The organism is Ancylobacter tetraedralis (genome assembly GCF_014195655.1).
In the GTDB taxonomy this organism is placed as follows: Bacteria; Pseudomonadota; Alphaproteobacteria; order Rhizobiales; family Xanthobacteraceae; genus Ancylobacter; species Ancylobacter tetraedralis.
Map to the genome: position 1 here is coordinate 56,333 of NZ_JACICD010000008.1, position 112,068 is coordinate 168,400.

102 protein-coding genes, 1 other RNA gene and 1 riboswitch (1 of these 104 running past the window's edge) are annotated in these 112,068 nt (G+C 68.9%); of the genes, 45 read left to right on the forward strand and 58 right to left on the reverse strand.

Features of this window, described 5'->3' with window-relative positions:
- The 3 genes from FHS55_RS18475 to FHS55_RS18485 form a co-directional block, all read right to left on the reverse strand.
- On the reverse strand, window positions 1-937 hold the 5' portion of the coding sequence (locus FHS55_RS18475; RefSeq protein WP_183191268.1) for a potassium transporter TrkG. 515 nt of this gene lie to the left of the window's left edge; 937 of the gene's 1,452 nt are visible here — the first part of the coding sequence; the start codon lies at window positions 935-937; its stop codon lies off the left edge, out of view.
- Between the two features lie 136 nt (window positions 938-1,073).
- Window positions 1,074-1,466, reverse strand: a complete 393-nt coding sequence (apaG, locus tag FHS55_RS18480) for a Co2+/Mg2+ efflux protein ApaG (RefSeq protein WP_183191269.1) — start codon at window positions 1,464-1,466, stop codon at window positions 1,074-1,076.
- A 235-nt stretch (window positions 1,467-1,701) separates the two neighbouring features.
- Window positions 1,702-2,910 carry an O-succinylhomoserine sulfhydrylase gene (locus FHS55_RS18485; RefSeq protein WP_183191270.1) on the reverse strand — a complete coding sequence of 403 codons (1,209 nt, stop codon included), beginning with the start codon at window positions 2,908-2,910 and terminating at the stop codon, window positions 1,702-1,704.
- A 46-nt stretch (window positions 2,911-2,956) separates the two neighbouring features.
- Window positions 2,957-3,037: riboswitch (SAM riboswitch) on the reverse strand.
- A gap of 140 nt (window positions 3,038-3,177) precedes the next feature.
- Between FHS55_RS18485 and FHS55_RS18490 the strand changes: the two genes are divergently transcribed.
- Window positions 3,178-4,326: a 2'-deoxycytidine 5'-triphosphate deaminase gene (locus FHS55_RS18490; RefSeq protein WP_183191271.1), complete on the forward strand. Its 1,149-nt coding sequence runs from the start codon at window positions 3,178-3,180 to the stop codon at window positions 4,324-4,326.
- Between the two features lie 6 nt (window positions 4,327-4,332).
- Here the strand turns inward: FHS55_RS18490 and nudC are convergent, their stop codons facing one another.
- Together nudC and FHS55_RS18500 are read right to left on the reverse strand one after the other, a co-directional pair.
- On the reverse strand, window positions 4,333-5,319 hold the full coding sequence (gene nudC / locus FHS55_RS18495; protein ID WP_183191272.1) for an NAD(+) diphosphatase: 987 nt from the start codon (window positions 5,317-5,319) through the stop codon (window positions 4,333-4,335).
- Between the two features lie 12 nt (window positions 5,320-5,331).
- Window positions 5,332-5,763 (reverse strand): HIT domain-containing protein, encoded by a 432-nt coding sequence (locus tag FHS55_RS18500; RefSeq protein WP_183191273.1) that lies wholly within the window; start codon window positions 5,761-5,763, stop codon window positions 5,332-5,334.
- A 207-nt stretch (window positions 5,764-5,970) separates the two neighbouring features.
- On the opposite strand from FHS55_RS18500, the gene FHS55_RS18505 reads away from it, so the two are divergent.
- The 3 genes from FHS55_RS18505 (at window position 5,971) to FHS55_RS18515 (ending at window position 9,458) form a co-directional block, all read left to right on the forward strand.
- Complete coding sequence (locus FHS55_RS18505) at window positions 5,971-7,179, forward strand: MFS transporter (protein WP_183191274.1); 1,209 nt, start codon at window positions 5,971-5,973, stop codon at window positions 7,177-7,179.
- Between the two features lie 77 nt (window positions 7,180-7,256).
- On the forward strand, window positions 7,257-8,210 hold the full coding sequence (pip, locus tag FHS55_RS18510; protein ID WP_183191275.1) for a prolyl aminopeptidase: 954 nt from the start codon (window positions 7,257-7,259) through the stop codon (window positions 8,208-8,210).
- 162 nt (window positions 8,211-8,372) lie between these two features.
- A complete protein-coding gene (locus FHS55_RS18515) occupies window positions 8,373-9,458 on the forward strand; it encodes a transporter substrate-binding domain-containing protein (RefSeq protein WP_183191276.1) in 1,086 nt (361 codons plus the stop codon).
- 94 nt (window positions 9,459-9,552) lie between these two features.
- Here the strand turns inward: FHS55_RS18515 and FHS55_RS18520 are convergent, their stop codons facing one another.
- Window positions 9,553-9,825 carry a hypothetical protein gene (locus tag FHS55_RS18520; RefSeq protein WP_425485834.1) on the reverse strand — a complete coding sequence of 91 codons (273 nt, stop codon included), beginning with the start codon at window positions 9,823-9,825 and terminating at the stop codon, window positions 9,553-9,555.
- 382 nt (window positions 9,826-10,207) lie between these two features.
- Between FHS55_RS18520 and ffs the strand changes: the two genes are divergently transcribed.
- The 3 genes from ffs (at window position 10,208) to FHS55_RS18535 (ending at window position 12,780) form a co-directional block, all read left to right on the forward strand.
- Window positions 10,208-10,303, forward strand: an RNA gene (ffs, locus tag FHS55_RS18525) — signal recognition particle sRNA small type.
- A gap of 182 nt (window positions 10,304-10,485) precedes the next feature.
- Entirely contained in the window at window positions 10,486-12,447 is a 1,962-nt protein-coding gene (locus FHS55_RS18530) for a DNA polymerase III subunit gamma/tau (RefSeq protein WP_183191278.1), read from the forward strand.
- Between the two features lie 12 nt (window positions 12,448-12,459).
- Window positions 12,460-12,780: a YbaB/EbfC family nucleoid-associated protein gene (locus tag FHS55_RS18535; protein WP_183191279.1), complete on the forward strand. Its 321-nt coding sequence runs from the start codon at window positions 12,460-12,462 to the stop codon at window positions 12,778-12,780.
- 244 nt (window positions 12,781-13,024) lie between these two features.
- Here the strand turns inward: FHS55_RS18535 and FHS55_RS18540 are convergent, their stop codons facing one another.
- The 11 genes from FHS55_RS18540 to ccoN all read right to left on the reverse strand — a co-directional run bounded on the left by FHS55_RS18540 (window position 13,025) and on the right by ccoN (window position 26,691).
- Entirely contained in the window at window positions 13,025-13,657 is a 633-nt protein-coding gene (locus tag FHS55_RS18540) for a TetR/AcrR family transcriptional regulator (protein WP_183191280.1), read from the reverse strand.
- Window positions 13,654-17,082 (reverse strand): acyl-[ACP]--phospholipid O-acyltransferase, encoded by a 3,429-nt coding sequence (locus FHS55_RS18545; RefSeq protein WP_183191281.1) that lies wholly within the window; start codon window positions 17,080-17,082, stop codon window positions 13,654-13,656. Before FHS55_RS18545 ends, FHS55_RS18540 begins: the two co-directional genes overlap by 4 nt.
- A 206-nt stretch (window positions 17,083-17,288) precedes the next feature.
- Entirely contained in the window at window positions 17,289-18,461 is a 1,173-nt protein-coding gene (locus tag FHS55_RS18550; protein ID WP_183191282.1) for a hypothetical protein, read from the reverse strand.
- Window positions 18,458-18,631 (reverse strand): cbb3-type cytochrome oxidase assembly protein CcoS, encoded by a 174-nt coding sequence (ccoS, locus tag FHS55_RS18555; RefSeq protein ID WP_183191283.1) that lies wholly within the window; start codon window positions 18,629-18,631, stop codon window positions 18,458-18,460. The genes FHS55_RS18550 and ccoS overlap by 4 nt, the downstream gene beginning before the upstream one ends.
- The gene (locus FHS55_RS18560; protein ID WP_183191284.1) at window positions 18,628-20,892 is read right to left on the reverse strand and encodes a heavy metal translocating P-type ATPase; all 2,265 of its coding nucleotides are present in this window, start codon (window positions 20,890-20,892) and stop codon (window positions 18,628-18,630) included. The genes ccoS and FHS55_RS18560 overlap by 4 nt, the downstream gene beginning before the upstream one ends.
- Window positions 20,893-20,901: 9 nt before the next feature.
- Window positions 20,902-21,420, reverse strand: coding sequence for a FixH family protein (locus tag FHS55_RS18565; RefSeq protein ID WP_183191285.1), 519 nt, complete (start codon window positions 21,418-21,420; stop codon window positions 20,902-20,904).
- 17 nt (window positions 21,421-21,437) lie between these two features.
- Window positions 21,438-22,901 (reverse strand): cytochrome c oxidase accessory protein CcoG, encoded by a 1,464-nt coding sequence (gene ccoG, locus FHS55_RS18570; RefSeq protein ID WP_183191286.1) that lies wholly within the window; start codon window positions 22,899-22,901, stop codon window positions 21,438-21,440.
- A gap of 288 nt (window positions 22,902-23,189) precedes the next feature.
- On the reverse strand, window positions 23,190-24,089 hold the full coding sequence (gene ccoP, locus FHS55_RS18575; RefSeq protein ID WP_183191287.1) for a cytochrome-c oxidase, cbb3-type subunit III: 900 nt from the start codon (window positions 24,087-24,089) through the stop codon (window positions 23,190-23,192).
- A gap of 5 nt (window positions 24,090-24,094) precedes the next feature.
- Window positions 24,095-24,250 (reverse strand): cbb3-type cytochrome c oxidase subunit 3, encoded by a 156-nt coding sequence (locus FHS55_RS18580; RefSeq protein ID WP_183191288.1) that lies wholly within the window; start codon window positions 24,248-24,250, stop codon window positions 24,095-24,097.
- 10 nt (window positions 24,251-24,260) lie between these two features.
- Entirely contained in the window at window positions 24,261-25,046 is a 786-nt protein-coding gene (gene ccoO / locus FHS55_RS18585; RefSeq protein ID WP_183191289.1) for a cytochrome-c oxidase, cbb3-type subunit II, read from the reverse strand.
- 10 nt (window positions 25,047-25,056) lie between these two features.
- Window positions 25,057-26,691 carry a cytochrome-c oxidase, cbb3-type subunit I gene (gene ccoN / locus FHS55_RS18590; RefSeq protein WP_183191381.1) on the reverse strand — a complete coding sequence of 545 codons (1,635 nt, stop codon included), beginning with the start codon at window positions 26,689-26,691 and terminating at the stop codon, window positions 25,057-25,059.
- Between the two features lie 399 nt (window positions 26,692-27,090).
- Between ccoN and FHS55_RS18595 the strand changes: the two genes are divergently transcribed.
- The 5 genes from FHS55_RS18595 (at window position 27,091) to cysG (ending at window position 31,432) form a co-directional block, all read left to right on the forward strand.
- Window positions 27,091-27,393 (forward strand): hypothetical protein, encoded by a 303-nt coding sequence (locus FHS55_RS18595; protein WP_183191290.1) that lies wholly within the window; start codon window positions 27,091-27,093, stop codon window positions 27,391-27,393.
- Between the two features lie 166 nt (window positions 27,394-27,559).
- Window positions 27,560-28,213: a peptide-methionine (S)-S-oxide reductase MsrA gene (gene msrA / locus FHS55_RS18600; RefSeq protein ID WP_183191291.1), complete on the forward strand. Its 654-nt coding sequence runs from the start codon at window positions 27,560-27,562 to the stop codon at window positions 28,211-28,213.
- A gap of 163 nt (window positions 28,214-28,376) precedes the next feature.
- Entirely contained in the window at window positions 28,377-29,105 is a 729-nt protein-coding gene (locus tag FHS55_RS18605; RefSeq protein ID WP_183191292.1) for a hypothetical protein, read from the forward strand.
- Between the two features lie 154 nt (window positions 29,106-29,259).
- On the forward strand, window positions 29,260-29,757 hold the full coding sequence (locus tag FHS55_RS18610; RefSeq protein WP_183191293.1) for a TIGR00645 family protein: 498 nt from the start codon (window positions 29,260-29,262) through the stop codon (window positions 29,755-29,757).
- 139 nt (window positions 29,758-29,896) lie between these two features.
- On the forward strand, window positions 29,897-31,432 hold the full coding sequence (gene cysG, locus FHS55_RS18615; RefSeq protein ID WP_183191294.1) for a siroheme synthase CysG: 1,536 nt from the start codon (window positions 29,897-29,899) through the stop codon (window positions 31,430-31,432).
- 350 nt (window positions 31,433-31,782) lie between these two features.
- On the opposite strand, the gene hisG is transcribed toward cysG, so the two are convergent.
- On the reverse strand, window positions 31,783-32,757 hold the full coding sequence (hisG, locus tag FHS55_RS18620; protein WP_183191295.1) for an ATP phosphoribosyltransferase: 975 nt from the start codon (window positions 32,755-32,757) through the stop codon (window positions 31,783-31,785).
- Complete coding sequence (locus FHS55_RS18625) at window positions 32,754-33,884, reverse strand: ATP phosphoribosyltransferase regulatory subunit (protein ID WP_183191296.1); 1,131 nt, start codon at window positions 33,882-33,884, stop codon at window positions 32,754-32,756. The genes hisG and FHS55_RS18625 overlap by 4 nt, the downstream gene beginning before the upstream one ends.
- Before the next feature lie 244 nt (window positions 33,885-34,128).
- Between FHS55_RS18625 and FHS55_RS18630 the strand changes: the two genes are divergently transcribed.
- Entirely contained in the window at window positions 34,129-35,049 is a 921-nt protein-coding gene (locus FHS55_RS18630; protein ID WP_183191297.1) for an AEC family transporter, read from the forward strand.
- A 50-nt stretch (window positions 35,050-35,099) separates the two neighbouring features.
- Here FHS55_RS18630 and hisS read toward each other — a convergent pair whose 3' ends face one another.
- A complete protein-coding gene (gene hisS / locus FHS55_RS18635) occupies window positions 35,100-36,755 on the reverse strand; it encodes a histidine--tRNA ligase (protein WP_183191298.1) in 1,656 nt (551 codons plus the stop codon).
- Window positions 36,756-36,884: 129 nt separating this feature from the next.
- Here hisS and FHS55_RS18640 point away from each other — a divergent pair, with 129 nt between their 5' ends.
- Complete coding sequence (locus FHS55_RS18640; RefSeq protein ID WP_183191299.1) at window positions 36,885-37,217, forward strand: hypothetical protein; 333 nt, start codon at window positions 36,885-36,887, stop codon at window positions 37,215-37,217.
- Window positions 37,218-37,253: 36 nt separating this feature from the next.
- Here FHS55_RS18640 and FHS55_RS18645 read toward each other — a convergent pair whose 3' ends face one another.
- The 4 genes from FHS55_RS18645 to FHS55_RS18660 all read right to left on the reverse strand — a co-directional run bounded on the left by FHS55_RS18645 (window position 37,254) and on the right by FHS55_RS18660 (window position 43,155).
- On the reverse strand, window positions 37,254-38,894 hold the full coding sequence (locus FHS55_RS18645) for a hypothetical protein (RefSeq protein ID WP_183191300.1): 1,641 nt from the start codon (window positions 38,892-38,894) through the stop codon (window positions 37,254-37,256).
- 249 nt (window positions 38,895-39,143) lie between these two features.
- Complete coding sequence (gene phnX, locus FHS55_RS18650; protein ID WP_425485833.1) at window positions 39,144-39,962, reverse strand: phosphonoacetaldehyde hydrolase; 819 nt, start codon at window positions 39,960-39,962, stop codon at window positions 39,144-39,146.
- 14 nt (window positions 39,963-39,976) lie between these two features.
- The gene (locus tag FHS55_RS18655) at window positions 39,977-41,092 is read right to left on the reverse strand and encodes a TIGR03364 family FAD-dependent oxidoreductase (RefSeq protein WP_183191302.1); all 1,116 of its coding nucleotides are present in this window, start codon (window positions 41,090-41,092) and stop codon (window positions 39,977-39,979) included.
- A gap of 158 nt (window positions 41,093-41,250) precedes the next feature.
- Window positions 41,251-43,155, reverse strand: coding sequence for a tetratricopeptide repeat protein (locus FHS55_RS18660; RefSeq protein WP_343056273.1), 1,905 nt, complete (start codon window positions 43,153-43,155; stop codon window positions 41,251-41,253).
- Window positions 43,156-43,436: 281 nt separating this feature from the next.
- On the opposite strand from FHS55_RS18660, the gene aptA reads away from it, so the two are divergent.
- From aptA to FHS55_RS18680, 4 genes are all read left to right on the forward strand, one after another.
- Complete coding sequence (gene aptA, locus FHS55_RS18665) at window positions 43,437-44,786, forward strand: omega-aminotransferase AptA (RefSeq protein ID WP_183191303.1); 1,350 nt, start codon at window positions 43,437-43,439, stop codon at window positions 44,784-44,786.
- A gap of 211 nt (window positions 44,787-44,997) precedes the next feature.
- A complete protein-coding gene (locus FHS55_RS18670) occupies window positions 44,998-46,371 on the forward strand; it encodes a TIGR02594 family protein (protein ID WP_183191304.1) in 1,374 nt (457 codons plus the stop codon).
- A 27-nt stretch (window positions 46,372-46,398) separates the two neighbouring features.
- Entirely contained in the window at window positions 46,399-48,918 is a 2,520-nt protein-coding gene (gene hrpB, locus FHS55_RS18675) for an ATP-dependent helicase HrpB (RefSeq protein ID WP_246340273.1), read from the forward strand.
- Between the two features lie 217 nt (window positions 48,919-49,135).
- Window positions 49,136-49,363, forward strand: coding sequence for a hypothetical protein (locus tag FHS55_RS18680; RefSeq protein ID WP_183191305.1), 228 nt, complete (start codon window positions 49,136-49,138; stop codon window positions 49,361-49,363).
- Window positions 49,364-49,501: 138 nt separating this feature from the next.
- Here the strand turns inward: FHS55_RS18680 and FHS55_RS18685 are convergent, their stop codons facing one another.
- Window positions 49,502-50,821 carry a hemolysin family protein gene (locus FHS55_RS18685; protein ID WP_183191306.1) on the reverse strand — a complete coding sequence of 440 codons (1,320 nt, stop codon included), beginning with the start codon at window positions 50,819-50,821 and terminating at the stop codon, window positions 49,502-49,504.
- Window positions 50,822-51,021: 200 nt separating this feature from the next.
- Between FHS55_RS18685 and aroC the strand changes: the two genes are divergently transcribed.
- The 4 genes from aroC to FHS55_RS18705 all read left to right on the forward strand — a co-directional run bounded on the left by aroC (window position 51,022) and on the right by FHS55_RS18705 (window position 55,097).
- Entirely contained in the window at window positions 51,022-52,134 is a 1,113-nt protein-coding gene (gene aroC / locus FHS55_RS18690; protein ID WP_183191307.1) for a chorismate synthase, read from the forward strand.
- A 133-nt stretch (window positions 52,135-52,267) separates the two neighbouring features.
- Window positions 52,268-52,666 carry a translational machinery protein gene (locus FHS55_RS18695; protein WP_183191308.1) on the forward strand — a complete coding sequence of 133 codons (399 nt, stop codon included), beginning with the start codon at window positions 52,268-52,270 and terminating at the stop codon, window positions 52,664-52,666.
- A 128-nt stretch (window positions 52,667-52,794) separates the two neighbouring features.
- Window positions 52,795-54,099, forward strand: a complete 1,305-nt coding sequence (ribB, locus tag FHS55_RS18700; protein WP_183191309.1) for a 3,4-dihydroxy-2-butanone-4-phosphate synthase — start codon at window positions 52,795-52,797, stop codon at window positions 54,097-54,099.
- A 158-nt stretch (window positions 54,100-54,257) separates the two neighbouring features.
- Window positions 54,258-55,097, forward strand: a complete 840-nt coding sequence (locus FHS55_RS18705; protein ID WP_183191384.1) for a DUF1194 domain-containing protein — start codon at window positions 54,258-54,260, stop codon at window positions 55,095-55,097.
- 6 nt (window positions 55,098-55,103) lie between these two features.
- Here FHS55_RS18705 and FHS55_RS18710 read toward each other — a convergent pair whose 3' ends face one another.
- Window positions 55,104-56,354, reverse strand: a complete 1,251-nt coding sequence (locus FHS55_RS18710; RefSeq protein ID WP_246340275.1) for a class I SAM-dependent RNA methyltransferase — start codon at window positions 56,352-56,354, stop codon at window positions 55,104-55,106.
- 212 nt (window positions 56,355-56,566) lie between these two features.
- On the opposite strand from FHS55_RS18710, the gene FHS55_RS18715 reads away from it, so the two are divergent.
- Window positions 56,567-57,106 (forward strand): DUF1097 domain-containing protein, encoded by a 540-nt coding sequence (locus FHS55_RS18715; RefSeq protein WP_183191311.1) that lies wholly within the window; start codon window positions 56,567-56,569, stop codon window positions 57,104-57,106.
- A 33-nt stretch (window positions 57,107-57,139) separates the two neighbouring features.
- On the opposite strand, the gene FHS55_RS18720 is transcribed toward FHS55_RS18715, so the two are convergent.
- The gene (locus FHS55_RS18720; RefSeq protein WP_183191312.1) at window positions 57,140-57,904 is read right to left on the reverse strand and encodes a TlyA family RNA methyltransferase; all 765 of its coding nucleotides are present in this window, start codon (window positions 57,902-57,904) and stop codon (window positions 57,140-57,142) included.
- A gap of 69 nt (window positions 57,905-57,973) precedes the next feature.
- Entirely contained in the window at window positions 57,974-59,914 is a 1,941-nt protein-coding gene (gene dxs / locus FHS55_RS18725) for a 1-deoxy-D-xylulose-5-phosphate synthase (protein ID WP_183191313.1), read from the reverse strand.
- A gap of 254 nt (window positions 59,915-60,168) precedes the next feature.
- On the opposite strand from dxs, the gene FHS55_RS18730 reads away from it, so the two are divergent.
- The 3 genes from FHS55_RS18730 to FHS55_RS18740 all read left to right on the forward strand — a co-directional run bounded on the left by FHS55_RS18730 (window position 60,169) and on the right by FHS55_RS18740 (window position 62,428).
- Entirely contained in the window at window positions 60,169-61,404 is a 1,236-nt protein-coding gene (locus tag FHS55_RS18730; protein WP_343056275.1) for a hypothetical protein, read from the forward strand.
- 171 nt (window positions 61,405-61,575) lie between these two features.
- Window positions 61,576-62,163: a protein-S-isoprenylcysteine O-methyltransferase gene (locus tag FHS55_RS18735; protein ID WP_183191315.1), complete on the forward strand. Its 588-nt coding sequence runs from the start codon at window positions 61,576-61,578 to the stop codon at window positions 62,161-62,163.
- A 16-nt stretch (window positions 62,164-62,179) separates the two neighbouring features.
- Complete coding sequence (locus FHS55_RS18740) at window positions 62,180-62,428, forward strand: DUF1272 domain-containing protein (RefSeq protein ID WP_183191316.1); 249 nt, start codon at window positions 62,180-62,182, stop codon at window positions 62,426-62,428.
- Between the two features lie 6 nt (window positions 62,429-62,434).
- On the opposite strand, the gene FHS55_RS18745 is transcribed toward FHS55_RS18740, so the two are convergent.
- The 3 genes from FHS55_RS18745 to FHS55_RS18755 form a co-directional block, all read right to left on the reverse strand.
- Window positions 62,435-62,857 (reverse strand): DUF1284 domain-containing protein, encoded by a 423-nt coding sequence (locus FHS55_RS18745; protein WP_183191317.1) that lies wholly within the window; start codon window positions 62,855-62,857, stop codon window positions 62,435-62,437.
- 13 nt (window positions 62,858-62,870) lie between these two features.
- Entirely contained in the window at window positions 62,871-63,116 is a 246-nt protein-coding gene (locus tag FHS55_RS18750) for an exodeoxyribonuclease VII small subunit (protein ID WP_183191318.1), read from the reverse strand.
- 67 nt (window positions 63,117-63,183) lie between these two features.
- Window positions 63,184-64,113 carry a histone deacetylase family protein gene (locus FHS55_RS18755; RefSeq protein WP_183191319.1) on the reverse strand — a complete coding sequence of 310 codons (930 nt, stop codon included), beginning with the start codon at window positions 64,111-64,113 and terminating at the stop codon, window positions 63,184-63,186.
- Between the two features lie 221 nt (window positions 64,114-64,334).
- On the opposite strand from FHS55_RS18755, the gene FHS55_RS18760 reads away from it, so the two are divergent.
- Together FHS55_RS18760 and FHS55_RS18765 are read left to right on the forward strand one after the other, a co-directional pair.
- Complete coding sequence (locus FHS55_RS18760) at window positions 64,335-65,348, forward strand: L-threonylcarbamoyladenylate synthase (RefSeq protein ID WP_183191385.1); 1,014 nt, start codon at window positions 64,335-64,337, stop codon at window positions 65,346-65,348.
- Between the two features lie 181 nt (window positions 65,349-65,529).
- Window positions 65,530-66,852, forward strand: a complete 1,323-nt coding sequence (locus tag FHS55_RS18765) for a cell wall hydrolase (RefSeq protein ID WP_246340276.1) — start codon at window positions 65,530-65,532, stop codon at window positions 66,850-66,852.
- Between the two features lie 722 nt (window positions 66,853-67,574).
- Here FHS55_RS18765 and FHS55_RS18770 read toward each other — a convergent pair.
- From FHS55_RS18770 to FHS55_RS18795, 6 genes are all read right to left on the reverse strand, one after another.
- Complete coding sequence (locus FHS55_RS18770) at window positions 67,575-68,057, reverse strand: F0F1 ATP synthase subunit B family protein (RefSeq protein WP_183191321.1); 483 nt, start codon at window positions 68,055-68,057, stop codon at window positions 67,575-67,577.
- 9 nt (window positions 68,058-68,066) lie between these two features.
- Entirely contained in the window at window positions 68,067-68,681 is a 615-nt protein-coding gene (locus FHS55_RS18775) for a F0F1 ATP synthase subunit B (protein ID WP_183191322.1), read from the reverse strand.
- Window positions 68,682-68,760: 79 nt separating this feature from the next.
- On the reverse strand, window positions 68,761-68,988 hold the full coding sequence (locus FHS55_RS18780) for a F0F1 ATP synthase subunit C (protein ID WP_183191323.1): 228 nt from the start codon (window positions 68,986-68,988) through the stop codon (window positions 68,761-68,763).
- Between the two features lie 64 nt (window positions 68,989-69,052).
- On the reverse strand, window positions 69,053-69,802 hold the full coding sequence (locus FHS55_RS18785) for a F0F1 ATP synthase subunit A (protein WP_183191386.1): 750 nt from the start codon (window positions 69,800-69,802) through the stop codon (window positions 69,053-69,055).
- 153 nt (window positions 69,803-69,955) lie between these two features.
- Window positions 69,956-70,339 (reverse strand): AtpZ/AtpI family protein, encoded by a 384-nt coding sequence (locus tag FHS55_RS18790; RefSeq protein WP_183191324.1) that lies wholly within the window; start codon window positions 70,337-70,339, stop codon window positions 69,956-69,958.
- A 290-nt stretch (window positions 70,340-70,629) separates the two neighbouring features.
- The gene (locus FHS55_RS18795; protein WP_183191325.1) at window positions 70,630-74,082 is read right to left on the reverse strand and encodes a chromosome segregation SMC family protein; all 3,453 of its coding nucleotides are present in this window, start codon (window positions 74,080-74,082) and stop codon (window positions 70,630-70,632) included.
- Window positions 74,083-74,300: 218 nt separating this feature from the next.
- Between FHS55_RS18795 and FHS55_RS18800 the strand changes: the two genes are divergently transcribed.
- The 4 genes from FHS55_RS18800 (at window position 74,301) to FHS55_RS18815 (ending at window position 78,145) form a co-directional block, all read left to right on the forward strand.
- The gene (locus tag FHS55_RS18800; RefSeq protein ID WP_183191326.1) at window positions 74,301-74,852 is read left to right on the forward strand and encodes an Lrp/AsnC family transcriptional regulator; all 552 of its coding nucleotides are present in this window, start codon (window positions 74,301-74,303) and stop codon (window positions 74,850-74,852) included.
- A 127-nt stretch (window positions 74,853-74,979) separates the two neighbouring features.
- Complete coding sequence (locus tag FHS55_RS18805; RefSeq protein WP_183191327.1) at window positions 74,980-75,969, forward strand: DMT family transporter; 990 nt, start codon at window positions 74,980-74,982, stop codon at window positions 75,967-75,969.
- Window positions 75,970-76,344: 375 nt separating this feature from the next.
- Complete coding sequence (locus tag FHS55_RS18810; RefSeq protein WP_183191328.1) at window positions 76,345-77,532, forward strand: site-specific DNA-methyltransferase; 1,188 nt, start codon at window positions 76,345-76,347, stop codon at window positions 77,530-77,532.
- Between the two features lie 7 nt (window positions 77,533-77,539).
- Entirely contained in the window at window positions 77,540-78,145 is a 606-nt protein-coding gene (locus FHS55_RS18815; RefSeq protein WP_183191329.1) for a glutathione S-transferase N-terminal domain-containing protein, read from the forward strand.
- A 52-nt stretch (window positions 78,146-78,197) separates the two neighbouring features.
- On the opposite strand, the gene FHS55_RS18820 is transcribed toward FHS55_RS18815, so the two are convergent.
- Window positions 78,198-78,386, reverse strand: a complete 189-nt coding sequence (locus FHS55_RS18820; protein ID WP_183191330.1) for a CsbD family protein — start codon at window positions 78,384-78,386, stop codon at window positions 78,198-78,200.
- An 88-nt stretch (window positions 78,387-78,474) separates the two neighbouring features.
- Window positions 78,475-79,578 carry an A/G-specific adenine glycosylase gene (mutY, locus tag FHS55_RS18825; RefSeq protein WP_183191331.1) on the reverse strand — a complete coding sequence of 368 codons (1,104 nt, stop codon included), beginning with the start codon at window positions 79,576-79,578 and terminating at the stop codon, window positions 78,475-78,477.
- 158 nt (window positions 79,579-79,736) lie between these two features.
- Here mutY and FHS55_RS18830 point away from each other — a divergent pair, with 158 nt between their 5' ends.
- Window positions 79,737-80,357, forward strand: coding sequence for a DUF721 domain-containing protein (locus tag FHS55_RS18830; protein WP_183191332.1), 621 nt, complete (start codon window positions 79,737-79,739; stop codon window positions 80,355-80,357).
- Window positions 80,358-80,460: 103 nt separating this feature from the next.
- A complete protein-coding gene (locus FHS55_RS18835; RefSeq protein WP_183191333.1) occupies window positions 80,461-81,147 on the forward strand; it encodes a DsbA family protein in 687 nt (228 codons plus the stop codon).
- Window positions 81,148-81,383: 236 nt separating this feature from the next.
- On the opposite strand, the gene FHS55_RS18840 is transcribed toward FHS55_RS18835, so the two are convergent.
- Together FHS55_RS18840 and FHS55_RS18845 are read right to left on the reverse strand one after the other, a co-directional pair.
- Window positions 81,384-81,908, reverse strand: a complete 525-nt coding sequence (locus FHS55_RS18840) for a VOC family protein (protein ID WP_246340277.1) — start codon at window positions 81,906-81,908, stop codon at window positions 81,384-81,386.
- Window positions 81,905-83,017, reverse strand: a complete 1,113-nt coding sequence (locus FHS55_RS18845) for a PA0069 family radical SAM protein (RefSeq protein ID WP_246340290.1) — start codon at window positions 83,015-83,017, stop codon at window positions 81,905-81,907. Before FHS55_RS18845 ends, FHS55_RS18840 begins: the two co-directional genes overlap by 4 nt.
- Before the next feature lie 319 nt (window positions 83,018-83,336).
- On the opposite strand from FHS55_RS18845, the gene FHS55_RS18850 reads away from it, so the two are divergent.
- Window positions 83,337-83,918 (forward strand): glycosyltransferase family protein, encoded by a 582-nt coding sequence (locus tag FHS55_RS18850; protein ID WP_183191335.1) that lies wholly within the window; start codon window positions 83,337-83,339, stop codon window positions 83,916-83,918.
- A gap of 7 nt (window positions 83,919-83,925) precedes the next feature.
- Here FHS55_RS18850 and moaB read toward each other — a convergent pair whose 3' ends face one another.
- From moaB to FHS55_RS18870, 4 genes are all read right to left on the reverse strand, one after another.
- Window positions 83,926-84,486, reverse strand: coding sequence for a molybdenum cofactor biosynthesis protein B (gene moaB / locus FHS55_RS18855; protein ID WP_183191336.1), 561 nt, complete (start codon window positions 84,484-84,486; stop codon window positions 83,926-83,928).
- A 67-nt stretch (window positions 84,487-84,553) separates the two neighbouring features.
- Entirely contained in the window at window positions 84,554-85,465 is a 912-nt protein-coding gene (gene ypfJ / locus FHS55_RS18860) for a KPN_02809 family neutral zinc metallopeptidase (RefSeq protein WP_183191337.1), read from the reverse strand.
- Window positions 85,466-85,614: 149 nt separating this feature from the next.
- On the reverse strand, window positions 85,615-86,277 hold the full coding sequence (locus FHS55_RS18865) for an alpha/beta hydrolase (RefSeq protein ID WP_183191388.1): 663 nt from the start codon (window positions 86,275-86,277) through the stop codon (window positions 85,615-85,617).
- A 96-nt stretch (window positions 86,278-86,373) separates the two neighbouring features.
- Window positions 86,374-87,306 carry a ring-cleaving dioxygenase gene (locus FHS55_RS18870; protein WP_183191338.1) on the reverse strand — a complete coding sequence of 311 codons (933 nt, stop codon included), beginning with the start codon at window positions 87,304-87,306 and terminating at the stop codon, window positions 86,374-86,376.
- Between the two features lie 218 nt (window positions 87,307-87,524).
- Between FHS55_RS18870 and FHS55_RS18875 the strand changes: the two genes are divergently transcribed.
- Window positions 87,525-88,487 carry a LysR substrate-binding domain-containing protein gene (locus FHS55_RS18875; RefSeq protein ID WP_183191339.1) on the forward strand — a complete coding sequence of 321 codons (963 nt, stop codon included), beginning with the start codon at window positions 87,525-87,527 and terminating at the stop codon, window positions 88,485-88,487.
- On the opposite strand, the gene FHS55_RS18880 is transcribed toward FHS55_RS18875, so the two are convergent.
- Window positions 88,477-88,923: a MarR family winged helix-turn-helix transcriptional regulator gene (locus FHS55_RS18880; RefSeq protein WP_246340278.1), complete on the reverse strand. Its 447-nt coding sequence runs from the start codon at window positions 88,921-88,923 to the stop codon at window positions 88,477-88,479. The two genes, FHS55_RS18875 and FHS55_RS18880, sit on opposite strands and share 11 nt — an antisense overlap.
- Window positions 88,924-89,087: 164 nt before the next feature.
- Here FHS55_RS18880 and FHS55_RS18885 point away from each other — a divergent pair, with 164 nt between their 5' ends.
- Entirely contained in the window at window positions 89,088-90,110 is a 1,023-nt protein-coding gene (locus tag FHS55_RS18885; RefSeq protein WP_183191341.1) for a sugar-binding transcriptional regulator, read from the forward strand.
- A gap of 181 nt (window positions 90,111-90,291) precedes the next feature.
- Entirely contained in the window at window positions 90,292-91,626 is a 1,335-nt protein-coding gene (locus FHS55_RS18890; protein WP_183191342.1) for an NAD(P)H-dependent oxidoreductase, read from the forward strand.
- 97 nt (window positions 91,627-91,723) lie between these two features.
- On the opposite strand, the gene FHS55_RS18895 is transcribed toward FHS55_RS18890, so the two are convergent.
- From FHS55_RS18895 to FHS55_RS18925, 7 genes are all read right to left on the reverse strand, one after another.
- Complete coding sequence (locus FHS55_RS18895) at window positions 91,724-91,999, reverse strand: hypothetical protein (protein ID WP_183191343.1); 276 nt, start codon at window positions 91,997-91,999, stop codon at window positions 91,724-91,726.
- A gap of 182 nt (window positions 92,000-92,181) precedes the next feature.
- Window positions 92,182-95,724 carry an error-prone DNA polymerase gene (locus FHS55_RS18900; protein WP_183191344.1) on the reverse strand — a complete coding sequence of 1,181 codons (3,543 nt, stop codon included), beginning with the start codon at window positions 95,722-95,724 and terminating at the stop codon, window positions 92,182-92,184.
- 166 nt (window positions 95,725-95,890) lie between these two features.
- On the reverse strand, window positions 95,891-97,414 hold the full coding sequence (locus tag FHS55_RS18905; RefSeq protein WP_246340279.1) for a Y-family DNA polymerase: 1,524 nt from the start codon (window positions 97,412-97,414) through the stop codon (window positions 95,891-95,893).
- Entirely contained in the window at window positions 97,383-98,246 is an 864-nt protein-coding gene (locus tag FHS55_RS18910) for an ImuA family protein (protein WP_183191345.1), read from the reverse strand. The genes FHS55_RS18905 and FHS55_RS18910 overlap by 32 nt, the downstream gene beginning before the upstream one ends.
- Before the next feature lie 96 nt (window positions 98,247-98,342).
- On the reverse strand, window positions 98,343-98,831 hold the full coding sequence (locus FHS55_RS18915; protein WP_183191346.1) for a GtrA family protein: 489 nt from the start codon (window positions 98,829-98,831) through the stop codon (window positions 98,343-98,345).
- 31 nt (window positions 98,832-98,862) lie between these two features.
- Window positions 98,863-100,662, reverse strand: coding sequence for a hypothetical protein (locus FHS55_RS18920; RefSeq protein ID WP_246340280.1), 1,800 nt, complete (start codon window positions 100,660-100,662; stop codon window positions 98,863-98,865).
- Window positions 100,659-101,729 carry a glycosyltransferase family 2 protein gene (locus FHS55_RS18925; RefSeq protein WP_183191347.1) on the reverse strand — a complete coding sequence of 357 codons (1,071 nt, stop codon included), beginning with the start codon at window positions 101,727-101,729 and terminating at the stop codon, window positions 100,659-100,661. The genes FHS55_RS18920 and FHS55_RS18925 overlap by 4 nt, the downstream gene beginning before the upstream one ends.
- Window positions 101,730-101,865: 136 nt before the next feature.
- Between FHS55_RS18925 and FHS55_RS18930 the strand changes: the two genes are divergently transcribed.
- Window positions 101,866-102,753, forward strand: a complete 888-nt coding sequence (locus FHS55_RS18930; protein ID WP_183191348.1) for a ChbG/HpnK family deacetylase — start codon at window positions 101,866-101,868, stop codon at window positions 102,751-102,753.
- Here FHS55_RS18930 and FHS55_RS18935 read toward each other — a convergent pair.
- On the reverse strand, window positions 102,736-103,152 hold the full coding sequence (locus FHS55_RS18935; RefSeq protein ID WP_183191349.1) for a DUF983 domain-containing protein: 417 nt from the start codon (window positions 103,150-103,152) through the stop codon (window positions 102,736-102,738). The two genes, FHS55_RS18930 and FHS55_RS18935, sit on opposite strands and share 18 nt — an antisense overlap.
- A gap of 284 nt (window positions 103,153-103,436) precedes the next feature.
- On the opposite strand from FHS55_RS18935, the gene FHS55_RS18940 reads away from it, so the two are divergent.
- Window positions 103,437-103,655 carry a hypothetical protein gene (locus FHS55_RS18940; protein WP_183191350.1) on the forward strand — a complete coding sequence of 73 codons (219 nt, stop codon included), beginning with the start codon at window positions 103,437-103,439 and terminating at the stop codon, window positions 103,653-103,655.
- 131 nt (window positions 103,656-103,786) lie between these two features.
- Here FHS55_RS18940 and FHS55_RS18945 read toward each other — a convergent pair whose 3' ends face one another.
- Window positions 103,787-104,449 carry an exopolysaccharide biosynthesis protein gene (locus FHS55_RS18945; RefSeq protein WP_343056278.1) on the reverse strand — a complete coding sequence of 221 codons (663 nt, stop codon included), beginning with the start codon at window positions 104,447-104,449 and terminating at the stop codon, window positions 103,787-103,789.
- Window positions 104,450-104,793: 344 nt separating this feature from the next.
- Here FHS55_RS18945 and FHS55_RS18950 point away from each other — a divergent pair, with 344 nt between their 5' ends.
- Together FHS55_RS18950 and FHS55_RS18955 are read left to right on the forward strand one after the other, a co-directional pair.
- Window positions 104,794-106,077 carry an Hsp70 family protein gene (locus FHS55_RS18950; RefSeq protein WP_183191352.1) on the forward strand — a complete coding sequence of 428 codons (1,284 nt, stop codon included), beginning with the start codon at window positions 104,794-104,796 and terminating at the stop codon, window positions 106,075-106,077.
- 189 nt (window positions 106,078-106,266) lie between these two features.
- Window positions 106,267-107,745, forward strand: a complete 1,479-nt coding sequence (locus FHS55_RS18955; protein ID WP_183191353.1) for a sensor domain-containing diguanylate cyclase — start codon at window positions 106,267-106,269, stop codon at window positions 107,743-107,745.
- Window positions 107,746-107,788: 43 nt separating this feature from the next.
- On the opposite strand, the gene FHS55_RS18960 is transcribed toward FHS55_RS18955, so the two are convergent.
- Window positions 107,789-108,214, reverse strand: a complete 426-nt coding sequence (locus FHS55_RS18960; RefSeq protein ID WP_183191354.1) for a VOC family protein — start codon at window positions 108,212-108,214, stop codon at window positions 107,789-107,791.
- Window positions 108,215-108,407: 193 nt separating this feature from the next.
- On the opposite strand from FHS55_RS18960, the gene FHS55_RS18965 reads away from it, so the two are divergent.
- On the forward strand, window positions 108,408-109,181 hold the full coding sequence (locus FHS55_RS18965) for a ferredoxin--NADP reductase (protein WP_183191355.1): 774 nt from the start codon (window positions 108,408-108,410) through the stop codon (window positions 109,179-109,181).
- A 3-nt stretch (window positions 109,182-109,184) separates the two neighbouring features.
- Here the strand turns inward: FHS55_RS18965 and FHS55_RS18970 are convergent, their stop codons facing one another.
- Window positions 109,185-109,496, reverse strand: coding sequence for a hypothetical protein (locus tag FHS55_RS18970; RefSeq protein WP_183191356.1), 312 nt, complete (start codon window positions 109,494-109,496; stop codon window positions 109,185-109,187).
- Window positions 109,497-109,680: 184 nt separating this feature from the next.
- Here FHS55_RS18970 and FHS55_RS18975 point away from each other — a divergent pair, with 184 nt between their 5' ends.
- The gene (locus FHS55_RS18975) at window positions 109,681-110,169 is read left to right on the forward strand and encodes a GNAT family N-acetyltransferase (RefSeq protein WP_183191391.1); all 489 of its coding nucleotides are present in this window, start codon (window positions 109,681-109,683) and stop codon (window positions 110,167-110,169) included.
- Between the two features lie 81 nt (window positions 110,170-110,250).
- Window positions 110,251-110,406, forward strand: coding sequence for a hypothetical protein (locus tag FHS55_RS18980; protein WP_183191357.1), 156 nt, complete (start codon window positions 110,251-110,253; stop codon window positions 110,404-110,406).
- A 155-nt stretch (window positions 110,407-110,561) separates the two neighbouring features.
- On the opposite strand, the gene ahcY is transcribed toward FHS55_RS18980, so the two are convergent.
- Window positions 110,562-111,983, reverse strand: coding sequence for an adenosylhomocysteinase (ahcY, locus tag FHS55_RS18985; protein ID WP_183191358.1), 1,422 nt, complete (start codon window positions 111,981-111,983; stop codon window positions 110,562-110,564).
- Window positions 111,984-112,068: the final 85 nt, after the last annotated feature.

Sequence of the window (112,068 nt, forward strand, 5' to 3'; positions counted from 1 at the left end):
TGATCGAGACGACGTTGAACAGCCCCTGGCGCAGCGCCGTCTCGCCCACCGCGATGCCGCCGCTGACCTGCTCGAACGTGGTGATCACGGTGAAGAAAGCCACCAGCCCCAGGAACAGCCGCACCTCGGTATTCGCCACCATCCGGCTGAAATCGCCGGCCAGCACGCGCACATAGAGCACGAAGGGCAGCGCCCCCGCGAGCATGAAGAAGATCGCCGCATACTCGATGGCAGGGCTGTGGAAATAGCCGATCGAGGCATCATGCGTGGAGAAGCCGCCGGTGGAGATGGTCGCCATCGCATGCGCCACCGCGTCGAACACGCTCATGCCGCAGACGATGTAGGTCACGGCACAGGCCAGCGAGAGCAGCACATAGGTGCCGACGATGCTCTTGGCCATCTGCGCCGCGCGCGGCAGCACCTTTTCCGACTTGTCCGAGGATTCCGCGCGGAACAGCTGCATGCCGCCGATCTGCAGCATGGGCAGAAGCGCCATCGCCATGACGATGATGCCGATGCCGCCATACCAGTGCAGGAAGGCGCGCCAGATGAGGATGCCGGGCGGGCGGGTATCGAGATGGGAAATCACCGTCGCCCCGGTCGTCGTCAGGCCGGACATCGCCTCGAAATAGGCATCGACGAAGGGCAGGTCGGTTTCCGACCACATGAACGGGATGGCGGCAAAGGCGGAGAGCAGCACCCAGCTTGCCGCCGTCAGCACGAAAGCCTGGCGCAGGTCCAGCCGCTCCACCGCGCTGTTGCGCCCGGCAAGCCAGAGCGAGAAGCCGACAAAAGCGGTGATCACCGCCGCCGCGACATAAACAAGAAAATCGCCCTTGCCCGCGACGATGTCGACCATCGCGGGGATCATCATCGTGGTGCCGAGGACGGCAAGCAGCACGCCCAGAATGGCGGCGATCGGGCGGAGATCGATCACAGGATTGAGGGACCGTTTATGGCGGTGGAGCGCCCGAGAACGTGAAAGCTGGCGCCACCATAGCCGCTTCGTCCGATGGCCGGAAGCGGCGCGTTGGAGGCGCCGCGCCGCTGTCTCCGGCTCGCATCCGCATGCATCAGTTCAGCGTGTAGCTCTCGCCGGGGACGTCGAGGGAGAAGGCCGGCACGGCGGCGTCGAACTCTTCGCCGCCCGGCGTCACCAGATTGTAGCTGCCGCCCATGATGCCGGTGGAGGTGGTGAGCGGCACGCCGCTGGTATATTCGAACTGCCCGCCCGGCGGCAGCACCGGCTGCTCGCCGACCACGCCCGCCCCGCGCACCTCCTGCACCCGGCCGAGCGCATCGGTGATGATCCAGTGGCGCGAGGTGAGCTGCACCGTCTCGGTGCCCAGATTCACGATCTCCACCGTGTAGGCCCAGAAATACTGGCTGCGCTCGGGATTGGACCGTTCGGGGGAGAAGCGCGGCGTCACCGTCACCTGAACGCCTCTGGTCGTCGCCCGATACATCTAAACGGCCCTCTGCTTGCCCGCCCGCGAGCGGGCACCGGTGACGTTTCCCTCACGCGATGCCCGCGCACGGACTGATTCCACGCATGTTCCGACCGCGAACCGGCAGCCGCTTCGCGCATCAGTGAACGGCTTTTGACCGATGAGGGCAAGCGCCCGAGGACAAGCGCCGGAAGACAAGCGCCGCGCCCGCACCTTCCCTCCCATCGAAATTCCCGCGTGAAGCCGGCCGCCCTCACACCGCCTGAAGGGCGCGCGCGATATCGTCGGTGAGGTCGTCGACATGCTCCAGCCCGACCGAGAGGCGCACCATGCCGTCGGAAATCCCCATCTCGGCTCGCGCCTCGGGGCTGAAACGCTGGTGGGTCGTGGTCGCGGGATGGGTGACGAGGCTCTTGGCGTCGCCGAGATTGTTGGAGATGCGCACCACTTTCAGTTCGTTGAGGAAGCGGAAGGCGCCGGCTTTGCCGCCCTCGACCTCGAAGGTCACGAGCGTGCCTCCGCCGCGCATCTGGCGCTTGGCCAGTTCATGCTGGGGATGGTCGGCGCGGTAGGGGTAGATCACCTTGGCGATCTTGTCCTGGCCGGCAAGACGATCGGCCAGCGTGCCCGCGCTGGCCTGCGAGCGCTCGACGCGCAGCGGCAGCGTCTCCAGCCCCTTGAGCATCACCCACGCGTTGAACGGCGACACCGACGGGCCGGTCTGCCGCAGGAAGGTCTGCAGATGGTCGGTGAGGAACGTCTCCGAGCACAGCACGACGCCGGCCAGGCAGCGGCCCTGCCCGTCTATGTGCTTGGTGGCGGAATAGACGACGATATCGGCGCCGAGCGCGAGCGGGCTCTGCAGCATCGGCGTCGCGAACACGTTGTCGACCACGAGGTTCGCGCCCGCCGCCTTCGAGACCTCCGCCACCGCGGCGATATCGACCAGTTCCAGCGTCGGATTGGTCGGGCTTTCGAGGAAGAACACCCGGGTTTCGGGCCGTACGGCCGCCTTCCACTGGTCGATATCCGTGCCGTCGACCAGCGTCGAGGTGATGCCGAAGCGCGGCAGCAATTCCTCGATCACATAGCGGCAGGAGCCGAACAGCGCCCGCGCCGCCACCACATGGTCGCCGGTCTTGAGCTGGCACAGCAGCGCCGCGGTCACCGCCGCCATGCCGGAAGCGGTGGCCCGCGCCACTTCCGCGCCTTCCAGCAAGGCGAGCCGGGTCTCGAACATCGCCGCGGTCGGGTTGGAATAGCGGGTATAGATGAAGCCCGGATCCTCGCCCTTGAAGCGCGCCTCGGCCTGCTCGGCCGTGTCATAGACATAGCCCTGTGTGAGATAGAGCGCTTCCGCCGTCTCGCCGAAGGGCGAGCGCAGGATGCCGCCCTGCACGAGGCGGGTGTCGGGCCGCAGCTTGGCGATCTCGGCGGGGGTCAGCTTGGGGGTGTCGGTCATTGGCGGCTCCGGTGTCTCGCAAATAACCGGGGTCGCTCACGCGCCGTGTCGCGTAGCCCCGGCCTGTTTAGCAACCTTGTTTAGCGTGGCGGCAAGCCGGCCGGCTCAAATGACCACGTTACCCCTCCCGCTTACTCCTGCGCCGGACTTGGCGTCAAGGGGCGCGTCCGGTAAAGCGAACGCCGGGATGTCCGCTTTCACGGGATATCGTTCACAGGCCGCCCGCAAGGGCGTGTGCGTCCGGCAGGGGCGCAGGGAGAGTTGAGCGTGTCGGAACTGGGTTTGCCCGCAACGGGGGACGGCATCCTGCCCGGCCACGCGATCGACGCCCTGGCCGCGGGCGGCGGCATCCGCATTGCCCGTCCGTTCGACGACGATCAGGTGCAGCCGGCCAGCCTCGACCTGCGGCTCGGACCCACCGCCTGGCGCATCCGCGCCAGCTTCCTGCCCGGCCCGCAGGAGACGGTGGCCGACCGGCTCGGCCGGCTCGCGCTGCACCAGCTGGACCTCACCGGCGGAGAAGTGCTGGAAACCGGCTGCGTCTATCTGGTCGAGCTGGAGGAAGCGCTCGCGCTGCCCGCCGACATCGCCGCCTCGACCAACCCGAAAAGCTCGACCGGCCGGCTCGACGTGTTCACCCGCGTCATCGCCGACCGCGCCCGCGCCTTCGACATCATCCCAGCGGGATATGCGGGCAAGCTCTATCTGGAAATCAGCCCGCGCACCTTCCCCATCCTCGTGCGGCAGGGCTCGCGCCTGTCGCAGATCCGCTTCCGGCGTGGCCACGCGCTGCTCGACGAGACCGAACTCACCGCGCTGAACGTCCGCGAGCGGCTGGTCGACACCGCCGCTCCCGACATTGCCGGCGCCGGCATCGCGGTCAGCGTCGATCTGTCGGGCGAGGGCTTCGGCGGGCTGCTCGGCTTCCGCGCGAAGCGCCATACCGGCCTGATCGATGTCGACAAGCGCGCCGCCTGCGAGGTGGAGGACTACTGGGAGCCGCTGCTGACGCGAGGCCGGCGCGAACTGGTGCTCGATCCCGACGCCTTCTACATCCTCGCCTCGAAGGAGGCCGTGCGCGTGCCCGCCAGCCATGCGGCGGAAATGGTGCCGTTCGACCCGCTGGTCGGCGAATTCCGCGTGCATTATGCCGGCTTCTTCGATCCCGGCTTCGGCGACCCCGCCGCCGGCGGGCGCGCCGGCCCGCACCATGGCGCCCGCGCCGTGCTGGAAGTGCGCTCGCGCGAGGTGCCGTTCATCCTGGAGGACGGCCAGATCGTCGGCCGCCTTGTCTATGAGAAGATGCTGGAGCACCCGCGCCGGCTCTATGGCGAGGGCATCGGCTCCAACTATCAGGCGCAGGGGCTGAAGCTGTCCAAGCACTTCAAGCCCTTCAAGCCCTGGATCCGCGACTGAGCCCCCTCACCCCGCCGGCGGATCGCGCCCCTCGACGAAAGCGCGGAGAAGATGGTGGGCGATCGCCATCTTCGGCGGGGCGATCAGCCCGTCGGGATGGGTGCGCGTCAGCAGCAGCTGCGCCTCCTCGCGGGAGAACCAGCGCGCGGCCTCCAGCTCGTTGGCATCGATGGTGATCTCGCGCGAGAGCGCCTGCGCATGCATGCCGATCATCACCGACATGGGGAACGGCCAGGGCTGGGAGGCGACATAGCGCACCGCGCCGGTGCGGATGCCCGCCTCCTCCAGGGTCTCGCGCCGCACCGCTTCCTCGAAGGTCTCCCCCGGCTCGACGAATCCGGCCAGGCACGACCACATGCCGGGCGCGAAGCGCGGCGAGCGGCCCAGCAGGCAATTGTCGCCGTCATGGGTCAGCATGATCACCACCGGGTCGGTGCGGGGAAAATGCTGCGCGCCGCATTCCGGGCATTCGCGCCGCCATCCGCCCTCGGCAACGTTGAGCCGGTGACCGCAGTTCGAACAGAAGCTGCGCCGCGCATGCCAGGCGATCATCGCCTTGGCGGTGGCGAGCTCGCCGAGTTCCTCGGGCGTGACCATCTCGCCGACGGCGATGCTGCGCAGGTCCGTGACCAGCAGGTCCGGTGCCTCGGCCAGCGCGGCGAGCGCGGCCGCGTGCAGCGGCAGCACGAAATGGGGCACCCCATCGGCCAAGCCGAGCAGGCACGCCTCGCTGATACGCCCGCCGAGCGCGACCGCGCGCCCGAGATCGATCAACGCCTCATAGGCGCCGGCCGGATCGTCGCCACTCGCCCCGGGCCGGCGTCGCAGAACGACGCTCTCCCCGGCGATGAGGCAGGCCCTCGCCCGCGTGTCGCGCAGCATGTCCGGGGTTTCCGCCCGCCGCTCGCTGGCCCGATCGAGCCTTGAGCCGACATAGCCCAGATGCGGCCAGAAGCCGAGTTCACCCGTCGCGATCAGTTCACTCGTCGCCATTGCGGCTCTCCCTCATGCCCCACCCAGCGCCGCGCGCAGCCTCGATACCAGCAGCATGGCCTGCGGCGCCGCGTAGGTCCGGCGCTCGCCCACGCCCCAGACCGGGCGCGGCCACGCCGCATCGGTGGCGAAGCGGGCGATGACGTGCACATGCAGCTGGCGGACCTGATTGCCGAGCGCGCCGACATTGAGCTTGTCGCACTGCGTCAGTTCGCGCAGCGCCCGGCTCACCGTGTCGATCTCCCCGGTCAGCGCGGCGCGCGCCTCGCCCTCAAGGTCGATCAGCTCGGCCAGGCCGGGGCGACGCGGCACCAGGATGACCCAGGGAAAGCGGGCATCGTTCATCAGGCGCAGCGTCGACAGGGCGAGATCGGCGACCGGGAACGTATCGGCCTCGATCCGCGGGTCGAGCTGGAAAGTCGTGCCGTTGGAAAGCTCGTTCATCGTGGCGTGTCGTCTGCCCAAGGCCCGGCCTCGATGCGGGCGGTGACAGCTATAGCCGCGCGGTGGCGCGCGCGCCACCGCGACGGTGGACCCGGGACCAGGATGCATCTGCCGTTTGCCGTTGGCCCGCAATTGCACTAGTTGATCCGCGAAAGTTGATCCGCGAAAGTGCGTGCCGCACGCGCGCGAAAAGGTCCCGAGACGGCCATGTCCCTGAATGTTTCGGCCGGCACCGCGCGCAGCGCGGTCATGCCGGTGCTGGTCGCCCTGAGCGTCGCCCACTTTCTCAACGACATGATCCAGTCGCTGATCCCGGCGGCCTACCCGATCATCAAGGAAGCCTACGCGCTCGATTTCAGCCAGATCGGCATCATCACGCTGACCTTCCAGATTTCCGCCTCGCTGCTGCAGCCGGTGATCGGCTTCTATACCGACCGCCGCCCGCTACCCTATTCCATGGTGGCGGGCATGGGCTTCACGCTGGTGGGGCTGATCGGGCTCGCCTATGCCGGCAGCTACCCGCTGCTGCTGGTGGCCAGCGCCTGCGTCGGCATCGGCTCTTCCATCTTCCACCCCGAGGCGACGCGCATGGCGCGCAACGCCTCCGGCGGGCGGCACGGCTTCGCGCAGGGCCTGTTCCAGGTCGGCGGACAGAGCGGCGCGGCGATCGGCCCGCTGCTCGCCGCCTTCATCATCGTGCCGAACGGCCAGACAAGCCTCGCCTGGTTTTCCACCGCGGCGCTCCTCGCCATGCCGCTGCTGGCGTGGACGGCCTTCCACCATGCGCGAGCCATGGGGCGCATGGTGGCGCGCGGCGGCCCGCACCTCGCGGCCGACACGCCCGGCCCCTCGATGCGGCAGGCGGCGCCGGCGCTGCTCATCCTGATTCTGCTGCTGACCTCGAAGACCGCCTATATCGCGAGCTTCACCTCGTTCTACACGTTCTACCTGATCGAGCGCTTCGACGTGTCGGTGCAGGCCTCGCAGCTGATGCTGTTCCTGTATCTCGTCGCCTCGGCGACGGGCGTGCTGTTCGGCGGCATGCTCGGCGACCGGATCGGGCGCAACAAGATCATCTGGTTCTCCATTCTCGGCGCTCTGCCCTTCACGGTGATCCTGCCGCATGTCGACCTGTTCTGGACCGGCGTGCTGACCGTGGTGATCAATCTCATCATGTCCAGCGCCTTCGCCGCCATCCTCGTCTACGCCATGGAATTGCTGCCGAACCGCATCGGGCTGATCGGCGGGTTCTTCTATGGGCTGGTCTTCGGCCTCGGCGGCCTGGCGGCGGCGGCGCTCGGCGTGTTCGCCGACCATTACGGCATCGACGCGGTCTATGAGGTCTGCGCCTTCCTGCCGGCCTTCGGCCTGCTCGCCTGGTTCCTCCCGAGCCTGCGCGAGGCGCGGGTGTCCTGATCGTCGCCGGATGCGGGCCGACCGGGCCCCTCACTCCCTGTCGGCGCCCTCCGCCGGCTCTTCCCGAAGGTTCATCCATGACCGAACTGCGCAGCCTGTACCCCGCCATCGAACCCTTCGAGACCGGCATGCTGGACACCGGCGACGGACACTCGATCTATTACGAGCGCGTGGGGACGAAGGGCGGCAAGCCGGTCGTGTACCTGCATGGCGGGCCCGGCGCCGGCATCACGCCGAACAATCGCCGGCTGTTCGATCCCGCCCGCTACGAGGTGATCCTGTTCGACCAGCGCGGCTGCGGGCGCTCCACCCCCTATGCCGACCTCACCAACAACACGACCTGGCATCTCGTGGCCGATATCGAACGGCTGCGCGAGAAGTTCGGCTTCGCAAAGTGGCAGGTGTTCGGCGGCTCCTGGGGCTCGACGCTGGCGCTGGCCTATGCGCAGACGCATCGCGAGCGGGTGAGCGAACTCATCCTGCGCGGCATCTACACCGTGACCCGCGCGGAGCTGGACTGGTATTACCGGTTCGGCGTCTCGCAGATGTTCCCCGAGAAGTTCGAGCGTTTCCTGGCGCCGCTGGCGACGCCCGAGGAGCGGGCCGACCCGGTGCGTGCCTACCGCGCGCTTCTCACGGGCGATGACGAGGCGCGCAAGATCGAGGCGGCCAAGGCCTGGACGATCTGGGAAGGCGAGACCATCACGCTGCTGCCCGACCCCACCGTCATCGCCGCCTATTACGAGGGCGACTACGCGCTGGCCTTCGCGCGGATCGAGAACCATTATTTCTTCCATGACAGCTGGCTGAAGGAACGCCAGTTGCTGGACAACGCCCACCTTCTGACCGGTATTCCCGGCGTCATCGTGCACGGGCGTTACGACATGCCCTGCCCGGCGCGCTATGCGTGGGAGCTGCACAAGGCCTGGCCCGAGGCGGAACTCCACATCATCGAGGGCGCCGGCCACGCCTATTGGGAGCCGGGCATCCTCGACCGGCTGATCCGCGCCACCGACCAGTTCGGCGGATAGGGGGGCGGCGACGCAGCGGCGGCGCGCGGCGTCACCTCAACGACGCAGCGCGGTAATTTCCGGCCGCCCGGGCGGGGAACCGCTTCCCCTCGCCCGGGGCGCGATGGCATAAACCTGTCGTCGGCCGCTTCCCTCGTGCGCCCTCGAAACTTGCGTTGCATCATGCATCTGCGCTGGGTTCTCGCTCTCCTTCTGCTGCTTGCCCTCGGCGTTGGGGCAAGCGCGCAACAGGCTGCGCCCACCGATAGCGGCAAGACGCTCAAGGTCGGCGTCTATGTCGAGCCGCCTTTCGTCGAGCCGGGACCGAATGGCTATCGCGGACTGGCGGTCGAGCTGTGGGAATGGACGGCCGACAGGAACGAACTGGACTTCGCCTATCAGGCCCTTCCCACCATCCACGACCTGCTGCAGGCGGCGGAGAAGGGGGAGATCGACGTCGCGGTGGCGCCGCTCACCATTACCGAGGACCGGCTGAAGCGGGTCGACTTCACCCAGCCATGGTTCAATGGCGGGCTGCGCGTAATGATCGAGGAAAGCCGCTCATACGGCATTCGCGAGATCCTGCGCGGCCTCGTCGACGCCGGGCATGTCCGGATCTACCTCTGGATCGCCGCCATCGTGTTCGGCGCCACGGTACTGCTTACGGCCGTGGATCGGCATTTCGACCAGGACTTTCCCCGTCGCTGGCACGAGGGGATGGCGGAGAGCTTCTACCATGTCATGTCGGTGGCGACCTCCGGCAAGGCCGCCCACAAGCAGATGTTCGGCGTGTTCGGGCGGATACTCGCCGCGCTGTGGATGGTCTGCGGCGTGACGCTCGTGGCCTACGTCACCTCATCGATCACCACCGTCATGACCACCAACGCCCTCACCAACCAGATCGCCGGTTTTTCCGACCTCAACGGCAAGACCGTGGGCGTGCTCAAGGGCAGCGTGGCCGAGGCCTATTCCCGTGACCGGGGTATCGGGACGGTGTCCTATGGCGACCTCCCGCAGGCCGTGCAGGGGCTGCTGGGCCGCGAGGTGAGCGCGCTGGTGGGCGACGCGGCGGCGCTCGAATTCTACGACCGCAGCCATCCCCAGCTGCCGATCACCGAGGTCGGCGGCATCGTGCACCGGGAGATGCTGGGCTTCGCCCTGCCGCAGGGCAGCCCGCTGGTACACGAACTCTCCCTCGCCATCATCGCCGCGACCGAGGAGGGCCTGCTGGACCGGCTGCGGCTGAAATATCTCGGCTCCAGCAATTAGCGCGGATTCGCTGTCGGTACGCCCGCCATGCGCGAGCCCCCGCGCGGGAGGGGTCTCGCGCGGGGGCTCGCCTGTCAGCGGATGCGGCGCGCTGTCAGCCGATGGTCGGGCAGCCCGGCTCGTTGGCGAAGCGCATCTGTTCGGCGCCGCGACGGGTCATGCCCTGCACCGTGACCGAACGCGGCGTCACGCGCACCACCTCGGCATTGCGCAGGCCTTCCTCGCGCGCGGCGCTGCGGGCCTGCCGCTCCGAGCAGCCCATGCGCGGCCCGCGCTGGTCATAGCGCGGCGCATCGGGCGGAACCGCGCGCACACCGCCCGGACCGACTTCGATATTGAAGCCCTGCGCCTGCGCGCTCGACAACATTCCGCTCGACGCACCAAGCACAGGCGCGAGCACCAGCGCCGCAACAACGGACGTGATCCGTATCATCTTAGCCATTCCTGCCTCCTGACAGCGAACCAACAAATCGTTCATTGCCTCTACAAGCGACAGAGAACGATATGGTTCCTTTTCCCGGACGCGTTACATATTCACGTAGTGTTTTTTCGTATTCCCTGGGAGCCTATGCTTCATTCGCACTTGAGCCAGGTCCGGCGGCTTGTCGATGCACCGAGGCCCGGCCGACGCGATGCCCCAGCTGGATCCCCGGCCGGGTAGCTGGCCGGATACCCGGCGGGATACCCGGCGGGATACCCGGCGATGTACCCCCTTGCATCCCTCGCCCATCTGCCCGATATAGGCGCCGGGAGGTTGGCGGTGGACGAGCCACTCGCCAACCGGGTCAGGTCCGGAAGGAAGCAGCCCCAACGAGCCCGTCTCGGGTCGCATGTCAGCCTCCCACCCTTTGCCGCGCCGTCCATGTCGCGCTGCCCGCATGGCGGGTGCGTTTGGTGGCTGGCGCGCCACCGCGTGGGCGCGCTGGCATGAAGCCGCGGCCCGATCTCCCGCCTTCCCCGGATTTTTCGCCGCACCGCTCCCTGCGACGTTGCCCTTGGCACACAAGGCGATGCTATGAAGGGACCCATGAGCGCGGACCTCACCGATCCCACGACCGCAGCGTCGGCCACCCCTGACCTTGCCCTCGGCGGCACCCCGGCGGCGACCCCGGCCGTGCCGGCCGCGCCCTATCGCGTACTCGCCCGCAAGTACCGCCCGCAGACCTTCGCCGACCTGATCGGTCAGGAGGCGATGGTGCGCACGCTGAAGAACGCCTTCTCCTCCGGGCGCATTGCGCAGGCCTATATCCTCACCGGCGTGCGCGGCGTGGGCAAGACCACCACCGCCCGCATCCTCGCCCGCGCGCTGAACTACGAGCCGATGGACGGCCCTCCCGGCGGCGGCGCCCCCACGCTCGACATGCCGGTGCTCGGCCGCCACTGCCGCGACATCATCGAGAGCCGCCATGTCGACGTGCAGGAGATGGACGCCGCGTCCAACACCGGCATCAGCGATATCCGCGAGATCATCGAGGCGGCGCGCTACAAGCCGGTTCTGGCGCGCTACAAGGTGTTCATCATCGACGAAGTGCACATGCTCTCCACGGCGGCCTTCAACGGGCTGCTGAAGACGCTGGAAGAGCCGCCAGAGCATGTGAAATTCATTTTCGCCACCACGGAAATTCGCAAGGTTCCCGTCACCGTGCTCTCGCGCACGCAGCGCTTCGACCTGCGCCGGGTGGATGCCGGCACGCTGGCGCGGCACCTGCGCGGTATCTGCGAAGCGGAAGGCGTCGGCATCGACGCGGAGGCGCTGAGCCTGGTCGCCCGCGCGGCGGAAGGCTCGGTGCGCGATGCTCTCTCGCTGCTCGACCAGGCGATCGCCCATTCCGGCGCGCAATCGGCCGGCGGGCAGGCGGCCGGCCACAGCGTGCATGGCGAGCAGGTGCGCTCGCTGCTGGGCCTCGCCGATCGCGGCCGCGTCATCGACCTGTTCGAGGCCCTGATGAAGGGCGATATCGGTCAGGCGCTCACCGAACTGCGCGAGCAGTATGATTCCGGTGCCGACCCGGCCGTGCTCATCACCGATCTGGCCGAGTTCACCCATCTCGTCACCAAGCTGAAGATCCTGCCCGAGACAGCGGACGATCCGGCCCTCGTCGAGGCCGAGCGCACGCGCGGGCGCGGCTTCGCGCAGACCCTGTCGATACGCGTGCTGGCGCGCGCCTGGCAGATGCTGACAAAAGGCCTCGGCGAAGTGCAGCAGGCCGCCAAGCCGATGCAGGCGGCCGAGATGGTGCTGGTGCGCCTCGCCTATGCCAGCGACCTCCCGACCCCGGACGAGGCGCTCCGGCGCCTGCGCGACGGGGCGGGCGATGAGCCCGCCGGGCGCCCGGCCCCGGCACCGTCCGGCGGCGGGTCGAGCGGCGGGTCGGGAGGCGGCGGGTCGGCGATGGCCGCCATGGCGCCGCGCAGCTTCAGCGCGCCCGCGCCAGGCGCAGCGCCCGCATCCGCCCCGAGCCACCTGTCTCTCGCCGCGCGCGGCACGCCGCGCCCCGCAAGCGCTCCGCAGCCGGCGACGCAGGAGAAGCCGACGGTGAGCGTCGGCAATCTCACCGAGCTGGTGGCGCTCGCGGTCACCAAACGCGATCTCAAGCTGAAATTCGCGCTGGAAAACCATGTCCGGCCGGTCGCCTTCGAGGATGGCAAGCTGGAGCTCGCGCTGGCGCCCGGCGGCTCGTCCAGCCTGCTGCAGGAACTGCAGACCAAGCTGTCCGACTGGACCGGCAAGCGCTGGCTGGTCGCGCTCTCCCGCGAGGAGGGCGAGGCGACCCTTGCCGAGCAGACCCGCTCGGCCCGCGAGAGCCTTTTGACCGACGTGCGCGCCGACCCGCTGGTCGCCGCCGTGCTGGAGCGCTTTCCCGGCGCCTCCATTGTCGACGTGCGCACGCAAGTGGTGGACGAGGGTCCCCCGCCCGGCGCGCTCGACGAGTATGAGATGATGGCCGCGCGGGACGAGCCCGGCCTGGACGATGACCTCGAATTCTAAAAGGAGCCGTGCATGAAAGACCTTCTCGGGATGATGTCCAAGGTGAAGGAGATGCAGGGGCGCATGGAGCAGCTGCAGGCCGAGCTGGAGAGCACCGAGGTCGACGGCGCCTCCGGCGGCGGGCTCGTCACCGTGCGGCTCTCCGCCAAGGGCACGCTGAAGGCGCTCCGCATCGATCCGAGTCTCTTGGTTCCGGAAGAGGCGGAAATCCTCGAGGACCTCATCGTCGCCGCCCATGCCGAGGCCCGCGCCAAGGGCGAACGGCTGATCCAGGAAAAGACGCAGGCGCTCACCGCCGGCCTGCCCATCCCGCCCGGCCTGAAGCTGTTCTGATCTTCGGAACGTCCGGCACATTTTATTTGCCGGCATATTATTCCATGCCGCGGCCCCGCCCGTTCAGGCGGGGCCGAGCGAGGCATTCGCTGCCGTGGCGGTCGACATCGGCCGGGTTGCCCGGCCCATGTCGCGGCTGTCGGGACGAGCCCGCTGCGTACCTCGCGCGCCCTTGCCGGCCGTGCCCGGCCTCGTGATGCCGGGTGGCGAGCTCCGCTCGAGCGAACTGAATCTCAAAGCGCGGTCACGCCCCCCGCGCTCCCTCGACAATCCCCGTCACCGCCCGCGCGATTTCGTCCGCCCGCGCGGCAAGCGGGCCATCGAGCCGTCCATAGAGCGCGAACACCGCCGGCTGCACCACGCAGCCGAGCGCCATGGCGCTGGCCAGCGCCGCGCGCTCGGGGGTAAGGCCGGCGTCGCGCAGCAGCAACGCCACCGCCTCCACCACATTGGCATCGGGCGTCGCCGGCACATGGCGCAGATGGTCGTGCTGGTGGATGAGCAGATAGGCGAACAGCGCCGGCTCTTCGTCGAACAGCCGGCAGGCGAGCGCCACCACGTCCCGCAGCTTCTCGGCAAGGCCGACATCGCGCGCGTCGACCGCGCAGATCGCCCGCGCCAGCGCCGCGTAATGCGAGAGGAACAGCTCGCGCGCCAGTTCCTCCTTGGAGGGAAAATGCCGATAGAGCGCGCCCTCGCTCAGCCCCGCGCGCAGGGCGATGTCGCGCACGCTGGTGCCGTCTATGCCCTTCTGCGCGAACAGCGCCAGCGCTTCCGCCTCGATACGCGCGCGGGTCGCGGTGCCGTCGCGGCCACGGCGCGGCACGGCGGCGCGCGGCGCGCGGCGTGCCGGCGCGGCCTGGCTGCGCGCGCTCATGTCCCGCCCGCCGCTGCCGCCGGCCCGCGCGCGGCGATCGCCTCCAGCGCGATGACCCGGGCGCGGGTGAAGTCCACCTTGCCGGAGCCGAGCAGCGGCAATTCGTCCATGGGCAGAATCTCGGCCGGGATCATCAGATCGGTCACGCCCAGCTCGCGGCCCCGCGCCTGCAGCGCCGCGCGGGTGAGATCGGAGGCGGTGGTCAGCAGCAGGATGCGCTCGCCGCGCTTGGCATCGGGAACCGTCACCGCGACATGCTCGGCATCCGGCCGCAGCCCGGCCACCATGGCGTCGATCGCCGCCAGCGAAATCATTTCGCCGGCGATCTTGGCGAAGCGCTTGGCGCGGCCGCGAATGGCGACGAAGCCCTCCTCGTCCAACGCGACGATGTCGCCGGTGTCGTACCAGCCATTTTCCGGCGGCTCGAGCACGCCGGGCGCCTCGGCGCGCAGATAGCCCAGCATGATATTCGGCCCCTTCACGTTGAGCCGCCCGCCCTCGTCGATGCCCGGCACCGGATCGAGCCGGTGCTCGATGCCCGGCAGCAGGCGGCCGACCGTGCCGGCGCGGTTGAACATCGGCGTGTTCACCGCCAGCACCGGCGCGCATTCGGTGACGCCGTAGCCCTCCAGGATGCGGTGGCCGAACTTCTCCATCCACACGCGCCGCGTCTCGGTCTTCACCGGCTCGGCTCCCGCCACCACGAAGCGCAGCGAGCGGAAATCATAGGGGTTGGCGGTGCGGGCATAACCCATGAGGAACGTGTCGGTGCCGACGATGGCGGTGGCGTTGGTGGCGTAGACCAGCTCCGGAATGATCCGGTAATGCAGCGGCGAGGGATAGAGGAAGCATTTCAGCCCCGAGACCAGCGGCAGCATCAGCCCGCCGGTGAGCCCGAAGGAATGGAACACCGGCAGCACGTTGAACATGATGTCGGCGGGCGAGAAATCGATCCGCGCCGCCACCTGCGCCACATTGGTGAGGATGTTGCGGTGGGAGAGCACCACGCCCTTCGGGCTTCCCTCCGAGCCGGAGGTGAACAGGATGAAGGCGGGTTCGTCCGGTTTGGCGAGCTTCGGCGCGCCGCCCGCCACCAGCCATTCCGGCAGCACGGCCTTCACCTTGTCGCCGGTGGTGACGCCGGCGCGAATGTCCTCGCTCATCAGCACGCGGACATGCTTGGAGAGCTCGGCCACTTCCGATTCCAGCTTGGCCTTCTCGACGAAGGCGCGCGAGCAGACGACGATCTTCACCTGCGCCGCCACGCAGGCCGCCACCAGGTTCACCGCGCCGGCGGTATAGTTGAGCATGACCGGCACCCGGCCAAAGCGCGACAGGCCCATGAGCACGACCGCGACACCGGCGGCATTGGGCAGCAGCACGCCCACATTCTCGCCCGGCTGGGTGAGCGCGGCGAGCTTGCCGCCGAGGATCCTCGCCCCCATCAGCAGCTTGCGATAGGTGAGCGAGGTGCCGAGCGGGTCCTCCACCACGGTCCGCCCCATGCCGAGCCGCACCGCCGCCTCCTCCACCGCCTGGTAGACGGTGATGTTGGTGTGGGAGGTCTCGAACATCAGGTCGGACATGATGTTGTAGAGCGCCGTGCCCGCCGCGCGCCGGCGCTTGCGGCCGAACAGCTCGGGATCGATGGCGATGCGCTCCGGCGGCAGGATGGTCACGCGCACCTTGGGAAACAGCCGCTTGCGCGTCTGGTCCGGGGTGAGGCGGGAGAAGGGGGTCTGCTCCAGCCCCTCGATGCGCACCGGCACCACCGCGGCCTGCGCGCGGTCGGCGACCAGCGCCGAGCCGTCATAGATCTTCATGATCGAGCCGGTGACGGTGATGCGCCCCTCGGGGAAGATCACCAGTTGCTCGCCTTGGCTGACCAGCTTGATCAGGTCGCGCGTCGCCAGCGGCCGGGTCGGATCGAGCGGGAACGCCCGCACCAGCTTGAGGAAGGGCTTGATCCACCAGCGCTCGGCGATGCTGGCATCCACCGCGAAGACGGGGTCATTGTCGAGCAGCGCCATGATCAGAGGCGCGTCGAGGAAGCTCACGTGATTGATGGCGATCACCGAGCCGGGACCCGCCGCCTTGAGATGCTCGGCGCCCTTCACCTCGACGCGGAAGGCGACCCGGAACACGATGCGGATGAGATCGCGCAGCACATGGCCGCGAAAGGCGCGCGCCACTAGGAGCGCGACCAGCAGGCTCGTCCCGCCGATGACGAAGAGCAGCGTGGGGGCGCCGGCACCGGCGAGCTGCAGGCCGGCCACCACCACCGCGCCCACCACCATGAAGGCGGCATTGAGCACGTTGTTGCCGGCGATCACCCGCGCCCGCCGGTCCTCGCCCGCCTCGGCCTGGATATAGGCGAAGGTCGGCACCACGAAGGCTCCGCCCGCGGCGGCCATGCCCATCAGGCCCACCGCCGCGTGGAAGCCGCCGACAGAAAACAGGAAGTCGCGCCAGCCGATACCCGCCGCGACCGGTGTCGCGCTCTCCAGATACAGGCCGAAATAGATGGCGAAACCGCTCATCAGCACCCCGGCAAGGGGCACCAGCGCCAGCAGGATGCGCCCTTCCGACGCCTTCGCCGCCAGCGTCGAGCCCAGCGCGACGCCGACGGTGAACATCACCAGGAACAGCGTGACCACGCTTTCCTCGCCGCCGATATTCTCCTTCACCAGCGTCGGCAGCAGCGACAGCACGACCGCCCCCACCAGCCAGAACCACGAGACGATGAGCGCGCCCTTCCAGATGTTGGGCGTGGCGCGCAGCTCGGCGATCAGCTCGTTCGTGCCGCGCCAGATGTTGCGGTCGATCGTGAGATCGGGCGCGCCCTCATGGGTGTGGGGAATGGCGCGGGCGGACAGCCAGGAAATGACCGCCAGTACGAAGGTGAAGCCCGCCACCGACCATTGGCCGGTATGGGTGACAGCGATGCCGCCCGCCACCGTGCCGCCGAGGATGGCGGCGAAAGTCGCGGTCTCCACCAGCGCATTGCCGGAAACGAGTTCATCCTTGGCGAGATGATCGGGCAGGATGCCGTATTTCACCGGCCCGAACAGTGCGCTGAGCGTGCCCATGAAGAACAGGCCGACGAACAGCATGGGCAGCGATTGCAGCACGAAGCCGGAACAGGCCAGCAACACGATCCAGATCTCGGCGAATTTCAGCCGCCGGGCGATCAGCGCCTTGTCGTAACGGTCGGCAAGCTGGCCGCCGAGGCTGGAGAACAGGAAGAAGGGCAGGATGAACACGCCGCCCGCCAGCGTGACCAGCGCGCCGCCATGGGTCTCGCCGAGCCCGTAGAGGATCAGCAGCGCCATCGCGTTCTTGACGAAATTGTCGTTGAACGCCGAAAAGAACTGGCACCAGAACAGCGGAGCGAAGCGCCGAGCCGACATCAACCGCGTGAACACCGGGCGACCCCCATATTATGTTAGTGAACGATCACTTACATAAACACGCGGCACCGGTCAAGCGCCCCGCGCGTGCCCGAAGGTGGCGAATTCAGGTACCAAGGTGGGAAGGGCGGTAGAGGTCGCCGGAGCGATGGGGGAGACTCACATCGCCGCGAACGGTGTCGGGCGACCGGGCAAGGCCTGTCACGATAGCGCCGCGCGGCTCACGCGAACACGCCGGCCAACGCGGCGAGCAGCAGCACCCCGTCATGGACCGCCAGCTGCAGCCGCGAGGGCACGCCCTGCTCGTGCAGGCGCAGCGTCGCGGCCAGCGTGGCGAGCGACCAACCGGCGCCGACCGCGAGAAAAGCCGCGCCGATGGCCGCCGCATCCGGCAGCAGGCGCACGGCCAGCGCCGCACTGAGGCAGACGGCGAGCGCGAGACCGGCGAGCGGCAGGCTGCCGAGGCGGCGGGCCAGCATCCCCCCCGCCAGCGCCGGCGCATACATCGCCACCACATGCCAGGCGACCACGCCGGAAATCAGCGGCACGCCGAGCCCGCAGCCGGCCAGCGCCAGTGGCGCCCCGGCCATGGCGGAAGTCATCGCCCCCCAGGCCAGCGCGCCAACCAGCACCGGCCCGGCCATGGCGCGCCACGCGAGGGGGCGCGGAAGCTCCGCATGTGCCGCGGCCTGCGCCATCGCCTCCACCGTCCATTCGGCATGGGAGAGGCGCGCTTCCGGCAGGCTCACCGCGAAGGCGAGCGTGCCCAGCTGGGCCAGCGCGGCGAGAAGGAGCATGCCGGCAAACGTGTAGGGCACGGCAAGCGCCTCCGCCTCCCCCGCCAGCACGGGACCGACGAGACCGGCGAGTGCCCCGGCGCCGAGCACGCGCGCGACCGCCCCGGCCCGGCCCTGCGTGCCAGCCCCGAAGGCGGCGGCGTGCCGATAGAACATGCCGAAGCCCTGCGCTGCCCCCAGCCAGCCCGCGCCGAGCACCAGCAGGGGAAAGGCGGCGATCATCATCGCGTAGGCGGCGATCAGCCCGCCCGCGACGCCGAGACTGGCGCCAAGCGCGAAGCCGGCCCGCCGACCGAACGCATCGAGCAGGAAGCTCGCCGGCAGACTGGCCACCGCCGCGCCGGCCAGCAGGGCGGCGAGCGGCAGCACGCCGAGTTCGGGGCGCGGCGCCAGCATCGCCCCGGCCAGCGGCAATACGCCCAGCGTCAGCGCCTGCGCCAGCACGACCAGCGCGAAGCCGGCCGCGAGCCGCCCCTCGCCCACCGGCCGGCGCAGCGCGCGCGGGGCGTCCTCCGGGCAGGCGCAGCCCAGCCGGCCGAGCCGCGACGCCTCGGTTTCGGCCTCCAGCAGCGCGCGGGGGAAATCGGTCGCGCTCATTTGCGCCCTGCCGCGCCCGGCGCGTCCACGAGGTCATCGTCGCTGAGCACCCGCACGGCGGCGCCGTCGAGATCGTCATACTGGCCCGAGCGCAGCGACCACATGAAGGCGGCGAGGCCGACAAGGCCGAGGCTGAGCGCCGCCGGCACGAGATAGAGCAGCACGTTCATGACGCCTCCTTCGCTCGGGCGGGCCCGCCGGAGCGGGCGCGCAGCGCATTGAGCGTGACGATGACCGACGAACCCGACATCGCCACCGCCGCCACCAGCGGCGTGACCTGACCGGCGATGGCCAGCGGCACGGCGATGAGATTGTACACAACCGCGATCATCAGGTTCTCACGCATCAGCCGCCGCGCATTCGCCGCGACATCGAGCGCGATGCGCACCGGCGCCAGCCGCTCGCCGAGAAAGACCGCATCGGCATGGGCGCGGGTGACATCGGCCGCAGTGATGGGCGAGAGCGAGACATGCGCGCTGGCGAGCGAGGGCGCGTCATTGAGCCCGTCGCCGACCATCAGCACGCGGTGCCCCTGCCCGCTGAGGCTCTCCAGCACGCCGATCTTGTCGGCCGGACGGGCCTGCGCCCACCAGTCCTCGATCTCCAGCGCGGCCGCCACCGGCGCCACCGCCGCCGCCCGGTCGCCGGAGAGAATGACGATGCGGCGGCCCGCGGCCCGCAGCGCGTCGATCACCGCCCGCGCGTCCGGCCGCAGCACCTGGCGCAGTTCGATCAGCGCCCGCACCGGCCCATGGCGCACCGCGACCAGCGAGGCCTCCGGGCTGGCGGCGGCAACGAGGTCCTCGCAACCGCAGAAGGCGGCGCTGCCGAGCCGGGCCACCTCGCCGTCGATCAAGGCCTCCACGCCCGCGCCGGGGGTCTCGCGCGCGCTCGCCACCGGCACCAGGCCGGGCCGCGCCGCCGCCACCGCCCGCGCCAGCGGATGCGTGCTGGCCAGGGCGAGGCGCGCCGCGATCTCCAGCAGCGCCGCCGGCACCTTCTCGGCATTGGCAACGGCGGGTTCCGGCAGGGTCAGCGTGCCGGTCTTGTCGAAGGCGACGGTGTCGACCTCGGCCAGCCGCTCGAACGTGTCGCCGGCATTCAGCAGGATGCCGTGGCGCATCAGCGTGCCGGCCGCCACCACCTGCACCGCCGGCACGGCGAGCGCCAGCGCGCAGGGGCAGGTGATGATGAGCACCGCCACAGCGATCAGCACCGCCTGGTGCAGCGACGCCCCGGCAATGAGCCAGCCGGCCAGCGAGAGCAGCGCGGTGAGGTGCACCATGGGCGCGTAGAGCCTCGCCACCCGGTCGGCGAGGCGGACATAGCGCCCGCGCGCGGTGGAGGCCTTGTCGAGCAGCCGCTCGATCTCGGTGAGGAAGGTGTCCTCGCCCACCGCCGTGGTGCGCAGGCGCAGCGTGCCGTCATGGACCAGCGCGCCGGCATGCACCGCTTCGCCCGCGATCAGCCGGCGCGGCAGGGTCTCGCCGGTGATCAGGCTCTCGTCCACCGCCGCCGTGCCGGCCAGCACCAGCCCGTCCACCGGCGCCCGCTCGCCCGCGCGCACCAGCACCTCGTCGCCCGGCACGATGGCCGCGGCGGGAACGGTGACGAGCGTGCCGTCCGGCTCGACCCGATTGGCGCTCAACGCCTTCAGCGCGGCGAGGTTGCCGGCCTCCGTGCGGGTGCGCCGGCGCATGGCATGGTCGAGATAGCGGCCGGTGAGCAGGAAGAACAGCAGCATGACCGCCGAATCGAAATAGGCATGCTCGGCATGGTGCAGCGTCTCGTAGAGCGACACGGCGAGCGCCAGCCCGACGCCCAGCGTGATCGGCACGTCCATGTTGAGCGCGCGCGCCCGCACGGCCCGGTAGGCGCTCTGGAAGAAGGGCTGGCCGGCATAGGCGGCGGCCGGCAGGGCGATGAGCGCGGATAGCCAGTGGAACAGGTCGCGCGTCTCCGGCGTGATGTCGGACACGTTGCCCGACCACACCGAGACCGACAGCAGCATGATGTTCATCGCCGCGAAACCCGCCACGGCGAGGCAGCGCAGCAGATGGCGGGCGGTCGCGTTGTCGATCTCCTCCAGCCGGTCGGCCTCGAACGGATAGGCACGGTAGCCGATGCGCGCGAGCGCGTTGATGAGTTCGCCCGGCCGTGCCTCGGCGCCCGCCGCCCAGCCGACGGTGAGCCGGTGCGTGGTGTAGTTCAGCCGCGCCCGCACGATGCCGGGCAGCGCCTCGGACAGATCCTCGATCTCGTCGATGCAGGCGGCGCAGTCGACGCCCTCGACCGCGAAGGCCATCTCCTTCGCGCCACCGGCATCCTCGCGCAGGAACAGCGAATAATCCTGCGCGCCCTCGCCACCGGCGGCGGAGGCGACCGGCGCGCGCCGCGGCGACGCGGGGAGGACGAGTACCTCGGCGCCCATGGCCGGCGCCTAGCGGACGACGACGCGGTTGGTCGAGCGGAACAGGCGCTCGCCGTCGCGGCTGATCTCAAGCACCAGTTCCCACTGGCCGGCCACGACCTGATCGGTCGCCCGCCACTGGCCCGCCGCCAGCGAAACGGGATCGAGCGTCACGTCGAAGCGCCGGTCGGTCGGGTGATGCAGCGCCGCGCTCAGCGTCACGCCGGTCAGCGGGCGCCCGTCGGCATCGCGCGCGGCGATGTCGAGCCGGCCCGGTTCGATATGCGCATCGACCTTCCAGCGGAGCGAATCCTGCGCCGCCGCCGCCGCGTTCTCCTTCGTGTAGGTGAGGCCGGCCTGATAGGAACTGTCGGTCTCCACCCCGCCAAAGGTCGACATCGCCATGCGGGCCATGAAGAAATTCACGCCGAAGACGACGCCGAAAAAGGCGACGATGTAGAGCAGCACCGCGCGACCGGTCAGCGGGCGGCCGGGACGCTCCTTCACGCGCGGGATGGAAAGCGGGGCGGCGGAAAGCGGGGCGGCCATGGGGGGTGTCCCTCCGGTCAGGGGCCTTTGAAGTGGTCGGGCGCCGCACTGGTCTCGCCGCCGGCCACGTCGGTGATGTGGAAGGTCACGGGCAGCGAGGCGCTCGCGGGCAGCTTCGCGTGGGTGGAAACCAGCACGCGCAGCTCATAGGTCTGGTCCGGGCCGACCTCGACCACGGGACGGCCGTCCTCCACCGTGCTCACGGCACCCGCCACCTCGACCTGCGCCTCCGGCACGCCCTCGACGGCGATAGCGAAGCGGCGTGGCAGCGGCTGCTTGTTGACGAGGCGCACAGTATAGGCATTGCGGATCGAGCCGTCCGAGAGCTGGACGAAGAGCGGGTTGCGGTCATGGATGACGGCGACGCCTTCCGAGCCCCGCGTCGCCAGCGTCGCGACCATGATGCCGCCGATGACGAGGATGAGCGCGACATAGAGCACGGTCCGCGGGCGGACGAATTTGTGCACCGGCGGCAGGCCCTTGAGGCGGCGATCGATATTCGTCTCGGTGTCGTAGGCGATCAGCCCGGTCGGCCGGCCGACCTTGTTCATCACGCTGTCACAGGCATCGATGCACAGGCCGCACTGCACGCAGGAGAGCTGGCTGCCGAGACGGATGTCGACCCCGGTCGGGCAGGCCGCCACGCATTGGCGGCAATCCACGCAATCGCCGGCCGGCAGCCCCTGGAGCTTGAGCGCCTCGGTCTTCTTCAGCGAGCCGCGCGGCTCGCCGCGATCATAGCGATAGGTGACGTTGTAGGCGTACTCATCGGTGAGCGCTGCCTGGATGCGCGGCCAGGGGCACATATAGGTGCACACCTGCTCGCGCATGTGGCCGGCGAGTACATAGGTGGTGAAGGTGAGGATGCCGATCCAGAGATAGGCGACGAGCGGCGCCTGACCCTTGAGCAGATCCATGGCGAGGGTCGGCGCGTCGGCGAAATAGAGCACCCAGGCGCCGCCGGTCCACCACGCGATCATCAGCCAGAGCGTGTGCTTGGCGGCGGCCTCGAAAGCGCGTTGCGCCCGGGAGGCGTGCTTCAGCTTCTCGCGGCGCTCGCGCGGATCGCCCTCGACCATGCGCTCGATGGCCTGGAACAGGTCGGTCCACACCGTCTGCGGGCAGAGATAGCCGCACCACAGCCGCCCGGCGACCGCGTTCATGAGGAACAGCGTCAGCGCGGCAAGAATGAGCAGACCGGTGAGGTAATAGATCTCCTGCGGCCAGATCTCGATGAAGAAGAAGTAGAACCGGCCATTGGCGAGATCGACCAGCACCGCTTGCGAGGGCGCGTTCGGGCCCCGGTCCCAGCGCACGAAGGGCAGCAAGTAGTAGATGCCGAGGGTGATGACCAGCAGCGTCCATTTGATGCGGCGGAACGTGCCATGCACCGCGATCGGATAGATCTTCCGGCGCGCCTCGTAGAGCGGGCGGTCATCGTCTCCGCCCGCGGCGGGCTGCACCTTGGTCGCTATGTTCATGTCGGTCCCCGTCACCCGGTCCCGGGAGTGCGCTCGTTGTAGAGAATCGAAACTACGGCTTCGATCCGGGCCTTGCCGGGCGGAAAAATGCTTATGCGGCGGCACGTCGCTGGGACGTGCTGCCGCATTGGACGCGCGACCGCAGGGGCTTCAGCCGCTCCCCGTGTTCCGGCTCCCTCTCCCAGATGAGGAGAGGATTGGGGTGAGGGGCCCCTTGGATCGGCGGTCTCCCCTCACCGACCCGCGTCGCGGGCCACCTCTCCCCGATGGGGAGAGGATTTCAGGGACCTACTTCCCCCCGCCCAGCGAGTGGACATAGACGGTCAGCGCCTTGACGGTGCCGGCGTCGAGCCGCCCGGCCCAGGCCGGCATGATGCCGCCACGGCCATTGGTGATGGTGGCGATCACGCTGGCGCGGTCCGAGCCGTAGAGCCAGATGCCGTCGGTCAGGTTCGGCGCGCCCAGTTCCTGGTTGCCCTTGGCGTCCGCTCCGTGGCAGGCGGCGCAATTGGCCTCGAACACCTCCTGGCCCTTGGCGAGGTCGGCCTTGGCCTCGGGCGGCGCCGGCAGGTTGGACAGCGAGCGCACATAGTCGGCCACGGCGACGATGTCGGGCCGCTGCAGAATGCCGTCGCGGCCAAAGGCGAGCATGTCGCCGACATGCGCGTCGGGATCGGTCGAGCGGATGCCATGCAGGATGGTCTGCTGGATCTGCTCCAGCGAGCCGCCCCACATCCAGTCGTCATCGTTCAGGTTCGGATAGCCCTTCGATCCGGCGGCACCGGCGCCGTGACAGGGCGCGCAATTGTCGCCGAAGGCGGCCCGGCCCTGCGCCCGGGCGAAGGAGAGCAGTTCGGGCGTGCTCTCGATCTGTTCGAGCGAGGCGGCCGCCAGCTTGTCGGCGAACACGGCGCGCTGGGCGCGCAGGTCCGCCAGTTGCACCTGCACCGCATCGCGCGATTTCCAGCCGAGCGCGCCCGCCGTGTATCCGGAGACCAGCGGCCAGGCGGGATAGACGACCCAGTAGATCACCGCCCAGACGATGCAGGCATAGAAGGTCCACAGCCACCAGCGCGGCAGCGGATTGTTCAGCTCGCGAATGCCGTCCCACTCGTGGCCGGTCGTCGCGACGCCGGTGACGGCGTCGACCTCGTGCTTGTGCGCATCGGGCGCGGGAATGTCGGCCATGATGTTCAGTCCTCGCTCAGAGGCATACGGGCGGCATCTTCGAACTGGCGCTTGCGGCTGGGGGACAGCGCATAGATCAGCACGCAGACGAAGAGCCCGACGAAGTAGATGAGCCCCCAGGTCTGGGCGAACTCGGCGACGGCGCGATAGGTCTCGTTCATCTCATGTCCCTCAGCGTATGTTCGCCTTGTCGTCGTAGAGCTTGAAGTCGACCATGGTGCCGAGCGTCTGGAGATAGGCGATCAGCGCATCCGCTTCCGAAATGACCTTGGGATTGCCGTCGAAGTCGCGCACCTGCGCGCCGGGATAGCGCTTCTGCAACTCGCCGGCATCGCCGTCGGGCGTTGCCTGCAGGCGCAGGTCCGCGATGGCACCGGCCACCATGTCCGGCGAATAGGGCACGCCCAGCAGCGCGTTGGTCGCGAGGTCCTCGCCGATATTCTCGTAGCGCAGCGGCGTGTGGGCGAGGAACGGATAGCCCGGCATGATCGAGCCCGGCACCACCGAGCGCGGATCGGCGAGGTGCTGGCGCTGCCACTCGTCGGAATACTTGTTGCCGACGCGCGACAGGTCCGGCCCGGTGCGCTTGGAGCCCCACTGGAACGGCCGGTCATACATGCTCTCGGCCGCCAGCGAGTAGTGGCCGTAGCGCTCGACCTCGTCGCGCAGCGGGCGGATCATCTGCGAGTGGCAGTTATAGCAGCCCTCGCGGACATAGATGTTGCGGCCGGCCAGTTCCAGCGGCGTCCAGGGACGCACGCCGGAGACCTGCTCGATGGTGCTCTTCAGATAGAAGAGCGGCACGATCTCCACGAGCCCGCCGATGGCGACCACGATCAGGATGCCGATCAGCAGCCAGATCGAGTTCTTCTCGAAGAAGGCGTGCCGGGCCCAGAGCGAGGGCTTGTGGGGCAAGGGCTTGTGGGGCGCGGGGTTGGTCGCGGTTGAGTCCGCCATTGTCGTGTCCTCACTCAGCCGGCACGAGGGACGGGGTGCGTGCGCCGGTATCGGCCGCGACCGTGCCCGGCTGGCGGATGGTCATGTAGACGTTGAAGGCCATGATCAGCCCGCCGATCAGGAACAGCACGCCGCCCAGCGCGCGGATGATGTAGAAGGGGTGCATCGCCTCGACGGTCTCGATGAACGAGTATTCGAGGAAGCCGAGCGAGGTGTAGGCGCGCCACATCAGGCCCTGCAGGATGCCCGCCACCCACATCGACGAGATGTAGAAGACGATGCCGATGGTCGAGATCCAGAAGTGCCAGTTGACGAGGCGCAGCGAATACAGCTCGCGCTTCTGCCAGAGCCAGGGCACCAGGCAGTAGATGGCGCCGAAGGAGATGTAGGCGACCCAGCCCAGCGCGCCGGAATGCACGTGGCCGATGGTCCAGTCGGTGTAGTGCGAGAGCGAGTTCACCGACTTCACCGACATCATCGGCCCCTCGAAGGTCGACATGCCGTAGAAGGCGACCGAAACCACCATCATGCGCAGCACCGGGTCGGTCCGCAGCTTGTCCCACGCGCCCGACAGCGTCATCAGGCCGTTGATCATGCCGCCCCAGGAGGGCATCCACAGCATGATCGAGAAGGTCATGCCCAGCGTCTGCGCCCAATCCGGCAGCGCGGTGTAGTGCAGGTGGTGCGGACCGGCCCAGATATAGAGGAAGATCAGAGCCCAGAAGTGGATGATCGACAGCCGGTAGGAATAGACCGGCCGGTCGGCCCGCTTGGGGATGAAGTAATACATGATGGCGAGGAAGCCGGCGGTCAGGAAGAAGCCGACCGCGTTATGGCCGTACCACCACTGCACCATCGCATCCTGCACGCCCGACCAGACGATGTAGGACTTCGGCGAGAACACCGAGATCGGCACGCTGGCATTGTTGCCCAGATGCAGCATGGCGATGGTGACGATGAAGGCGAGGTAGAACCAGTTCGCGACATAGATGTGCGGTTCCTTGCGGCGCCACAGCGTGCCGAGGAACACCAGCAGATACGTCACCCAAACCACGGTCAGCCACAGGTCGGCATACCATTCGGGCTCGGCATATTCCTTGCCCTGGGTAATGCCGAGCAGATAGCCCGTGCCGGCGATGACGATGAAGAAATTGTAGCCGAGCACCACGAACCACGGCGCGAGATAGCCGACCAGTCGCGCCCGCGAGGTGCGCTGCACCACATAGAACGAGGTGCCCAGCAGCACGTTGCCGCCAAAGGCGAAGATCACCGCCGAGGTGTGCAGGGGCCGCAGCCGGCCGAAGGCGGTCCAGGGCAGGTCGAAGTTCAGCACCGGGAAGGCGAGCTGGAAGGCGATAATGACGCCGATCAGGAAGCCGGCAATGCCCCAGAACACCGCCGCGAGGGTCGCGAACTTCACCGGGCCGAAATTGTAGTTCGGCTTGCCGTCGATCTCGAGCGCGGGCAATTGCGCCGGCCGGTCGATATAGCGGTTGAGAATGACGAACACCGTCGCCAGGCTCGCGAAAGCCGAGAGATAGGCGTGGAAGGCATAGGCGCTGTCCTGCGCCTTGGCGGCCACCGTGATGCAGGCAAGCGCCAAGACGCCAAAGACGAAGGCGAGACCGCCCTCGCCAAACGTCATCTTTTTCCGGCCGGACTGATCGACACCCGGCTCGGTGGCGCCCGAACCGCTGATCCCCTGCCCGGCGGAGCTGTTTAGCTCAGTCATGCGACCCTCCACGTCCCGATCATTCGCGATCCAGCCGATCGCCTTGGATCTGGAACGACTCCATTTCTCCGGATCGACCATTCGCCTTGCGGAAGCGGTGAGGCGTTGATGCACATCAAGGCTAAGGGTCTTCACGGACCCGCGAGGTGGGCGACCGAATGCCGCGCCGCACAAATCGGCGCGGCAGTGCCCCGTCCGTTCGACACGGATGCCCCCGGCAACCCTTGCGGGGGTTCGGCGATGGCGTCTAAGAGGGGAGCGGCGCCGCCCCCTTCGGCGCCGGGGCACCTCACCGAGGGACAAGGCCGGCGCATGATCCGTTTCCTGTTGCGTTTCACCGGCATGTGGGTGCTGGCAGGCGGCTTCGTGGCGCTGGTGCTGGACGGCGTGCGCTCCATCGCGGCATCGCAGGTCGTCATGACCCCGCTCGGCGTCGCCTGGCTCGTCACCAGCGAGGCGAGCCTCAATCACGTGCAGGCCTTCATTTCCGAGACGCTGTCGCCGCGCATGTGGGACCTTCTCGCCCCACCGCTGCTGCAGGCCCCGCTTTTCCTCGTGCTGGGCGTGATCGGCGCGGCGCTGCTGGCGCTCGGCTGGCGCCGACCGGCGCACTGAACGCAAAGGCTGGAACGCGAGGTCTGGAACGCAAGGTCTGCAACGCAAGGGCGTGATCGCGCGTACGCCTCCCGCCAGTGCCCTCGCGGCGCGGCCCGGCAATGATTACATTGGGGCCATCCGAACGAGCCGATCGCCGGCAAGGCGATCCGAAAGAGGGCTTGCCATGTTCTTTCTGAAAAAGGGTCTCGACCTGCCCACCGCCGCCACGGCGCTGCCCGGCCGCGCCCAGCCGCTGCCCACCGCCCTGCGCCATTTCGTCAACGGCCACGCCCTGAAGGGCCCCTATCCCGACGGCTTCCGGACCGCGATCTTCGCGCTGGGCTGCTTCTGGGGCGCCGAGCGCAAGTTCTGGCAGACGCCGGGCGTGTGGTCGACCGCGGTTGGCTACATCAACGGCATCACGCCGAACCCGACCTATGAGGAAACCTGCACCGGGCTGACCGGCCATGCCGAAGCGGTGCTGGTGGTCTACGACCCCGCCAAGGTCTCCTACGAGGAACTGCTGAAGCTGTTCTGGGAAAGCCACGACCCGACGCAGGGCATGCGCCAGGGCAATGATGTCGGCACCACCTATCGTTCCGGCATCTACCTCACCGCCCCGGAGCAGCGCGCGCCGGCGGAGCGCACCAAGGCGGCCTTCGAGGCGGCGCTGAAGGCCAAGGGCTTCCCGCCGATCACCACCGAGATCGTCGACGCCCCGGTCTTCTACTTCGCCGAGGACTACCACCAGCAATATCTCGCCAAGAACCCGAGCGGTTATTGCGGGCTGGGCGGCACCGGCGTCTCCTGCCCGATCGGCACCGGCGTCGCCGCCTGATGACGGCGGGCGCGGATGGAGGCCCCGCCACCACCGCGCCCGCGCTCCTCAGGAGGGCTGGACAGCCACGCGACGAATTTTGACCGCATCCGCTTTGCGCCTTCCGCCGTGGATGAACTCGGTCGTAGTGTGCCGCCGCATCCACCTGCGCTGAGGGTCTTCCGTGAACATCTCCCGCCTCGCGATCCGCGCCGTCACGCTTCTGGGCGGCGCCAGCCTGTTTCTCGCCGCGCCGGCCGGTGCGCAGGAGACACCCCCGGCGCCGGCGGCGAAAGTGCCGTCCGTCATCCGCAACGCGCGCTATTGCGAGATCCTGCCGATCAGCCTCACCACGGAGGGGCTCAAGGCCGTAGTCTACAACACGCTCGGCTTCGACGACTGTCCAGCCGACAAGTGGAAGGCGATCACGGAGGGCGATCTGCGCCGGCAGTTCGACGTGTTCAAGATCGTCATGAACGGCCCACGCTTCTTCCTCATGGACAAGATCGCCGCCTTCGATGCCACCAAGGCCGGCGAGGTGATCAGCATCGGCGGCATCGCCATGGCCAAGCGGGCGGAGGTCTCGCTCTCCATCCGTCAGGCCACCGAACCCGCCTTCACCGAGCAGACCATCGACCGCGACACCAGCTACCAGTTCGATGCCGGCAAGCCGGTATTCCAGCTGACGGCACCCGACGGCGCGGTCTATGTGATGCAGTCCTATGCGCAAATCGTCGATCCCGCGCTGACCTATGACGATCTGGCCACGCTCGGCCCGCGCCTGAAGCTGCCCGCCGGCTGGAGCTACACCACGCGCACGCCGGACACCGACCTGATGATGGTCGCCCATGGCAAGGCGATCGTGATTCAGGACAATTTCAAGAACACCTACCAGAAGGTCGTGCCAAACTAGCGGATCGCCACCGGCCTCGCGCCAGCCTCCGGCTTCACCCGGGCCGTCCTGTCCTGCGGCCGCGCGGTCCTGTCTTGCCTATTGAAGCGGCCGCGCGGGCGTGGCACCCATCTCGCACTCGCGAAATGCGAAGGGAAGGACGGGGTCACGGCGCATGGAAAGGCTCATCGAACGCTTCATCTTCATCAGCCGCTGGATTATGGCGCCGTTCTATATCGGGCTGGTCATCGCCCTGCTGGTGCTGCTGTTCAAATTCGGCGCCGAATTGTTCCACTTCGTCACCCACTCCCCGCAATTCGACGAGAGCGATACGATCCTCGGCATCCTGTCGCTGATCGACCTCGCCTTCACCGGCAGCCTCGTCATCATCGTCATCTTTTCCGGCTACGAGAATTTCGTCTCGAAGATCGACGCCACCGGCCATTCCGACTGGCCGGAATGGATGACCAAGGTCGACTTTGCCGGCCTCAAGCAGAAGCTGCTGGCCTCCATCGTCGCCATTTCCGCCATCGCCCTGCTGAAGGCCTTCATGAATCTCGATCGCGGCGTCGACGAGAAGCAGCTCATGTGGCTGGTCATCATCCATGTCGTGTTCGTGCTGTCCGGCGTCGTGCTGGCCTGGACCGACCGCCTGTCGGAAAAGTCGCACTGAAGCGGACGGCGACGCGCTCCGAACAGCGCGCGGAGCCTAATTCCGCACGATCGCCGTTTATTGACTTCAATGGACGCGGATTTCGTGTGATAAGGCACGCCGGTTCATCCAGCCCACGCACCCGGATCCGCCCCGCCCCATGAGCGACGACGCCGCCTCCTCCCTCTCCCCTTCGCCGCGCAAGGCGAGCCCGGCCGGCTCGCGCATGGCGCCGCTGGCCCGCCTGCCGGTGTTCTTCGCGCTCGACGGTCGCCGGGTGGTGCTGGCCGGCGGCTCGGAAGCGGCGAGCTGGAAGGCGGAGCTGCTCTCTGCGGCAGGAGCCATGGTCGAGGTCTATTCCCCGGCCCCCTGCGAGGACCTCATAGCCCTCAAGGAGCATCCGCCGGGCGGCGTGGTGCGGCTGATCGGCCGCGACTGGCAGGAGGGTGACCTTGCCGGCGCAGCGCTGGCCATCGGCGCCATCGAGGACGATGCGGAAGGCGAACGCTTCGCCGCCGCCGCCCGGACGGCCGGCGTGCCGGTCAACGTGGTGGACAAGCCAGCCTTCTGCGACTTCGCCTTCGGCGCCATCGTCAATCGCTCGCCTCTCGTGGTCGGCATTTCGACCGACGGCGCCGCCCCGGTTTTCGGCCAGGCGGTGCGCGCCAAGATCGAGGCGGTGCTGCCGCAGGGATTCAAGCGCTGGGCCGAGGCCGCGCGCAGCTGGCGCCCGGCCGTTTCCGCGCTGGCGCTGTCCTATCCGGGCCGCCGCCGCTTCTGGGAGCGCTTCACCGCCTGCGCGCTGGAGACGCCCGAGGCCGAGCCCTCCCCTGCCCTGCGCGAGGAATTGCTGGCGCGGGCGCAGAGCGAGCGCGCGGATGCCCCGCGCGGCTCGGTGGCGCTGGTCGGCGCCGGGCCGGGCGATCCGGAACTGCTCACGCTGAAGGCGGTGCGCGTGCTGCAATCGGCCGATGTCGTGCTCTATGACGACCTCGTCGCCCCCGCCGTGCTGGATGTGGCCCGCCGCGAGGCGCGCAAGATGCTGGTCGGCAAGACCGGCTATCGCCCCTCCTGCAAGCAGGACGACATCAATGCGCTGATGGTCGCGCTGGCCCGGCAGGGCAAGCGCGTGGTGCGCCTCAAGGGCGGCGATCCCATGATGTTCGGTCGCGCGGGCGAGGAGATCTCCGCCGCGCGGGAGGCCGGCATTCCGGTGGAGGTGGTGCCGGGCATCAGCGCCGCGCAGGGTGCCTCAAGCCGGCTCGCCGTCTCGCTGACCCACCGCGATCACGCCCGCCGGCTGCAATTCATCACTGCCCATGCCCGCGACGGCAAGCTGCCGCGCGATCTCGACTGGACCGCGCTGGCGGATCCCGCCGCCACGACCGTGGTCTATATGCCCCAGCGCACATGGACCGAGCTGGCGGCCAAGGCGATGGCGGCCGGGCTCGACCCCGCGACGCCCGCCATCGCGGTGTTCTCCGCCACCCGTCCGGACGAGCGGCAGGTGCCGGCCACCGTGGCGACGCTGGCGGCAGCGCTGGAGCAAGCGGTGGCGGCCGGCGCCTCGGGCCCGTGCCTCATCCTGTTCGGCCATGCCATGGGCGAAGCCGCCGCCTTCGCCGAGGCTCTGCCAGCCGCCGCCGACGCCGCTGACGCGCAGATCGGCGCCGAGACGCAGTCCGCGCGGGGCTGACGCCGTTTCCCGGACAAGCCGTGCGCAGCACGGCGCCGATCCGGGACCCAGCGCAGAACTGCGCGAAGCGGCTGAATAACGTCAGCAGATTCGAAAGTGCCTTCGGCCGAATCGTGCGCTGGATCCCGGCTCGGCGCTTCGGCTTCGCCTCCGCTGGGCCGGGAAACCGCCAGCCGTCATCCCGGCCCAGCGAAGCGCAGAGCCGGGATCGTCATCAAGGTTGGCAAACGATCCCGGATCGGCCTGGGGCCGTCCGGGATGAAGACTGAATTGCAAGGCGAAGCTCTACACACGGGCTTGGTCGAGCCGGTCGCCGTTCCGGGATGACGACAGGATTGCAGGGCGAAGCCCTACCCGATCTTCTCTTCCAGCTTCGCGTAGAGCGGGTTCGACGCCGCGAACACATAGTCGAGCGGGCCGACCGAGACGGTGGCCGCCCCCTTCTCGCGCAGGAACACGGCCAGCGCGTGCAGCGTGTCCGGCGGGCAATGCAGCGTGACCATGCCCGAGGAGGTCGGCGCCCCGAACGGCGCGGAGGCCCGGAAGCGGCGCACCGCCTCCTCCACCACGGCGCCGTCGCAGGCGACAAACCGCGTCTTCACCTCGCGCATGGTGGCGGCGAGCTTGGCCGAGGTCACGCGATCGAGCAGCGCCCGCGCCGCCGCCCGCGCGCCCGGGTTCCAGTCGGCGTTGAGCGAGGCGACGAGATTGGCTTCCGAGCGCAGGATCACCCCGTCCTCCACCACTTTCAGCGCATTGGCCGCCAGCGTGGAGCCGGTAGTGGTGATGTCGACGATCAGCTCCGCCGTGCCGGCCGCCGGCGTGCCCTCGGTGGCCCCCAAGCTTTCGACGATGCGGTAGTCGACGATGCCGTGGCGGGCGAAGAAGCCCCGCGTCAGGTTGAGATATTTGGTCGCCACCCGCACGCGCCGGCCGCGCGTGGCGTGGAAATGCGTCGCCACGTCGTCGAGGTCGCGCATGGTGCGCACGTCGATCCAGGCCTGCGGCACCGCCACCACCACATTGGCGTGGCCAAAGCCCAGCCCTTCCACCAGCAGCACCTTGGCATCGGCGTCCGGGATGCTCTCGCGCACCAGGTCCTCGCCGGTGACGCCCAGATGCACGGCGCCGGCGGCGAGCTGGCTGGCAATCTCGGAGGCCGAGAGATAGGCGATCTCCACCCCTTCGACGCCGGTCAGCGTGCCGCGATAGTCGCGCGCGCCGCGCGACTGGGTAAGGTTCATGCCGGCGCGGCCGAAGAAGGCACCGGCATTTTCCTGCAGCCGCCCCTTGGAGGGCACGGCGACGATGAGCGGCGTGTTCATAGGCGGGCCTCCACCGCGTCGAGCCGGTCGAGCCAGACCGCGAACCCCACGGCGGGGATCGGCTCGGCCGCGCCGAGCCGGGCCAGCAGCCCGTCATAGCGCCCGCCGGCGACCAGCGGCGCACAATCACGGGCATCGCCCCGGCCGTTCTCGTGCAGCTCGAATACCATGCCGCTGTAATAGTCGAGCGGACGGCCGAAGGCGGTGGCGAAGCTCAGACGCTCCGCCTCGATGCCCTGCGCGACGATGAAATTGGTGCGGCTGTCAAAGGCATCGAGCGCCGCCGACAGATCGATCCCCGCATCCTGCGCCAGCGCGCGCAGCGCGGTCGCGGCGGCGTCCGGGTGGCCCTGTACCGCGAGATAACGCTCCAGCACGGCGATTTTTTCCGGCGCCAGCCCTTCGGCATCGCCGGGGGCCGCCTGTTCGAGAAAACGCTCGGCAATCTCGGACACGGTGCGCCCGCCCACCGTCGAGATGCCGGCGATGGAGAGCAGGTCGGTCACCAGCGCGCGCGCCGCCGCCGGGTCGGAACCCGCCAGCGCCGATAGCACGCCGGCATGCGAGGCGACGCCGCCGCCATCGGGCCGCTTCAGCGCGGCCAGATCGGCCCCGAGATCGCCGGAGCGGGCGAAATCCTTGATCAGGCGCCGCCGCCAGCCGGGCGGCAGATCCAGCGCATCGAGCAGCGCGGCGAACAGCCCGGCATCGCCGAGCCGGATGGTCGGGTCGATCACGCCCCACAGCGTCGCCGTCTCCAGGCCGAGCGCGAGCAGCTCGGCATCGGCCGCCTCGCGATCCGTGCGGCCGAGCGATTCCACGCCGGCCTGCAGCAATTCGCCCGCCGGCACGTCGGAGCGGAACACCGGGCCGAGATAGGCGAAGTCGCGCGGCTGGGCGGCGCCCTCGCTCAGATATTGCCGGCACACCGGCAGCGTCAGGTCCGGCCGCAGGCACAGTTCATGGCCTTGCGGGCTGGTGGTGATGAACATGGTGCGCCGCATTTCCTCGCCCGAGAGGTCGAGAAACGCGTCGGCGGGCTGCAGTACCGGCGGCTCGACGCGCGAGAAGCCGGCGCGCGCATAGAGCGCCAGCAATTCCTCGGCGTGGCTGATGTCGGCGATCATGGGTCTCGGGTCCGGTCTGCGGAACGGGGGCGCCGTACAGGCAGGGCGCTTCTAGCAAAGGGGGCGGGCCGGGTCCATGCGGGGGCGGCGACATGGTTTCCCGGCATCGGGGCGCCGGGGCCCTCGCCGCCGGGCAAGCCGGCAAGAGGCCGCCCAATGGCGCTTGACCGCGTGAGACTTTTTATTTTGTATCCCAGAAATGAAGCGCCTAGATGGGCGCGCGACCTAGCGTTCGGATATCGTCATGCACGCCATCATACAGGACATCGTTTCAATCTTCTTCGTCTTGGCGCTGGGTTATCTCGCGGGAAAGCAGACGAAATTCACCCAGGACCAGGCCGGCGGCTTTAACCAGCTCGTGCTGAATTACTGCCTGCCCGCGCTGCTGTTTTCCTCCATCGCGAATTCCTCGCGCGACACGCTGTTTTCCGACACGCGCACGCTCACGGCCGCGGTGTGCGTGCTGCTCGGCTGGTATATCCTGGCCTTCGTGGTGGCGAAGGTCGTGTTCGGCCACGATCGGCGGGAGGCCGGCATTGCCGGGCTGAGCGCGGGCGCGCCGACCGTTGGCTTCCTCGGCATGGCGGTGCTGATGCCGCTGTTCGGCGGCACGGCGGCGCTCAGCGTGGCCATCATGGCGCTGGTGGTGAATGTGGTGCTGGTGCCGCTCGGCATGTTCTTCGTCGCCCCCGCCGGCACGAGACCGGCCGCCGCCATCCTGCACGCGGTGAAGGAGCCGGTGGTGCTCGCCCCGCTGGCGGCGGTGCTGCTGGTCATCTGCGGCTTCCGCGCGCCGGAGATCGTGCAGGCGCCGCTGGCGCTGATCGGTCACGCCACGTCCGGCGTCGCCGTTTTCGCGGCGGGGCTGGTGCTGTCGGCGCACAGGTTCGAGCTGGACCTGGAAGTGGTGTGGAACGCGGTGGTGAAGATCATCCTGATGCCCGCGACCATGCTGGCGGTCGCGCTGTGGCTCGGCATCGCGCCCGAGAAGGTGGAAGAGGTGGTTCTGCTCGCCGCCCTGCCGCCGGCCTTCTCCGGCATCGTCATCGCCGGCCGTTTCCAGACCTATGTGTCGCCCGCCTCGTCCACGCTCATCGTCTCGGTGCTCGGCTTCGCCGTGGCGGCGCCGATCTGGATCGCCCTCGTCAAGCACATCGTGGGATAGCGCACGGGGGCACGGAAGACGGCCGGCGGAGACACGCCGGCCGGGCCCGTTCAGGCCAGCGCCGCGCCATGCGGCACGCCGTGATGGTCGAGCACCTCGCGCACCTTGGCGACAAGCTCGGCTTCCGCGCAGGCGAACTGAGCCGGGCGGCTCTCGCGCCACTCGGCATTGTCCGCGATGGCCGCGGCGGCCTTGGCGCCCTCGATCAGGTCCTTGATCTGCACGGTGCCGGCGGCGCGCTCGTCCGAGCCCTGGATGACCACGCACGGCGAGTTGCGGCGGTCGGCATATTTGAACTGGTTGCCGAGATTCTTCGGGTTGCCGAGATACATCTCGGCGCGGATGCCTTCTTTGCGAAGCTTCGCGACCAGCCCCATGTAATGGGCGGTCTCGTCGCGATCCATCACCACCACGACGACTGGACCATAAGCCGGCTTTGCATCGGCGGTATTCAGATAGGACAGCGCCGAGGCGAGGCGCGAGACGCCGATGGAGAAACCGGTGGCCGGCACCGGCTCCGAGCGGAAACGCCCGACCAAGCCATCATAGCGCCCGCCGCCACCCACCGAGCCGAAGCGGACGGGACGGCCTTTTTCGTCCTTCACCTCGAAGGTGAGCTCGGCCTCGAAGACCGGGCCGGTGTAATATTCAAGGCCGCGGACGACGGAGGGGTCGATGAGGATGCGGTCGGCATAATTCGCGGCATCCACCAAGGCCGCAATCTCCTTAAGCTCTTCAATTCCCGCTTTGGCCGTGTCACTGCGGCCGCCGAAGAGCAATTGCAACGCGTCGAACAGGTCGAATTTCTGATCTGGCCTTATGTCAACGCGAACTCCATCCGCGATGACATAGCCATGATATTCTGCCGGCTCACCTGAGGCCTTCCGTTTGTTCGCGTCTTCGAACGACGCCAACACTTCGCGGATGAAGGGAAGAGCGTTTATAAACCGGCAGACAAGGCCGATCCCTTCCTCATCCAGCCCCGCGCCCTTGGTGAAATCCCCGCTCTTGGCCTCCGGGTTCTCCCAGCGGCCCTCGCCCAACAGGTCGCGGACACCGGCGATGCCCACCTTGTCGAACTTGTCGATGGCCCGCAGCACGGTGAGCCGGCGGCCGGCATTGTCCTCGCCCCCTAAGCCGATGGCCTCCAGCACGCCATCCAGCACCTTGCGGTTGTTGACCTTGATCACATAGTCGCCGCGCTGGATGCCGAGCGCTTCCAGCGTATCCGCCGCCATCATGCAGATCTCGGCATCGGCCGCGACGCTGGGGGCGCCCACCGTGTCGGCGTCGAACTGCATGAACTGGCGGAAGCGGCCGGGGCCGGGCTTCTCGTTGCGGAACACCCAGCCCGCGCGGTAGGAGCGGAAGGGCTTGGGCAGCTTGTCGAAATTCTCCGCGACATGGCGGGCGAGCGGGGCGGTCAGGTCGTAGCGCAGCGAAAGCCACTGCCCGTCATCGTCCTGGAAGGAGAACACGCCCTCGTTCGGCCGATCCTGGTCGGGCAGGAATTTTCCCAGCGCCTCGGTATATTCGATGAACGGGGTTTCCAGCGCCTCGAAGCCATAGAGCTCATAGACCTTGCGGATGGTTTCCAGCATCGCGCGCGTGCCGCCCAGCTCGGCCGGCCCGCGATCGGCGAAGCCGCGCGGCAGATGCGCCTGCGGCTTGCGGGCCTTGAGTTTCGAGGGCTTGTCCTTGGCCATGTCGCGCCGTCCTTCACAAGATACGGCGCGGGTTTAGAGGAGGGAGGGGACGGGGGCAAGTTTCCCGCCGCAACCACTCCTCAAAGATTGTATCTGATGATATTTTCAATCATAGGTTGGAGATATCTCATGCTGCCACAGGGCCATCGATCGACCGCTCGCCGGGTCCGCTTGCCGGCGGGCCTGATATTCGCCACCGGGATCGCCCTCCTCGGCGGCACGCACACCTCCTCGGCGCAGTTTTACCCCTCGCCCCAGCCTTGGCCGCAGGCGCCGCAGATGGTCGCGCCGCCCAGCTATGGAGGGCCGAATGCCGGCTATGGCGCCCCGCGCCCGCCGATGATGGGAAGCCGCTGCGCCAGCCAGGCCGGCCTGTGCTTCATCACTGGCGCGGCACCGGTCGGCATGCCCTGCTACTGCCAGATGTCCTTCGGGCCGGTTCCCGGGCAGATTGTGCCCTGACGCGGCCGCGGCGGCGCGCGCCGTCACCGCGATCCGTCAGCCGGCCCCCTGCGGCGCGACGCCGGACGACGGCGCGGGCGGAACTTCGCGCTCCGCCACTCGCGGGTTGAGATCGGTGAACAGAAGATGCGGCGGCACGCCCAGCACAAGCGCGATCTTGTCCTGGTATTCGCCCTCGACCGGGCTCCGGAGCGCGCTCCACGCGGCCACGCGATCGTCGCTCACCACGAGACGGCTGGCGAGGTCATGCACCGCCATTCCCTCGGCATTGGGCTCCAGCCGCGCGGCAAGGCCCACGGCCCAGCGCGGCGTCTGCCGGATGGAGGCCCCGCCGATCAGACTGCCGGCGGCACGGCTGGCGGCGAGGATGACCTGATCCGACATCAGCCCCGCCCCGATCGCGACAAAGGCCACGAAGAACGGGCTGAGCGTGGAGGTCTCGGACGAAGGCCCGGCGCCGGCGATCACCATCAGGCCCGAGCGGAACAGGATGAACAGAAGCACCGCGCAGACCATGCCCTGCGCCGGCTCGATGAACAGATCGGACCATTTGATCGTGCGGGCCGGCATGATGTGCCAGAACAGGATCTTCAGCATCGCGCCCATGGCGCCGCCGAACACCAGCAGCCACGCCGCGAGATAATCGGGCGGGCTCAGCAGGAGAAAGCGGGCCACACCGCCGCTGATGTAGTTGTAGTTGCGCAGTTGATTGACCAGATCGAAGCGATGCTGATCGGTCATTCGGTCCGGATTGGCGTTGACCGCTGACGATGAAACCGCCCCCACAGCGCCTTGGCTCGGCCGCTGCGCATCAACCGGTGTTCCCGGAGGTGGTGTTCCTTGAGGCGGTGTCGCCGGAGGAAGCGTGGCGTTGACCGGTGTCGCCGGGGGCGGCGTGGCGGCCGGGGGAGCTCCCGCGCCCACCATGGGCGGCGCTTGCGATACCGATGACGGGATCGCCGTCTCACTCAGGGCCCCGCAGTCGAGATCGCTGGCCCGGCTGTCCTTGATAAGCGAGGCGAGTATCGCGGCTTGCGCGCAGAGGGACGTTGCCTGCACCCGCGCGGCGTCTTGCTTCTGCATCAGTTCGGTAATGAGACGATGATTGAGTCGGGCGATCTGGACGATATCGTCGGAGAAAAGCCCGATATAGGCCTGGTCGCCGCCGGGCCGGCCGAACCCGGCGCGGGCCGGCCCGTCAGCGGCCGAACGATTGGCCGCATGCTCCATGTGGTTGACGAAATTCCGGAGAACGGTGGCGGCAAAGCCGGGGGAATTGGGCGATCCGCTGGAGGGCGGGCGCGAGTGCGACGTCCTGGACAACCCATCGTTCACCGACGCCGACGCGATGTCGAGGGCCCCATCGAACGGCACGCTGCGCAGGAAGATCCAACACTCCTCCTGCAGGGCGCCCTCATAGCGCGAGCACACGCGATCTGTGCGGCCGAACCTCTGCGTCTGCGCGTCGAGCAAGCTGCGCCACGCCGCATCGAACTGCGCGCGCAACTCCTTGTATCGTATCACCGTCGCGTCGAGTTGGTCGAGCATTTCGGCCTGCTCGGTAATCTCGCGCGACTGGATGTTGGGCTGAAAGCTCGCCAGCCGCCCCTGATATTCGATAAAGGCCATCAGCATCGTCACGATGAGCACGAGGCCGATGCTGATAAAGGCCGCCACGCCGGCGATGATGACCTGGCGCGCCTCGCTCGCAGGCCTGCTCCAAGGCGGTTGAGGAGGTAACACCATTGCATGCCCCCGAACGACCCAAGGATGCAGATCGACGCTTCATTTTACCTTAAGTTGTATTTTTGCTCGTTACAAGTCTTGCGCGACCACTCCTTCCCCAGCGGTGTGAGGCGCTCACATCCGAAGGGGCGGCCCCACCGTCAAGGAGACGGCGGGCGCGTCAAAGCCGATGGGAATCCCTCAGGGCCGCAGCCCCGCCGCCAGCCTGGCCTCGATGGCGTCCAGCACCGGAAGCAGGTCCGCCACCGTGTCGATGACGAAATGCGCGCCCGCCGCGAACAGCGTGGCGGACGCGCGGGCCCGCAGCGCCGCGCGGTCATCGGGCGCCAGCTGGTCGAGCTCGGCCTTGGACAGGCCCGCCGCATTGCCGGAAAGCGCGAGGCCCACCGTCCAGGTGCCGGCCGCCAGCCCCTCGGCGATGCCCGGCTCGGTGTCGTCCAGCTTCACGCAGGCCGCCGGCGGCCACACGCCGATATCGGCGAAGGTGCGGTACATCATGAGAGGGCTCGGCCGCCCGGCGGCGAGATCGCCCGCGCATACCACATTGTCCGGCGCATAGCCGGCGCTGGCCGCCAGCGGCGCCAGCACCTCCAGGATCGGGCGCGTATAGCCTGTGGTGGAACCGATCTTCATGCCCCGCCGCCGCGCTTCCGCCACCACGTCGAGAAGGCCGGGGATGAGATCGGCGTGGCGCGGGATGACCTCGACATTCAGCGGCTCGAAAATGGCGAGGACGCGGTCGACATCGGCCTCGGTCGGCGCGGCGCCATGGGCGGCCTGCCAGCGCGCGGCGATGTCCGGGCTGTGCAGCAGCGCCGCCACATGGTCGCGCTTGGGCAGGCCCATCGGCCCGCGCGCCTCGGGGATCGAGATCGTGACGCCGACCTGCCCGAAGGCCTCCACGAAGGCGCCCATGGGCGCGCGCGAGCCGAAATCGACGGCCGTGCCGGCCCAGTCGAGAATGAGCGCCTTGAGCGTCGAAGCCTCAGCCATGTCCATCTCCCCTGTGTGGTTCAGTCGAACAGTTCCGCGATCGCCTCTTCGGCGATAGCGAAGCCGGTGGAGGCGCCGGTGCCGCTGGTCACCACCACCAGCCGGATCGCCTCGTGCGGCCGGTCGATGAAGGCCAGCCGGTCGGCGGCCGAGGCATAGGTGCCGAGCCAGCGCTCGACCACCGGCGGCCGGCGGCCGAACAGCGCGGCATATTCGTCGAGGATCAGCTCGTCGACGAATTCCGGCGCGAACGGATCGGGCGTCGCGCCATAATGGTGACTGTCGCCGACGACCAGCGAACCGTCGGCCGACTGCACGACGATGAGATGAACGCCATGGGCGAGGTGCTCGGCCTGCTCGGTTTCGAGCCGGCGCCGGAGCGGCTCGGCCTGCGGCAGTTCGGCATAGCCGAGATAGCGCGCGAGCGAGAGGTCGGTCATGACCGAGCCGGGCAGCCGCCCCGCCGCGGGATCGCTGACGCGCAGCATGTGCAGCTTGCAGCGGGTAACGCCGTAGAGCTTGAAGCGATCCTCGAACAGCGTGTGGAAATCATCGCCCGGCGCCACCACGATGCGGGCGGCGCTCACCATGCCGCCCGAGGTGACGACCCGACCCGGCTCCACCGCCGTCACCGCGCTCTCGCGCCGGAAGGCGACGCCGTTCGACGCCAGCCACGCGGCAAGCTTCGGGATCGCCTGGCGCGACTCCACGCGCATGTCGTGCGGGCTCCACAGCGCGCCGGAGAGCTCGCCATTCAGCGCCGGCAGCCGGTCGCGCGCCTCGTCCGCCGTCAGCAGTTCGCAGCCCTCGCCCATTTCGGTCGCCCGGAAGGCTTCCAGCACGGGCAGCGCCTCGGGCCGGCGCACGGCCACGAGCAGGCCGCGATGAATGACCTCGATACCCGCCTGCGGGGCGACCTCCGCCCAGATGTCGCGCGAGCGCACTGCCCGCCGCCAGCATTCGCCCCGCTGCTGGCCGGTGACGGTGACGAAGCCGAAATTGCGCACGGACGCGCCGTTCGCCTGAGCATCACGGTCGATCACCACCACCTTGAGGCCACGGCGATGCGCGGCGATGGCGTGCCCGAGCCCGACGACGCCCGCACCGACAATGGCGAGATCGTAGCTGTCCGACATGAGACTGTCCCGGTTGGAAACGAAGGATGGAACGCCCGAAGAGGGAACGCTCCAAGTCGAACGCTCCCGGTTGGAACGCTCTTAGCCGCTTCGGCCCCACCGCGCCACGCGACCTTTCGCCAAGCCGGGACAATCTGGGGAGCGCCGGGCCCCGCCGCTCAATTGGCTGAGGCGGAGGATTTCGGCAACGGCAGGCCGAGCTGGACGAGATCGGCGCGCACGCGGCGGGCCACGTCCGGATTGGGGAAGAAACGGGCGATCATCATGTCCGGCTCGCTGCCCCAGGCCGGCGCCGTCTCGATCAGCTTGCGCAAATCGGCACGCGCGGCCTCGGTTTCGCCGGCCAGTTGATCGGCGAGCGCGCGCGCGAGAAGGCCCGGCGCATAGCCATCGCCCATCAGTTGGTCGGCCGCTGTCGAAGCGGCCCGCGCATCGCCGCGCAGATAGGCGGCAATGACGCGATGATAATCGACCGAAGGCGGCATGCCCGGCACGGCCTGCGCGGCGCTGGCCAGCATCGCCTCGCCACGCTCCAGCTCGCCCAGCACGATGAGGCGCCCGCCCACGTCGGCCAGCACATCGATATCGTAGGGGTTGAGCGACAGCGCGGTCTCGCCGGCGGAAATCGCTGCGCCACGCTCGCCCCGAAAGAAACGCACGTCCATCAGCGCCCGCCGCGCATAGGCGCTGGTCGGCGCCAGTTCGACCGCCTGTTCGGCGGCGGCCAGCGCCCGGTTCAGGGCCGGTGTCGCGGCCTGCGGGCTGACGCCGTTGCGCACCTCGTCGAGGCTCAGCTCCGCCAGCAACGCGTAGCCGAGCGCGAAGGAGCCATCCGCCGCCACCGCCTGCTCAAGGCAGCGATGCGCCCGCTCATGATCGGCCGGTAGGTAGGATCGCCAGTAGGAATAGGCCATCAGCGCGCAGCCATAGGGCCCGGCCTTGCCCGGCCCGCCCGCCGCGATGACGCGGGCGCGGGCGCGGGCCTGGATGATGCCGTAGGGCTCCGCGATGGCGGCCATGATGTCGCGCACCAGCGAGGCCTCGGCGATGCCGGTATCGCCGCCGCGGCGGATATCGTCGAACTCGTGCGACCAGACGATGGTGCCGTCGCACAGGTCGGAGAGGCGCAGCAGCAGCGAGAGGCTGCCATCGTCATGGTTCTCCACCAGCCCGGCAAGGGCGAAGGCCGAATCGGGCGAGACGCCTTCCGCGCCGCAATGCAGCGCCGGCCGCGCATCGGGACTCGCCAACACGTCCAGCAGGTCGAAGCGGGCCAACGCGTCGCGGATGCGCACTTCGATCGCCCGCGCCGCGAAATCGCCCGCCGTCACCGCATGCGCCGCCCCCGTCACCTCGCTGGGCGGCAGCGGCGTGCCGCCGGTCGAATCGAAGGTGCGCACCTCGACCATGGGTATGCCGAGGCGGTTGGAGCGGTCCAGCGGCTTCAGCATCGCCCCGGCCACCAGCGCCCGCAAGCCGCCGGGATCCATCACCTCGACCGTCACGCTGGCCACCACCATGAGCAGGAGGAGGGCGAGCGCGGCAATCATCGTCACCCGGCCGAGGCGCAGCCGCCGGCGGACAGGCCTTTCCGGCAGCACGATTGTTCCAGCGGCCTCCGGTATCGTGGCCTCGGGCACCGGCGCCTCGCTGGCGGGCTCGCCCAACCGGCGGGGAACGAATTGCGGCACATAGGAGCCGCGCGGCACGGCGATCTCGATTTCGTCGGCCGCCCCGGCACCGGCATAATAGCGCTCCAGCGCCCGTCGCAGCCGTGTCGCTTCCACGCGCACGATGGGATCGGCCTGCGGATCGAACGAGGCGTCGCGCCCCAGCGCCTCAACGGCGATCGTATAGCCCTTGATCGCCTCGCGGCGCCCCTCCAGCGTCGCCTCGACGATGAAGCGCAGGATATTGGACAGTTGCGGGGATGAGCGAAGCTCTTCCGATTCCAGCACGCGCGCCAGGGCCCGGCGCGCGGAATCGGCACGGGCATCCTCCGACGTTCCCTCCGGCGGCACGAGCCCGGCTTCCGTCAGATCGGCTGATGCGCTGTCGGACACTCGCGAAATCCCATGATCCTGCCTTGGCCCGAGGATGAGGACACTTCTGGGCAAAGCAGTGACGCTAGGTGACTCTAGCACGGCTTGCGGCGAGTTGATGGCCGCGCATGCCCTTAGGGTCAAGGCGCATCGCGCGGGCGCCGGCCATGGCAGAAGGGAAAGTGATCACATCATCATTATTTCTCGTGAGGCCGCCACTGCCCACGCATTATACATGACCGAAAGCAAGCATGACGACGAGAGTGGCCCTGCCGAGGGGCCACCTGCACCGGAGCTCACCCATGTCTGTCGCCTATGATATCGATGCCAGCGCCGCCGCCAGCCCGAACGACCTCGAGGCGTTCTGGATGGGCTTCACCGCCAACCGGGCGTTCAAGCGCCGCCCGCGCATGGTCTCGCGCGCCAAGGACATGCACTATTTCACGCCCGAGGGGCGCCCGATCCTCGACGGTTCGGCGGGCCTGTGGTGCGCCAATGCCGGCCATAACCGCCAGCCCATCGTCGAGGCGATCCAGCGCCAGGCGGCCGAAATGGACTTCGCGCCGACCTTCCAGTTCGGCCACCCCCTCGCCTTCCGCGCCGCCTCGCGCATTGCCGAGCTGGCACCGGGCGATCTCGACCATGTGTTCTTCTGCAATTCCGGCTCGGAGGCCGGCGACACCGCGCTGAAGATCGCGCTCGCCTACCATGCGGTGCGCGGCCAGGGCACCCGCACCCGCCTCATCGGCCGCGAACGCGGCTATCACGGCGTCGGCTTCGGCGGCATCTCGGTCGGCGGCATCTCGCCGAACCGCCGCTTCTTCGGCAGCCTGCTGCCCGGCGTCGACCACCTGCCGCATACCTATGACCGCGAGAAGCAGGCCTTCTCCAAGGGCGAGCCGGAATGGGGCGCCGAGCGCGCCGACGCGCTGGAGAACCTGGTCGCGCTGCACGATGCGCAGACCATCGCCGCCGTCATCGTCGAACCGATGGCCGGCTCCACCGGCGGCCTGCCCGCGCCCAAGGGCTATCTCAAGCGGCTGCGCGAGATCTGCGACAAATACGGCATCCTGCTGATCTTCGACGAGGTCATCACCGGCTTCGGGCGCCTCGGCACCCCCTTCGCCGCCGAGCGCTACGGCGTCATCCCGGACATGATCACCTTCGCCAAGGGCGTCACCTCGGGCGCCGTGCCGATGGGTGGCGTGATCGCGCGCAAGGGGATCTACGACACGTTCATGAACGGCCCGGACCACGTGATCGAGCTGTTCCATGGCTACACCTATTCCGGGCACCCGCTGGCCTGCGCCGCCGCGATCGCCACGCTGGACGTCTATCGCGACGAGGGCCTGTTCGAGCGCGCCAAGGCACTGGAGCCGACCTTCGCCGACGCGGCGATGAGCCTGAAGGGCAAGCCCGGCGTGCTCGACATCCGCACCGTCGGCCTGGTCGCCGCCTTCGACATGGCCCCCAAGGCCGAGGGCCCCGGCAAGCGCGGCTACGAGGCGATGGAGCACGCCTTCCACGAGGAGGGACTGATGTTCCGCGTCACCGGCGACACCATCGCGGTAAGCCCCCCGCTCATCATCAGCGAGGCGCAGGTCGGCGAACTGGTGGAGAAGATCGGCCGGACCATCGACGCGGTGATGTGAGGGGGTCTCCCCTCCCGCGCCAAGGCGACCCCACCAAGACGACCACCTCCAAGACGACCACCTCCAAGGCCGCATCCCCTTGCAACCCGGCGCTCACGCGGCGCCGGGTTTTTGCCGGCCAAGAATCAACCAAGGCGATCTATAAGAAAGTTTGCTATTTAAGGTTGCATATCCTAGCGTGACCTCGCTTTTCTGCTGAGCGGGGGCTCCCATGCATGAGATCATCGACGTGCCGCAGAATGTCGCGCCTTTCGCACGGCGCCTGGCCGATAGCGGCGTCAAGACAGTGATCCGCTATTACACCAACAGCAACAGCTCGACCTTTCCCAGCAAATGCCTGTCAGCCGGCGAGCTCGCGGCGCTGCATGCCGCCGGGGTCTCGGTCGCCGTGGTGTTCCAGCAACGCGGCGGGGCGGGCGGCAGTATCGGCGACCTCAGCGCTGCCAATGGCACGCGCGACGGCCGGCGGGCGCTCGAACTCGCCACCGCTTTGGGGCAGCCGCACGGATCGGCCGTCTATTTCGCGGTCGATCATGACTATACCGCACCCGCCGACCTCGGCCGTATCGCCGATTACTTCCGCAATGCCGGCGCGGCCCTCGGCCCGAACTATCAGGTCGGCGCCTATGGCTCGGGAACGGTGACAGGACACCTGAAGGCGCTCGGTCATATCGCGCATGTCTGGCTGGCCGGGGCGACCGGCTGGTCCGGCACGCGCCGCGCGCTGGAGGCGGGCGAGTGGTCGCTGTTCCAGAACGCGCTCGACAGGCAGTCCCCGATCGGCGGCTTCGGCTATGACGGCAACATCGCCAATCCGGCCCTCGGCGGCTTTGGCCAGTTCGGCGCCGCCGCCCCGCTCGACACGCCGCGCGGCGTCGGCGCGGCCGCCCTGTTCCGCGTCGCCGCCCGCTCCGGGCTCAACCTGCGGGCGGGGCCGGGCGAGAGCTTCCGCAGCTTCGCCTCGCTACCCGCCGACACGCTGGTGCGCGGGCTCGGCGTCGACGGTGACTGGATCAAGGTCGATCTCGACGGCGACGGCCTGGCGGACGGGCACATGTTCGCGCGCTTCCTTGCGGCGGTGTCTGGCGGGTTGCCGGCCAGCGTGCCCCTGCCCGCCGGCGCGACCATCCGTCGTCCGATCGACGTGGCCCGTGCGGAACTGGCGCAGAATGTCGCGGAAATTCCGGGGCCGCAGGCCCATCCCCGAATCCTGATGTATCACGCCACCACGACGGGCCGCTTCCGGAGCGACGAGACGGCGTGGTGCTCGTCCTTCGTCAATTACTGCGTCGAGCAGGCCGGCATGCATGGCACGGACAGTGCCGCCGCCCGCTACTGGCACGACACAGGGTGGGGACGCGACGTCACCGCAGCGCCGATGGAGGGCGATATAGTGGTGTTTTCGCGCACCGGCGGCGGCGCCGAGCCCGGCAGCGGCCATGTCGGCTTCTATCTCGACGCCGACGCGAGCTCCCTGCGCATCCTGGGCGGCAATCAGGGCAACCGGATCAGCATCGGCCGCTACCCCAAGGACGGCCAGCTGGGGTCGTTCCATTACAAGCAGCTGTCGATCCGACGCGGCTGACCTCTCCACCGGCGGCGAGGGCTGGCCATGGTCAGGCGGGCGGGCTATCCCGTCGCCATGTCCGCCCCTTCCCCTTCCTCCCTCCCCATTGACGACGCCCTGCCGGCGCTCACCGCCGCGCTGCGCGCGGGCTCGTCCGCTGTCCTCGTCGCCCCGCCCGGGGCGGGCAAGACGACGCGGGTGCCGCTGGCGCTGCTGGAGGAGCCGTGGGTGGCGGGGCGCAAGATCCTCGTGCTGGAGCCGCGCCGCATCGCCGCGCGGGCGGCGGCCGAGCGCATGGCCCTGAGTCTCGGCGAAAAGGCGGGCGAGCGCGTGGGCTACCGCGCCCGCTTCGGTTCGAAAATCGGGCGCCACACCCGCATCGAGGTGATCACCGAGGGCATTTTCACGCGGATGATGCTCGACGACCCCGAACTGTCCGATGTGGCGGGCGTGCTGTTCGACGAGTTCCACGAGCGCAGCCTGGACGCCGATCTCGGCCTTGCCCTCGCTCTCGATTGCCAGTCGGCGCTGCGCGAGGACCTGCGCCTCCTCGTGATGTCGGCCACGCTCGATGGCGCCCGCGTCGCCGCGCTGCTCAACGGCGCGCCGGTGATCGAGAGCCTGGGACGCGCCTATCCGGTCGAGACGCGTTATCTCGGCCGTGATCCGCGCGAGCCGATCGAGCGGCAGATGGCGGGGGCGATCCAGCGCGCGCTCGCCGCCGCGCCGGGCTCCATCCTCGCCTTCCTGCCCGGCGCCGCCGAAATCCGCCGCACCGAGCGGGCGCTGCGCGAGGGCGTGCGCGATCCCGCCGTCGATATCGCTCCGCTCTATGGCGCTCTTCCCCCCGCCGAGCAGGACCGCGCCATCGCCCCCGCCGCGCCCGGCCGGCGCAAGGTGGTGCTCGCCACCTCCATCGCCGAGACCAGCCTGACCATCGAGGGGGTGCGGCTGGTGGTCGATAGCGGGCTCGCCCGCGTGCCGCGCTTCGAGCCGGATGTCGGGCTGACGCGGCTGGAGACGGTGCGCGTCTCGCGCGCCGGTGCCGACCAGCGTCGCGGCCGCGCCGGCCGCACGGAACCCGGCCTCTGCTGGCGGTTGTGGAGCGAGCCGGAAACGGCGAGCCTGCCCGCCTTCGCGACGCCGGAAATCCTCGCCGCCGATCTCTCGCGCCTCATGCTCGACCTCGCCATGTGGGGCGTGCGAGACCCCGCGACGCTTTCCTTCCTCGATCCCCCGCCCGCGGCGGCGGTTAGCGAGGCGAAGGCCCTGCTGGTTGCGCTGGGCGCGCTGGATACGGATGGGCAGGTGAGCGAGCGGGGCCGCGCCATGGGCCGGCTGCCGCTGGAGCCGCGCCTCGCCCGCATGGTGATCGACGGCGCGCGGCGCGGCGCGGGCGAGGTGGCTGCGCTCATCGCCGCCATCGTCTCCGAGCGCGGGTTGGGGGGCGATGCGCCGGATCTCCTCCACCGCCTCGACGATCTGCGCCGCGACCGCTCGCGCCGCGCCGACGAGGCCCGCCGCCTCGCCGGGCGTTGGGCCGAGGAGGGCGAGCGCGCCGCCGGACGCCTGCCGGGCCGGGCCGGGGCGGACATGCCCTCCCCCGCCGTGCTGCTCGCCCTCGCCTTTCCCGACCGGCTCGCGCGCGGCCGTGGCGATGGCAGTCGCTTCGTGCTGGCGAATGGGCGCGGCGCCCGGCTCGACCCCACGTCCCCGCTCGCCCGCGCCCGGTTTCTCAGCGTCGCCGAACTGACCGGAACGGCGGACGAGGCGCGCATCCTGCTGGCGGCGGAACTGGATGAGGCCGAACTCGAAGCGGAATTCGGCATGGCGATCACCGAGGGCACGGAGACCGGCTTCGATGCCGCCTCCGGCGCCCTGCGCGCCCGCCGGGTGCGTCGGCTCGGCTCGCTGGTGCTGGCCGAGCGCACCGCCCCGGTGACCGTCGGGCCGGAGGCGGCACGCGCGCTGGCGGACGCGGCGGCGGCGCGCGGGCTGGAGCGCCTGCCCTGGTCGGATCCCCAGCGCCAGTTGCTGGACCGCGTCCGATTCCTGCACGCCAGCGCGCCCGGTATCTGGCCGGACCTGTCGGCGGGCACACTCACGGCCACGGTCGAGGCCTGGCTGGCGCCCGCGCTGGAAGGACTGACCGCGCTGGGCCAGATCGATGCCGACCGGCTGGGCCGCGCACTTGCCGGGCTGCTGCCCTGGGAGCTGGCCCGCCGGCTGGAGGAGGACGCGCCGACCCATTTCGAGGTGCCGACCGGCTCGCGCCTGCCCATCGACTACGCCAGCGAAGGCGGACCCACGCTGGCCGTGCGGGTGCAGGAACTGTTCGGCCTCACGACGCACCCCGCCATTGCCGGCGGGCGTGTGCCGCTCACCCTCGCCCTGCTCTCGCCGGCCCACCGGCCGATCCAGTTGACGCGCAACCTGCCGGCCTTCTGGAGCGGCTCCTGGCGCGACGTACGCGCCGACATGCGCGGGCGCTACCCCCGGCACCCCTGGCCGGAAGATCCGGCGGCCGCCGAGCCGACCCGGCGCGCCAAGCCGCGCGGCAGCTGAAAAGCGGCTAGCCGGCCGCCGGGCCTCGCCTTCCTTGGAGTGTCCGGACACCACCTCCGACTGCAAAACATTAACCACGGACCCAGTCTTGCCGATGGGCACCGGCCCGGCGGGAGCGTTTTAACGCCCGATCAACATCTCGGGCTCAAGGTGCCTCCACAATAAAAGCTGTCCCGAGACAGATGTGGATGCAGTCAAACGCAAGAAGAGTACGCCCATGAGAGAGTTGGCGGACAGGGAACTGGCGGGAGGCGATGTGGTGCGCCGGCGGCGCGGGGCGGTAGCCCGTCGCCCGCACGGCACCGGCCTCGAATACGGCCTTATCGCCGCCGCGCTGGCGGTGGCCATCGTCACCGTCGTCGCGGGTCTTGGCACGCGATATGGCGGTGCGCCGCTCAGCCCGACGAGTTCCATGGCGAGCGGTCTGGAGCGCAACCTGCGCTGACCGGCTGCGCGCTCCTGCCGAGGAGACGCGCCCGAATCGAAACGGGGCCGCCGGGGTGAGCTTTTTCACCCCGGCGGCCCCGTTTCTCGTTTCACGACGGCATCGGGCGCGTGGCCGAAGCCGAGCGCGCCCAACGTCCTACCCCATGATCGGCGCCCGCCGGCGCGGCACCACGGCGCGGCTGACCAGGATCTTGTCGACGCGCCGCCCGTCCATGTCGACGACCTCGAAGCGCCAGCCCATCGCCTCGAACGCGACGCCTTCCTGCGGCAGCGCCTTGAGCTCGTGCAGCACATAGCCGGCCGCCGTATGGAAGCCGGCATCCTGCGGAATGCGGATGCCGAGCACGTCGGCCAGTTCGTCGATGGGCGTCGAGCCGGCGATGAGGAAGCTGCCATCGGCGCGCTCCACCACATCCGGCTTCACCTGGCCGGCCTCATCCAGCACCACCGAGCCGGCAATGGCGTCCAGCAGGTCGGCGGGGGTGAGAATGCCGACCATCGAGCCATATTCGTCCACCACCAGCGCCAGCGGCGATTCCGCGTGGCGCAGCACCTTCATGGCGATGAGCGCGCCGGCGGTCTCCACCAGCACGGCGGCCGGCTTGACGAACTGGCGCGGGTCCGGCGTCTTGCCGTTGAGATAGGCTTCGAGCAGGTCGCGAATGTCGATGACGCCGACCGCCTCCTCCACCGTGCCCTCGCAGGCCGGCATGCGGGTGTGGCGGGTTTCGCGGATCGTCTGGCGCACCGCCTCGGGATCCTCGGAAAGGTCGATCCAGTCGATATCGGTGCGCGGCGTCATCACCGCCCGCACCGGACGGTCGGCGAGGCGCATGACGCCGGCGATCATCCGCCGCTCGTCGGGGTCGATCACACCGGCGGTCTCGGCCTCGGCGACGATGGCGCGGATTTCCTCGTCGGTGACATTGCTCTCGTCGCGCTTGCCGCTTTCGCCCAGCAGGCGCAGCACCACGCGGGAGGAAATATCGAGCAGCCAGACCGCCGGAAGCGAGATGCGCGAGAGCAGCATCATGGCCGGCGCGATGAAGCTCGCCAGCTTTTCCGGGCTCTGCAGCGCCAGCCGCTTGGGGATGAGTTCGCCGATGATGAGCGAGACATAGGTGATGGCCGCGACGACCAGCGAATAGCCCAATCCACCGGCAAGGCCGGGCGCCATGCCCTGCTCGCGCAGCCATTCGCCCAGCATGTCGCCAAGCGTGGCACCGGAAAAGGCGCCGGCCAGAATGCCGATCAGCGTGATGCCGATTTGAACGGTGGAGAGGAAGCGGCCGGGGTCGCCCGCCAGCGAAAGCGCGATGCGCGCGCCGGCCGAGCCGTTGTCGGCCATGGCGCGCAGGCGCGCCGGGCGGGCGGAAACGACGGAAAGCTCGGCCATGGCGAGAACGCCGTTGATCAGGACGAGCAGGATGACGATGGCGATTTCAAACAGGGGCATAGGGTTTGGGTTGGCAACCTCGTGTCGGCATTATGTACCACGGATACCGCCAATCGCTATGCGCTCCGGCCATTTTCCGTCGCAGCATCAGGCGCCCCACAGGTTTGACGCCTGCCGCGCGGACGCCTAGAAGCGCCGGGAACACGCGCCACGCCGCCGGCCCGCCGCGCGGCCGACGGCTTCATCCCCGGATCGCCCCCATGTCCTTCAACACCTTCGGCCATCTGTTCCGCGTGACCACGTTCGGCGAGAGCCACGGCCCGGCGATCGGCGGCGTCGTCGACGGCTGCCCGCCCGGCATCCGCTTTCGGCTGGAGGAGATCCAGGCGGCGCTCGACAAGCGGCGCCCGGGCCAATCGCGGTTCACCACCCAGCGTCGCGAGCCCGACGAGGTGAAGATCCTCTCCGGCGTCCTCGCGGAGGCGGACGGCATGCTGACCACGACCGGCACGCCGATCGCCCTGCTCATCGAGAATGTCGACCAGCGCTCGAAGGACTATGCGGCGATTTCCGAGAGCTACCGCCCCGGCCATGCCGATTATGCCTATGACGCGAAATACGGCCTGCGCGACCATCGCGGCGGCGGGCGCTCCTCGGCGCGCGAGACGGCGGTGCGCGTCGCCGCCGGCGCCATCGCGGCCAAGGTGCTGGAGGGCGTCACCCTGACCGGGGCGCTGGTGCAGATGGGCGACATCGTCATCGACCGCGCCAACTGGGACAGCGCCGAGATCGGCCGCAACCCGTTCTTCTGCCCGGATGCGGCGGCGGCTACGCGCATGGAGGCCTATCTCGACGGCATCCGCAAGGCCGGCTCCTCGGTCGGCGCGGTGATCGAGGTGGTGGCCGAAGGCGTGCCGTCGGGCCTCGGCGCCCCGCTCTATGGCAAGCTCGACGCGGATCTCGCAAGCGCGCTGATGAGCATCAACGCGGTGAAGGGCGTCGAAATCGGCGAAGGCTTCGCCAGCGCCGCCCTCACCGGCGAGGCCAATGCCGACGAGATGCGCATGGGCAATGACGGCCGGCCGGTCTTCCTCGCCAACCATGCTGGCGGCATTCTCGGCGGCATTTCCACCGGCCAGCCGGTGGTGGTGCGCTTCGCGGTGAAGCCCACCTCCTCCATCCTCACCCCGCGCCACACGGTGACGCGCCATGGCGAGGATGCCGACATCGTCACCAAGGGCCGCCACGACCCGTGCGTGGGCATCCGGGCCGTGCCGGTGGGCGAGGCGATGGTGGCCTGCGTGCTGGCGGATCATCTGCTGCGCCATCGCGGGCAGGTCGGCACGCCGCCGGTCTGGCCGTTTCCACGCTGACGACATTTCCGCGCTGAAGGCGTGCGCAGCGGCAAGATCGGCGTGCGCCACCCCATATAGGGTGCACGCAGGGGGGAACTGGCGGCTCGGCCCGAGCGGCCGCCCCCTTAGCGTTCGACCATGAGGCTTTGCCATGACCAGCCCGTATCATGCCGTTATCTGGATCGACCACCACGAAGCCCGGATCTTCCATTTCGACAGCACCAGCGCCGAACGTGTGGTGATCCATCCCGAGCACCCGGTGAAGCACGTTCACCACAAGGCGAACGCCGTGGGCGATGGCCGCTCGGCGGAGGACCAGGCCTTCTTCCATCACGTCGCCACCGCCATCGCCGATGCGAAGGCCGTTCTCGTGACTGGCCCGGGTGGCGAAAAGGACCTGTTCGTCAAGCATGTCGAGCATCACGACCCAAAGCTGAAGGCGCTGATCGCCGCCGTCAAAACGGTGGATCACCCCACCGACAACGAGTTGGTCGCGCTGGCGCGCGCCGCCTTCCATGCCGACCACCAGTCGCCGCAACGCTCGGCCTGACAGGCCCATCCGCCGCCGGTGCAGGCCGGCGGCGGCTTCCGATACGGGCGGAAATGTCATTTCAGTATCGCTGAAAATGCAATAATCTTTTATTGCAGCTGAAAAATGCCGATCCTATACTGCTGCGCATGAAGCTTGCGGATTGGTTGACCCTCACCGGCACGACGCGCAGCGCCTTCGCGCGCGCCGCCGGCCTGTCGCCGGCCAGCATCACCGCATTGTGCAACGACCAGCAGGCCTGGGTCTCCCGGGAAGCGGGCGCGCGCATCGCCGCCGCAACAAGCGGGGCGGTGACGCCGAACGACTTTCTCGGAATTGATAGCGTCGAGGTGGCATTGATGAGCGACAATCTGCAAGCCCGCGTGGAAGCGGCGATCGAGGCCTTTGCGCGGGGCGAGATGCTGGTCGTCACCGATGACGACGACCGCGAGAACGAGGGCGACATCATCGTCGCCGCCCAGTTCGCCACGGCGGAAAAGCTCGCCTTCATCGTCCGCCACACGTCCGGCATCGTCTGCACGCCGCTGCCGGCGGAATACGCCAAGCGGCTGCGCCTCAGCCCGATGGTCACGGACAATGACGCGCCGCATTCGACCGCCTTCACCATCTCCGTCGATTACAAGCACGGCACCACGACCGGCATTTCCGCCGAGGACCGCACCGCCACGGTGCGCGGCCTCGCCAACCCCAATGCCGGCGCCGCCGATTTCGTCCGCCCCGGCCACATCTTCCCGCTGATCGCGCGCGAGGGCGGGGTGCTGATGCGCTCGGGCCATACCGAGGCGGCGGTCGACCTGTGCAAGCTGGCCGATCTGGAGCCGGTCGGCGTCATCTGCGAGCTCGTGAATGATGACGGCACGGTGATGCGCGGACCGAAGGTTGCCGACTTCGCCGCCCAGCACAAGCTGACCCGTATTTCGGTGGCCGACCTCATCGCCTATCGCCAGCTGCGCGAGAAGCTGGTGACGCGCACCGCCGAGTTCACCGCGCCCACCGCGGTCGGCGACATGCACGCTATCTCCTATGTCACGCCGTTCGAGCCGGTGAATCATATCGCGCTCGTGCACGGCAAGATCGGCGACGGGCGCGACGTGCTGGTGCGCCTGCACCGCGCCGACCCGATCGGCGACGTGTTCACCGGCGGCAAGGCGATCCGCGCCTCGCTGGAGCGCATCAAGGCCGAGGGGCGCGGCGTGCTGGTCTATCTGCGCGACGGCACCACCGGCGTGCCGGTCAACACAATCGGCAGCGACGAGAAGCAGGAAAGCTCCCGGCTGCGCGACGAGAACTGGCGGGAGATTGGCCTCGGCGCCCAGATTCTGCGCGATCTCGGCATTTCCTCGATTCGCCTCCTCGCCTCGCGCGCCCGCACCTATGTCGGCGTTGCCGGCTTTGGAATCGAGATCCTCGGCACCGAGACGCTGGACGTCTGACGCCGTACCGGGGTAACGGGCGCTCACGCGAACGGCATCGCGCGGCGCCCGCTGCCCGCAATTTCAACTTCTGGCCACCGAAGGGGCGTGTCACCATTCATGGGACGCGTCTTTGACACGTCGAGGTCCCGTCACCGACGGAGGTCGCGATGTCGTGCATGCGTGTGTGCCGTGCCGTGCCGTCGCTTTCCGCAACCGCGGCGATACGCGCCGTGCGTCTGCTGACCCTGCTGTGTTTGGCCGTAGCCGCCGTCACCCCGGTGCAAGCCGACGATCCGGTGGATGTCGAACTCGTGCTGGCCGTCGACGTTTCCTACTCGATGGACCTCGACGAACTGGCGCTCCAGCGCGAGGGCTATGTCGCCGCCGTCACCTCCCCCGAATTTCTCAACGCGCTCAAGCTCGGCCCCCATGGCCGCGTGGCCATCGCCTATGTGGAATGGGCCGGGGTCGAGGAGCAAAAGCTGGTGGTGGACTGGACCTTCATCGCCGGCCCGGCCGACGCGCAGCGCTTCGCCGCGGCGATCCGCGACGCCCCGCTGCGGCGCGTCTACCGCACCTCCATTTCCGGCGCGATGGAATATGGCGCCGACCTGATCGAACACAACGCGATCAAGGGCCTGCGCCGCGTGATCGACATCTCGGGCGATGGCACCAACAATCAGGGGCCGCTGGTGGAAGCCGCCCGCGACGAGGTGGTGGCACGCGGCATCACCATCAATGGCCTGCCGCTGATGCTGAAGGAACCCGCCGGCTCGATGCTCGATATCGGCCAGCTCGATATCTATTACGAAGACTGCGTGATCGGCGGCCCGGGCGCCTTTGTCATTCCCGTGCAGGGCAAGCATGAATTCGCCGACGCGATCAAGACCAAGCTGGTACTGGAGATCGCCGGCGTGGTGCCGCCGCAGCGCCAGTTCGTGCACCACGCCGCGGATGCGCCGCGCATTTCCTGCACCGTCGGCGAGCGCATGTGGATGGAGCGCTGGGGCAACTGAAGCCGCTCAGCGCCGGAACACGCCGACCAGTTCCACATGGGCCGAATAGAGGAACTGGTCGACCGGCGTGACGCATTCCAGCCGATACCCGCCCTGGACGAGGATCGCCGCGTCGCGCGCGAAGCTCTGGGGATCGCAGGACACGCCGACCACCAGCGGCACCTTGCTGGCCGCCAGTTGCTGCGCCTGCGCCTCCGCACCCTGCCGTGGCGGATCGAACACCACGGCGTCGAACGCCTTCAGCTCCAAGGGCAGCAGCGGCCGGCGGAACAGGTCGCGCACCTCGGCCGTCACCGGCTTGAGCCCGGTGATGCCGCGCGTGGCCTTGAGCAGCGCCTCAACCGCCGGAGCCGACGATTCATAGGCCGCCACGCGCGCCCGCTCGGCGAGCCGTAGCGCGAAGGTGCCCACACCCGAAAACAGATCGGCGATGCGCGTCGCCCCCGCGCTGGCCTCACCGACCAGCCGCGCCAGCGTTTCCTCGCCAAGTTCCGTCGCCTGCAGGAAGGAACCCGGCGGCAGCGGGACACGGGCGCGTCCCATCGTCACCACGGGCGGCTCGCGCTGCAGCACCAGTTCGCCATGGCGGGTGAGGCGGGCGAGGCGATGGCGTCCGGCAATCTCCGCCAGCGTCGCGACCATCCGGGGCTGAAGCGGCCCCGAGCCGCGCACATCCATGTCGAGCCCGGTCGACGTCGCCGTCACCTGAAGGTCGAGCGGCTTCATCAGCGGCACCAGCGCCTGCGCCACCGCCCAGGCGGCGGCCAGCGCGCCGTCGAGTTCGGGCGCGAGGATGGGACAGGTATCGATGGCGACGATCGCATGGCTGCGCCGGCCGGCGAACCCCACGGTCAGCACATCCTCGCCCCGGCGCGGATTGCCCCCGGTCGAGCGGGCATGGAATACCGCACGGCGCCGGCCCTTGCCGTGGGCCGGCACCAGCGGGGCGACCGGCGCCTCCAGCCCGGCCCGCGCCAGCGCGTCCACCACCATCTCCCGCTTCCACGCCTCATAGGGCGCGGCCCGCCAGTGCTGCAGCGAGCAGCCCCCGCAGGCGCCGACATGGCGGCAGATCGGCGCGATACGATCGAGGCTCGGCGTCGCCACCGCGATCAGCCGGGCGCGGTCCTGCGAGCGCTCCACCTCCACCGTCTCGCCGGGCAAGGTGAGGGGCACATAGACCGCACCGTCAGGTGTCTGGGCGACCCCGTCGCCGCGATGGCCGATATGGTCGATCTGGAGCAGCACGGCACTCATCGCGGGAGGGATCCTGACATGAACCATGAAATATTATGTATTGGCGGGGTGCTCATCGATTTCCAACCATCACCTTCTGCGCAACAACATGGAACTCGCATATAATGTCTGTATTCTAATCGAGGCTGATTCCTATTTTTCAAAAGGACAGCCAAATTTACTTAACAAGCGCACATAATAATAAGCCTCGAAGCGCACGCAAAGGGGGAAATATGTCGATAATCTCCGCACTTGCAATCACGATCGGGGTATTGGGGGGCGTCGCCACCTGGCTTTTCCTCGGACCACTCGCCGGCGGCCTGCAGATATGGGCCGCTTTCATCGCCTGGGCCTGCTTCTTCCACTGCGGAGGCAAGGAGGCCGGACTGAAGGCCACCATCCTGGCCAATGTCGCCGGCGCCGTCATGGCGTGGCTCACGCTGCTCGCCGTCAGCCGTGGCGGGCTGGGTGAGAGCCTCGGCCTGCCGGTCTGGGCGGGCATCTGCGTCGGCGTCGGCGTGCTCGTGATGATCCTGCTCGCCAACCTGCCGGCCTTCGCCGCGATTCCGGCCCTGGTCTACGGCTTCGCCGCCACCGCCGGCTTCGCGCTGCTGGCGACGGACGGACTGGCCAACCTGACGGCGGCGAGCCTCGCCAACCCGCTGCCGACCATCATCGTCTCGATGATCGTCGGTGCCATTTTCGGCTATGTCTCGGAAAAGGTCGCCGGGGCGCTCGTGGCCAGCCGTGGCCCGGCGCGCCGCGCCGCCTGACGGGAAGCGGGACAACATCGGCGCGGGCGGCTCCTATTCCGTCCGCGTCGCCACCAGCAGGAACTCCTCATTGCCGTCCCCGCCCAGAATGGGCGACGCGAGGCGATGCGTCACCCGCCAGCCGAGCGCCCCGATCCGCGCCGCGATCCGGTCCGCCGCCCCGGCCCGCGCGGAGGCGTCCTTGACGATGCCGCCCTTGGCGAGCTTGTCGCGCCCGACCTCGAATTGCGGCTTCACCAGCGCCACCAGATGCGCCATCGCCCCGGCATGCGCCAGCGCGGCGGGCAGCACCGGCTCCAGCGAGATGAAGCTGACATCGATGGTGATGATGTCGACCGGCGGCAGCGTGCCGGGGGCCAGGTCGCGAATGTCGGTCGCCTCGCGCGAGACCACGCGCGGATCGGCGCGCAGCCGGGCATGCAACTGGTCGCGCCCGACATCGATGGCGTGCACCCGCCGCGCGCCGCGCGCCAGCAGCACCTCGCTGAACCCGCCGGTGGAGGCCCCGACATCGAGCGCCTCGGCGCCGGACACGTCCAGCCCCGCGGCATCCAGCGCGGCCTCCAGCTTGAGGCCGGCCCGCGACACCCATTCATAAGCCTCGCGCGCCTCGATCTCGGCATCCGGCGCAATGGTTTCGGACGGCTTGGCGACGATGCGGCCGCCGACGCTCACCAGCCCCGCCTGGATCGCGGCCTGGGCGCGGGCGCGGCTGTCGAACAGGCCACGCTCGACCAGCACGCGGTCGGCCCTCGCCCGCCGCGCCCCCGCCGGGCCGGGCGGCTCCCCCTCGCTCATGTCGGCCATCCCGTGACGATGCCGCGCGACCCGCCGCCCGAACGGCCATCCATGGCGCGCGACACCGCGCTAGCCGCGCAGCAGCGCGGGCGCATCGTTTTCCGCCCGCCCGAGCGCGGCGAACACGCCGCGCACGATGCCATCCGCATCCAGCCCCGCCTCGCCGAGTTGCACGGCAGGGGCATCGTGGTCGATAAAACGGTCCGGCAAGGCGAGGCTGCGCACCTTCAGACCACGGTCGAGTGCGCCGGCTTCCGCCAGCAGGGTGAGCACATGGCTGCCGAAGCCGCCCGTGGCGCCCTCCTCGACGATCACCAGCACCTCATGCTCGCGGGCAAGGCGCAGCACCAGATCGCGGTCGATCGGCTTGGCGAAGCGCGCATCGGCCACCGTGGTGGAGAGCCCGAAGCCGGCCAGCTGGTCCGCCGCCGCGAGACAGGGCGCGAGCCGCGTGCCGAAGGACAGCAGGGCGATCTTCGAGCCTTCGCGCACCACCCGCCCGCGTCCGATTTCCAGCGGGATGCCGCGAACCGGGCGCTCCACGCCGACGCCCTCCCCGCGCGGATAGCGGAAGGCGATCGGCCCTTCGTCATAGGCGGCGGCGGTCGCCACCATGTGCACCAGTTCCGCCTCGTCGGCGGGCGCCATCACCACCATGCCCGGCAGGCAGGCCAGCATGGGCACGTCGAAGGCGCCGACATGCGTCGCCCCATCCGCGCCGACCAGACCGGCGCGGTCGATGGCGAAGCGCACCGGCAGCTTCTGGATCACCACGTCATGGACGATCTGGTCATAGGCGCGCTGCAGGAAGGTGGAATAGAGCGCGCAGAACGGCTTGTAGCCCTCGGTCGCCAGCCCCGCCGCGAAGGTCACGGCATGCTGCTCGGCAATCCCGACATCGAAGCTGCGCGCGGGGAATTCGCGGCCGAACAGGTCGAGCCCGGTGCCTGCCGGCATGGCGGCGTTGATGGCGACGATGCGGTCGTCGCGGCGGGCCTCGTCGATCAGGCTGTCGGCGAAGACGCGCGTATAGGAAGGGGCGTTGGAAACCGCCTTGGTCTGCGCGCCGGTGGCGACATCGAAGCGCTGCACGCCATGATACTTGTCGGCCGAGGCTTCGGCTGGCGCGTAGCCCTTGCCCTTCTGGGTGACGACATGAACCAGGATCGGCCCGGTATCGGTGTCGCGCACATTGCGCAGCACGGGCAGCAGATGATCGAGATTGTGCCCGTCGATCGGGCCGACATAGTAGAAGCCCAGTTCCTCGAACAGCGTGCCGCCGGTCCAGAAGCCGCGCGCGAATTCTTCCGCCCGGGCCGCCTGGCGGCCGAAGAACTTCGGCAGGCTGCCGGCCAGCTGCTTGGCGGTCTCGCGCAGGGACCGATAGGTGCGCCCCGAGATCAGCCGCGCCAGATAGGCCGACATGGCGCCCACCGGCGGGGCGATCGACATGTCATTGTCGTTGAGAATGACGATGAGGCGGGAATCCATCGCCCCTGCATTGTTCATCGCCTCATAGGCCATGCCGGCCGACATCGCGCCGTCGCCGATCACGCATACGACATTGCGCCGCGCGATAGCCGGGTCCTTCGCCGCCTCGAAATCGCGCGCCACGGCCATGCCGAGGCCGGCGGAAATCGAGGTTGAGGAATGGCCGGCGCCGAACGGGTCAAAGACGCTCTCGGTGCGGTTGGTGAAGCCGGACAGCCCGCCCCCCTGGCGCAGCGTGCGGATGCGCTCGCGGCGGCCGGTCAGGATCTTGTGAGGATAGCACTGATGGCCGACGTCCCAGATCAGCCGGTCGTCGGGCGTATTGAAAACATGGTGCAGGGCGACGGTCAGCTCGACCACGCCGAGGCCCGCGCCCAGATGCCCGCCGGTGACGGAGACGGCATCAATGGTTTCCTCGCGCAGCTCCGCCGCAAGCTGCGGAAGCTGGTCCTCCGGCAGCAGCCGCAGATCGGCGGGCTGTCGAATCCTGTCCAGAAGCGGCGTGGAGGGACGGGTCAAGGACTTCTCCGGTTGCACGGCCGCCGAGGCAATGGCCGTGCCGCCAGCGGAACACAACGGCATACACAATGGCATCGGGACGCGCAACGCGGGCCCGCCACGCGCCTGCGACCGCCGTGCACTGCCGCTAGAAGGAATTTGGCAACACTTTACGAAGACTTCAATGAGTGCGGAGACAAAGGTTGGATCGCATGGCGGCGTTCCGCTAGAACCACGGCGTATCCATGCAGAGTCGTTTCGGGAGCTGGCCATTGGTGGACGTAACGCTGGAGCCGGAAATCCCGGCTGCCGGGCGCCGGTTGGTGCTTTTTCTCCCCGGCCACGACCCGACCGACATGGAGTACCATCACGGCCGGTTCGCCAATCAGGCGACGCGTTTCAGCAAACTCTGGTCCTTTCACGTTGCCGTGTCCGCGCGGCATGACGACGAACAGCAGCATCTCGCCCGATGGAACGTGGAATGCAGCGGTCCGAACTGGCGCGAGGAGGTCGATTACTGGATCCTGCGCTGGGACGACATCGTCGTCGCGCTCGACGAGCGCCCGGACCCGGTACGTCTGTGGGGCGGTTTCGGCGGCCTGTTTGATTTCTGGGCCGGCGGAGCGACCAGCCGCTATGTCGAGGCCAGCATCCAGTATGTCGGCTTCTTCCTGTTTCCCTTCGTGCTGGTCGGCCTGTTCGCCGCGGGTGGACTGCTGGCGGGCTGGTTCGCCGATCATCTTCTCGCGGAGATCGTGCCCTCCCCGGTCGCCTGGCTCATCGGCATCGTGGCCGCCATCGCCGTCTTCTTCGGCCTGTTCCGGCAGCCCGGGCGCTACTGGCGCCTGCACCAGGCGCTCGACGACTGGGACCTGGCGCGCAATTACCTGCACGACAGGACGCCGGAACTGAACGCGCGCCTCGACCAGTTCGCCGACGAACTCGTCGAAGCCGTGCGATCGAAGCGCTATGACGAGGTGCTGCTGGTCGGCCATAGCCTTGGTGCGACGCTGATGCTGGGCGTGCTCGACCGTGCACTGGACCGCGAGCCTACCCTCGCCGAGGGGCCGGCGCGGCTGGCGCTGCTGACCTGCGGCGCGACCATCCCGAAATTCGCCCTCCATGCCAAGGGCGACACGGTCCGCCGACAGGCCCGGCGCGTGGCGGACACGCCCGGCCTGACCTGGGTCGAATTCCAGTCGCGGCACGATGTGATCAATTTCTTCGAGTACCACCCGGTCACGCTGCGCGACGTCGCCTTCGACGTCGACACCGACGGCGCGCCGATGCTGCGCGATGCCAATATCAAGCTGATGCTCTCCGAGGAGAAATACGCGCGCATCCGCCTCAACGCGCTTCGCCTGCATTACCAGTTCCTGCTGGCGAACGAGCGCAAAGCTCCGTACGACTATTTCATGTTCGCGCTGGGGCCGCTGGCCTTTGCCGACATCACGTCGCGGCCTGAGGGGCCGATCGGCCGCTTCGCGCCGGACGGGTCCCTCATCACCTAGTGCCCTTTCCGATCCGGTGACATCACCGGATCGGCACGAATGGGCTCTGGATTCGATAAACTGGAGCGTTTTCCGCGAGAGACGGTCAACTGTCGCGGAAACCGCTCCAGACGCATTGTTCCCCGTCATTTCCCGCCTGGACATTTTCCCCATCGCCTGAACGGACGCTTCATGGACCTCATTATCGCTGCAAAAATCGTCTGGGCCGTCGGCGTGGTCGGTTGGTACGTCATCCGCATCCCCTTCGAGCAGAAGGTGAAGCGCGAGCGCATTGTCGACGCCCGCCACCGGCTCCGTGAATTGATCCTTCTGTCCTGCTCCACGCTCGGCCTCGGCATCATCCCGATGTTCTGGGCCACCTCGCCGCTGTTCAGCTTTGCCGATTATCCCTATTCCGTGGTGCAGTTCGGCCTCGGCACGGCGGTGTTTGCCTTCGCGCTGTGGCTGTTCCGCCGCACGCACGAGGATCTCGGCCGCAACTGGTCGGTCACGCTGGAGATCAAGGACGAGCACAAGCTGATCACCGGCGGCGTCTATCGCTATGTGCGCCACCCGATGTACTCGGCCTTCTTCCTGTGGGCGGTGGCCCAGCTGATCCTGGTTCCCAACTGGATTGCCGGGCCGGCCGGCATCGTCGGCTTCGGCATTCTCTATGCCTTCCGCATCGGCAAGGAAGAGCGGATGATGCTCGACACGTTCGGGGAAGAGTACCGCGCCTACAGCGCGCGCACGGCGCGCCTGCTGCCCGGCATCTACTGATCCGGCGGAGCGGGCCATGCTGGAACTCAGGCCGAACTGCGAATGCTGCGACCGCGATCTCCCGCCGGAGACGCGGGAGGCGGTGATCTGCACCTTCGAATGCACCTTCTGCGCGGATTGCGCGCGGGAGGTGCTCGGCGGCATCTGCCCCAATTGCGGCGGCGAGCTGGTGCGCCGCCCCATCCGCCCGACGGCCGCCCTCGCCCGCAACCCGGCCTCGACGACACGGGTCTTCAACCCCGACTGCCGCCGCGCCGCCGGCTGAGCCGCCTTATCCGCCGGTGAAGCGCGCCGCGGTGAAACCCGACGCGGCGACATCGCTGCAGAGCGGCGACCACTGGCAGGCCTCGCAGGCGCGGCGGATGGTGCCGGCGGCGAAGGCCGCGCGCAGCCGCGCCACGCTTGCCGTGGTGAGCGGCACCTTCGCACCGGCAACCAATTCGTTCCCGGTCAACGCCGACAGCGCGGCGAGCGCCTGCGCATCGCGGGCGGCGATGCGCGGTTTCAGGCAATGGTGCCCGCCTTCCAGCATCGGCGCGCAGATCTCGTCCGGCCCCTCGACGAGGATCGCCTCCTCACCCGCGTTCAGCCGGGCGACGACGCGCTCGTAATGGGCGACGAAGGCGGGCGTGTAGCCCCGGCCGACATAGGTGAGCAGGCAGAGGAGATGATGGGCGCGCAGCCGGATCGTCATGCCCGCCCGTGCCCTACTCTCCGTCCAGCGGCACGGTTCCCGCCGGCTTGCCGTCGAGCCCGAGGGTGATCCGCTCGACCCGCGCCTCGGCATCCTTCAGCAGCGCGTCGCAGCGGGCCTTCAGCGCCTCGCCGCGCGCATAGAGCGCGATGGATTCCTCCAGCGGAACATTGCCGCCCTCGAGCTTGCCGACGATCGCCTCAAGCTCGACGAGCGCCGTCTCGAAGCTCAGCGTGTCCACCGTCGCCGCATCGGTCATCGCGTTCTCCTTGCCGTGAGTCGCGCCCCTTATACAGGCTCGCGGGCGCGCGCTCATCCCCCTGCCGTCACCCGCGCATCAGCGCCATGACATGGGCCGAGGCGGAGCGGGCCAACCCTTCGAGGTCGTAGCCGCCTTCCAGCACCGAGACGAGCCGGCCGCCGCAGCGCCGGTCGGCCACGTCCATCAGCTTCTTGGTGACCCAGCTGAAATCGTCCTCCAGCAGGTTGATGTTGGCGAGAGGGTCGCGTGTGTGGGCATCGAAACCGGCCGAGATGATGATGAGCTCGGCGCCGAACGCCTCCAGCCGCGGCAGGATGCGGCTCTCGAACGCCTCGCGGAACGCCTCGCCGCCATCGCCCGAGCGCAGCGGCGCGTTGACCACGTTGTCCGTGGTGCCGCGCTCACCCACCGCGCCGGTGCCGGGGAAGAGCGGCATCTGATGGGTGGAGGCGTAGAGCACGCTCGGGTCGGACCAGAAGATCTCCTGCGTGCCATTGCCGTGATGCACGTCGAAATCGACGATGGCGACGCGGTCCAGCCCGTGCACCGCCTGCGCATGCCGGGCGGCGATGGCCACATTGTTGAACAGGCAGAAACCCATCGGCGTGCGCGTCTCGGCATGGTGGCCGGGCGGGCGCATGGAGACGAAGGCGTTGCTCACCTTGCCCGTGAGCACCTCGTCCACCGCCATCACCGCGCCGCCGACCCCGCGCCAGATCGCCTCGCCGGTGCCGGGCGACATCACCGTGTCGCCGTCGATCCGCACCAGCCCCTCGTCCGGCATGGCGGCGTCGAGCGCGGCGACGAAATCCTCCGGGTGCACGCGCACGATATCCTCGCGGCTGGCGATCGGGGCCTGCTCGCGGGCCAGCGTGGCGAACGCCTCGGCCTCGAACACACGATTGAGCACGCGCACCCGATCCGGCCGCTCGGGATGGCCGGCCGGCGTGAGATGTTCGAGGCAGGCGTCGTGCGCAACAAGCAGCGTGGTCATGGCGTTCCTTGGGATTTGACCGATCTGTCGGCGGGGTTCTTGGTCGGAACAGGCTTTTCATTGTTCCAACGACGATTGATTGTAGACGATATGCCACGTGGGAACGGCGAGCCAGCGCGGCAAGCCTGTGGCCCACGAATTTCCCCGCCGCTCCATCGTCAACCCGCCGGTTGACCGGCACGAGCGGACACCTTATCCGAGCGCGGGACCCCGGAGGAATGATGAGCGCAGGCGGCCAGGCGACCGAACGCGCGACACGGAGGATGGCGGCGGATGCGGCCGGCATCGATGAGGCCGCGCGCGTGCTGGTGGCCGGGGGTCTCGTCGCCCTTCCGACGGAGACGGTGTATGGCCTCGCCTGCGATGCCACCAACCCGCGCGCGGTCGCCAGCCTCTATGCCGCCAAGGGTCGGCCGACCTTCAATCCGCTCATCGCCCATGTGCCCGATCTCGCCGCCGCCCGCCGGGTCGGCCGGCTGACAGCGGCGGCGGAAGTGCTTGCCGCCCGCTTCTGGCCCGGCCCGCTGACGCTGGTAGTGCCGGCGATCGAACACGCGACAAGCGAGCTTGCCCGCGCGGGGCTTTCGAGCGTCGCCATCCGCGTGCCGGCCCATCCGGTCGCGCAGGCCGTGCTGGCGGCGGCCGGCCGGCCCATCGCCGCGCCCAGCGCCAACCGCTCCGGCCATGTCTCGCCGACGCGGGCCGAGCATGTGCTGGCCGATCTCGACGGGCGGATCGACCTCGTGCTCGATGCCGGTCCCTCGCGCGTGGGGGTCGAATCCACCATTCTCGACTGTACCGGCGACCGGCCCGTGCTGCTGCGGCCGGGTGGCCTGCCACGCGAGGCGATCACGGCGGCGCTGGGCTTTGCCCCCGCCAGCCCCGCGCCACGGGCTCCGGGCGAGCCCGCCGCCGAAGTCGCCCCGCTCGCGCCCGGCATGCTGGCCTCGCATTATGCGCCCGCCCTACCGGTGCGGCTCGATGCGCGGGAGGTGCGCCCGGGCGAGGCGCTGCTGACCTTTGCCGGCACCCGCCCGCCGGGAACAGAGCGGGCGCTGGCCATTCTCGACCTCAGTCCGGCCGGTGATCTCGTCGAGGCGGCGGCGAATCTGTTCGACCATCTGCGCCGGCTGGACCGCAGCGGCGCGCAGGCCATCGCCGTCATCGCCCTGCCACATGAGGGACTGGGCGAGGCCATCGCCGACCGGCTGTCCCGCGCCGCCGCGCCTCGCTGACGCCACATCCCCTCCCCGCCCGCGACATGCTCCCGCCGCCCCTGCCGGCCATTAACCGGTGGGCAAGGTTAATGCGCGATAACCATAAGGCGCGCCCCGCGAAGGCTTGCCCGTCACCGGCGGGCCACGCGACGGGGGGCGACGTTTTGTACAGGCGTTGGGAATGTGGGCTGGGGCGCGGATGGATAGCCATAGGGCGAAGGCGGCCCTGCTGATTGCCCTTCTCGTGGGTGGCAGCAGCACCATCGGGCCGCAGGACATCACCGGCCGCATGGCTCACCGGCCCGGCATCGCCGAGCGTGCACGCCTCACCATTCTGTCCAATTCGCTGCACACCCTGAAATTGGCCAGCTTCGCCTGGCCGGCCGGGCCGTCGCTGATTTCGGGATCCGTCATCGGCGAACCTCCGGCCGCGTCGCTGCAGCGCGCCGACGCGAACCATCGCGACAAGACCGACCTTTTACCCCTTGACGAGGGCACGCGATCGGGCGCCGGCCCGCTCGGCCTCGCCGGCCGCTCGACCGGTGCCGGCACCGACGGGGTAAGCCTTGTCGGCTCGGGCAGCAGCACCGGTGGAACCGGTACCGCCGGCACCGGAAAGGCCGGGCTCGGCACCGCGGGCGCGGGAACCACCGATCAGCCGGACATGGCCGGCATCGGCACGGAAATCGAAGAACCGGAGAGCAGCGAAGAGGAAACGCCGGATATTGCCGCCCGACATAACGAGGGCATCTATTCGCTGTCCGCCGGCGATCCGACCGGCGACCCCACCCAGCTGGAAGCCGACGGCCCCGCCGTGGCGCTGGGCGGGGACACGGATGCCGAGGATGCCACGATCGGCGTGACGGGGCGCGGCGAGGGCGCCGAGACCGGAACCGCTGCGGCGGCCGATGAGCAGCTTCCCCTCTATCGGCAGTCAGCCTTCATCTTCGGCTATGATAGCTCCGCCCTGCCGCCGCAGCCCTTCCTCCATCTCGATGGTGGCGGGAGCGAGGATGGTGGCACCGGCACGACCGCGCGGGGCGAGGGGGATGCCCCCGCCCGCGTGTCGAGCGGCCCGAGCCCGGCCGAACGGCTTGGCCTGGACGGCAAGCGCCGCGAGCGCTCGGAGAAATGCCTGGCCGAGGCCGTCTATTTCGAAAGCCGCGGCGAACCGGTGCGCGGGCAGGTCGCCGTCGCGCAGGTGGTGATGAACCGGGTGTTCTCCGGCTATTACCCCGCCGATATCTGCCGCGCCGTGTACCAGAACGCCAACCGCAAATTCGCCTGCCAGTTCACCTTTGCCTGCGACAATGTGCGGGACGTTGTGACCGAGCCGCGCCTGTGGAAACAGGCCCGGCAGATCGCCGCGGATATGCTCGATGGCCTGATCTGGGACGAGAAAGTGGGGCGCGCGACGCATTATCATGCGCAATCGGTGCACCCGAGCTGGATCCGCGAGATGCGCCAGCTCGACCAGATCGGCGAGCACACCTTCTACCGCCCCCGCCGCTGGACAGGGTGAGGCTCGGGCGGGCGCCGTCGCCCATGTGCGGTTCGCTGCCGCGCCGACTGCCGGCCGAATGCCGGCCGAATGCCGGAACACTCCAAGGCTTCTGCCGGCGGGTCCCGGTGGCAAGCCCAGAGCCGGCGCGAAGCCTGTGGGGGCCGCACGGGCGAAAAGCCGAATGGCGCGTCAGCCCCCCAAGTGGGCGGTTCCCGACGAGGGCTGGTCACGCGTTCGGCTCGGCGCATTGGGAGCCGGCCAACGCCCTTTTCAATGCCCCCGGCTCAGGTCGCGCGCGAGGCATCGGTAGAATACGCCCTGGGGGAAAATGCCTGGGGCGCTGTGCGGGACATGGACATGGACATGGACAGGAGCGGGACAGCCATGACGCGCCGTCGCCCGGTCCGTTGGTCCAGCGCGCCCGCTGCGCGCGGGTCTTGAGCCCGAGCATCGTCCAGCGGGCCGCCTCGGCGAGGCTCTCCGGCCAACCGCCTCGCGCCCGCTGGCCGGATATCAGCCGCGAGCGAGCCGATCGCCCGCGCTCCCCACGTGCCGCCGCATGCCTTGCTCGATCGCCCTTGGCGACGGATCCGGTCGGCGATGCCGATCATCCCGCATTGCGCCACCCGCCGTCCTTCCGTGCAAGGCATGCGAGACGGCGGATCGCCAAAAACGAAAAGGCCCGGCGCGAGCCGGGCCTTTCGTGATCAGATCGAGAGAGGCGAAGGTGCGCGCCCGGCTCAGTTCAGCTTCGACTTCACCTCGGAAACCGCCGAGGTCAGTATCCGGTCCGCCGTCGCGCCCACCACATTGGCGGTGAGCAGCGTCTCGGCGGCCTTGACGGCGGCCTCGGCGGCCGCAGCCTTTACATCCGCCACCGCCTGCTGCTCGGCCTGAGCGATCTTCTGCTCGGCCATCTTGGTGCGGCGGACGATGAGGTCGTCGAGCTTCTGCTTCGCTTCCGACGCCAGCCGCTCGGCCTCGGCCTTCGCGGTGGTGATGATGGCCTCGGCTTCGGCCTCGGCCTCGCGCTGGCGGCGCTTGTATTCGGCCACCAGCTTGTGCGCCTCGTCCTTCAGCCGGCGAGCCTCCTCCAGCTCCTGCCGGATACGGTCGCCACGCGAATCAAGCTTGGCCGCCATGCTCGAAAAGCCGCCGGCCCGGACGACGATCGCCATGAAGACGATGAAGGCCACGGCGACCCAGAAAGTATCGCTACCCATGGCGCGTCCTCAGCTCTTGATGGCGGTGTCGACCGCCGCCTCGACCGCGCCCGGGGCGGGCACGGTGCCGATCAGCTCACCCACGATGGCGCCGGCCGCGTCCACGGCGATGCCGCGCACATTGGACATGGCCGCCGTCTTGGTCGTCGCGATCTGCTGTTCGGCCGCCGCCAGCTTGGCCGACAGCTCGGCCTCCAGCGACTTGCGGCTCGCATCGGCATCCGCCGTGAGCTTGTCGCGCGTCTCGGTGGCGATGCCTTGGGCCTTGTTGCGGGCACCGGCGAGCGCCTTCTCATAGGCCACCGCCGCCGCTTCGCTCTCGGCCTTCAGCTTGCCGGCCTCCTCGAGGTCGTCGGCGATGCGATCATGCCGTTCCTCGAGAATATTGGCGATGCGCGGCAGTGCGATGCGGCTCATCAGCAGGTAGAGCGCGCCGAACGCGATCGCCAGCCAGACAAGCTGCGAGGGAAAGGTATGAACGTCAAAGGGCGGAAACCCGCCGCCATGCGCTTCCGCTGGAGGCACTGCAATCTCCACGCCGCTCTCCGCCGGCAACGTGCCCGGCGCAGGCGTTCCCGCCTGGGCTATGACGAATGTACCGGCCGGACCTTGGGCCTCGGACATGGTTCAGGCTTCCTCAGTCAATGGGGACGTCGTGCGGCACGAGGGCATGTCGCGAGCGCCACGCCCTCGCGGCAGGGCGTCAGACCACGAACAGCAGAACCAGCGCGACGACCAGCGCGAAGATGCCGAGACCTTCGGCGAGCGCCGCACCGATGAAGGCGCGGGCGAACTGGCCATCGGCCGCCGACGGGTTGCGCAGCGCGCCCGAGAGGAAGCTGCCGAAGATGTTACCCACGCCGATGGCGGCAAGGCCCATGCCGAGACAAGCGAGACCGGCGCCGAGGAACTTGGCGGCAATCGGATCCATGGTCTTCTCCTATTTGAATTCGCTGAGTGAGTTGAAGGCTGGATGAGGTCCCGCGACGCGCCGATCAGTGGCCCGGATGCAGAGCGTCGTTGAGATAGATGCAGGTCAGCACCGCGAAGACGTAGGCCTGCAGGAAAGCGACAAGGAATTCGAGCGCGGTGAGCGCCACGACCATGGCAAGTGGCAGCACGGCGCCGAGCCAGCCGGCGATGCCCGCGCTGGTCATCATCACGATGAAGCCCGCGAACACCTTCATGGCGATGTGGCCGGCCAACATGTTGGCGAACAGACGCAGCGACAGGCTGATGGGCCGCGAGAGGAACGAGATCAGCTCGATCACGATCATGAAGGGCAGCAGGAAGGCCGGCACGCCCGAGGGCACGAACAGGTGCAGGAAATGCGTGCCGTGGCGGACGAAGCCGTAGATGATGACCGTCAGGATCACCAGCAGCGCCAGCGCGGCGGTGACGATGAGATGGCTGGTGACGGTGAACGAATACGGGATCATGCCGACGAAATTCGCCGTCAGCACGAAGATGAAGAGCGAGAACACGAGGGGGAAGAACTTCATCCCCTCATTGCCGGCCGTGCTGCGCACGGTCGAGGCGACGAATTCGTAGGACAGCTCGGCGAGCGACTGCAGGCGGTTGGGCACCAGCGTGCGGCCGCGCGTCGCGAAGGTGAGGAAGAAGAACACCAGCGCCACGATGCCGAACATGAAGGCGGCGGAATTGGTGAAGGCGAGCTCGACGCCCCCCGGAGCTCCCAGGTCCACGATCTTGTGGATCTGGAACTGGTGGATCGGATCGATCACGGTTCCGCTGGCCATCGCCGGTCGTTGCCCTCAAACGTGGCGCCGCAGGGCGCCCGCCCCTGTCTCAGACACCCGCCCGAAGGCCGGCATCGCTCGAAATTCCGTTGACAGGCCCGCCGCAAGACAGACCGTCGCATCCCCAAGTCACACTCGTCACGCCCCGCCTTTCGGCGGCGTCTTCGGGCCGGTTTCCCCGGCGGCGCGCAGCATATTCATGATTCCCGCGCCGAAGCCCAGAAGCATGAACACGATCATCCCCCACGGCGTAATGCCGAGGAGCCGGTCGATCGCCCAGCCGAGGCCGGCGCCCACCAGAACTCCCGCGACGAACTCGCTTCCCAAGCGGAAAGCGAGCGCCATGCCGGCCGAAGAGGACGTCCGGTCCGGAACCTTTGACGCCTTCTCTTCCGCTTGCCGCTCGGCGCGCACCTTGTCCAGCGCACTGCCCAGCCCGCTTAGCCGGCCCGAGAGCTCGGTGTCGGAAACCTCCGGCCGGCCTGAGTCCTTTTGGCCGTCCGTTCTGTCCCGGTCGCCCATGATCTATGCTCAGTCCTTGCCGGAGAAGGATTTCCCATCCCCGAAACCGGGCGCACCATAGTGATCGGCCCAAGGGGTGTCAAGAACGTGAACTCATGTTTTAAGCAGTTGAAAAACTTGAAGAAAAGCAACAGGGGACGCTCTGTCGCAGGCATTGCGTCACCCCGCCTCGCACCAAGGGAAGGCGGAGGGCGGAGTATCGCCGTGTTTTTGGCATGCCAGCGGCGCCGGGGGAATACGCCGATCGCCCCCCGTCTCACCTCCGGCGCACTGCCGCGGGCATGACGGCGTCAACTTGCCTCACGATAGGTCTCGGCTGTGGCGAGATCGACCGAGACAAGCTTGGACACGCCGCGCTCGGCCATGGTCACGCCGAACAACCGGTTCATGCGGCTCATGGTGATGGGGTTGTGCGTAATCGTGATGAAACGCGTCTCGGTGAGGCGGCGCATCTCGTCCAGAAGGTTGCAGAATCGCTCGACATTCGAGTCGTCGAGCGGCGCATCGACCTCGTCGAGCACGCAGATCGGCGCCGGATTGGTGAGGAATACCGCGAAGATGAGCGCCATGGCGGTGAGCGCCTGCTCGCCGCCCGAGAGCAGCGAAAGCGATTGCGGCTTCTTGCCCGGCGGCTTGGCGATGATGTCGAGCCCCGCCTCCAGCGGGTCATCCGAATCGGTCAGCACGAGCCGCGCCTCGCCCCCGCCGAACAACGTGCCGAACAATTGCTGGAAATGCCCGTCGACCACGGTGAAACTCGCCTGAAGCCGTTCGCGCGCCTCACGGTTGAGGCCGTAAATGCCCTGGCGCAGCCGCTTGATCGCCTCCGTCAGGTCCTCGCGCTCGGCCGAGAGGCCCTGCTGCTGGCCCTCGACCTCGGCCAGTTCCTCCTCGGCGCGCAGATTGACCGCGCCCAGCCGTTCACGCTCGCGCTTCAGCCGGTCGAGATCGGCCTCCAACCCCGCAGCGTCGGGCAGCGGCGTATCGGCTTCCAGCCCGGCAATGGTGCGCGCGCTGTCCGGCGGGCCGTCGAGACTGTCGGAAATCTCACGCAGCACCTGCTCGCGCCGCTCGCGTGCGGCATCCAGCCGCGCCTCGCCGCGCGCGCTTTCCTCGCGCGCCACCGCGAGCGCGTCGAGCGCGGCGCGGGCCGCGCGCTCGGCCCCCACCTGCGCGCCCTCCCCGCTGGCGAGGCGATCGGCTGATTCGCGCCGCGCGGCCTCGGCCCGGGCGATCTCGTCGAGCAGGGCGCGGCGGCGCGCGGCGAGGGCCGCCGGGACCTCGTCCAACGCCTCGCGCTCCTCGGCCGCCTCCGCGACGCGTGCCTCCAGCGCCGCCACCCGCTCGCCCGTGCCGCTGGCGCGGGCCTGCCACGAGGCTCGTTCGCCGGCGATCGCCTGCAGGCGACGCACGCGCTGCTCGCGCTCGCGGGTGAGCCCCTCGGCGCGGGCTCTCGCTTCCGCCAGCGCCGCCCGGTCCTGCGCCACGCGGCTGCGGGCCTCGACCAGATGCGCCTCGCTCTCCATTCCGGCCGGCAGTTCGGCCAGTTGCGCCTGCGCGCCCATCAGTCCGGCGGCGCTGGCGACGCGCTCCGCATCCAGCCGATCGAGGCTCGCGGCCAGCGCGGAAAGCTTGGCCTCCTGCTCGGCGGCCTGCCGCTCGGCACGGGCAAGGTCGTCGCGCGTCGCTTCCATGGCACGCAGCGCCGCACGGCGGGCCTCGCGGGCGGCATTCTCGCGCGAGCCGGCCGCGCGCAGGGCCGCTTCGGCGCTCTCGAGCGCGCGGCGATGCTGGGCCACCTCGGCCCGCGCGGCGATCCGCTCCGCCTCGATATCGGCCAGCCGGTTGCGCTCGGCGAGGCGCCGCGCGGCGGCGGTCGGCGCATCGGCCGCCGCGGTCAGCCCATCCCAGCGCCACAGGTCGCCTTCGCGCGAGACCAGCCGCTGGCCCGGCCGCAGCTGGGCCGCAAGGCGCGCGCCCTCGCTCCGTTCCACCACGCCGATCTGCGCGAGGCGGCGCGCCAGCTCGGCCGGCGCCTCGACATGGCGGGCGAGCGGCTCGGCGCCCGACGGCAGCGGAGCATCGCCGTCATCGGGCGTCAGCGCCCAGTGCACGGGGGCACCGACATCGGCCGGGGCGTCGAGATCATCGCCCAGCGCCGCGCCGAGCGCCGTCTCGAAGCCGCGCGCCACGCGGATCTGATCGATCACCGGCGCCCAGCGGCGCGGCGCGCCGACATCGAGCAGCTTGGCGAGGGTGCGGGCCTCGGTGTCGAGCCGCTGCGCCACGCGCTCGGCCTCGGCGAGCGGACGGCGGGCGTGATCGAGCGCGGCGCGGGCCTCCCCATGGGCGGCCTCGGCCTCCTGCGCCGACGCCTCGGCGGCCTCGAAAGCCTCGCGGGTGATTTCGGCGCTGGCGCGGCGCTCCTCGAGGCGCACGCCGTCGACGCCCGCCTCCAGCCGGCGCCGCTCCTCGGTGAGTTGAGCGACATCACGCTCCAGCCGGGCATGGCGCTCGCCCGCCTCGCGCACCGAGCGCTCCAGCGCGCCGCGCCGGGCGGCGCGCTCGGCATGGCTGGCGGTGGCCTCGGTGAAGGCGCGCTCCGATTCGGCCAGCGCCTGCGCGGCGTCCTCACGCGCCTCGCCCGCCTCCCCCTCGGCCTCCGCCGCCTCTTCCTGGAGTGCGGCGAGCTCCTCGGCTTCCTCGGCCAGCCGGCCCAGCACGCTGCCGGCATCGGCGGCGAGCGCGCGCTCGCGCTCCATGTCGCCGGCGAGCTGGGACAGGCGGCGATCCAGCTCGGCGCGGCGGGCGTCGGCGCGCGCCTCCTCGCGGTCGAGCTCACCCTGCGCCAGCGTCAGACGCTGCAGGGCGGCCGCGCTCGCGGCATCGGCCTCGCGCAGCGCCGGCAACCCATGAGCGGCGATGGCGGCGAGCCGGGCGCTCTCGCCCTGCTGCACGGTGCGTTCCGCCACGGACCGCACCGCGAGGTCGAGCGCGCGGCTCGCCTCGTTCAGCGCCCCGGAGGCCTCCAGCCAGCGCAGCCACAGCAGCGTCGCCTCCGCCGTGCGGATATCGGTGGAAACGGCACGGTAGCGCGCCGCCTGGCGCGCCTGGCGACGCAGCGCGTCGAGCTGGCTGGCGATCTGGCCGATCACGTCGTCGAGCCGGGTGAGATTGGCCTCGGCGGCCCGAAGGCGCATTTCCGCCTCGTGCCGGCGGGCATGCAGGCCGGCAACGCCCGCCGCCTCTTCCAGCAGCCGCCGGCGGGCCGTGGGCTTGGCCCCGACGATCTCGCCGATCTGCCCCTGCCGCACCATGGACGGAGAGCGCGAGCCCGAGGAAGCATCGGCGAACAGCATCTGCACGTCGCGCGCGCGCGCCTCGCGCCCGTTGATGCGGTAGGCGGAGCCGGACTCGCGCTCGATGCGCCGGGAGATTTCCAGCAGGTCGGCATCATTGAACACCGCCGGGGCGGAGCGGTCGCCATTGTCGACGACGAGCACCACCTCGGCGGTGTTGCGCGAGGCGCGCGTCGTGGTGCCGCCGAAGATGACGTCATCCATCCCCTCGGCGCGCATCGCCTTGTAGGAATTCTCGCCCATCACCCAGCGCAGCGCCTCGACCAGGTTCGACTTGCCGCAGCCATTCGGGCCCACGATGCCGGTGAGGCCGGGCTCGATCAGCATGTCGGTCGGCTCGACGAAGGTCTTGAAGCCGGTGAGACGCAGGCGGGTGAATTTCATATCCCGAGGGTGCCGCCCCGTGACCACAAGTTCAAGTGGCATGGATGGCACGATCCACGACATGTTGCGTTGCGTGCGACTCCGCGCCTCCCGCGGCGGCGGATCGCGCGGCCGGTCAGCAGGGCTGACCAAAGACCAATTGCCGGCTGGCGGCTTCTGCCGGCAGATTGAGCTTCGACGAACCATCCTGCCCTGAATTCCCGACATGGAGGCAGAACATGCGCCCGCCTGTGCTCGACATGTTCGATCTGCGCATCCTGCGCGAATTGCAGGAGGATGGCCGCCTCACCAATGCGGAACTCTCCGAGCGCATCGGCCTCTCGCCATCCCCCTGCCTGCGCCGCACCCGCCGGCTGGAGGAGGAAGGGCTGATCGCCGGCTACCAGGCGCGGCTGGGCGCCCCACGGCTCGGGCTTGGCGTGCTCGCCTTCATCCAGGTGCATCTGGAGCGGCAGGTCGACGCGGCCGCGCGCGACTTCGAAGCGGCCGTGCTGGCGCTGCCGCAGGTCATTGCCTGCTATAGCGTGACCGGCGACAGCGACTACCTCCTGCATGTGGTCTGCGAGGATCTGGAAGGCTTCGCCCATTTCGCCCATGACATATTGATGGGGCTGCCGGGCGTGCGCGGCGTGCGCTCCTCGCTGGCGCTGAAGCGGGTGAAGGAGAGCCAGCGCCTGCCGCTCGATCACCTGCGCGCCGTGCCCGCGAGCCCCGATTCCGCTGCCGAAAAACTGGGCAACGACAGTCACGGCTCAAAAAGACGGCCCTGACGGCAGATTCTGCCACGCGCCCCTTTCCCGCGCCCCGAGAACGCAAGGACATGCCGAGGTAGGTCAACTACACTGACCTATATCGACATCATCCTTCACCGGCACGGGTCATCCTGGGAGGCGCGTCATGGCATTCGTCGCAGACATGTTGACGCCGCTCGTGTCGCGCACCGCCGGCTCGGCGCGCCAGGGCCTGGCCCGCTCGCCCGCCGGGCTCGCCGTGATGGCGCTGTCGGGGGCGGCGCTGCTCTGGTCCGGCAATTTCCTGGCTGGCCATCTCGCCGCCGGCCTCATCCCGCCGGCGACGCTCTCGGCCGCCCGCTGGCTGCTGGCGCTTCTCCTGCTGCTGCCTTTCACCTGGCGCGAGATCCAGACCGAGCGGGCGGAAATCGCCCGCCGCTGGCCGCTCTGGATCGCCGCCGGCGTGCTCAACATCGCCGTGTTCACCGTGCTGATCTATTTGGGCCTCGCCCATACCAGCCTGGTCAACGGCTCCATCATCGGCTCGGCAGCCCCCATCGTGGTGGGGCTGTTCGGCTGGCTCATCCTCGCCGAGCGCACGGGCCTGCGCACCCGCCTCGCGCTCGCCATTTCCACCGCCGGCGTCGCGCTCATCGTGCTGCGCGGCGATATCGGCAATCTCGCCCGCCTCGACCTGCATTTCGGCGACCTCATGCTGTTTCTCGGCATCTCCGCCTTCGCGCTCTATGCGGTGCTGCTGAAGCGCTTTCCCACGCGCCTCTCGGCGGCCGCCGCGCTCACCGTCTCCATTCCCTTCGGCCTGATCGCGCTCGCGCCCATCGCGGCGTGGGAAATCGCCGCTGGCGGCCTCACCACCGGCGGGCTGAGCCCGGCCGATCTCGGCCACGCCGCGCTCATCGTGCTGTATGTGGCGAGCCTGCCCACGCTCGGCTTCGTGCTGTGGGGACGCGGCGTCGCCGTGCTGGGCCCGACCCGCGCCGGCCAGTTCCTCCAGCTCGTGCCGGTCTTCGGCACCGCGCTCGCCGTGGGCGTGCTGGGCGAGGCGCTGAGCCTGCACCATGCGCTCGGCTTCGCCCTTGTGCTGGGCGGCCTCGCTTTGTGCGACCGCCGCCTGCCCCAGTCCGCCCGCGGCTGACGCGCGCGCCCCTTCGGCGACGACGCTCGAACGGCCATCCACCCCGGGAAACCGGGAATGGCGATGAACACGGCGTTGATCCGCCGCAAATCGATCCGCCGGCAATGCCGGCCGGCGCCCCCCCCCCTCCGCATGAGGCGGATCGCCCTCTCCGCTCCACCTGTCACGCCGCCCACGCGTGAACGCTCCCGCCTCGAACGGCACGGACGCAAACGTGATCCGCCCGCGAGACGCGGCATGACATTGCGCCGGCGGGGATTTCCCAAAGTTTGGTGACGACGATTTACCCGGTCTTTACCCTGACCGGCGGAGATTGTGGATGCGCGTTCCGTTGCGTTCGAGTTCTGTTGCGTCACCAGAGTCAGGTAGCCGTCCATGAAGGTGGTTCATAGCGGGGAAGCCCGTCGGGCATCCCGGACCGGGTCCCGTAATACCGGAATCGATGCGCCCACGTCGCCTGACGGCCTGCCGCTCGACACCATCCTGCGCGGGGACTGTGTCGCCCAGCTGTCGCGCCTGCCGGCGCGCTCGGTTGACCTGGTCTTCGCCGACCCGCCCTATAATCTCCAGTTGCAGGGCGAACTGAAGCGGCCCGACGACAGCCGGGTCGACGCGGTGGACGACGCCTGGGACAAGTTCGAGAGCTTCGAGGCCTATGACGCGTTCACCCGCGCCTGGCTGCTCGCCGTGCGCCGCGTGCTCAAGCCCACCGGCACGCTGTGGGTGATCGGCTCCTATCACAACATCTTCCGCGTCGGCGCGATGCTGCAGGATCTCGACTTCTGGATCCTCAACGACATCGTCTGGCGCAAGACCAACCCGATGCCGAATTTCCGCGGCCGGCGCTTCACCAATGCGCATGAGACGATGATCTGGGCCGCCCGCGAGCCGGGCGCCAAGGGCTACACCTTCAATTACGAAGCGCTGAAGGCGGCCAATGAGGATGTGCAGATGCGCTCCGACTGGCTGTTCCCGATCTGCTCGGGCCATGAGCGGCTGAAGGACGAGACCGGCCACAAGGTGCACCCGACGCAGAAGCCCGAGGCGCTGCTGGCGCGCGTCATCCTCTCCGCCTCCAAGGCGGGCGACGTGGTGCTCGATCCGTTCCTGGGCTCCGGCACCACGGCGGCCGTGGCCAAGCGGCTCGGCCGCCGCTTCATCGGCATCGAGCGCGACGCCACCTATGCCGATGCCGCGCAGGCCCGGATCGATGCGGTGGAGACGCTGCCCGACCTCGCGCTCGCCACCGCGCCGACCGCGCGCGAGGCGCCACGCATCGCGTTCAACGCGCTGATCGAGCGGGGCCTGCTCATGCCCGGCACGCTGCTCACCGACGCCAAGGCGCGGGTGCGGGCCATGGTGCGGGCGGATGGCATGCTGTCACTGGAGACCGCGCCGGGTCTCGGCCAGATCGGTTCCATCCATCGTGCCGGCGCCATCGCCCAGGGGCTGGATGCCTGCAATGGATGGACCTACTGGCACATGGACACGCGCGAAGGGCTGAGGCCGATCGATTCGCTGCGCGCGCGGGTCCGCTCGGAAATGGCGATGGCGGCGGAGTGAGCGGCCGGTGATCACGCTTTACGACGTGCCGGACTCCGGCAACAGCTACAAGGTCCGCCTCGCCGCCGCGCATCTGGGTGTGCCGCTGCACCGCGTCACCATGTCCTCGCGCGACGGCTCGACCCGCCATGCCGACTTCCTCGCCAAGAACCCCATCGGCAAGCTGCCGACGGTGGAACTGGAGGACGGACGCTTCCTCGCCGAGTCGAACGCCATCGTGCTCTACCTCGCCGAGGGCAGCCCCCTCGTTCCGGCGGACCGCTATGAACGCGCAAAGACCTATGAATGGCTGTTCTTCGAGCAGTACAGCCATGAGCCGGCTCTCGCGGTGAGACGGGCGCTGTTCATCTATGAAGAGCGAGCGCATCTGGCGACGCCCGAGCGGCTGGCACAGCTTCTCGAGGCCGGCAACCGCGCGCTCACCGTCATGGAGACGCGGCTGGCAGGCGCAGACTGGCTCGCGGGCAACGCCTTCAGCGTCGCCGACATCGCGCTCTATGCCTATACGCACACGGCTGAGGAAGGCGGCTACGATCTGGCTGGCTTTCCCGGCGTGCGGCGGTGGCTGGCCCGCATCGCCGCCCTGCCCGGCCATATCGGGCTGATGGACTGATCAAACAACAAGGCCGCCCTGGGGCGGCCTCATCGTTTTCGGGCAGGATCGGTCAGAGATTGGCGGCCTTCTTGACCGCATCCTTGGCCTTGCCGACGGCCTGCTGGCCCTCGCCCTTGAGCTCCTGGACCTTGCCCTCGGCCTGCAGCTTCTCCGAGCCGGTCATCTTGCCGACGCCCTGCTTCACATTGCCGACGGCCTCGTTGGCGAGACCCTTGGCCTTATCCGCGGCGCTACCCATCGTTGCGTTCTCCATGTCTGCCGCCTTCATCCGCGGCCTGCCGGAATAACGCGCGACCCCCAGCGAAGTTCAATGGAGCGGCGGCAATTTAGCCGATATACTCCAATACCTTACGCATGACCGAGGGAAAGGCCTCGGCATCGAAGCCCTCCGGCCGCACCCATCGATGCCCCGCTGGCGCGGGCGTGACAGCCGGCGCGCGCGCGCGCCAGATCGCGAGTTCCAGCGCGAAATGGCTGAACACGTGCCCGACCGTGGCATTGAGCGGCTGCCATTCCAGAGCCATCGGCGCCGCGAGGGCGGGGTCGGCCGGGCCGCCTTCGATCCAGTCCGTGGAGGGCACCTCACTCATGCCGCCGAGCAGCCCTCGCGGCGGGCGCGAGCGCACCAGCACCGCCCCATCCGCGCGCACCGCGAGGAAGGCGACGCCCTGCCGGGTGGGTCGCGCGGCCTTGGCCGCCTTCACCGGGTAGCGCTCGGGCGCGCCGGCCGCATGGGCGGCGCAGTTCGTCCGCCACGGGCAGAGCGCGCAGGCCGGCTTGCGCGGGGTGCACAAGGTGGCGCCGAGATCCATCATCGCCTGCGCGAAATCGCCATGGCGGCTCGACGGCAGCAATGTGAGCGCCAGTGCGCGCAGCCGCGCCTTCGCCTTGGGCAGCGCCTCCTCCACCGCGAAAAGCCGCGCGATCACGCGCTCCCAATTGCCGTCGACCGCCGCCGCCCGGCGCTCGAAGGCGATGGCGGCGATGGCGGCGGCGGTATAGGGGCCGATGCCGGGAAGCTCCAGCAGCGCGGCCTCGGTGTCCGGGAAGGCGCCGCCATGGCGCTCCACTACCGCGCGGGCGCAGGCGTGAAGGTTGCGGGCGCGGGCGTAGTAGCCGAGCCCCGCCCAGGCCGAGAGCACGTCTTCGAGCGGGGCGCCAGCCAGCGCCGCCACCGTCGGCCAGCGCGCGAGGAAGGCCGCGTAATAGGGCGTGACCGTCACCACATTGGTCTGCTGCAGCATGATCTCGGAGAGGAAGACGCGATAGGGATCCTGCCGCACGCCCGCCTCGGCGCGCCAGGGCAGCCGCCGCCGGTGCCGGTCATACCAGGCGAGCAGCGCGCCCGGATCCGGGGCCGACCTCGAGGCCGGAACCGGGCGGGAGGGATCGGGACGCGGGGGATTGGCTGGATCGGCGGAGCGCGGCATGCCATCTTCTAGCCTAGGATCGGCCTAAAGTGGTTCGCCTGCCTTGCGCCGGCAAGGCTTATCCGCAACAGACTTGGCCCCTACCGGCTTGCCCGCGCCGCGCATGCCGCCCGAACCTTACCCGGCCGGACCTCACCAACCGGAATATTCCCGCCCGCATGTCCCGCCTTCCGACCATTCCGTCCCGAGACGCTCCCATCCGCAAGCCGCACGCGAAGCCGCGCGGGCGCCGGGGGCCGGCGCCGCTCGCCGACCTGATCGACGCGACCATCGCCGAGAGCTGCCGCCAGCGCGGCATCGCCTCCGTCGAGATCGTCACGCGCTGGGCGGACATTGTCGGCGAGACGCTCGCCGCGCGCGCGCTTCCGATCAAGCTCGCCTGGCCGACGCGGGCGGACAATGTCGAGCCCGGCGTGCTGCATGTGCGGGTGGAAGGCGGCTATGCCATCGAGTTGCAGCACGACGCGCCTGTGGTGATCGAGCGGGTGAACCGCTATTTCGGCTGGCGCTGCATCGGCCGGCTGGCGCTGCGCCAGGGTCCTGTGGCCGCGCGGCGCCCCGTCCGGCGCCGCTTCATCGAACCCGATGCCAGCGAATGCGGCGCGGTCGCCCGCCGGCTCGGCGCCTTCGAGGATGCTGCGCTCGCGGCCGCGCTGGCCCGGCTCGGGGCGCTGGTCGCGCGCGAACGCGGCGACCTCGGGGCGTCCGTCGCGCGCGAACGCGCCGACACGGCACCGGCCGGCGTGACAAAGCGCCCCGATTCGTTCACGCAGCGGTGACGTGGACGACAGCTGCCGTACCGTTGCCATGTTCCCGCGCTGCCTGTACGCGCTGTGATAGTCTGACGCCGGCGTCCGTCCGGCCTTCCCCTGGAGACCGACCATGATCGACCGCCGTCGCTTTATCGAAGGGCTCGGCACCGCGGCCCTTACCACCGCCGCGCTTGTCGCGCTTTCCGGGCCGGACGCGCTGAACTTCGGCAAGATGTCGTTCATCGGCGCCGCCGAGGCGCAGACGGTCGATGCCGCCAAGCTGCTGGAGCCCGGCGCGCTGCCGGACCAGGTGCTGGGCAAGGCCGATGCGCCCGTCACCATCATCGAATATGCCTCGATGACCTGCGGCCACTGCGCGCATTTCCATGCCACCACCTTCCCGGTGCTCAAGGAAAAATACATCGACACCGGCAAGGTGCGCTTCATCCTGCGCGAATTCCCGCTCGACATCGTCGCCAAGGCCGCCTTCATGCTCGCCCGCTGCGCCGGCGAGGGGAAATACTATCCCCTGACCGACACGCTGTTCGACAACCAGAAGGCCTGGGCTTTCAACAACAACCCCGCCCAGGCCCTGCTCGCCATCGCCAAGCAGAGCGGCATGACCGAACAGCAGTTCAACACCTGCCTGAACGACGCCAAGCTCGCCGGCCAGATCGACGAGGTCGCCCAGCGCGGCGCCAAGGATTTCGGCATCGATTCGACCCCGACCTTCTTCATCAACGGCAAGAAGGTCTCCGGCGCCATGAGCACGGAAGAGCTGGACAAGGAACTCGCCCCGCTGCTCGGCGCCAACTGAGCCGGCGCGGGGAACGTCGAGGACGCCGCCCGGTGTGATCCCGGTGGCGCCCGCGCGCGACGCTGTGCCGGCGTGCCGCCAAAGTGACGCCGCCAAAGTGATGTCGCCGGGGCGGGCCGACGACGACGCGACGGGATCGCCGGTAGCCGGCCTCGACATCACGACCCGAATGCCCGGCTCCGGCCGGGCATTGTCATATTCCCCGCTCCGGCGCGCCCGCCGCGGAACACGCCCGCTCAGTCCGGCAGAGTGAGACGGCCGTCCGGGCCGAGCGCGAAGCCGGGATTATGGGCGATTTCCCAGGGGTAGCCGTCGGGATCGGCGACATAGCCGCTATAGCCGCCCCAGAAGGTGGGCTGCGCCGGGCGAAGCGCCCGCCCGCCGGCCGCCACCGCGCGGATCAGCGTGGCGTCGACCTCCGCCGGGCTTGCCCGGTTGCAGGCCAGCGCCATCCCGCCGAACGCACCCGGCCGCCCCGGCACGACGCCGGCCTCGGCGGCGAGTTCGTGGCGCGGATAGAGTGAGAGCACCACCGTTCCCGCCGCGAAGAAGGCCACGCCATCGGCCTCGCGCAGCCGGCGCGGCAGGCCGAGCGCCGTGTAGAAGGCGATCGAGCGCTCCAGCTCGACCACGCCCAGCGTGACCAGCGAGACATGCAGCGGCGCGATCGCCCGCCGCAATGCCGCCTCGCCGCCACGGCCGGGCGGGGCCGGCGGACTTGCCTCATTCAGGCCGTCATTCATGATGGCCGCCATGCTCATGTAGCCTCCCCGAACAGCGACAATTGCTCCCCCTTCTGCGGCGGGCGGCGGAAATGGCGCGTCGTCAGCCGCAGATGGCGCTTGTTGAGCCCGAGCCGCTCGGTGGCGATCTCGAAACGGCGGGCCATGGTCCAGGCATAGGGACCCGTGCCGGTCATGCGCTGGCCGAAGGTCGAATCATATTCCTTGCCGCCATGCAGATCCTTCAGCAGCGAGAGCACATGGCGGTAGCGATCGGGGAAATGCGCGAGCAGCCATTCCTTGAACAGGTCGCGGATTTCCAGCGGCACGCGCAGCATGACATAGCCGGCCTCGCTCGCCCCGGCCGCGACGGCAGCGTCCAGGATGCGCTCCATCTCCGCGTCGGTCACCGCCGGAATCACCGGCGCCACCAGCACGGCCGTGGGCACGCCGGCATCGCTGAGCCGGCGGATCGTGTCGATCCGCCGCGCCGGCGTCGCGGCGCGCGGCTCCATGATGCGGGCGAGCTTGGGGTCGAGCGAGGTGACGGACAGCGCCACCTTGGCGAGGCCGCGCGCCGCCATGGGCGCGAGGATGTCGAGGTCGCGCAGCACCAGCGCGGACTTGGTGACGATGCCGACCGGATGGCCGAAATCGCTCAGCACCTCCAGAATGCGCCGCGTCAGCCGCCACTCGCGCTCGATCGGCTGGTAGCCATCCGTGTTGATGCCGAGCGCGATGGTACGCGGCTCATAGCCGGGCTTTGCGAGTTCCTTGGCAAGCAGTTCCGGGGCATCCGGCTTGGCGAACAGCTTGGTCTCGAAATCGAGCCCGGCGGACAGGCCCTGATAGGCATGGGTCGGCCGCGCGAAGCAATAGACGCAGCCATGCTCGCAGCCGCGATAGGGATTGATCGAGCGATCGAAGCCGACATCGGGTGAATCGTTGCGGTTGATGATGGTGCGCGGCTTCTCCACCGTCACGCTGGTGCGGAAGGGCGGCAGTTCGTCGAGGCTCTGCCAGCCATCATCGAACGCCTCGCGCGCATGCGGCTCGAAACGCCCCGCCGCGTTGGAAACCGCGCCGCGCCCGCGCCGGCGCTCGCCGTCGATGACCGCCGGCGCCATCGCCTCGGGCAACACGTCCATTTCCGACACGGTGGACAGGTCGCGCGCCGCCGCGCGGTTCTCTTCCTCGAGGCGCGCCCGGCGCTCCTGCGCCAGCCGGCCGAGATGCTTTGGCGGCACGCGCGTGCCGCCGGCAGAAGGGATATCGAGGGTGCGACGTTCCATGCCCACGGTTTTAAACCGGATACGAGAACATATCAAGAACACATATCGATCTACGTCATATGGCGCTATACGCCAGCAGTCGCGTGCGATAGGCAGGATGCTACGAGCCGCCGGTTTCGCCAGCCGGTTTTCCTGCATGATTCCGAACCGTTACGTCCAAGGAGTGGCTCAACGCGTGATCTCGGTGGTCATTCCCACGGGCGAGAGCCACAGACTTCTGGTGCCCACTCTCGCCGCGCTGGTTCCCGGCGCCGCCGCCGGTGTGGTGCGCGAGGTGCTGCTGGTCGACGCCAGCGCCTCCGTCGATGTCGAGGAGATCGCGGACGCGGCGGGCTGCGAATATCTGCGCGGGGCGCCCGACATCGGCGCGCGGCTGCGGCAGGGGGCTGAAGCCGCCTCCTCGCCCTGGCTGATGTTCCTCTCCGCCGCCGCGCTGCTGCAGGATGGCTGGACGCGCGAGGTGCACACCTTTGCCGAGCAGACCGAGCGGATGGATGCGAGCGGGCGCCGCGCCGCCACGTTCCGCCTCGCGCTGGACGGGTTCGGCGTCACGCCCCGCCTTCGCGAGGCACTGGCGGTGGGGCGCCACGCGCTCACCGGGCGGCCGCGCCCCGAGCAGGGCCTGCTGATCCACCGCCGCTTCTACCAGGCGCTGGGCGGCCACCAACCCGGCCCGCAATCCATGAGGCGCCTGATGGCGAAGACCGGCCGGGGGCGGCTCGTGCTGCTGCGCTCGCAGATCCTGCTGCCGGAATAGTGCGGCGTCAGGCCGGAGCGCGCAGCTTGCCGCGCTTCAGGTGCTCGTCGAGCCGCGGCAGGATTTCCACGAAATTGCAGGGCCCGTGACGAATGTCGAGCTGCTGGGCCAGAATGCCGTCCCAGCCGTCGCGGCAGGCGCCGGGCGAACCCGGCAGGCAGAAGATGTAGGTGGAATTGGCCACGCCCGCCGTGGCGCGGCTCTGCAGCGTGGACGTGCCGATCTTCTGGAAGGAGATCAGGTGGAAGATGGTCGAGAAGCCTTCCATGCGCTTCTCGAACAGAGGCTCTACCGCTTCGGGCGTGACATCGCGGCCGGTGAAGCCGGTGCCGCCGGTGGTGATGACGACATCGACCGCGGGATCGGCGATCCAGCCGGCGACGCGGGCGCGGATGTCGTCCACCTCGTCCGGCACGATCGCGCGATCGGCAAGGCGATGGCCCGCCCCTTCCAGCCGCTCCACCAGCGTGTTGCCCGAGCGGTCATCGGCCGGCATGCGGGTGTCGGAAATGGTCAGCACCGCGATGGCGAGTGGGACGAAGGGCTTGTCGGGCGAATCGGCATTCATGGAAGACCTCGCATGGAAGACCTCGCGGAGCCCGCGCGGGCGAGGCCGCTCGCGCGAAAAACGCGCGTCAGCTCCGCCCCTGGAAGGTGTTGCACTGTTTCATGGAGCCGCTTTCCAGCCCCGTGCGGAACCATCGCACGCGCTGGGCCGACGTGCCATGCGTGAAGCTGTCCGGCACCACCTGGCCCTGCTGCTGCTTCTGCAGCCGGTCGTCGCCGATGGCGGAGGCGGCGTTGAGCGCCTCCTCGACATCACCCTCTTCGAGCACCTTCCACTTGGCGTCGGCATGATGCGCCCAGACGCCGGCGAGGCAATCCGCCATCAGCTCCACCCGCACGGACAGCGCGTTGGCCTCCGTGCGGGAGACCTCGCGCTGGCGCGCCTGCACCTTGGCGAGCAGGCCGATCTGATTCTCGACGTGATGGCCGACCTCATGGGCGATGACATAGGCAGCGGCGAAATCGCCCGGCGCATTGAAGCGCTGCTTCATCTCGTTGAAGAACGACGTGTCGAGATAGACCTTCTCGTCGAGCGGGCAGTAAAATGGCCCCATGGCCGACTGGGCGGCGCCGCAGGCCGAGCGGGTGCCGCCGGTGAACAGCACGAGGCCGGGATCCTTGTAGGTCGCGCCCTGCGCCTTGAAGATCGGCGTCCACACATCCTCGGTCTGGGCCAGCACGGCCGCCGCGAACTGGCCGAGCTGGTCCTGCGGCGCGGCGCGCGAGGAAGGCGCCGGCGCCTGGCGCTGCGGCTGGCTGGTGCTGGCCGGATCGCCGCCACCCATGAGAATTTCAGCGCCGCCGATCAGCACGGCGGGATTGATGCCGGTCGCCCAGGCAATCAGCCCGACGACGATGAGCCCGCCAATGCCGAGCCCGCCGCGCCCGCCCGGCATGCGCCCGCCGAAGCCGCCGCCCGAGCCGCCGTCCCCGCGCCGATCCTCGACATTGTCGCTGCGCCGGAAGTCTTCCCACCGCATCGTCGCCTCCTCGGCCAGCACGGACGCCAGCCATCACGAACCCCACCGACCATACTGGCCGGCGCGGCCGTGATCCAGCCGCACCACAGCGGCAATGCGCACGGGCGCCGCCGGTTCCATGGTGCGGCGGCGCCCGTGGGCCATTGGCCTCATCGGACCGGGACGGAAAGCCCTTCGATGAACTGATGCGTCAGGCTGAGATCGGGCGAGGAGAGCCCGTGACCGGCCGGCAGCACCCGATGCGTCACCCGCGCGCCGGCCGCTTTAAGGGTGTCGGCGAGGCGGGCCGCATTCTCGGCCGGCACGATGGGATCGCTGTCGCCGGACAGCATGAGCACCGGCACCGCATCGATCACCGCCGCCGGCGGCTGGCGGAAGGGCGACATGGCGCGCAGCAGCACCGCGCCCGCGAGCACGCCGGGCCGCAGCAGAAGCAGGGCGGCGGCGATGTTGGCGCCGTTGGAGAAGCCGAGCGCCACCGGCGCCGCCAGACCATGCTCGGCCCGCGCCGCCTCGACGAAATCGGCGAGTTCATGCGTGCGCCGCGCGAGGTCCTCCTCGTCGAACACGCCTTCCGCGAAGCGGCGGAAGAAACGGTTGGCGCCGCCCTCGCTCACCTTGCCGCGCGGCGAGAGCAGCGCCGCGCCCGGCGCCACACGCTGGCCGAGGCCGATGAGGTCGTCCTCGCTGCCGCCGGTGCCGTGCAGCAGCAGCAGCGGCGGGCGCCCCTCGGCGGAGGCGGGCACGTAGCGATGGATGAAGCTGGCAACGGCCGACGCGCGGTCGGTCGCCGTCGAATCGGTAACACTCATCGAATCGGTAACACTCATGGCACCCTCCTATCGGATGATGGTGGCGGCACGCCCCCCGCCGCACGAAAGCGCGGCGGGGGGCTGGAGCAATCAGGCTCAGGCGATCTCGGGCAGCACCGCCTCGATCTGGCTGCGGCGTCCTTCCAGGAAATCCGGCAGCTTCAGCGCTTCACCGAGCCTGGTGCGCGGCTCGTCCGCGTCGAAGCCGGGGACGTCGGTGGCGATCTCGAACAGCACGTGGCCGGGTTCGCGGAAATAGACCGAGCGGAAGTAATTGCGGTCCTTCTGCTCCGTGGTGTGGATGCCGTGATTCTCGACGAGCTTGCGCACCATCTCCTCCTGCGCCGCGTCGTCGGCCGCGCGGAAGGCGATGTGATGCACCGAGCCGCCGCCCATGCGGGCGGGCAGGAAGCCGCCGGCCTCATGGATGTCGACGATGCCGCCGATCTCCGTGCCCTCGGCCTTGAAGCGCACCAGCGAGCCCTCGCGGCCGATCTCCTTGAAGCCGAAGATGTCGGTGAGGATGGCGCCGGTGGGCGCGGCCTCGGCGAGCAGCAGGTTCACGCTGTGGAAGCCGCGAATCGCATGCTCGGCCGGCACGTCGGTGCCGATCCAGGCCGCCTCGTTCTCGATGCCGGGAACGCCGATGAGCGAGAGGCGCATGCCGTGCGGGTCCTTGAAGGCAAGGACCGTCTCACCGAAGCGGTGCACGATCGGCTGGTGGACGATGCCCTTCTCGATGAAGCGCTGCGTCCAGTAGCCGATGGAGCCGGCCGGCACGCGGAAGGCGGTCTCCTGCGTCTCGCCGATGCCGAGGCGGCCGGGCGCCACATGGTCCCACGGGAAGAAGGTGAGAATGGTGCCGGGCGCGCCGGCCTCATCGCCATAGTAGAAGTGATAGGTGCCGGGATCGTCGAAATTGACGGTCTTCTTCACCAGGCGCAGACCCAGCGCGCGGGTGTAGAACTCGACATTGCGGCGGGCGTTGCCGGCGATCGCCGTCACGTGATGGATGCCATTGCGGTTCATGATGCGGCCCTCGGGTGGAGCGCGATCCGCGCTCGGATGTGGTGGTGAGCACGTCGCCGCGCTCGTCATGGGGAGAAGATAGCCCGGCACGTACGCAATGCCATGGTCAATCAATTGCGTTGACGCAATGTCACTCCTGCTGCTATGGTGAGAAACGTCGCGAATCCTGGAATTCACGAGACGGCGCAAAAGCTTATCGGCATCGTGGGAGAACGAGCGTGGCGGAGCCCTTCAAGAATCTCGGCTGGGACGATTTCCGCCTGATCAAGGCGGTCGCGGATGCGCGCGGGCTGCCCGCCGCCGCCGCCGCCATCGGCGTCAATCATTCCACCGTGTTCCGCCGTCTCAAGCAGATCGAGGAATCGCTGGGATCGGCGCTGTTCGAACGCCACCGCACCGGCTATGCGCTCACCCCCGCCGGCGAGGAAATGGTGGCGCTGGCCAACCGGCTGGACGAGGAGATCACCGCGGCGGCACGCAAGCTGGCCGGGCGCGAGCCCGCTCCTTCCGGCGAATTGCGCGTGACCACGCCGGATTCGCTGCTCATCCATTTGCTGATGCCGATGCTCGCCACCTTCCGCGAGCGCTATCCCGAGGTGCGGCTCGATATCGTGCTGAGCAACCAGGCGCTGAACCTCTCCAAGCGCGATGCCGACGTGGCGGTGCGCGCCACGGATCATCCCCCGGAGAACCTGGTCGGCCGTCGGGTCGCGCGCATCGCCTGGGCGCTATACGGGCGGGCGCAGGACTTCCCCGCGCCGGGCGAGGTGACGAAGGACCAGTTGGACGCGCGCAACTGGGTGTCGCTCGGCGACACGCTCGGCGCGCTCAAAGCGGTGAAGTTCGTGCAGGAAAATGTCGCGCCCGAGCGCGTCGCCTACAAGATCAACAGCGTGCTGGGCCTTGCCGAGGCGGTAGAGGCGGGCCTGGGCATCGGCCACATTCCCTGCCTCATCGGCGATTCACGTCCCTCGCTGGTGCGCTTGGCTCCGCCCGACGACGATTATGCCGCCGATCTCTGGCTGCTGACCCACCCGGACCTGCGGCATTCGCCGCGCGTGCGCGCCTTTCTCGATTTCCTCGCGGTGGAGATCGCCCGGCACCGCCGCTTCATCGAGGGCGAAGCCGGCCATCAGCGCGAGGCGCCGCTGCCCGAGGCGGGGCGCGAGACTATGACTTGACGCGGGCGATCAGCGTGTCGCGCACGCGTGTGAGATCGTCGGTCAGGGCGTGAATGGCCGGACCGTCCTGCTCGATACAGGCCCCGATCCGGGCCGGGATGCCTTCCGCCTCGCCACGCAGCGCCCGACCCTTGTCGGTGAGATGGATGCGCACCTGCCGTTCGTCGGCGACGTCGCGCACGCGCCGCACCAGCCCCGCCGCTTCCATGCGCTTGAGCAGCGGGGTGAGCGTGTTGGTCTCAAGCATGAGCCGCTCGCCGATCTGCCCCACCGTCACGCCATCCTGCGTCCACAGCGTCACCATCGCGAGATATTGCGGATAGGTGAGGCCAAGCCGGTCCAGCAAGGGCTTGTAGACGCGATTGAAAGCGTGATTGGCCGAATAGACGGCAAAGCACAGGAACGTGTCGAGCTTCAGTAGTTCGTCTTCGGACATGGCGACCGCGGCTGGCTTGTTCCCCGCAGCGTGCCTTGTGCCCATCGCCACCACAAGCGGGATTTTGCGTAAGCGGCGCCGCGCCGGGCGGCGATGACGATTTGATGAAGCCGCCACACTCCTCTATAGCATCGTGAAAACCGCCATTTCGAGGAACAGCGCCAATGTCGGGCAAGGTCGCCACGACGAAGCCGGACAGCTTTGCCGAGCCCGCGCCCCTCGCCGAGCTGAGCGCCACCGGCCGGCGCTCCGCACGGCTGCGGCTGCGGGCGGCCTGGATGTACTATGTCGAGGGCATGACGCAGAGCGCCATCGCCGAGGCGCTGGACATCGGCCGCGTCACCGTGGTGCGCCTGCTCGCCGATGCACGGGCGCTCAATGAAGTGAAGATCTCGCTCTCGCGCGAGATTGCCGAACTGCCGCGGCTGGAGATGGAGCTGCAGAAGGCATTCGGCCTGCGCGAGGCGGTGGTGGCACCGGTCTCCGGCCCGCTGGCCGACCCCACCAGCGCCATCGGCGCGGCCACCGGCCAGGTCATTTCCGACCTCATCCGCCCGGACATGAAGATCGGCTTCGGCTGGGGGCGCACGCTGATGCGCGCGCTCGGCTTCATCGACGAAAAGGCGGTGGCCAATGTCTCGGTCATCTCGCTGCTGGGCGGCATCACCAAGGCCCGCCAGTACAACCCGGCCGAATTCGCCTGGCAGCTCTCGCGCATCTTCCAGGCCGATTGCCACCTCATCGCCGCCCCCGCCATCGTCGACAGCGTCGAGACCAAGCAGGCGCTGATCGAGCGCTGCGGCCTCGGCACGGTCTACAGCCTGGCGCGCGAGATGGACGCCGTAGTGCTCAGCGTCGGCGAGATGGACGCGGACAGCACCTCGCTGCGTTTCGGCTTCTTTTCCGACGCCGACTGGGCCTCGCTGATCGCGGCCGGCGCGGTGGGCGACGTGATCTACAATTTCATCGACATCGAGGGCCGGCCGGTCGACCACCCGATCAACCGCCGCGTCATGTCGATCCCGGTCGAGACGCTGCAGGCTACCCCGGAGCGCATCCTCACGTCCGGCGGACCGGGCAAGACGCAGGCGGTGATCGGCGCGCTGCGGCTGCTGCGCCCCACCTTGTTCATCACCGACGAGATCACCGCCGCGGCGGTGCTGGAGCAGGTGGCGGCCGGCGCCTGAACGGGCGCGCGCATTCGGCCACCGGCGCGGCGCCCGACCAGCGTTTCCATCCGCCCGGGAAATGCATTAGGGAAGGCGAGGTTCCGCACGGAACATTTGTGCGCGGCCGGATTGTTGAGTACCGAGAGACAGGATGCGGGGCGACGGGCCTGCGCCTACGGCCGGGGGAAGGATTTCAGCGATGTTCGTCCAGAACGGGATTGTGCGCACCGGCATCGCCGCCGAGCTGGCCAGGCACGTCGAGACGCACGGGCCCATCACGATCGGCCTGGCCGGCGCCGGCCAGATGGGCACCGACCTCATCGTGCAGGCCGCGCTGATGCCGGGCGTGCGCATCGGCGCCGTGGTCGAGCTTAACGCCCAGATCGCCGTCGACGCGGCGCTGATGGCCGGCCACGTCCGCGAGGACATCGTGACCGTCGGCTCGGCCAGCGCCATCGATCGCGCCATCGAGACGGGCCGCTTCGCCATCACCGACGATTACCGCGCCATGTGCGCGGCCGGGCATATCGACGTGGTGATCGACGCCACGGGCAGCCCGAATATCGGCACGCTGGTGTCGCTGGAGGCGATCCGCAACGGCAAGCATGTCGTGCTTTTGAGCGTGGAGGCCGACATCACCATCGGCCGCTACCTCAAGCAGGAAGCCCGTGCCGCCGGCGTGGTGCTGACCGGCGCCGCCGGCGACGAGCCGGCCGCCACGGTGGAACTGATCGGCTTCGCCCAGGCGCTCGGCTTCGAGATCGTCTGCGCGGGCAAGGCCAAGAACAACGCGTTCAAGCCGGACGCCATTCCCGACGAGTTCGAGGAAGAGGCCCGGGCGCGCAACATGAACCCGCGCATGCTGGTCGAGTTCGTCGACGGCTCCAAGACCATGGTGGAGATGACCGCGCTCGCCAACGCCACCGGCCTGGTGCCGGATGTGCCGGGCATGCACGGGCCCCATGCCGACCGCGACGTGCTGGCGCAGGTTCTGTGCACCAAGGAGGATGGCGGCATCCTCTCGCGCTCCGGCGTGGTCGACTTCACTCTCGGCAAGGGCGTGGCGCCCGGCGTGTTCTGCATCGTCAAGCCGCGCCATCCGCGCGTGATGGAGCGCATGATCGACCTCAAGGTCGGCCCCGGCCCCTGTTTCGCGCTGATCCGCCCCTATCACCTCACCAGCCTCGAAGTGCCGCTCTCGGCGGCGCGCGCGGTGCTGCACGGCACGCCCGACATGGAGGTGCTGGACCATCCGGTGGCGGAGTGCACGGCGGTCGCCAAGCGCGACCTCGCGCCCGGTCAGACGCTGGGCCGCATCGGCGAATATGATTATCGCGGCCACGCGATGGGCTGGCGCGACGCGCGCGACAGCTTCGCCCTGCCGCTGGGCCTCGCCGAGCGGGCGCGGGTGGTGAAGCCCGTCGCCAAGGGCGAGCGGCTGACCTATGACAATTGCGTGCCGGACGAGCAGCTGATCGTCACCCAGATCCGCCGGCGGCTCGACCAGGCCGACGCGCAATATCTGGCGGCGTGAGCGGACCTCTCTCGGGACCCGAATTTCTCCAATAGCTTCCTCCCGGACGGCCATGATGCCGATCCGGGATCGCTGGAAATTCGCGAGCGGATGGCCTTCAGCCGTGGCCCGGCGTGCCGAGCCCGGCGAAATGCGCATTGGCGAGGCGGGCCTCGGCTTCGGCCAGCGCCTCGGCCAGCTGGCGCACCTGCGCGGGATCGAGCACCAGCTGCAGCGCGGGCACCGGCTCGCCCGGCTTGGGCGCCTGCGTGCCGATCTCAAGGCGCAGCCCCACCTTTTCCGTGCCGAACAGCGCGGTCGTGAAGGCCAGCATCGGCCACACCTTCAGATGGCCCTTGTCGTCCTTTTCCCAATCGTCGAAACGGCCGGCCATGGAAGTCTCCTCATCAATCCTGTGGGGCGCCGCCGCGCCCGGTGGTCCACCTTCTAGAGCACGCGCCGAGAAGGCTGGAGCATTTTGGCGTTCACCGAACTGCTCTAGCATCGATTGCACCGCGCGCGACAGATCGCCGGCAAGGGCATGCCGGGCGAGGCCGCCGGCACCTTCCCCGCGCCTCAATGGAAGTCGCGCGATTTCGGCAGAACGCGCACCTGGCGCGGATGGCCATGGCCGGAGCGCCGGCCGGCCAGCAGATGCCCCTCCCCCGGCTTCCCACGCACGCGCTCATCATGCCCGGGATCGACCTGCGGGCGCGGCAGGGCGCGCACATCCTCGAACAGCCGGGCGAGTTCCACCGAGCGGTCGATGACCTGTTCGCCCATGACATGGACCACGCCTTCCTTGCTCTTCTGTACCCGCCCTTCCACCACCACGAGGCGCGCGCCCATCACCTGCGCGCGGTAGCGCTCGAACTGGCGCGCCCACAGCAGCACGTTGACGATGCCGGTCTCGTCCTCCAGCGTCATGAAGATGGCGTTGCCCTTGCCCGGGCGCTGGCGCACCAGCACCACGCCGGCGGCACGCACCCGCGTCCCGTCGCGCGCACCGGCCACCCCCGCGCTCGACAGCACGCCCTCGGCGGCGAAGAGATCGCGCAGCATGCCCATCGGGTGGCCCTTGAGGGAGAGCCGCGTCGTCTGGTAATCGACCGCGATCTGCTCGGGCAACGGCATCAGCGGCAGGTTCGCATCGAGATCCGCGCCGAGGTCGCGCGCATCCGCCGCGGCGAAGAGCGGCAGCGGCGCGTCGTCCGGCAGGCGGCGCACCGCCCAGGCGGCTTCCCGCCGGTCGATCTCCATCGAGCGGAAGGCATCGGCATCGGCCAATTTGCGCAGCGCCGCATTCGGCAGGCGGGTGCGGCGAGCCAGCGTCTCCACATCGGCAAAGAAGCCGCCCGCCCGCGCCTGCGCGAGCTGCTCCGACCATGCCGCGCTGAATCCGTCGATCTGGCGGAAGCCGAGCCTGAGCGCCAGCGGCACGCCGGGCGCGTCGCGCTCCAGAATGTTGTCATGCCCGCTGTAATTGACGTCGACGGCGCGCAGCTCGACGCCGTGCTCGCCGGCATCGCGCACGATCTGCGCCGGCGCATAGAAGCCCATGGGCTGGGCGTTGAGCAGCGCCGCCGCGAAGATGGCGGGGTAGCGGCACTTGAGGAAAGCGGAGATGTAGACCAGCTTGGCGAAGGAGGCGGCATGGCTCTCGGGAAAGCCATATTCGCCGAAGCCGCGGATCTGCTCGAAGCAGCGCAGGGCGAAGGCACGCTCATAGCCGCGCGCCGCCATGCGCTCGACCAGCATGTGCTGGAATTTGCCGATAGTGCCGTGATGGCGGAAGGTCGCCATGGCCCGGCGCAGCCGGTTCGCCTCCTCCGGCGTGAACTCGGCGGCCACCATGGCGAGCTTCATCGCCTGTTCCTGGAACAGCGGCACTCCCAGCGTGCGCTTGAGCACATCCTTCAGCTCGTCGCGGGGATAATTCGGGCCGGGCGACGGATAGGAAACCGGGTCCGTGCCGTCCCGCCGGCGCAGATAGGGGTGCACCATATTGCCCTGGATCGGGCCGGGCCGCACGATCGCCACCTGGATGACGAGGTCATACAGCCTGCGCGGCTTCATGCGCGGCAGCATGTTGATCTGCGCCCGGCTCTCCACCTGGAACACGCCGATGGAATCGCCGCGGCACAGCATGTCGTAGACGTCTTCCTGCTCCTTCGGCACCTCCGCCAGGCCCCATTCGGTGGCCTCGTGCGCCTGCAGGAGGTCCAGCGCCTTGCGGATGCAGGTGAGCATGCCGAGCGCCAGCACGTCGACCTTGAGCAGGCCCAGCGTGTCGATGTCATCCTTGTCCCATTCGATGAAGGTGCGATCCTTCATGGCGGCATTGCCGATCGGCACCGTCTCGTCGAGCCGCTGCTGCGTCAGGACGAAGCCGCCGACATGCTGGGAGAGGTGACGGGGAAAGCCGATGAGGCGGGCGGCGAAGCGCACCGCGCGCGCCACCATCGGGTTGCCCGGGTCGAGCCCCGCCTCGCGCGCCTGGCTGTCCTGGATGTTCTCGCCCCAGCTGCCCCACACCGTGCCGGCCAGGCGCGCGGTGACGTCCTCGGTGAGGCCCAGCGCCTTGCCGACATCGCGGATGGCGCTGCGCGGGCGATAGGAGATGACGGTGGCGACGATGCCGGCGCGGTCGCGGCCATAGCGCTGGTAGATGTACTGGATCACCTCCTCGCGCCGCTCATGCTCGAAATCGACGTCGATATCCGGCGGTTCCTCCCGCTCCTTGGAGATGAATCGGGAGAAGAGAAGCTCGTTGTCGAACGGATCGACCGCCGTGATGCCCAGCACATAGCAGACGGCGGAATTGGCGGCCGAGCCCCGCCCCTGGCAGAGGATGCGCCGGCGCTCGGCAAAATCCACGATGTCGCGGATGGTGAGGAAATAGGGCGCGTAGCCGAGTTCGCCGATCAGGGCGAGTTCGGTGGCGAGCTGGCGCTCCACCTTTGCCGGCACGCCCTCGGGATAGCGCATCCCGGCGCGCTGCCAGGTCATGGTCTCCAGCCATTGCTGCGGCGTGTGGCCGGGCGGCACGGGCTCTTCCGGATATTCGTATTTCAGCTCGTCCAGCGAGAAATCGATGCGGGCGAGGAAGTTCTGCGTCTCCGCCACCGCCTCCGGTGCGTCGCGGAACAGGCGAGCCATCTCGGCCGGCGGCTTCAGGTGGCGCTCGGCATTGGCGTGGAGCCGGCGCCCGGCGCCCTCCAGGCTCACGCCTTCGCGGATGCAGGTGAGCACATCCTGCAGGTCGCGCGCGTCCGGGTGGTGGTAGAGCACGTCATTGGTGGCGATGAGCGGCACCCCCACCTCCGCCGCCAGCGCCTTCAGCCGGGCCAGGCGGCGGCGATCATCGCCGCGGCGCGTCATTGCGGCGCCGAGCCAGAGCGCGCCGGGCGCGGCCTGCGCCAGCGCGCCGAGCACGGGGCGCAGCTCCACGATCCGGCCAGCCGGCATGTCCTGCGGCGGCAGGAGGATGAGTGAGAGACCGCCCGCATCGCCGAGCAGATCCTCGAGGCGCAAGAGGCACGTGCCCTTGGCTCCGCGCAGGTTTCCCGTGGTGAGCAGGCGGCAGAGCCGGGCCCAGCCGGCGCGTGTCTGCGCATGGGCGAGGATGTCGGGCGTGCCATCGGCGAAGGCGAGCCGCGCCCCGACCACCAGGGTGAAGGGCAGCGCGGGCAAGATGCCGGCATCGGCCGCCGCTTCCGCCGAGCGGCGCAGGAAGCGCGTGAAGGCCGCCTCCTCATTCGCCTCATCAGCCTCTGGCCCGTCCTCATGCTTGTCGCCACGGGCCGGTGCGGCAGGGGGCGACGGGCTCTGTTGCGGGCCCGCCCCGGGCGAATCCTGAAGCGGGGCGTTTTCCGCGCGCTCGCCCTCCGCCGCCCGCGCCTCCCGCCGGGCCTGCCAGAAGCCGGCATAGGCCGCCCGCGCCTCCTTCAGCGCCGCATGGGCGCGCACCACACCGGCCACCGTGTTGCGATCGGCAATGCCAAGCCCGCCATGGCCGAGCCGGATCGCCTGCGCCACCAGTTCCGACGCTTTCGACGCCCCGCGCAGGAAGGAGAAATTGGAGGCGGCGACCAGCTCCGCGAAGAAGGGGGTGCTCATGGGCGGCTCCTTCTCGGCAAGTCCGTGTCCCCGCCCTGCGGCCGGGTCGGTCCGCCCCCGCGCGCGCCATCGCGGGCCAGCCAGCAACGATGCGCGGGGGCGCCGATGCCCAAGGCCTGGCGCGCGCGGGCCGGCATCCTGAAACGGGCCTTCCTGAGACGCGCTTTCATGGAAACAGCCCGTGCAGGAACCAGCGCGGTTCGCCGCTCTCGCGCCCGTAGAGCCCGGCGCGGAACAGCCAGAAGCGCCGGCCCTCCCGGTTCTCCACGCGGTAATAGTCGCGCGTCGCCGGCAGGGCGGTGCCCTCCGGCAGGCGCCACCATTCCGGGGCGATGCGCTCGGGCCCCTCGGCGCGGGCCACCTCATGCACCACGCGCCGCCAGCGGAAGCGCAGGGGCGGGCCGTCCGGCACCTCGGCCAGCGCCTCCACCGGCTGGGGCGGATCGAACAGGCTGAGCGGGCGCGGCAGCAGATCCGGGGGCAATATGGGTGAGAGGGAGGGCGCGGCGGCCGGCGCCTGCGCCGCGGGAATCAGTGCGCTCGCCCGGCCGGGATCATGCGTGTCGCGCAGCAGCACGCGCAGCACCCGCTCGCGCCCGAGCCGCACGGCGAGCCGATCGATGAGAGCGGCCACCTCCTCTTCCTCGACCGCGCGCCCGTCGAGGCTCACCTGCGCGGGGGTGAGCGGCTCGGCGCGCAGCACCGCGAGGCGCACCAGATCGAAGCCGAAGCCGGGATCGATGGGATCGGCCAGCGCCTCGATCTTCTCATGCCACAGCCGGGCCAGCGCGGTGCCATCGCGCGAGGGCCGCGCGGTCTCGATGGCGAGCCGACGCACCGCCCCGTCGGCGCGGAAGAACGAGGCCTCGAAGGCGCGCCCACCCTCCCCGCGCGCCTCCAGCATCAGGGCGAGGTCGTCGACCAGCAGCGCCAGCGTCGCCTCGATGTCCTCGGCCCGGCCGATCGGCTCGGCAAAGCGCCGCTCGGCGATGGCCGCCGGCAGCGGCCGGCGCGGCACGATGCGGATATCCTCATGGCCCAGCGTGCGGTTGAGCCGCGTCAGCAGTTCCGCGCCGAAGCGGGCGGCGAGCGGCGTGGCCGGGCGCGTGGCGAGATCGCCGATGGTCTTCAGCCCCGCGCGCGACAGCCCCGTCACCACGGCCTCGTCGACGCCGAGCCGGATGACCGGCAGCGGCGCCACCGCCCGCGCCTCCCCGCCCGGCGCGACGATGCCGCCCCGCCCCGCCCGCACCAGCGCCCGCGCGGCATCGGGCGTGCCGGCGACTACGGCGCCGGCGCCGAGCCCGTGCCGTTGCAGATGCGCCAGCAGCCGGGCGCGCATCGCCGCCTCGCCGCCGAACAGATGCGCACAGCCGGTAATGTCGAGCACCAGCCCGTCCGGCGCGTCGAGCGCCACCAGCGGGGTCCAGCGGTCGCAATCATCGGCCACCGTCTCGAGAAAGGCGGCATCGGCCAGCGGATCGTGATCGACCACCGCCAGCTCGGGAAGGCGCGCGCGGGCATCCGCCAGCGTCAGGCCGGGGGCGAGCCCGCACCGTGCCGCCGCGCGATCGACGGCGGCGAGGCGCAGCGCGTTCTTCGCCTTCTCGACGAACACACGCGGCGGCGGGGCCAGCGGATCGGGCACCCGCCCGCCCTTACCCGGTGCGGCGGAACGCGGCAATGCCATCGCCGCCCCCGCGCCGCGCGCCCCGCTCCGCATCCGGAGCACCCGCGCTAGCCGGTCGGCCGGCAGGAACGGGAACCACAGCGCGAGATAGCGGGGCGAGGTCGCGGAAGGAACATGCCTCATGGTCCCACTCCAGATTCCAGCTGCCGCCCTCCACCGGCCGCTCCCCCTCCCCGCCGCGATGGCGCAGCAGCGTGGCGGTGAAGGCCGGCGCGCCCGGCGCATTGGCCTCCCCCGGCACGGAGGCGGCCGGCGCCACCTGCCAGCGCGTCGCCACCGCCGTGGGCAGGGCGCGCGTGCTCATGCGCAGCAGGAAGCTCGTGACCCCCGAGGTGGCCGCCCGCAGCGACAGGCGCCGCGTGGCGGTGAGATCGAGCGCCCTCGGTTCGCCGAAGGGTTCGATGATGAGGGCGCCGAGCCCGGCGCAGCGCACGCCATCGCCCGCCGCGCGCAGCACTTCGGCGGCATCGGGCGCGCGCACCAGCACGAGCCGTGACGGATCGAGACCGAGCGCCTGGAGGCCCAGCGCCTCGGGACGGCCAAATTCGGCCTCGGCCGCGTCCTGCCTTATCCACAGAAGCGGCCGCGTGGGCATATCCGTGCCGGAAAGGCTCGCCCGCAGCGCCAGCGCCAGGGTGAAGCCGGTGGCGGCCGGCAGGTCGGCCCCGCGCGCCGCCTGCACTTCATGCAGCGCCCCGCGCGCCAGCATGACGCCCGCCCGCTCCGGCTCGCCGGCACCGAGGGAAAAACCGTCGACCATGCCGGGCAGGCGCGCCGCCTCCAACCCGGCGAGCATCTGCCTCAGCGCGGCGATATCGCGGACAGTGTCCATGCGGCGCGCTCCTAATTGTTCATGTTTTGTTCCCTTAAAACGACTCGTTCCAACCCAAGAGTCAAGCCACCAATCGCGAGTATGGATGCTGCGGTATCAGTGTCCGCCGGCAGCGGGGGCACCCTTCTCGCGGAAGGTCCAGACGGCATTGGCGCCATAGTGCCAGAGCACCAGCAGCCCGGTGACGCCGACCTGCGCGAGGAGATAGGGCACGCCGAGCCGGCCGGCGATGAGCGCCATCAGCCCGGCATTCAGCAGGAGACCGACGCCGGCGACCAGGAAGAACTTCGTCATCGCCTCGCGATGGGGCTTGGCGGAGCGGAACACGACATGGCGGCTGAACTGGTAGTTCACGAGGGCACCGACGAGAAAACCCGCCGTGGAACCGGCGACCGGGCCGGCAAGGCCGCCCTGCACCAGCGTGATCAGCACCGCGTAATGCGCCGCCGTGCCGACACCCCCGAGCGCCGCGAACAACAGGATATGGCGCAGCCGCACCAGAAGAGCCGCGCGGTCCAGGCCCGCCGGCTTCGGCGGATTCCCCTCCGGCAGGCCACGGGCCCGGCTATCCACAGCGCGCTCCATCCAGGTCACATCTCCAGCACGCCGCCCCCTGTCAGGGCTTGGCCTTCGCCACCTGCGGGCCGGCATCCTTGAGCGAGGAGACCAGCGGCGCATTGGGCGACGGGGCGAAGATGTCGTCATCGCCGTCCTCGTCCGCCGGCAGTTCCTGCCCTACCGGCTTGTGTCCCGCCCGCAGGTCCGTCACCGTCGCGAAGGGAATGCCCATCCGGCTCACCGTTGCATAGGGCATGCCCTTGGCGCCGTCGCAGCCGATATTGGTGGCGGTCAGCAGGAAGTCCGCCTCATCCCAGTCATCCACCATGTCGACATTGGGGCCGAGATAGGAGGAGACCTGCAGGTCCTCCGCGCACACCGCCACCTTGTAGCGGTGCGGCGTGTGCACGGCGGCGATGGCTTCCTCGTGGTCCAGACCCTTGCGCAGGTCCAGAGCCGCTTCCCGCAGGCTCGACGACCAGTAGTCGCCCTCGAAACGGCCCCAGGCACCGGGGGTGCCGCCGACCAGCTGGTTATAGGCGACATATTCGTAAGGGTGCAGCCGGATGAGGCTCACCGCATTGAGCGCGAACAGTGCCGTCACCACCGCCGCGAAGCCCAGGCCCAGCGCCCGGGAGCGCGGCCACAGGAGACGCCAGCCGGCGGTGAGGCCGAGCGCCGCCAGCACCGTCACCGGCGGGATCACGAAGAGGAAGTGCCGGATGCCGTTATAGAGCGGAGGCCCGTCGAGCAGGGTGAAGACGATCGGCGTGCCGATCGCCAGCAGCAGCGGCAGGAAGGCGACGAGCCGGCGCGGATGCAGGGCGGTCGCCTCCACCACCGCCCCCTGGCGCAACAGCCGCATCAGCGAGAACGCCGCCGCGACCAGCGCCATGAGGATGCCGAACAGCGTCAGCTCCGGCAGCTTGATGAGGAGATATTCCGTCATGTAGGTCGACGGGATCTTGTCGATCGGCACCAGCTGGCCGTTGAACAGCGTCGACAGGTCGAAAGAGAAATTGTTGAAGGCACCCATGGCCTTGAACAGGTTGCTGGGCGGCAGCATCGACCACGGCCAAGTGACCGCCATGATGGCGAGGGCGACGAGGCCCGAGACGATGAGCCGCGGCAGCAGCCGGAATGGCAGCCACACGCTGCGGAACACCAGCGCGCCCGCGCCGACCGTCACCAGCAGGTAGAACACCGCGAACACGCCGCCCACGCGCAGGCCGAGCGCGCAGCCCACCGCCGCGCCCAGCCCGACAATGACGCGCCAGCTCGGCAGATCCGGCAGCCGCGCCACCAGCACGGTAATGAAATACAGGCTCCACACCATCGCCGCCGCGAAGGGCACGTCCTTGGTGTGGGTGAACATCGCTCCACCATACATGCCGGTGAAGGCCAGCAGCAGCAGGGCAACGATGCCCGCCTTCTCGCCGCCGAGCAGCTTCCCGAGCCGCCACACGCCGATCAGCCCCATGAAGCCGAACCCGGCCGAGAGCAGGTGGCGCCATTCATAGACCGGTATCGGGATATGGTTCTGCAGGCCGGCCGCGATCATGTCGAACAGCCCGCCATACAGGAAAAGGTTGATGTAGTGGAACGCCCGGTCGTCGGTGAAGCCGCTGGCGTACCAGGCGATCAGCAATTCGCCATAGGTGTGCTGCACCAGTTCGTCATTGCTGATGCCGTAATCGCGGAAGGTGAGGAGGATGAACGCCGCCACCGCCGCGAACACGGCAAGGCTCACGGCGCGCGTGAGCGTGACCGACCGCCAGGCACGCTCCACGGCGCGCGCCGCGAGCGGAGCGGGCCGAGCCGCCGCCCCGGCGGGAAATTCCGAACTGTGAAGGCTCACGAGGCAAGTCCATCCGGCACGAGCGAGGGGGCATGCCGATTGGCGGCATGGGGAGCGGTAACCGGAACGCCGGCGACGGAGGCGACGAGCGCAGAAGAAACCGCAGCGGGCGCCGCGAACCCGATCTCGTCCGCGACAAGATAGAGCGGGCGCCGTTTCACCTCGGTGAAGATGCGGCCGACATATTCGCCGATCACGCCGAGGCTGATGAGCTGCACGCCGGAGACGAACAGCATGCTGACCATGATCGTCGGGAAGCCCGGCGTGCGCACGCCGAAGAACAGCGCCTCGCCGAGGAGATAAACGCCGTAAAGGCCGGACAGAAGGGCGAGGACGACGCCCACGAAGGACCACACGCGCAGCGGCACCATCGAGAAGGACGACAGGCCGTCGATCGCGTAGCGCAGCAGCCCGATCATGTTGAACGAGCTGACCCCGCCGACACGCTCGGCCACCTCGAAATCGATCTCCTCCTGGCGGAAGCCGACCCAGCTGGTGATGCCCTTCATGAAGCGGTTGCGCTCCGGCAGCGCATTGATGGCGTCGACCACGCGACGGTCGAACAGGCGGAAATCACCGGCGCCCTCGGGAATGTTCACTTCGCTGAGAGCGTGGAAGAAATGATAGAAGCCGCGCGAGAACAGCCGGCGCGGCAAGGGATCGGTACTGCGCGACCGGCGCACCGCGATGACCATCTGCGCGCCGTTCTGCCAGCGCTCGATCATTTCGGGAATGACCTCGGGCGGATGCTGCAGGTCGGCATCCATCAGCACGACAATATCGCCGGCAGCGGCCCTGAGGCCGGCGGCCATGGCCGATTCCTTGCCGAAGTTGCGGGCAAAGCGCAGTGCCTTGACGGCAGGATCGCGCCGGCCCAGTTCGGTCAACGCGTCGAAGCTACCATCCCGACTGCCGTCGTCAATAAAGACGAACTCGCGCTGCATCCCGGGATAACAATCCAGCACTGCCGAGAGGCGCGCATGCAACGATTCCAGGCAGGCAGCCTCGTTATATACCGGCACGACCACCGAAATCAGATGGGGTGACCTTTGGGCAGCGCTCGACATGTTGGAAAGGCCAGCTTTACTTGATACCTGCCGAGGCGACAGGCGACCTGCGAAATCTCTAGGGCAATTTTTGCTTCCTCGAAGCCCATGATCACGTATAGTCCGATTGTGATATTTGTTTGGCTTCCTAATACGCATGGATGACGCCCTGAAGGCGATAGTAGTTTGCGCCGACGATTACGGCTTGAGCATGGGCATTTGCGATGCAATCGAAGCCCTGATCGAGCGCGGACGGCTCTCGGCAACCGGCGCGATGAGCGGACTGCCCAGCTGGCGCCGGCGGGCGGGCGACTTCAAGGCGCTGGTGCACGCCCACCCCGCCGATGTCGGCCTTCACTTCACCCTGACCGGCCAGCGCGCGCTGTCACCGGCGCGCGGCCTCGCCCGCGACGGGCGTCTCCCGGAAATCGGCGGGCTGATTGCGCGCGCGCTGGCGGGAGCGCTGCCCCGTGCGGCGATACGCGACGAATTGCGCGCCCAGCTCGACGCGTTCGAGGATGCCTGGAACGCCCCGCCGGACTTCCTCGACGGCCACCAGCATGCCCACGCATTGCCGGGCATAAGGGATATCGTGATCGCGGAACTGGCCGCGCGCTATCCCGGCCATTCCCTCTGGCTGCGCAACTGCACCGAGCCGGCCGCCTGGGCACGTCGGCGCCGCCTCGGTTGGCGCAAGGCGATGATCATCGGCACGCTCGCCGCGGGCAGCGCGCGGGCGGCCACGCGGGCAGGTTTCGCCGTCAATGACAGTTTTCGCGGCCTGTATGATTTCGGGCCCGTGCCGGCCTACCGCGAGGTGTTTCGCGCCAGCCTCGCGGGGCCGGGCGCACGCATCCTGGTGCATTGTCACCCCGGCACGGTCGACGAGGAACTGCGCCGCCTCGATCCGCTGCTGGAGCCGCGCGAGCGCGAACTCGCCTATCTCGCCTCGGAGGCCTGCGGCGAGGATCTGCGGGCCGCGAGCGTGCGCCCGTCCCGATTCGCCGCCACCGGCGCTCCGGCAATCTCAGCCGCGCAGGACTGAGGGCGGCGGGGCCTTCGCCGCCTCGGGCGCGACCAGACGCCCCTCCTCCGCCTTGTAATAATACTGGCTTGCCACCAGCCAGCCCTTCAGCGGCCGCAGCGGGGGTATGCAGGTCAGCAGCATGAAGGGAATCGTCGTCACCAGATGCACCCAATAGGGCGCCTGGAAGGCCATCTCGATCCACAGGCCGAACACGACCGACGGCACGCAGCCGAAGCAGATGACGAAGAAGGCCGGGCCATCCGCCGGATCGGCGAAGGAATAATCGAGCCCGCACACCTCGCAGCTCGGCGCCAGAGTGAGGAAGCCGCGGAACAGTCGGCCCTGTCCGCAGCGCGGGCAGCAGCCGCGCACGCCGCATTCAAAGGGCGAAAGCTTCGGCCAATCCGACGTCGCCATCTGGGTCTCCCGCATCTGAGCCTTGTGCGGCCCGGCACTGGCGGATGTTCCGCCGCCCCGGAAAATGGTCAGGAATGCATACAATGTCAAGAATATGATGCATATGAAAATGCAGTCATTATACATTCAATAGGCAAATTGAATGTAGAACTTCTGTTATGCCCCGGGAGGACGGCGTTAACCTATTCCGCGCAAGGTCGTCAGACCGGCAGCCAGGCGATTCCCGACAGCCCCTGCCGAAGCCATCCGCCCCGCGCCGCAGTTCCGACCACGAGTTCCCGGTAATGAGTAACGTCATTCCCTTTCCCGCCCGGCCCGAGCCTTCCGATACGGAGGGCGACGCCTATGGCGATCTCGACATCTTCACCGCTGTGGACGTCGCGATTCGCGATCTGCGCGATCTCGCCCAGCGGCTGCACGCCGACGACGCCGGCAAGGCCCAGGCGCAGGAATGCCTCGCCATGCTGTGCCGCGCGCTGGAGAATTCCAGCGCCTGGGGCTAGGAACCCCTCCGGCGGGTCGTCCGTTCCCCGCAGCCCCGCGGATCGTCAACCGCCCCGCTTTTCCGGACGCGCCCGGAAAGGGGGCGCGCGCCCGCTTGCGCGGCCACCCGGGATGGCGCGGTCCCGGACGCTCAGCCGATGAAGCTGTGCAGCAGGTAGAGGCCGGCCTTCATGAAGGCCCAGATCACGCCCGACACCAGCCCGAGCGAGGCGATCGCCACCACCGCGCCGATCAGGATCCAGATCCCGTCACGCTCCAATATGCCGAGCGCCAGGATGCAGATGGCCAGCGCCGGCAGCATGTTGCCGAGCGGGATCGGCAGGATCAGCACCACCGCCAGCACGAAGCAGATGAAGCCGACCAGATATTCGGCCGGGGGATGGGCGAACAGGCCGAGCCGCGGGCGCAGCAGCCGCTCCGCTCGGGCGAGCCACGGCGTCGCCTTGGCGACAAAGGCGGCGAAATCCTTGCGCGCTATGGAACGGCGCGAGATCAGCGGCGGCAACCAGGGCGAGCGGCCGAGCGCCAGCTGGAGGGTGAGGAAGACCAGCGGCGCCCCCAGCACCGTGGAGGTGCCCGGCGGCGTGGGAATGACATTGGGCAGGGCGAAGATCAGCAGCAGCGGTCCAAATGCGCGCTCCTGCAGGACACGCAGGAAATCGCCGATGGCGATGCGCTCCTGCGTGCTGTCGCTGGCGATCCGGTTCAGGATTTGCGACAGCCGGGTCGTATCGTCCGGCGGCGCCTCTTCGGCACCCGGAGCGTCCTCGTCGGACGAAAGATCGCGCTGCACGGCGAACGCTGCTCCCCCACGGCACACCGGCACGCGCGCGCCCGGCATCCGTTACGTCAGTTTCATCCGCCCTAGATAGAGTGTGGATGTGACATTGGCCAGAAGGCGTGGGCCAGAAGGCGTGGGCCAGAAGGCCCGGCCTCAGGTCCAGCTGAACAGGAACGCGCCCACCGCCAGCAGGGTGATCACGATGACGGCGATCGAGTGCTTCATCGTCCAGTTGTGCAACGTCATGGCGCGTCCTCCGCTTGTTTCATTCCGTGTGCCGGCTCCTCAACCGGACGTCAATTGAACAATCACGCGGGAAGCTCTAACGAGGCCCCCTTTTGCAGGAGAGCGTCCCCATGGGGTTTTGCGGCCTCGACTTCGGCACGTCCAATACCACGCTGGGCATCTGGCGCGGCGCAGCCCCCGTGCTCGCGCCGCTGGAAGACGGCAAGACCACCGTGCCGAGCGCGGTGTTCTACGATCCGCACGGCCAGCTCACCATCGGCCGGGCCGCCATGGCGCGCTATGTCGCCGGCGAGGATGGCCGGCTCATGCGCTCGCTCAAGGCGGTGCTGGGCAGCGCGCTGATCGAGGAAAAGACCCAGATCGGCCGCCGCGCGGTGGCGTTCCGCGAGGTGATCGGCGATTTCATCGCCACGGTGAAGCGCCGGGCCGAGCAGGATACCGGCGCGCCGCTCGACAAGGTGGTGATGGGCCGGCCGGTCTTCTTCGTCGACGACGACGTGGCCGCCAATGCCCGGGCGGAAGAGGCCCTGACCTCCATCGCCGCCAGCATCGGCTTCCGCGAGGTCTCGACCCAGTTCGAGCCGATCGCCGCCGCGCTCGATTACGAGCGGCAGGTCGCGGGCGAGGAGATCGCGCTCATCGCCGACATTGGCGGCGGCACCTCGGACTTTTCCATCGTGCGCCTCAGCCCCGCGCGCCACACCCGCAACGAGCGCGCGGACGACATCCTCGCCAATGACGGCGTGCGCATCGGCGGGACGGATTTCGACCGCCATCTCAGCCTCGGCGCGCTTATGCCGCTGCTGGGCTATCGCAGCCCGATGAAGCGGCCCGGCCGCGACGTGCCGAGCGGCTATTTCCACGAACTGGCCACCTGGTCGAGCATCAACCGGCTCTACACCTCCCGCACCGTGCGCGAGCTCAACGAGGTGCGGCGCGAGGCGGCCCGGCCGGCGCTGGTGGAACGGCTGATTCGCGTCATCGAGGAGCAGCGCGGCCATACGCTGGCCATGCAGTCGGAAGAGGCCAAGATCACCCTGGCGGAAACGCCGCGCGCGCAGATCGACCTCGCATGGCTGGAAGCAGGCCTCTCGGTGGGGCTCACACCGGACGAACTGGTCGGCCACACCTCGGAACTCGCCGCGCGCATCGCCCGCCGGGTCGCGATCTGCCTTACCCAGGCGGGGCTGAAGCCGGAGGCGATCGACGCGCTGTTCCTCACCGGCGGCTCCACCCGGCTCAACCATGTGCGTGCCGCCATCGTCGCCGCGCTGCCCGGCGCCCGCGTGGTGGACGGCGACACGTTCGGCTCGGTCGGGACCGGGCTGGCGATCGAGGCCGCCCGGCGCTATGGCGCGCCGCACCAAAGCGAGGGCCGCGTCTCCGCCGCGTGAGAACGCTAACGCAACGGAATCGAGCGTCGACGGTGTCATATTGCCGCTCCCGGACAAGATTTCGGGAGCATGCCCGTCGAGAGTAGGCGGTCACAAGCGCGGCGCGATCGGCTATACCTATACATATAACCATCCGACCTCACGGCCCCGTCCCTGCCGGGCACCGCGACAGAAACGGTTTGTTGCAGCATGCTTCGTCTCCACCACGAGATCGCGACACCCACCGAGACGGATCGCCGGGATGACGCGCTGATGTTCGAACTGGCGCCGATCTCGCTCTGGCTCGAGGACTATACGGAGCTGAAGGCGCTGTTCGATTCGTGGCGCGACGAGGGCGTGACCTCGCTGCGCGATTTCCTGCGCGCGCATCCGCAGAAGGTGCAGCAATGCTCCGAGTGCATCCGCGTCCTGAAGGTCAACCAGCGCACGCTCGCGCTCTATGAGGCCGACAGCCTCGAACACCTTGTCGCCAACCTGTCCAAGGTGTTCCGCGCCGACATGCTGAAGACCTTCGTCGACGAACTTTGCCAGCTGTGGAACGGCTCCTCGACCTTCGTCAGCAACACGGTCAACTACACGCTGTCCGGCCAGCGCCTCGATATCCAGCTCAAGGGCACGGTGCTGCCCGGCCATGAGAACACGCTCGGCCGCATCCTGCTGTCGATCGAGGACGTCACCGAGCGCGAGACCGCCCGCCGCCAGGCCGCACAGGCGGAAATCTACGCCCGCGGGCTTTTCGAGCATTCCCCCGTGTCGCTGTGGGTGGAGGATTTCTCCAGCGTCAAGCAGCTCATCGACGACCTGCGCCAGCGCGGCATCGCCGACCTCCGGGTGTTCACCGACGTCCACCCCGAATTCGTCGAGCGCTGCATCAGCGAGGTGCGCGTGGTGGATGTGAACCGCCACACGCTGGAACTGTTCGGGGCAACCAGCAAGGGCGAGCTCATCGCCAATATCGGGCTGGTGTTCCGCGAGGACATGCACCGCCATTTCCGCGAGCAGCTGATCGACCTGTGGAACGGAAAGCTGTTCCACCAGCGCGAGGTGGTGAATTACACGCTGGCGGGGGACGAGCTTTTCGTCCATCTGCAGTTTTCGGTTCTGCCCGGCCACGAACAGGACTGGTCGCTGGTGCAGGTGTCGCTGACCGACATCACCGCGCGCAAGAAGGCCGAGGCCTATCTCGAGTATCTCGGCAAGCATGACGTGCTCACCAAACTCTACAACCGCTCTTTCTATGCCGACGAACTGAACCGGCTGGAGCGCAAGGGCCCCTTCCCCGTCACCGTCATCATGGTCGATCTCAACGATCTGAAGGTGGTGAACGACCAGCTCGGCCACGCTGCCGGCGACACGCTGCTGCGGCGGGCCGGCGAGGTGCTCGCCAAGGCGATCGACCGGCCCAATTGCGCCGCCCGGATCGGCGGCGACGAATTCGCCCTGCTGCTGCCGGGCACCGACGCGGCCGGCGGCCTCGCGGTGATGGAGAATATCGAACAGTTGCTCGGGGTGAACAACCAGTTCTATTCCGCCACAACGCTCTCGCTCTCCATGGGCATGGCGACCAGCGTCACCGGCGAGCGACTGGAACAGGTGGTCAAGCGCGCGGATTTCGCCATGTACCGCCACAAGCGCGAGCAGGATTCGGCGGCCTCCTCCGGCAGCTGAACCTGACGCCACGCGGCATCCAGCAGCGCTCACGCGGCCGTGTTCACGTTCCTGCGGCGATGCCCGAGCGCGCCAGTTCCCCCGTGTGCGCGAAACACAGCTTGTTGCCTTCCGGGTCGCGGCAATAGGCGGCGTAATAATCCGCCCCGTAATGCGGGCGCAGACCCGGAGCGCCCTCGTCGAAGCCGCCATTCTCCATGGCCGCCTGCCAGGCCGCCGCGGCGGCCTGCGGCGTGGGGGCGGCGAAGCTCACCTGCGCTCCATTGCCCCAGGTCGCCGGCAGACCATTGAACGGAAACTGCACGAAGAATTGCTGCCAGGGCCGGCCGGGCACGATCCACGTGGCGCCCGCAGGCCCGGTATCCTCATAGGTGAAGTCCCGCACCAGCCCCAGTGGCGCCAGCACCGCCTCGTAGAACGCCGTCATCCGCGCCATGTCGCGCGCGCCGACCATGATATGGCTGAACATCGACCTTTACCCTCGCCCCTCGCCCCGCCTTTGACCCTGCTCATGGCCGCCCTGCCGGCACGGCTCATGCTGCATCGTCCCCGCCGGCATCCGCAAGCAAGGGTCGACAGCGGCGAGAATGCGCAGTAAACCGGGACCCGAGAATTACATGGACTTCCGGGTTGTTGGAAGTTTTCACTTAGATGGATTGTAAATGAGCAATCTTCACCGCGAGCGCGTTCTATCCGTCCATCACTGGACCGACAACCTCTTCACCTTCACCACCACGCGCGATCCGGCGCTGCGCTTCAAGAACGGCCAGTTCGTGATGATCGGCCTCGAGGTGGAGGGCAAGCCGCTGCTGCGCGCCTATTCCATCGCCAGCGCCAATTACGAGGAAACGCTGGAATTCTTCTCCATCAAGGTGCCGAACGGCCCGCTGACCTCGCGGCTTCAGCACCTGAAGGTAGGCGACGAGGTGATTGTCGGGCGCAAGCCAACCGGCACGCTGCTGGTGGATTATCTGGTGCCCGGGCGCCGGCTCTATCTGCTCGCCACCGGCACGGGGCTGGCCCCCTTCCTCAGCCTCATCAAGGATCCGGAGACCTACGAGAATTACGACAAGGTCATCCTGGTCCACGGCGTGCGCACGGTCGCCGAGCTCGCCTATCGCGAGTTGATCGAGGAGGAACTGCCCGATAACGAGTTCTTCGGCGAACTGGTGCTGGAAAAGCTGATCTACTACCCGACCGTGACGCGCGAGCCCTTCCACAATCAGGGGCGCATCACGGACCTCATCACCTCGGGCAAGCTGTTCGCCGATCTCGGCCTGCCCGCGCTCGCCCGCGAGGATGACCGCGTCATGCTGTGCGGCTCACCGCAACTGCTCGACGACATGCGCGTGATTCTCAAGGAGCGCGGCTTCGAGGAGGGCTCGACCACGGAGCCGGGCGACTTCGTGATCGAAAAGGCCTTCGTCGAGAAATAGCCGTCAGCGCAGGCGCCGGTCCGGGCTCCAGCGCGGATCGGCCTCGCGCGCGGCCTCCTCGGGGGAGAGCACGCGGTATTCCGCCTCGATGACGGTGGGGCCGTCTTCGCGACGGGCGGAGGGACGGCGGCCGAACAGCCGGTAGGCCAGCCCGGCGATGGCCACGACGGGGAAGACCACCAGGAACACGCTGGCCGCGACCAACGCCAGCGCGGTGCCGACGGCAAGCGCCACGGCGACGACAATCGCCACCTGCCACCAGCTCACCCGGCGAACGGTGAATCGCATGCGATCGAACGGATCGGTCGAACTCATCTCTTGGGTCTTTCCTCCTCGGCGGCTATCCCGCTTCATGTGATATGGGCAGGCGCCGCCAGCATTCCAGCGTCGGCACCGCCAAATCGGACTATAAGGCCAAATGCGGCGCGGCCGCGGCGCTGGCGCCGGACTGGCGCCGGACAAGACACCGCCGCACGGCACGGCGACGACGGAGATGATGATGGACCTGCGCCCCGCAAACGAAGACGACCTTCCCGGCGTGCTCGCCATCTACAATGACGCGGTGCTGAATTCGACGGCGATCTGGAACGACACGCCGACCGACCTCGCCAACCGGCGCGCCTGGCTCACGGATCGCCGCGCCAAATCCTATCCGATCGTGGTGGCGACGGAGGGCGAGCAGGTGCTGGGCTATGCGAGCTTCGGCGATTTCCGCCCGTTCGACGGCTTTCGCGTCTGCGTCGAGCATTCGGTCTATGTCGCGCAGGCGGCGCGGGGCCGGGGCATCGGCCGCCAGCTGGTCGGCGCCCTGTTCGAGCCGGCCCGCGCGCTCGGCAAGAAGGTGATGATCGGCGGCATCACCGCGGGCAATGCCCCCTCCATCGCTCTGCACGCGCGGCTCGGCTTCGTGCAGACCGCCTTCATGCCCGGCATCGGCACCAAGTTCGGCCAGCGACTCGACCTCGTCTTCATGCAGAAGGATATGTGAGGCCCTGCGCGTTACGCGCCCGCGCGGAACAAACGGCGCCGCCCGACGTTCCTAACCCACTACCTCGGAGGGATGTGGGACATGAACCGGAATGCGCTCTATGCGCTCATTGCCGTGCTGCTCGTCGCGCTTGGCGCGGTGGGCGTCTACGCCTATCAGCAGCACGAAGAAGACAAGAACTCGCTGGAAATCAAGCTCGGCCCGAACGGCATCAAGGTCGACCCGCCCAGCAACTGATCCCATCGCCCTCGCCACGCGGCGGCGCGCAACGACAAAGGCCGGGCACATGCCCGGCCTTTGCGCATTCTCGGCAGAAAAGACCGGCAGGCGCCGGTCCCTTGGTCGCCGGTCCCTTGGTCGAACGACAAAGGCCGGCAGGCGTCGGCCCTCGCTCAATAGCGGTAGTGATCGGGCTTGAACGGACCCTCGACCGGCACGCCGATATAGTCGGCCTGCTCGGGGCGCAGCTTGGTGAGCTTCACGCCCAGCTTGTCGAGATGCAGCGCAGCGACCTTCTCGTCGAGGAACTTCGGCAGCGTGTACACCTTGCGGTCATACTTGCCCGGGTTCACCCACAGCTCGATCTGCGCCAGCGTCTGGTTGGAGAAGGAGGACGACATCACGAAGGAGGGGTGGCCCATGGCGTTGCCGAGGTTCACCAGCCGGCCTTCCGAGAGGAGGATGATGCGATTGCCCGAGGGCAGCTCGATCTCGTCCACCTGCGGCTTGATGTTGGTCCACTTGAAGTTCTTGAGGCCCGCGACCTGGATCTCGTTGTCGAAGTGGCCGATGTTGCAGACGATGGCCCGGTCCTTCATCTGCCGCACGTGGTCGACGGTGATGATGTCCTTGTTGCCGGTGGCGGTGACATAGATGTCGGCGCGGGAGAACGCATCCTCGATGGTCGCGACCTCATAGCCCTCCATCGACGCCTGCAGGGCGCAGATCGGATCGACTTCCGAGACGATGACGCGCGCGCCGGCCTGGCGCAGCGAGGCGGCGGAGCCCTTGCCGACATCGCCGAAGCCGGCGACGAAGGCCACCTTTCCGGCCAGCATCACGTCGGTGCCGCGACGGATGGCGTCCACCAGCGATTCCCGGCAGCCATAGAGATTGTCGAACTTCGACTTCGTCACCGAATCGTTCACGTTGATCGCCGGGAACAGCAGCTTGTTCTGCTCGGCGAGCTTGTAGAGGCGGTGCACGCCCGTGGTGGTCTCTTCCGACACGCCCTTGATCGAGGTCGCGACATGGGCGAACCAGCCCTTCGGCTTCTCGGCCAGCAGCTTCTTGATGAGGGCGAAGAAGATCTCCTCCTCCTCCGAGCCGGGCGTGTCGAGGAAGGCGGTGTCGCCATTCTCGGCGCGCAGGCCGTAATGCACCAGCATGGTGGCATCACCGCCATCGTCGAGGATCAGGTTCGGCACCAGGAGTTCGCCCTCCTTGGAACCGTGCCAGTCGAACAGCTTGGCGGTGTAGTCCCAGTATTCGACGAGCGTCTCGCCCTTGAAGGCGAAGACCGGCGTGCCGGCGGCGGCGATGGCGGCGGCGGCGTGGTCCTGGGTCGAGAAGATGTTGCACGAGACCCAGCGCACATCCGCGCCCAGCGCCTTCAGCGTCTCGATCAGCACCGCCGTCTGGATGGTCATGTGCAGCGAGCCGGCGATGCGCGCGCCCTTGAGCGGCTGCGAGGGGCCATACTCCGCGCGGATGGCCATCAGCCCCGGCATCTCGGTTTCGGCGAGCTCGATTTCCTTGCGGCCGAAAGCGGCGAGGTTGATGTCCTTGACGATATATTCGCTGGCGATAGCCATAACGGCGTCCCTTCTGCCTTGAGGCGGAACTTGCGGGCGGTTGGATTGCGCCGGGTTTAGCAGCCCGGATCGGTGAATACAATAA

Excerpts from the sequence above, each read along its gene's own strand:
- apaG (WP_183191269.1), bottom strand. The coding sequence starts at position 1,466 with ATGTATCGGGCGACGACCAGAGGCGTTCAGGTGACGGTGACGCCGCGC.
- FHS55_RS18485 (WP_183191270.1), bottom strand. The coding sequence starts at position 2,910 with ATGACCGACACCCCCAAGCTGACCCCCGCCGAGATCGCCAAGCTGCGG.
- nudC (WP_183191272.1), bottom strand. The coding sequence starts at position 5,319 with ATGGCGACGAGTGAACTGATCGCGACGGGTGAACTCGGCTTCTGGCCG.
- FHS55_RS18500 (WP_183191273.1), bottom strand. The coding sequence starts at position 5,763 with ATGAACGAGCTTTCCAACGGCACGACTTTCCAGCTCGACCCGCGGATC.
- FHS55_RS18505 (WP_183191274.1), top strand. The coding sequence starts at position 5,971 with ATGTCCCTGAATGTTTCGGCCGGCACCGCGCGCAGCGCGGTCATGCCG.
- pip (WP_183191275.1), top strand. The coding sequence starts at position 7,257 with ATGACCGAACTGCGCAGCCTGTACCCCGCCATCGAACCCTTCGAGACC.
- FHS55_RS18515 (WP_183191276.1), top strand. The coding sequence starts at position 8,373 with ATGCATCTGCGCTGGGTTCTCGCTCTCCTTCTGCTGCTTGCCCTCGGC.
- FHS55_RS18520 (WP_425485834.1), bottom strand. The coding sequence starts at position 9,825 with ATGTTGTCGAGCGCGCAGGCGCAGGGCTTCAATATCGAAGTCGGTCCG.
- FHS55_RS18530 (WP_183191278.1), top strand. The coding sequence starts at position 10,486 with ATGAGCGCGGACCTCACCGATCCCACGACCGCAGCGTCGGCCACCCCT.
- FHS55_RS18535 (WP_183191279.1), top strand. The coding sequence starts at position 12,460 with ATGAAAGACCTTCTCGGGATGATGTCCAAGGTGAAGGAGATGCAGGGG.
- FHS55_RS18540 (WP_183191280.1), bottom strand. The coding sequence starts at position 13,657 with ATGAGCGCGCGCAGCCAGGCCGCGCCGGCACGCCGCGCGCCGCGCGCC.
- FHS55_RS18550 (WP_183191282.1), bottom strand. The coding sequence starts at position 18,461 with ATGAGCGCGACCGATTTCCCCCGCGCGCTGCTGGAGGCCGAAACCGAG.
- ccoS (WP_183191283.1), bottom strand. The coding sequence starts at position 18,631 with ATGAACGTGCTGCTCTATCTCGTGCCGGCGGCGCTCAGCCTCGGCCTT.
- FHS55_RS18560 (WP_183191284.1), bottom strand. The coding sequence starts at position 20,892 with ATGGGCGCCGAGGTACTCGTCCTCCCCGCGTCGCCGCGGCGCGCGCCG.
- FHS55_RS18565 (WP_183191285.1), bottom strand. The coding sequence starts at position 21,420 with ATGGCCGCCCCGCTTTCCGCCGCCCCGCTTTCCATCCCGCGCGTGAAG.
- ccoG (WP_183191286.1), bottom strand. The coding sequence starts at position 22,901 with ATGAACATAGCGACCAAGGTGCAGCCCGCCGCGGGCGGAGACGATGAC.
- ccoP (WP_183191287.1), bottom strand. The coding sequence starts at position 24,089 with ATGGCCGACATTCCCGCGCCCGATGCGCACAAGCACGAGGTCGACGCC.
- FHS55_RS18580 (WP_183191288.1), bottom strand. The coding sequence starts at position 24,250 with ATGAACGAGACCTATCGCGCCGTCGCCGAGTTCGCCCAGACCTGGGGG.
- ccoO (WP_183191289.1), bottom strand. The coding sequence starts at position 25,046 with ATGGCGGACTCAACCGCGACCAACCCCGCGCCCCACAAGCCCTTGCCC.
- ccoN (WP_183191381.1), bottom strand. The coding sequence starts at position 26,691 with ATGACGTTTGGCGAGGGCGGTCTCGCCTTCGTCTTTGGCGTCTTGGCG.
- FHS55_RS18595 (WP_183191290.1), top strand. The coding sequence starts at position 27,091 with ATGATCCGTTTCCTGTTGCGTTTCACCGGCATGTGGGTGCTGGCAGGC.
- msrA (WP_183191291.1), top strand. The coding sequence starts at position 27,560 with ATGTTCTTTCTGAAAAAGGGTCTCGACCTGCCCACCGCCGCCACGGCG.
- FHS55_RS18610 (WP_183191293.1), top strand. The coding sequence starts at position 29,260 with ATGGAAAGGCTCATCGAACGCTTCATCTTCATCAGCCGCTGGATTATG.
- cysG (WP_183191294.1), top strand. The coding sequence starts at position 29,897 with ATGAGCGACGACGCCGCCTCCTCCCTCTCCCCTTCGCCGCGCAAGGCG.
- hisG (WP_183191295.1), bottom strand. The coding sequence starts at position 32,757 with ATGAACACGCCGCTCATCGTCGCCGTGCCCTCCAAGGGGCGGCTGCAG.
- FHS55_RS18625 (WP_183191296.1), bottom strand. The coding sequence starts at position 33,884 with ATGATCGCCGACATCAGCCACGCCGAGGAATTGCTGGCGCTCTATGCG.
- FHS55_RS18630 (WP_183191297.1), top strand. The coding sequence starts at position 34,129 with ATGCACGCCATCATACAGGACATCGTTTCAATCTTCTTCGTCTTGGCG.
- hisS (WP_183191298.1), bottom strand. The coding sequence starts at position 36,755 with ATGGCCAAGGACAAGCCCTCGAAACTCAAGGCCCGCAAGCCGCAGGCG.
- FHS55_RS18640 (WP_183191299.1), top strand. The coding sequence starts at position 36,885 with ATGCTGCCACAGGGCCATCGATCGACCGCTCGCCGGGTCCGCTTGCCG.
- phnX (WP_425485833.1), bottom strand. The coding sequence starts at position 39,962 with ATGGACATGGCTGAGGCTTCGACGCTCAAGGCGCTCATTCTCGACTGG.
- FHS55_RS18655 (WP_183191302.1), bottom strand. The coding sequence starts at position 41,092 with ATGTCGGACAGCTACGATCTCGCCATTGTCGGTGCGGGCGTCGTCGGG.
- aptA (WP_183191303.1), top strand. The coding sequence starts at position 43,437 with ATGTCTGTCGCCTATGATATCGATGCCAGCGCCGCCGCCAGCCCGAAC.
- FHS55_RS18670 (WP_183191304.1), top strand. The coding sequence starts at position 44,998 with ATGCATGAGATCATCGACGTGCCGCAGAATGTCGCGCCTTTCGCACGG.
- hrpB (WP_246340273.1), top strand. The coding sequence starts at position 46,399 with ATGGTCAGGCGGGCGGGCTATCCCGTCGCCATGTCCGCCCCTTCCCCT.
- FHS55_RS18680 (WP_183191305.1), top strand. The coding sequence starts at position 49,136 with ATGAGAGAGTTGGCGGACAGGGAACTGGCGGGAGGCGATGTGGTGCGC.
- FHS55_RS18685 (WP_183191306.1), bottom strand. The coding sequence starts at position 50,821 with ATGCCCCTGTTTGAAATCGCCATCGTCATCCTGCTCGTCCTGATCAAC.
- aroC (WP_183191307.1), top strand. The coding sequence starts at position 51,022 with ATGTCCTTCAACACCTTCGGCCATCTGTTCCGCGTGACCACGTTCGGC.
- FHS55_RS18695 (WP_183191308.1), top strand. The coding sequence starts at position 52,268 with ATGACCAGCCCGTATCATGCCGTTATCTGGATCGACCACCACGAAGCC.
- ribB (WP_183191309.1), top strand. The coding sequence starts at position 52,795 with ATGAAGCTTGCGGATTGGTTGACCCTCACCGGCACGACGCGCAGCGCC.
- FHS55_RS18705 (WP_183191384.1), top strand. The coding sequence starts at position 54,258 with ATGCGTGTGTGCCGTGCCGTGCCGTCGCTTTCCGCAACCGCGGCGATA.
- FHS55_RS18710 (WP_246340275.1), bottom strand. The coding sequence starts at position 56,354 with ATGAGTGCCGTGCTGCTCCAGATCGACCATATCGGCCATCGCGGCGAC.
- FHS55_RS18715 (WP_183191311.1), top strand. The coding sequence starts at position 56,567 with ATGTCGATAATCTCCGCACTTGCAATCACGATCGGGGTATTGGGGGGC.
- FHS55_RS18720 (WP_183191312.1), bottom strand. The coding sequence starts at position 57,904 with ATGAGCGAGGGGGAGCCGCCCGGCCCGGCGGGGGCGCGGCGGGCGAGG.
- FHS55_RS18735 (WP_183191315.1), top strand. The coding sequence starts at position 61,576 with ATGGACCTCATTATCGCTGCAAAAATCGTCTGGGCCGTCGGCGTGGTC.
- FHS55_RS18740 (WP_183191316.1), top strand. The coding sequence starts at position 62,180 with ATGCTGGAACTCAGGCCGAACTGCGAATGCTGCGACCGCGATCTCCCG.
- FHS55_RS18745 (WP_183191317.1), bottom strand. The coding sequence starts at position 62,857 with ATGACGATCCGGCTGCGCGCCCATCATCTCCTCTGCCTGCTCACCTAT.
- FHS55_RS18750 (WP_183191318.1), bottom strand. The coding sequence starts at position 63,116 with ATGACCGATGCGGCGACGGTGGACACGCTGAGCTTCGAGACGGCGCTC.
- FHS55_RS18755 (WP_183191319.1), bottom strand. The coding sequence starts at position 64,113 with ATGACCACGCTGCTTGTTGCGCACGACGCCTGCCTCGAACATCTCACG.
- FHS55_RS18760 (WP_183191385.1), top strand. The coding sequence starts at position 64,335 with ATGAGCGCAGGCGGCCAGGCGACCGAACGCGCGACACGGAGGATGGCG.
- FHS55_RS18765 (WP_246340276.1), top strand. The coding sequence starts at position 65,530 with ATGGATAGCCATAGGGCGAAGGCGGCCCTGCTGATTGCCCTTCTCGTG.
- FHS55_RS18770 (WP_183191321.1), bottom strand. The coding sequence starts at position 68,057 with ATGGGTAGCGATACTTTCTGGGTCGCCGTGGCCTTCATCGTCTTCATG.
- FHS55_RS18775 (WP_183191322.1), bottom strand. The coding sequence starts at position 68,681 with ATGTCCGAGGCCCAAGGTCCGGCCGGTACATTCGTCATAGCCCAGGCG.
- FHS55_RS18780 (WP_183191323.1), bottom strand. The coding sequence starts at position 68,988 with ATGGATCCGATTGCCGCCAAGTTCCTCGGCGCCGGTCTCGCTTGTCTC.
- FHS55_RS18790 (WP_183191324.1), bottom strand. The coding sequence starts at position 70,339 with ATGGGCGACCGGGACAGAACGGACGGCCAAAAGGACTCAGGCCGGCCG.
- FHS55_RS18795 (WP_183191325.1), bottom strand. The coding sequence starts at position 74,082 with ATGAAATTCACCCGCCTGCGTCTCACCGGCTTCAAGACCTTCGTCGAG.
- FHS55_RS18800 (WP_183191326.1), top strand. The coding sequence starts at position 74,301 with ATGCGCCCGCCTGTGCTCGACATGTTCGATCTGCGCATCCTGCGCGAA.
- FHS55_RS18805 (WP_183191327.1), top strand. The coding sequence starts at position 74,980 with ATGGCATTCGTCGCAGACATGTTGACGCCGCTCGTGTCGCGCACCGCC.
- FHS55_RS18810 (WP_183191328.1), top strand. The coding sequence starts at position 76,345 with ATGAAGGTGGTTCATAGCGGGGAAGCCCGTCGGGCATCCCGGACCGGG.
- FHS55_RS18820 (WP_183191330.1), bottom strand. The coding sequence starts at position 78,386 with ATGGGTAGCGCCGCGGATAAGGCCAAGGGTCTCGCCAACGAGGCCGTC.
- mutY (WP_183191331.1), bottom strand. The coding sequence starts at position 79,578 with ATGCCGCGCTCCGCCGATCCAGCCAATCCCCCGCGTCCCGATCCCTCC.
- FHS55_RS18830 (WP_183191332.1), top strand. The coding sequence starts at position 79,737 with ATGTCCCGCCTTCCGACCATTCCGTCCCGAGACGCTCCCATCCGCAAG.
- FHS55_RS18835 (WP_183191333.1), top strand. The coding sequence starts at position 80,461 with ATGATCGACCGCCGTCGCTTTATCGAAGGGCTCGGCACCGCGGCCCTT.
- FHS55_RS18840 (WP_246340277.1), bottom strand. The coding sequence starts at position 81,908 with ATGAGCATGGCGGCCATCATGAATGACGGCCTGAATGAGGCAAGTCCG.
- FHS55_RS18845 (WP_246340290.1), bottom strand. The coding sequence starts at position 83,017 with ATGGACGTGTTGCCCGAGGCGATGGCGCCGGCGGTCATCGACGGCGAG.
- moaB (WP_183191336.1), bottom strand. The coding sequence starts at position 84,486 with ATGAATGCCGATTCGCCCGACAAGCCCTTCGTCCCACTCGCCATCGCG.
- ypfJ (WP_183191337.1), bottom strand. The coding sequence starts at position 85,465 with ATGCGGTGGGAAGACTTCCGGCGCAGCGACAATGTCGAGGATCGGCGC.
- FHS55_RS18865 (WP_183191388.1), bottom strand. The coding sequence starts at position 86,277 with ATGAGTGTTACCGATTCGACGGCGACCGACCGCGCGTCGGCCGTTGCC.
- FHS55_RS18870 (WP_183191338.1), bottom strand. The coding sequence starts at position 87,306 with ATGAACCGCAATGGCATCCATCACGTGACGGCGATCGCCGGCAACGCC.
- FHS55_RS18880 (WP_246340278.1), bottom strand. The coding sequence starts at position 88,923 with ATGTCCGAAGACGAACTACTGAAGCTCGACACGTTCCTGTGCTTTGCC.
- FHS55_RS18885 (WP_183191341.1), top strand. The coding sequence starts at position 89,088 with ATGTCGGGCAAGGTCGCCACGACGAAGCCGGACAGCTTTGCCGAGCCC.
- FHS55_RS18890 (WP_183191342.1), top strand. The coding sequence starts at position 90,292 with ATGTTCGTCCAGAACGGGATTGTGCGCACCGGCATCGCCGCCGAGCTG.
- FHS55_RS18895 (WP_183191343.1), bottom strand. The coding sequence starts at position 91,999 with ATGGCCGGCCGTTTCGACGATTGGGAAAAGGACGACAAGGGCCATCTG.
- FHS55_RS18900 (WP_183191344.1), bottom strand. The coding sequence starts at position 95,724 with ATGAGCACCCCCTTCTTCGCGGAGCTGGTCGCCGCCTCCAATTTCTCC.
- FHS55_RS18905 (WP_246340279.1), bottom strand. The coding sequence starts at position 97,414 with ATGGCATTGCCGCGTTCCGCCGCACCGGGTAAGGGCGGGCGGGTGCCC.
- FHS55_RS18910 (WP_183191345.1), bottom strand. The coding sequence starts at position 98,246 with ATGGACACTGTCCGCGATATCGCCGCGCTGAGGCAGATGCTCGCCGGG.
- FHS55_RS18915 (WP_183191346.1), bottom strand. The coding sequence starts at position 98,831 with ATGGAGCGCGCTGTGGATAGCCGGGCCCGTGGCCTGCCGGAGGGGAAT.
- FHS55_RS18925 (WP_183191347.1), bottom strand. The coding sequence starts at position 101,729 with ATGTCGAGCGCTGCCCAAAGGTCACCCCATCTGATTTCGGTGGTCGTG.
- FHS55_RS18930 (WP_183191348.1), top strand. The coding sequence starts at position 101,866 with ATGGATGACGCCCTGAAGGCGATAGTAGTTTGCGCCGACGATTACGGC.
- FHS55_RS18935 (WP_183191349.1), bottom strand. The coding sequence starts at position 103,152 with ATGGCGACGTCGGATTGGCCGAAGCTTTCGCCCTTTGAATGCGGCGTG.
- FHS55_RS18940 (WP_183191350.1), top strand. The coding sequence starts at position 103,437 with ATGAGTAACGTCATTCCCTTTCCCGCCCGGCCCGAGCCTTCCGATACG.
- FHS55_RS18950 (WP_183191352.1), top strand. The coding sequence starts at position 104,794 with ATGGGGTTTTGCGGCCTCGACTTCGGCACGTCCAATACCACGCTGGGC.
- FHS55_RS18955 (WP_183191353.1), top strand. The coding sequence starts at position 106,267 with ATGCTTCGTCTCCACCACGAGATCGCGACACCCACCGAGACGGATCGC.
- FHS55_RS18960 (WP_183191354.1), bottom strand. The coding sequence starts at position 108,214 with ATGTTCAGCCATATCATGGTCGGCGCGCGCGACATGGCGCGGATGACG.
- FHS55_RS18965 (WP_183191355.1), top strand. The coding sequence starts at position 108,408 with ATGAGCAATCTTCACCGCGAGCGCGTTCTATCCGTCCATCACTGGACC.
- FHS55_RS18970 (WP_183191356.1), bottom strand. The coding sequence starts at position 109,496 with ATGAGTTCGACCGATCCGTTCGATCGCATGCGATTCACCGTTCGCCGG.
- FHS55_RS18975 (WP_183191391.1), top strand. The coding sequence starts at position 109,681 with ATGGACCTGCGCCCCGCAAACGAAGACGACCTTCCCGGCGTGCTCGCC.
- FHS55_RS18980 (WP_183191357.1), top strand. The coding sequence starts at position 110,251 with ATGAACCGGAATGCGCTCTATGCGCTCATTGCCGTGCTGCTCGTCGCG.
- ahcY (WP_183191358.1), bottom strand. The coding sequence starts at position 111,983 with ATGGCTATCGCCAGCGAATATATCGTCAAGGACATCAACCTCGCCGCT.